This window comes from Hoyosella levis, assembly GCF_026008515.1.
Classification (GTDB): domain Bacteria; phylum Actinomycetota; class Actinomycetes; order Mycobacteriales; family Mycobacteriaceae; genus Lolliginicoccus; species Lolliginicoccus levis.
Genome location: NZ_BQYM01000009.1, coordinates 115344 through 212211, shown reverse-complemented (window position 1 = coordinate 212211; position 96868 = coordinate 115344). Strand labels below are relative to the sequence as shown.

At 68.4% G+C, this 96868-nt stretch carries 88 protein-coding genes and 1 riboswitch (1 of these 89 running past the window's edge); of the genes, 25 read left to right on the top strand and 63 right to left on the bottom strand.

Annotation, left to right across the window (positions count from 1 at the left end; translation table 11 throughout):
* Positions 1 to 163: 163 nt before the first annotated feature.
* Together QC765_RS11735 and QC765_RS11730 are read right to left on the bottom strand one after the other, a co-directional pair.
* Positions 164 to 1012, bottom strand: coding sequence for a glycosyltransferase family 2 protein (locus QC765_RS11735; RefSeq protein ID WP_278314619.1), 849 nt, complete (start codon positions 1010 to 1012; stop codon positions 164 to 166).
* 280 nt (positions 1013 to 1292) lie between these two features.
* A complete protein-coding gene (locus QC765_RS11730) occupies positions 1293 to 1970 on the bottom strand; it encodes a response regulator (RefSeq protein WP_278314618.1) in 678 nt (225 codons plus the stop codon).
* Positions 1971 to 2022: 52 nt separating this feature from the next.
* Here QC765_RS11730 and QC765_RS11725 point away from each other — a divergent pair, with 52 nt between their 5' ends.
* On the top strand, positions 2023 to 3288 hold the full coding sequence (locus tag QC765_RS11725; protein ID WP_278314617.1) for an ATP-binding protein: 1266 nt from the start codon (positions 2023 to 2025) through the stop codon (positions 3286 to 3288).
* Here the strand turns inward: QC765_RS11725 and QC765_RS11720 are convergent.
* A complete protein-coding gene (locus tag QC765_RS11720) occupies positions 3222 to 4439 on the bottom strand; it encodes an alpha/beta hydrolase family protein (protein WP_278314632.1) in 1218 nt (405 codons plus the stop codon). The two genes, QC765_RS11725 and QC765_RS11720, sit on opposite strands and share 67 nt — an antisense overlap.
* A gap of 137 nt (positions 4440 to 4576) precedes the next feature.
* Between QC765_RS11720 and QC765_RS11715 the strand changes: the two genes are divergently transcribed.
* Together QC765_RS11715 and QC765_RS11710 are read left to right on the top strand one after the other, a co-directional pair.
* Positions 4577 to 5815 carry a hypothetical protein gene (locus tag QC765_RS11715; RefSeq protein ID WP_278314616.1) on the top strand — a complete coding sequence of 413 codons (1239 nt, stop codon included), beginning with the start codon at positions 4577 to 4579 and terminating at the stop codon, positions 5813 to 5815.
* Between the two features lie 394 nt (positions 5816 to 6209).
* Positions 6210 to 7547, top strand: a complete 1338-nt coding sequence (locus QC765_RS11710) for a D-alanyl-D-alanine carboxypeptidase family protein (RefSeq protein ID WP_278314615.1) — start codon at positions 6210 to 6212, stop codon at positions 7545 to 7547.
* A gap of 106 nt (positions 7548 to 7653) precedes the next feature.
* Here QC765_RS11710 and yhjD read toward each other — a convergent pair whose 3' ends face one another.
* The 6 genes from yhjD to QC765_RS11680 all read right to left on the bottom strand — a co-directional run bounded on the left by yhjD (position 7654) and on the right by QC765_RS11680 (position 14241).
* Entirely contained in the window at positions 7654 to 8688 is a 1035-nt protein-coding gene (gene yhjD, locus QC765_RS11705) for an inner membrane protein YhjD (protein ID WP_278314614.1), read from the bottom strand.
* A 5-nt stretch (positions 8689 to 8693) separates the two neighbouring features.
* Positions 8694 to 9734, bottom strand: coding sequence for a tryptophan--tRNA ligase (gene trpS, locus QC765_RS11700; protein ID WP_278314613.1), 1041 nt, complete (start codon positions 9732 to 9734; stop codon positions 8694 to 8696).
* Between the two features lie 25 nt (positions 9735 to 9759).
* Entirely contained in the window at positions 9760 to 10572 is an 813-nt protein-coding gene (locus tag QC765_RS11695; protein WP_278314631.1) for an exodeoxyribonuclease III, read from the bottom strand.
* Between the two features lie 43 nt (positions 10573 to 10615).
* Entirely contained in the window at positions 10616 to 11869 is a 1254-nt protein-coding gene (locus tag QC765_RS11690) for an MFS transporter (protein WP_373876741.1), read from the bottom strand.
* A gap of 413 nt (positions 11870 to 12282) precedes the next feature.
* Positions 12283 to 12876 (bottom strand): hypothetical protein, encoded by a 594-nt coding sequence (locus tag QC765_RS11685; protein ID WP_278314612.1) that lies wholly within the window; start codon positions 12874 to 12876, stop codon positions 12283 to 12285.
* Positions 12877 to 13020: 144 nt separating this feature from the next.
* Positions 13021 to 14241 carry an NADP-dependent isocitrate dehydrogenase gene (locus tag QC765_RS11680; RefSeq protein ID WP_278314611.1) on the bottom strand — a complete coding sequence of 407 codons (1221 nt, stop codon included), beginning with the start codon at positions 14239 to 14241 and terminating at the stop codon, positions 13021 to 13023.
* Between the two features lie 309 nt (positions 14242 to 14550).
* Positions 14551 to 14670, top strand: a riboswitch (SAM riboswitch).
* A 268-nt stretch (positions 14671 to 14938) separates the two neighbouring features.
* Here QC765_RS11680 and QC765_RS11675 point away from each other — a divergent pair.
* Together QC765_RS11675 and metX are read left to right on the top strand one after the other, a co-directional pair.
* A complete protein-coding gene (locus QC765_RS11675; protein ID WP_278314610.1) occupies positions 14939 to 16231 on the top strand; it encodes a bifunctional o-acetylhomoserine/o-acetylserine sulfhydrylase in 1293 nt (430 codons plus the stop codon).
* Between the two features lie 2 nt (positions 16232 to 16233).
* Entirely contained in the window at positions 16234 to 17436 is a 1203-nt protein-coding gene (gene metX / locus QC765_RS11670) for a homoserine O-acetyltransferase MetX (protein WP_444979976.1), read from the top strand.
* A gap of 339 nt (positions 17437 to 17775) precedes the next feature.
* Here the strand turns inward: metX and QC765_RS11665 are convergent, their stop codons facing one another.
* The 12 genes from QC765_RS11665 to QC765_RS11610 all read right to left on the bottom strand — a co-directional run bounded on the left by QC765_RS11665 (position 17776) and on the right by QC765_RS11610 (position 31058).
* Complete coding sequence (locus tag QC765_RS11665; protein WP_278314628.1) at positions 17776 to 18036, bottom strand: DUF3017 domain-containing protein; 261 nt, start codon at positions 18034 to 18036, stop codon at positions 17776 to 17778.
* A 269-nt stretch (positions 18037 to 18305) separates the two neighbouring features.
* On the bottom strand, positions 18306 to 19157 hold the full coding sequence (locus tag QC765_RS11660; protein ID WP_278314609.1) for a bifunctional methylenetetrahydrofolate dehydrogenase/methenyltetrahydrofolate cyclohydrolase: 852 nt from the start codon (positions 19155 to 19157) through the stop codon (positions 18306 to 18308).
* Positions 19158 to 19225: 68 nt separating this feature from the next.
* Complete coding sequence (locus QC765_RS11655) at positions 19226 to 20035, bottom strand: ABC transporter permease (RefSeq protein ID WP_278314608.1); 810 nt, start codon at positions 20033 to 20035, stop codon at positions 19226 to 19228.
* On the bottom strand, positions 20032 to 20988 hold the full coding sequence (locus QC765_RS11650; protein ID WP_278314607.1) for an ATP-binding cassette domain-containing protein: 957 nt from the start codon (positions 20986 to 20988) through the stop codon (positions 20032 to 20034). The genes QC765_RS11655 and QC765_RS11650 overlap by 4 nt, the downstream gene beginning before the upstream one ends.
* Before the next feature lie 69 nt (positions 20989 to 21057).
* Positions 21058 to 22407 (bottom strand): hypothetical protein, encoded by a 1350-nt coding sequence (locus QC765_RS11645; protein WP_278314606.1) that lies wholly within the window; start codon positions 22405 to 22407, stop codon positions 21058 to 21060.
* Between the two features lie 298 nt (positions 22408 to 22705).
* Positions 22706 to 24379, bottom strand: a complete 1674-nt coding sequence (locus tag QC765_RS11640) for an AMP-binding protein (protein ID WP_278314605.1) — start codon at positions 24377 to 24379, stop codon at positions 22706 to 22708.
* Between the two features lie 30 nt (positions 24380 to 24409).
* On the bottom strand, positions 24410 to 25291 hold the full coding sequence (locus QC765_RS11635; protein ID WP_278314603.1) for an alpha/beta fold hydrolase: 882 nt from the start codon (positions 25289 to 25291) through the stop codon (positions 24410 to 24412).
* Positions 25288 to 27543, bottom strand: coding sequence for an acyl-CoA dehydrogenase family protein (locus QC765_RS11630; protein WP_278314601.1), 2256 nt, complete (start codon positions 27541 to 27543; stop codon positions 25288 to 25290). The genes QC765_RS11635 and QC765_RS11630 overlap by 4 nt, the downstream gene beginning before the upstream one ends.
* Before the next feature lie 11 nt (positions 27544 to 27554).
* Positions 27555 to 28424 (bottom strand): SDR family oxidoreductase, encoded by an 870-nt coding sequence (locus QC765_RS11625; RefSeq protein WP_278314600.1) that lies wholly within the window; start codon positions 28422 to 28424, stop codon positions 27555 to 27557.
* A 39-nt stretch (positions 28425 to 28463) separates the two neighbouring features.
* Positions 28464 to 29339: a MaoC/PaaZ C-terminal domain-containing protein gene (locus tag QC765_RS11620; protein ID WP_278314599.1), complete on the bottom strand. Its 876-nt coding sequence runs from the start codon at positions 29337 to 29339 to the stop codon at positions 28464 to 28466.
* Positions 29340 to 29346: 7 nt separating this feature from the next.
* On the bottom strand, positions 29347 to 29778 hold the full coding sequence (locus tag QC765_RS11615) for a type II toxin-antitoxin system Rv0910 family toxin (protein ID WP_278314598.1): 432 nt from the start codon (positions 29776 to 29778) through the stop codon (positions 29347 to 29349).
* Positions 29779 to 29828: 50 nt separating this feature from the next.
* Complete coding sequence (locus QC765_RS11610) at positions 29829 to 31058, bottom strand: lipid-transfer protein (RefSeq protein ID WP_278314597.1); 1230 nt, start codon at positions 31056 to 31058, stop codon at positions 29829 to 29831.
* A 110-nt stretch (positions 31059 to 31168) separates the two neighbouring features.
* Here QC765_RS11610 and QC765_RS11605 point away from each other — a divergent pair, with 110 nt between their 5' ends.
* From QC765_RS11605 to QC765_RS11585, 5 genes are all read left to right on the top strand, one after another.
* A complete protein-coding gene (locus QC765_RS11605; protein ID WP_278314596.1) occupies positions 31169 to 31903 on the top strand; it encodes a TetR/AcrR family transcriptional regulator in 735 nt (244 codons plus the stop codon).
* Between the two features lie 12 nt (positions 31904 to 31915).
* Entirely contained in the window at positions 31916 to 33298 is a 1383-nt protein-coding gene (locus QC765_RS11600; RefSeq protein ID WP_278314595.1) for a condensation domain-containing protein, read from the top strand.
* 436 nt (positions 33299 to 33734) lie between these two features.
* Positions 33735 to 35111, top strand: coding sequence for a condensation domain-containing protein (locus QC765_RS11595; protein WP_278314594.1), 1377 nt, complete (start codon positions 33735 to 33737; stop codon positions 35109 to 35111).
* Positions 35112 to 35163: 52 nt separating this feature from the next.
* Positions 35164 to 36561: a condensation domain-containing protein gene (locus tag QC765_RS11590; RefSeq protein WP_278314593.1), complete on the top strand. Its 1398-nt coding sequence runs from the start codon at positions 35164 to 35166 to the stop codon at positions 36559 to 36561.
* Between the two features lie 161 nt (positions 36562 to 36722).
* Positions 36723 to 37187, top strand: a complete 465-nt coding sequence (locus QC765_RS11585; RefSeq protein ID WP_278314592.1) for a tRNA (cytidine(34)-2'-O)-methyltransferase — start codon at positions 36723 to 36725, stop codon at positions 37185 to 37187.
* Between the two features lie 7 nt (positions 37188 to 37194).
* Here the strand turns inward: QC765_RS11585 and QC765_RS11580 are convergent, their stop codons facing one another.
* Positions 37195 to 37956 carry a thioesterase II family protein gene (locus QC765_RS11580; protein WP_278314591.1) on the bottom strand — a complete coding sequence of 254 codons (762 nt, stop codon included), beginning with the start codon at positions 37954 to 37956 and terminating at the stop codon, positions 37195 to 37197.
* Positions 37957 to 38283: 327 nt separating this feature from the next.
* Between QC765_RS11580 and QC765_RS11575 the strand changes: the two genes are divergently transcribed.
* Entirely contained in the window at positions 38284 to 38418 is a 135-nt protein-coding gene (locus QC765_RS11575) for a hypothetical protein (protein WP_278314590.1), read from the top strand.
* Positions 38419 to 38476: 58 nt separating this feature from the next.
* On the opposite strand, the gene QC765_RS11570 is transcribed toward QC765_RS11575, so the two are convergent.
* The 3 genes from QC765_RS11570 to imuA' form a co-directional block, all read right to left on the bottom strand.
* Entirely contained in the window at positions 38477 to 41767 is a 3291-nt protein-coding gene (locus QC765_RS11570) for an error-prone DNA polymerase (protein ID WP_278314627.1), read from the bottom strand.
* Positions 41768 to 42441: 674 nt separating this feature from the next.
* Positions 42442 to 44004, bottom strand: coding sequence for a Y-family DNA polymerase (locus tag QC765_RS11565; RefSeq protein WP_278314626.1), 1563 nt, complete (start codon positions 44002 to 44004; stop codon positions 42442 to 42444).
* Between the two features lie 34 nt (positions 44005 to 44038).
* Positions 44039 to 44776: a DnaE2-dependent mutagenesis accessory factor ImuA' gene (gene imuA', locus QC765_RS11560; protein ID WP_278314589.1), complete on the bottom strand. Its 738-nt coding sequence runs from the start codon at positions 44774 to 44776 to the stop codon at positions 44039 to 44041.
* Positions 44777 to 45028: 252 nt separating this feature from the next.
* Between imuA' and QC765_RS11555 the strand changes: the two genes are divergently transcribed.
* Positions 45029 to 46246: a serine/threonine-protein kinase gene (locus QC765_RS11555; protein WP_278314588.1), complete on the top strand. Its 1218-nt coding sequence runs from the start codon at positions 45029 to 45031 to the stop codon at positions 46244 to 46246.
* Between the two features lie 57 nt (positions 46247 to 46303).
* Here the strand turns inward: QC765_RS11555 and QC765_RS11550 are convergent, their stop codons facing one another.
* Together QC765_RS11550 and QC765_RS11545 are read right to left on the bottom strand one after the other, a co-directional pair.
* Entirely contained in the window at positions 46304 to 46948 is a 645-nt protein-coding gene (locus QC765_RS11550) for a response regulator (protein WP_278314587.1), read from the bottom strand.
* A complete protein-coding gene (locus QC765_RS11545; protein WP_278314625.1) occupies positions 46945 to 48240 on the bottom strand; it encodes an ATP-binding protein in 1296 nt (431 codons plus the stop codon). Before QC765_RS11545 ends, QC765_RS11550 begins: the two co-directional genes overlap by 4 nt.
* Positions 48241 to 48378: 138 nt before the next feature.
* Here QC765_RS11545 and QC765_RS11540 point away from each other — a divergent pair, with 138 nt between their 5' ends.
* From QC765_RS11540 to QC765_RS11525, 4 genes are all read left to right on the top strand, one after another.
* A complete protein-coding gene (locus QC765_RS11540) occupies positions 48379 to 49767 on the top strand; it encodes a PspC domain-containing protein (RefSeq protein WP_278314586.1) in 1389 nt (462 codons plus the stop codon).
* Positions 49760 to 49990 (top strand): hypothetical protein, encoded by a 231-nt coding sequence (locus QC765_RS11535; protein ID WP_278314585.1) that lies wholly within the window; start codon positions 49760 to 49762, stop codon positions 49988 to 49990. The genes QC765_RS11540 and QC765_RS11535 overlap by 8 nt, the downstream gene beginning before the upstream one ends.
* Before the next feature lie 99 nt (positions 49991 to 50089).
* A complete protein-coding gene (locus tag QC765_RS11530) occupies positions 50090 to 51670 on the top strand; it encodes a BCCT family transporter (protein ID WP_278314584.1) in 1581 nt (526 codons plus the stop codon).
* Positions 51671 to 51914: 244 nt separating this feature from the next.
* Positions 51915 to 52844, top strand: a complete 930-nt coding sequence (locus QC765_RS11525) for a hypothetical protein (RefSeq protein ID WP_278314583.1) — start codon at positions 51915 to 51917, stop codon at positions 52842 to 52844.
* Positions 52845 to 53047: 203 nt separating this feature from the next.
* Here QC765_RS11525 and QC765_RS11520 read toward each other — a convergent pair whose 3' ends face one another.
* The 8 genes from QC765_RS11520 to QC765_RS11485 form a co-directional block, all read right to left on the bottom strand.
* Entirely contained in the window at positions 53048 to 53959 is a 912-nt protein-coding gene (locus tag QC765_RS11520; protein ID WP_278314582.1) for a phosphatase PAP2 family protein, read from the bottom strand.
* 39 nt (positions 53960 to 53998) lie between these two features.
* Positions 53999 to 55570: a glutamine-hydrolyzing GMP synthase gene (guaA, locus tag QC765_RS11515; RefSeq protein WP_278314581.1), complete on the bottom strand. Its 1572-nt coding sequence runs from the start codon at positions 55568 to 55570 to the stop codon at positions 53999 to 54001.
* A 55-nt stretch (positions 55571 to 55625) separates the two neighbouring features.
* Positions 55626 to 56891, bottom strand: a complete 1266-nt coding sequence (locus QC765_RS11510; protein ID WP_278314580.1) for an MFS transporter — start codon at positions 56889 to 56891, stop codon at positions 55626 to 55628.
* A complete protein-coding gene (locus tag QC765_RS11505) occupies positions 56888 to 57310 on the bottom strand; it encodes a GntR family transcriptional regulator (protein WP_278314579.1) in 423 nt (140 codons plus the stop codon). Before QC765_RS11505 ends, QC765_RS11510 begins: the two co-directional genes overlap by 4 nt.
* Positions 57307 to 58176 carry a hypothetical protein gene (locus QC765_RS11500; RefSeq protein WP_278314578.1) on the bottom strand — a complete coding sequence of 290 codons (870 nt, stop codon included), beginning with the start codon at positions 58174 to 58176 and terminating at the stop codon, positions 57307 to 57309. Before QC765_RS11500 ends, QC765_RS11505 begins: the two co-directional genes overlap by 4 nt.
* Before the next feature lie 102 nt (positions 58177 to 58278).
* Positions 58279 to 58725: a DUF4383 domain-containing protein gene (locus QC765_RS11495; protein WP_278314577.1), complete on the bottom strand. Its 447-nt coding sequence runs from the start codon at positions 58723 to 58725 to the stop codon at positions 58279 to 58281.
* A 12-nt stretch (positions 58726 to 58737) separates the two neighbouring features.
* On the bottom strand, positions 58738 to 59178 hold the full coding sequence (locus QC765_RS11490; protein WP_278314576.1) for a ChaB family protein: 441 nt from the start codon (positions 59176 to 59178) through the stop codon (positions 58738 to 58740).
* A 24-nt stretch (positions 59179 to 59202) separates the two neighbouring features.
* Positions 59203 to 60030 carry an SDR family oxidoreductase gene (locus QC765_RS11485; protein ID WP_278314624.1) on the bottom strand — a complete coding sequence of 276 codons (828 nt, stop codon included), beginning with the start codon at positions 60028 to 60030 and terminating at the stop codon, positions 59203 to 59205.
* A 303-nt stretch (positions 60031 to 60333) separates the two neighbouring features.
* Between QC765_RS11485 and QC765_RS11480 the strand changes: the two genes are divergently transcribed.
* Together QC765_RS11480 and QC765_RS11475 are read left to right on the top strand one after the other, a co-directional pair.
* Positions 60334 to 60795, top strand: coding sequence for an SRPBCC family protein (locus tag QC765_RS11480; protein WP_278314575.1), 462 nt, complete (start codon positions 60334 to 60336; stop codon positions 60793 to 60795).
* 120 nt (positions 60796 to 60915) lie between these two features.
* Positions 60916 to 61599 (top strand): hypothetical protein, encoded by a 684-nt coding sequence (locus QC765_RS11475; protein ID WP_278314574.1) that lies wholly within the window; start codon positions 60916 to 60918, stop codon positions 61597 to 61599.
* Here the strand turns inward: QC765_RS11475 and QC765_RS11470 are convergent.
* The 5 genes from QC765_RS11470 to QC765_RS11450 form a co-directional block, all read right to left on the bottom strand.
* Positions 61589 to 62767, bottom strand: a complete 1179-nt coding sequence (locus tag QC765_RS11470) for a zinc-dependent alcohol dehydrogenase (protein ID WP_278314573.1) — start codon at positions 62765 to 62767, stop codon at positions 61589 to 61591. The two genes, QC765_RS11475 and QC765_RS11470, sit on opposite strands and share 11 nt — an antisense overlap.
* Before the next feature lie 11 nt (positions 62768 to 62778).
* Positions 62779 to 64308 (bottom strand): phytoene desaturase family protein, encoded by a 1530-nt coding sequence (locus QC765_RS11465; RefSeq protein WP_278314572.1) that lies wholly within the window; start codon positions 64306 to 64308, stop codon positions 62779 to 62781.
* The gene (locus tag QC765_RS11460; protein WP_278314571.1) at positions 64305 to 64739 is read right to left on the bottom strand and encodes an SRPBCC family protein; all 435 of its coding nucleotides are present in this window, start codon (positions 64737 to 64739) and stop codon (positions 64305 to 64307) included. The genes QC765_RS11465 and QC765_RS11460 overlap by 4 nt, the downstream gene beginning before the upstream one ends.
* A gap of 147 nt (positions 64740 to 64886) precedes the next feature.
* Positions 64887 to 65282 carry an STAS domain-containing protein gene (locus tag QC765_RS11455; RefSeq protein ID WP_278314570.1) on the bottom strand — a complete coding sequence of 132 codons (396 nt, stop codon included), beginning with the start codon at positions 65280 to 65282 and terminating at the stop codon, positions 64887 to 64889.
* Positions 65283 to 65506: 224 nt separating this feature from the next.
* Positions 65507 to 66802: a glycosyltransferase gene (locus QC765_RS11450; RefSeq protein ID WP_278314569.1), complete on the bottom strand. Its 1296-nt coding sequence runs from the start codon at positions 66800 to 66802 to the stop codon at positions 65507 to 65509.
* Positions 66803 to 67051: 249 nt separating this feature from the next.
* Here QC765_RS11450 and QC765_RS11445 point away from each other — a divergent pair, with 249 nt between their 5' ends.
* The 3 genes from QC765_RS11445 to QC765_RS11435 are packed head-to-tail and all read left to right on the top strand — an operon-like array spanning position 67052 to position 69987.
* Complete coding sequence (locus QC765_RS11445; protein WP_278314568.1) at positions 67052 to 68581, top strand: FAD-dependent oxidoreductase; 1530 nt, start codon at positions 67052 to 67054, stop codon at positions 68579 to 68581.
* Between the two features lie 6 nt (positions 68582 to 68587).
* Positions 68588 to 69664, top strand: a complete 1077-nt coding sequence (locus QC765_RS11440) for a baeRF2 domain-containing protein (RefSeq protein WP_278314567.1) — start codon at positions 68588 to 68590, stop codon at positions 69662 to 69664.
* Entirely contained in the window at positions 69661 to 69987 is a 327-nt protein-coding gene (locus tag QC765_RS11435) for a DUF8000 family membrane protein (protein ID WP_278314566.1), read from the top strand. Before QC765_RS11440 ends, QC765_RS11435 begins: the two co-directional genes overlap by 4 nt.
* A 58-nt stretch (positions 69988 to 70045) precedes the next feature.
* Here QC765_RS11435 and QC765_RS11430 read toward each other — a convergent pair whose 3' ends face one another.
* Both QC765_RS11430 and QC765_RS11425 read right to left on the bottom strand, forming a co-directional pair.
* Positions 70046 to 70327: a hypothetical protein gene (locus tag QC765_RS11430; RefSeq protein ID WP_278314565.1), complete on the bottom strand. Its 282-nt coding sequence runs from the start codon at positions 70325 to 70327 to the stop codon at positions 70046 to 70048.
* A 43-nt stretch (positions 70328 to 70370) separates the two neighbouring features.
* The gene (locus QC765_RS11425) at positions 70371 to 70985 is read right to left on the bottom strand and encodes a flavodoxin family protein (protein WP_278314564.1); all 615 of its coding nucleotides are present in this window, start codon (positions 70983 to 70985) and stop codon (positions 70371 to 70373) included.
* 128 nt (positions 70986 to 71113) lie between these two features.
* Between QC765_RS11425 and QC765_RS11420 the strand changes: the two genes are divergently transcribed.
* A complete protein-coding gene (locus QC765_RS11420; protein ID WP_278314563.1) occupies positions 71114 to 72172 on the top strand; it encodes an iron-containing redox enzyme family protein in 1059 nt (352 codons plus the stop codon).
* Here QC765_RS11420 and QC765_RS11415 read toward each other — a convergent pair.
* The 8 genes from QC765_RS11415 to guaB form a co-directional block, all read right to left on the bottom strand.
* A complete protein-coding gene (locus QC765_RS11415; RefSeq protein WP_373876740.1) occupies positions 72169 to 72456 on the bottom strand; it encodes a CDGSH iron-sulfur domain-containing protein in 288 nt (95 codons plus the stop codon). The two genes, QC765_RS11420 and QC765_RS11415, sit on opposite strands and share 4 nt — an antisense overlap.
* Positions 72434 to 73171, bottom strand: a complete 738-nt coding sequence (locus QC765_RS11410; RefSeq protein WP_278314562.1) for a HemK2/MTQ2 family protein methyltransferase — start codon at positions 73169 to 73171, stop codon at positions 72434 to 72436. The genes QC765_RS11415 and QC765_RS11410 overlap by 23 nt, the downstream gene beginning before the upstream one ends.
* A gap of 85 nt (positions 73172 to 73256) precedes the next feature.
* Positions 73257 to 75314, bottom strand: a complete 2058-nt coding sequence (locus QC765_RS11405; protein ID WP_278314561.1) for a CocE/NonD family hydrolase — start codon at positions 75312 to 75314, stop codon at positions 73257 to 73259.
* Positions 75298 to 76584, bottom strand: coding sequence for an ATP-grasp domain-containing protein (locus QC765_RS11400; RefSeq protein WP_278314560.1), 1287 nt, complete (start codon positions 76582 to 76584; stop codon positions 75298 to 75300). The genes QC765_RS11405 and QC765_RS11400 overlap by 17 nt, the downstream gene beginning before the upstream one ends.
* A gap of 166 nt (positions 76585 to 76750) precedes the next feature.
* Positions 76751 to 77458, bottom strand: a complete 708-nt coding sequence (locus QC765_RS11395; protein WP_278314559.1) for a SigB/SigF/SigG family RNA polymerase sigma factor — start codon at positions 77456 to 77458, stop codon at positions 76751 to 76753.
* Positions 77459 to 77504: 46 nt separating this feature from the next.
* Positions 77505 to 77954 carry an ATP-binding protein gene (locus tag QC765_RS11390; protein ID WP_278314558.1) on the bottom strand — a complete coding sequence of 150 codons (450 nt, stop codon included), beginning with the start codon at positions 77952 to 77954 and terminating at the stop codon, positions 77505 to 77507.
* Between the two features lie 154 nt (positions 77955 to 78108).
* Positions 78109 to 79242: a GuaB3 family IMP dehydrogenase-related protein gene (locus QC765_RS11385; RefSeq protein WP_278314557.1), complete on the bottom strand. Its 1134-nt coding sequence runs from the start codon at positions 79240 to 79242 to the stop codon at positions 78109 to 78111.
* 113 nt (positions 79243 to 79355) lie between these two features.
* The gene (gene guaB / locus QC765_RS11380) at positions 79356 to 80888 is read right to left on the bottom strand and encodes an IMP dehydrogenase (protein WP_278314556.1); all 1533 of its coding nucleotides are present in this window, start codon (positions 80886 to 80888) and stop codon (positions 79356 to 79358) included.
* Between the two features lie 372 nt (positions 80889 to 81260).
* Between guaB and QC765_RS11375 the strand changes: the two genes are divergently transcribed.
* Positions 81261 to 81695, top strand: coding sequence for a DUF5319 domain-containing protein (locus QC765_RS11375; RefSeq protein WP_278314555.1), 435 nt, complete (start codon positions 81261 to 81263; stop codon positions 81693 to 81695).
* A 179-nt stretch (positions 81696 to 81874) separates the two neighbouring features.
* Here the strand turns inward: QC765_RS11375 and QC765_RS11370 are convergent, their stop codons facing one another.
* The 3 genes from QC765_RS11370 to QC765_RS11360 all read right to left on the bottom strand — a co-directional run bounded on the left by QC765_RS11370 (position 81875) and on the right by QC765_RS11360 (position 84705).
* Positions 81875 to 83155: an anti-sigma-D factor RsdA gene (locus QC765_RS11370; RefSeq protein ID WP_278314554.1), complete on the bottom strand. Its 1281-nt coding sequence runs from the start codon at positions 83153 to 83155 to the stop codon at positions 81875 to 81877.
* Positions 83148 to 83726: a sigma-70 family RNA polymerase sigma factor gene (locus QC765_RS11365; RefSeq protein WP_278314553.1), complete on the bottom strand. Its 579-nt coding sequence runs from the start codon at positions 83724 to 83726 to the stop codon at positions 83148 to 83150. The genes QC765_RS11370 and QC765_RS11365 overlap by 8 nt, the downstream gene beginning before the upstream one ends.
* Positions 83727 to 83928: 202 nt before the next feature.
* Positions 83929 to 84705, bottom strand: coding sequence for a hypothetical protein (locus QC765_RS11360; protein WP_278314552.1), 777 nt, complete (start codon positions 84703 to 84705; stop codon positions 83929 to 83931).
* Between the two features lie 449 nt (positions 84706 to 85154).
* Between QC765_RS11360 and QC765_RS11355 the strand changes: the two genes are divergently transcribed.
* Positions 85155 to 85448 carry a WhiB family transcriptional regulator gene (locus tag QC765_RS11355; protein ID WP_278314551.1) on the top strand — a complete coding sequence of 98 codons (294 nt, stop codon included), beginning with the start codon at positions 85155 to 85157 and terminating at the stop codon, positions 85446 to 85448.
* A 118-nt stretch (positions 85449 to 85566) separates the two neighbouring features.
* On the opposite strand, the gene groL is transcribed toward QC765_RS11355, so the two are convergent.
* The 10 genes from groL to glmS form a co-directional block, all read right to left on the bottom strand.
* On the bottom strand, positions 85567 to 87177 hold the full coding sequence (groL, locus tag QC765_RS11350; protein ID WP_278314550.1) for a chaperonin GroEL: 1611 nt from the start codon (positions 87175 to 87177) through the stop codon (positions 85567 to 85569).
* Positions 87178 to 87332: 155 nt separating this feature from the next.
* The gene (groES, locus tag QC765_RS11345) at positions 87333 to 87635 is read right to left on the bottom strand and encodes a co-chaperone GroES (protein WP_149360598.1); all 303 of its coding nucleotides are present in this window, start codon (positions 87633 to 87635) and stop codon (positions 87333 to 87335) included.
* 212 nt (positions 87636 to 87847) lie between these two features.
* Positions 87848 to 88951 carry a tRNA (adenosine(37)-N6)-threonylcarbamoyltransferase complex transferase subunit TsaD gene (gene tsaD, locus QC765_RS11340; protein ID WP_373876739.1) on the bottom strand — a complete coding sequence of 368 codons (1104 nt, stop codon included), beginning with the start codon at positions 88949 to 88951 and terminating at the stop codon, positions 87848 to 87850.
* Positions 88944 to 89432 (bottom strand): ribosomal protein S18-alanine N-acetyltransferase, encoded by a 489-nt coding sequence (rimI, locus tag QC765_RS11335; RefSeq protein WP_278314549.1) that lies wholly within the window; start codon positions 89430 to 89432, stop codon positions 88944 to 88946. Before rimI ends, tsaD begins: the two co-directional genes overlap by 8 nt.
* Positions 89422 to 90180 carry a tRNA (adenosine(37)-N6)-threonylcarbamoyltransferase complex dimerization subunit type 1 TsaB gene (gene tsaB, locus QC765_RS11330; RefSeq protein WP_278314548.1) on the bottom strand — a complete coding sequence of 253 codons (759 nt, stop codon included), beginning with the start codon at positions 90178 to 90180 and terminating at the stop codon, positions 89422 to 89424. Before tsaB ends, rimI begins: the two co-directional genes overlap by 11 nt.
* 67 nt (positions 90181 to 90247) lie before the next feature.
* The gene (gene tsaE, locus QC765_RS11325; RefSeq protein ID WP_278314547.1) at positions 90248 to 90760 is read right to left on the bottom strand and encodes a tRNA (adenosine(37)-N6)-threonylcarbamoyltransferase complex ATPase subunit type 1 TsaE; all 513 of its coding nucleotides are present in this window, start codon (positions 90758 to 90760) and stop codon (positions 90248 to 90250) included.
* Complete coding sequence (locus QC765_RS11320) at positions 90654 to 91718, bottom strand: alpha/beta fold hydrolase (protein ID WP_278314546.1); 1065 nt, start codon at positions 91716 to 91718, stop codon at positions 90654 to 90656. The genes tsaE and QC765_RS11320 overlap by 107 nt, the downstream gene beginning before the upstream one ends.
* Before the next feature lie 106 nt (positions 91719 to 91824).
* On the bottom strand, positions 91825 to 93015 hold the full coding sequence (gene alr / locus QC765_RS11315) for an alanine racemase (RefSeq protein WP_373876738.1): 1191 nt from the start codon (positions 93013 to 93015) through the stop codon (positions 91825 to 91827).
* 50 nt (positions 93016 to 93065) lie between these two features.
* Positions 93066 to 94511, bottom strand: coding sequence for an NAD(P)H-hydrate dehydratase (locus QC765_RS11310; protein WP_278314544.1), 1446 nt, complete (start codon positions 94509 to 94511; stop codon positions 93066 to 93068).
* 6 nt (positions 94512 to 94517) lie between these two features.
* Positions 94518 to 96380 carry a glutamine--fructose-6-phosphate transaminase (isomerizing) gene (glmS, locus tag QC765_RS11305; RefSeq protein WP_278314543.1) on the bottom strand — a complete coding sequence of 621 codons (1863 nt, stop codon included), beginning with the start codon at positions 96378 to 96380 and terminating at the stop codon, positions 94518 to 94520.
* A gap of 162 nt (positions 96381 to 96542) precedes the next feature.
* Between glmS and QC765_RS11300 the strand changes: the two genes are divergently transcribed.
* On the top strand, positions 96543 to 96868 hold the 5' portion of the coding sequence (locus tag QC765_RS11300) for a dienelactone hydrolase family protein (protein ID WP_278314542.1). It continues 601 nt past the right edge of the window; the window shows 326 of its 927 coding nt (coding positions 1-326); it begins with the start codon at positions 96543 to 96545; its stop codon lies beyond the right edge, outside the window.

Here is a 96868-nt window from a genome sequence, read left to right as displayed (position 1 = left end):
GGACCTCCCACGGAATCTTCCTCGCCATCAGCATGCCCCTTCAGCCAGGGGTGTTGCGATGGCTCCCTGAATCCGCCCGCCCCAGCCTGTCGTTTCTTGCACACTCTCGGGGAATGGCCCGGGTGAGGAAGCCGCGGCGAGGCAGCCGGGGCGAGCCAGCTTCCTAGGCCGCGGCGCTGCTGGAGGGGGCAGCGGCGGGAGCCGGGACTGTCCTCGCCGCGCGCGCTGGGGCCGGGATGGCCTGGGCGCGGCGCCGCTTCTCCTGGCGGATGGTCTTGAGCACGCGCATCCCATCGGTGACGGCGTTGAGGTTGCTATCGCCGTGAATGCGCTCGGACTCGAAGCTGGGCACCTCGCTGATGCGGAGGCCTGCTGCGGCGACGCGGATATTGATGAGTGTCTCGATCTCGAATCCGTCGCCCCATTGTGGCTCGGCGGCCTCGATGTCGGGCAGATCCATGACATCGAGCGCGGAACGCCAGAACGCATTGTAGCCATAGCACAGGTCAGTGAATCTCGTCTTGAACAAAGTGTTGACGAGGGCATTGAGGCCGCGATTTCCCAAAGCCCGGAATGGGGTGATGTCACTGCTTCCACCACCGAGCGCGAACCGCGTTCCCTTCGCGAAATCCGCATCGGCCAGCAATGCGTCAACGAACAGTGGGATCTCGCGCGCACTGGTGGAACCATCAGCGTCGATCATGACGATGATGTCGCCCGTGGCGGCAGCGAATCCACAGGCTAGCGCATTCCCCTTGCCCTTCCTGGTCTGGACGAGATGGATCGCGCCGGGCCAGAGCTCGCGCGCGACCGCCGCGGTGGCGTCGCTCGAGTTGCCATCGACAAAGACGAGCTCATCGACGATGTCCCAAGGGATCTCGGCGGCAACGTGAGGAAGATTCTCTGCCTCGTTCATGGCAGGGACGATCAGCGAAACCCGAGGAGCCGCTTCCGCGCCCTCGTCGCTCGATGCTTCCGCGCCCCCAGATGCAAACAATGCACGCCCAAACATGGCTCCCCCTCATTGATTCCGCAAATGCATGCATGCGGCTACCGGATTCCACTCCCGGAATCGCATGAATCAACTGTATTTTGCGAGGGGGGAGGGCGCCAACAGGAACGGCAGTGATGAGCAATACGCGTAGATCAAGAGTGAGGCGCAGGCCACAAAGAATATGAGGCCAACCGCCCAAAAGGGACATGCTGGCCGCACAGGAAACACAAAGTTAACAGTCGCGCTTCCACTATTCTTGATAGTGAATATTCAATTCTCTGGAATGAACGATTGCCCCCTACTCCGCGCCGGAGCGCGAATCCCGGTGCAATCCGTCCTCCCGCACCCGCGTCGCCAGATCAAGCTTGGTCGTCGCGGGACGTCCCACCTGGGCGTACTTCATCTTCACGCGATCGAGGTAGGACTTCGCCGTCGAGGTCTTCACGCCAGCGCGGCGCGCGGCCACCTCCAGCGTCAGGCCGGTGGCATAGTCCAGCAGCACGGCGCGCTCCTGCGGGGAGAGCCGCGGCTTGGACGGCCGGTCGTCGCGCGCCCAGGCGAAGGCGAGCTCTGGCGAGTACGCCATCTCGCCCGAGGCCACCACCTCGATCGCCGATGTCAACGTAGCGAGATCATTATCCTTGGTCAGGTAGCCCGAGGCGCCCGCACGCACGACATCGATGCCATGCGCGGCCTGGGGCGTCACGCTTACCACCAGCACCTTGTGCCCGGCCTCGACCAGGTTGGCCACATTGTCCGCGGGATCGGAACCGTCCGCGAGGAAGAGATCGAGCACCACCACATCGACCTTCACCGACAACGACCGGAGGAACTCCTCGACCGTCTGCGCCTTGGCCACGACGGTCAGCGCATTGCTGCCCGCGAGCCAGGATCCGATGCCGTCGAGCAGCATGCGGTCATCGTCGATGAACGCGACCCGGATCATTGCGTCCCCCATCTCTATAGACTTGCCCACGTATCAGCATCCTGAATTTACCCGACATGGCCCGCATCACAGGAGGTCGACCATGCGCAGCGGCAGTTCCCTGCGGTCCAGCGAGGAACGCGCCCTGCTGCTGCTGTCGATCGTGCTGCTGTTCCAGCGGGCCGCGTACCTCATCGTCATCATCGCGGTACTTCTCGTGAACCCCGCGCACACCTACCGGCACCCCGCCACCAATGCCGGGCTCGTCATCATCGCCGTGGCGTGGAACCTCGCGCTCGCCGGCATCGTTCGGCGCAAGCACTGGATCTCGCCCCGCGTCGTCTGGGCCGACGTCGCCATCATGTGCGCGCTGATCATCGCCACCACCGTCAACTCCCTGCCCGAGCAGGTCTACAGCGGCATGAACTGGTCCGGTCGCCTAGCGATGGGCACCGTCGCGCTCCTGGCCGCCGCCCTGCCCGTGCGCCAGTTCGTCGTCGCCTGGCTCATGATCGTCGCCACCCGCTTCGGCAGCACCACGCTCGCCGCCGGGGCATTCGAGCCCCCGGTCGACGAGTTCGCCAGCATCCTCAATGGCTACGTGTGGTTCGCGCTCGTCTTCTTCTTCATCCGCCACTACCTCGTGGCGCAAGCCCGCAAGCTCGACAATCTCACACAGCAGCAAGCCGAGCTCAAGGCCACCGAGGCAGCCGCGCAGGCCCGCCTCGCGGAACGGCTCGCGCAGCATCGCAGGCTCCACGACACCGTGCTGACCACGCTCACCGCGATCGCTCGCGGCGGGCTCGATCACCGTGCCTCCGAGGTCCGCTCCCGCTGCGCCGCGGAGGCCGACTACATCCGTCGCCTCATCAGCACCGACACGGACGCCCAGGACGCCAATCTCGCCACGTGCCTCACCGACACGATCCGCCGCGCGGAGACGCTCGGGCTGCGGGTGCGGTACCAGCACGATGCGATCCCCGGCTCCATACCTGCCGATGTCGTCGACGCGTTGTGCGGAGCGACCGGCGAGGCGCTCAACAATGTCGCCAAGCACTCCGGGTCCGCCGATGCCTGGGTCACCGTCACCGTCGACAACGGCACCATCTCGCTCCGGGTGGTCGACCGCGGCACCGGCTTCTCGACAGCCAGCTCGCCGCCGGGATTCGGGATCACCCAATCGATCACCGCCCGGCTCGCGGAGCACGGGGGCAGCGCCCGGGTCGACAGCGAGCCCGGGCACGGCACGATCGTCGAGCTGCTCGTGCCGCTAGCCGCGGGCCACGCAGCGGCGCTGCCTACTCACGACCATGCGGAATCAAGGAACTCCAGCACCACGGCCCGCGAGGACTCGAGCACAGTGAGGTGATCAGCCTCCGGCTCGATGTGGAGCTCAGCGAACTCGCCATTGCTCGCGAGCTCGGCCGCGAAAGCCAGCACGAGAGGCGCCGGAACGGCGGTATCGGCGAGCCCTTGCACGATCAGCACGGGATGCTCGTAGCCGCGCACCGGGGTACGCAGGTATTCGTCCGCCGCGGCCGTCGCTCCTGGCACGTCCGTCAAGGGCCGGACGAGCAGATCCCGCGCCATGCTGCCCTCGAGCAAGTTCGAGACCGGCTTCGTGCATCGTGTCCTCGCGACCTCGAGCGCCTCGGCGCCAAGCGGGGTCAGCGCTTCGGAAACCGAGAGATCCGGATAGGCGGTATCCATGGCCGCGACGATGAGCACGCCAAACGTCGATACGCCCGCGGGCAGCACACCGGGCAGCTCGGGCGTGACAAGCGGCGCGAGCGAAGCGACGTTGACGCCCGGGGCGATCGCTACCGCTCCCCGGAACTCCGGCAGCAGGCCGGGCGCCATCGCGCGGGCCTCGTGCTCGACGTGCAGCGCCACCTGCCCGCCCTGCGAATGACCCAGCACCGCCCATTCCTCCGTGATGGGCAGATCCAGCCCGCGCGCGGCCCGCACCGAGTCCAGCACGTTGCGCGCCGCTGTCGGGCCATGCAGGTAGGCATGCTCGCCCGGGGTGCCGAGCCCCTGGTAGTCCGAGACGATCACCGCGTAGCCCTCGTCGAGCAGCATCGTGTACGCGGCGGATAGCGCGTCAGGCAGCAATCGGGCCGAGGGCGCGCAATGATCCCCCAGGCCGAACGTGCCATGCGCGTGCGCGAGGGACCGCCAGCCCCCTGGGGGCGGTTCCCCCGCAGGCAGGTAGATCGCTGCGGTGCTCACTGCTGGATTCCCCCGCAAGTCCGTGGTGGCGTACAGCACGCGATACGCGGTGCTCGCGCCGGCCGGCACCAGCACCGGGTCCAATGCCTTGACGGAGATCACGGATCCCGGGCTTTCAGGGACGGGGCCGGAATACGCGCGCGCGTCGATGCCCGACCATCGCGGCCGCTGATCGGCGGGTAGCTCAGCGATGGGGTCATCGAGCGGCTGCGCTGCCACGCCCGGTCCCAGCACCAACGCGGGCACGAGGAGGAACAGCCCAAGCAGTAACCGGTGCAGGCGCATCATCACGATCGCGAACGTAGCGCACCAGGGCGGCCCTGACCAGCCTCCCGAGGCCAACCGGTATGTTTGGGTTCACATTCCTCGCGCTCGCTGCATGATCGCGGGGAAAATGGAGGCGTTACCGCGTCCAAGGAGGTTCCATGTCCCGCCATGCCAGCGATGATGCATTCCACGGTGGCGATCCAGGCTCGTTCTCGCTGGTCGAGCACGCTGCCGATACGGTGGAGCAGCGGCGCGATCGCATCACCCGGCAGGTGCGGGTGTGGAGCGAGCAGTCGTTCATCGCCGAGGATGAGATCGACGGCACCCATCCCGACTTGTCGGACGAGTCCGCGTTGCTGATCGCGATGGGCTACGTGGACGAAGAGATCCGGGACGTACTGATCGCCCGACGACGCGCCGACCGGGACCTGCCCGATATCGGTGGCTACGCGGAGCTGCGGTCGCTATCGGACGAGCATGCGCGCGCCGTCGCCCGGTTCCGCGCGGCCAACCTCAGCGTCTCGCGCTCCCTGCTCGGGGTGCGGGCGGGCGAGCTCGGGCACCTGTTGCAGCTCAAGCAGAACGAGTTCGTGTTCTCGGACAAGCACTTCCCGCGCAACGCGCGCGCGGTGCGGCGCGACAAGCGCGACGGCGTCTACCTCTCGGTGGAGCAGCGGGAGGCGCTGTTCGACGCGCTGCGCCGCACGCCCGCCCCGATGGCGGCGAGCCCGGACCAGGTGGAGCAGTTCACCCGCCCGCTCGGTCATGCCGCGGACGTGCTCGCGCAGATCTCGGAGGGCACGCGCCGGTTCCTGCTCGGCCGTGCCGCCGGCCCCCGGATGCCTACGTTCATCCCCGATCCCGGCCAGTTCACGGATCGCTATGACACCCTGCTCTACCTGGCCGGGTCGCTGTATGACCGGATCAGCAACTCCTCGGCCTGGCACTCGGACCATTTCACGTTGCAGCGGGGGCAGCTCGATCTCGGGGAGGAGCTGACGCAGATCGCGGTGGATACCGCAGCGCTGCGCATGATCGTGACCGAGCTCAATGCGCTGGACCGGACATCGAACGCCGCGGCGCAGGACCACATCCAGGAGCGGTTCGAGGCCCTGGTGCCCGTGTGGGAGCAGCTCGTGGAGCGCGTGGCGGCGCTCGCGCGCATCGGCGACCTCTTGACCCAGGCCGAGTACAAGCTGCGCACGATCAATACGGTACGGCGCGCTCGCAGCCTCGATGGGAAGATCGATGACCTGATCTCGAGGTCGGGGCTGCGTGAGCTCTCCGTGCAGAACACCCATGAGATCGGGGATCAGTTCGTCGATGTCGATGCGGCGATGGATACCTACCAGAGCATCATCGGCGGGGATATCGCGGCGCTGACCTCGCGGCACTAGGCAAGCCGGGTGCTCGGCAGGCCTTCTCCCGGGCGCTCACCAGGTTTTTGTGGCATCCCTAAGAGAGATCTCCGTCACAGGCGGCGGGCGCGAGAGAGGCAGCGCACCTCGCCGAGAGCATCCTCTACCTGGGATTACTCTACGCGTCCAGGTGGCGATGATTCGGCCGTGCAACCATTGCTCGCACAACGGTGCTTCCCATTTTCTTACCCGTCCTTTAATGTCAGTTCCACGAGGTGATCGCGGTCATGCAACTGGGGGGTTAGTGGCCGCGGATCACTGGGGGACGACAAGAGCGCATGCGAGCAGCATGCGCTCTTGTCGTATCTCCATCCAGCAACTCCCGCGCTGAAATACCGGCAAATCCCATCGCCTCGCATAATGTCTTGATGCGATGAAGACGCCAGTGCATGCCTCCTTCGCCATCGTGACGACCCTGCTGTTCGCTGCGCCCACGCTGGGCCTGCTCGGCAGCCCGCCTCCTGCCGCCCACGCGCAGGACAACACCACGAGCGAGACCGCTACCAGCACAGCGCCATTCACCACCCCGGATACCGCCGATTGCCCGAACCGCAGCACGCCCGGCCCTGCTGCGGACAGCTCCGAGGTCCCCCGCCCCGGCCAGCCGACGCCCAGCCCCTTGCCGATCCCCTCCATAGTCATCGGCGGTCCCCTGCTCGCCGAATGCGACCTGGTCACCCTCCCCGGAGCACCACCGCCACCCAGCGACATCTCCGCGGCCAGCTGGCTGATCGCCGACCTCGACAGCGGAGAAGTCCTCGCTGCCAAGGACCCGCACGGCCGCTACCGGCCCGCAAGCACCGTCAAGACCCTCCTCGCGCTCGTGGTCCTCGACAACCTCGACCTCGGCGCGACGATCACGGGAACCCAGGAGGATGCAAACATCGAAGGCAGCCGTGCTGGCATTGGCCCCGGCGGCACGTACACCAACCGGATTCTCCTGCAAGCCCTCCTGCTCGCCTCGGGCAACGACGCTGCCAACGCCTTCGCCCGCCAGCTCGGCGGGACCGAGTCGACCACCGAGCAGATGACTGCCCTCGCCCAGGAGCTTGGTGCTCTCGACACGCGCGTCGCCACCCCCTCCGGGCTCGACGGGCCCGGCATGTCCTCCTCCGCATACGACCTCGCCATGCTGTTCCGCGAGGCCATGGCCCGTCCCGAGTTCGCCCGCGCCATCACCACCAACCAGATCGACTTCCCCGGCTACCCCGCCGACCCCACGATCCCTGGTGATATCGACCGTCCCGGCTTCGCGCTTGGCAACGATAACGTCGTCAACTGGTACTACGAGCCATCACTGGGCGGCAAGAACGGCTTCACGGACTCTGCCCGCCAGACCTATGTCGGAGCGGCGGAGAAGGACGGCCGACGCCTCGTCCTATCCGTCCTGCGCGCCGATAACCAGCCACAGCAGGTCTGGCAACAAATCGCCGCGCTCTTCGACTACGGGTTCGAGCTGCCCCGTGATCAGTCCGTGGGCTCGCTCGACGCGGCACGCTACCTCGACGAGCTAGCCGCCGGCCCCGACCCTGGACCCGGGAGCAACGAGGCCCCGCGCGATGCCGCCGCGCCACCGCCCACCACGCAGGATCCCGATGCCAACAGCCTGCCCACTCGGATACTCGTGGTCACCATCGTCGGAGCGATCATTCTCATTGGCATCGTCTCCGCCATCATGCGGCAGCGCAGCGGACGCGGCGCCACGCCGTAGTCGCCTAGCTGCCGCTGGCCCAACAGGGGCTGCGAGGCCTAGCAGTGGCCGCCGCGGCACAGGTAACGGCGATGCGCGCGGGGAGCCAGCAGGATCGCGGCGAGCGCTAGGACCGTGGCACGCTGGGCTTGCGCCGCAGGCCGGAGGAGATTCCCAGCACTGCTGCTGCGCCAATGCCAAACCCAACGATGCCGCTGGCGTAGGGACTGCCCTGGCGCATCACGACAGGCGTATTGATGATGGCGGGGTCCGGCGGCGGCACGATCGCCTTCGCCAGGCTCTCCTCGGATGTCGCGGCCCAGGCTGTGGCGAAGAGCAGGACCCGGGAGGTGGTGAAGATGAACACCAGGATGCCGATGATGGGGCCGAACACCGCGCCGGCCGGGCTCTGGGTCACTGCGGTCAGGTAGATCACCCCGACTTGCTTGAACACCTCGAACACCAGCGCGGCGATGAGGCCCGCCCGCGCGGCGCTCACGATCGCGACCGGCTGCCGGGGCATGCGCGCGATGACCCAGGTGAAGACCCACCAGGTGGCTGCGATCGCGACTGCGAACGACACGATCCGCACGAGGATCCCCACGCCTGGTGCGTCATCAAGGTTCACCAGTGCGAGTAGCGAACGGGTCAGGCCGCTGCCGCCGAGCGCGCTGAGGCCGATCGAGATCGCGAATGCGAGGAACAGGGTGATCATCGCGACCAGGTCCACCAGCTTGGTCTTGAGGAAGTTCGCCTTCGGGATCGGCTGGTTCCATTGGGCGGTCAACGCCTTGCGCAGGTTGCCGATCCAGCCGAGGCCCGAGTACAGGGCGATGATGATACCGATAATGCCGACGGTATTGCGCTGCTCGATGGCTTGATCGATCAGCGTATTGACCTGCTCGCCCATCCCGCCCGGGATCGACTCGGAGACCTGGTTCTTCACCTGGTCGAGCAGCTCGAGGTTTCCGGCGAGCACAAAACCGGCACCCGCGAAGCCCACCATCAGCAACGGGAAGAGCGCTAGCACGCTGAAGTAGGTGATGCCGGCCGCGTAGTAGTCGCCGTGCTGATCGGTGAAGCGCAGCGCTGCCCTGATCAGATGGTCGAGCCACGGACGCTTGGCGCGCTGCCGGGCAAGGAATCCTGGCTGGTCGGCCATTGCCGTCACCCCTTCGGTGGGAGGAACCCAATCTTGTCGTACACGGTCGCGAGCGTCTCGGAGGCCACCGATCTGGCCCGGTCGGCCCCTAGCTCGAGGATGCGGTCCAGCTCGGCCCGGTCATCGAGGAACCCATCGACCTTCGCCTTCAGTGGCACCACGAAGCTCGTGAGGACCTCCGCGGTGTCGACCTTGAGATCACCGTATCCCTTTCCGGCGAAGTGCTGTTCGAGTTCGGCGATGCTCCGGCCGGACAGCACGGAATTGATCACTAGGAGATTGGACACGCCAGCCTTCGCGGCCGGGTCATAGCGGATCTCCCGCTCCGCGTCCGTGACGGCCGAGCGGATCTTCTTCGCCGAGACCTTCGGATCATCGAGCAAGTTGATCAGCCCGGCCGGGCTCGGGCCCGACTTGCTCATCTTCGACGTCGGATCCTGCAGGTCATAGATCTTCGCGGATTCCTTGGTGATGAAGGCATCGGGAACCGTGAACGCCGCGCCGAAGCGAGTGTTGAAGCGCTGCGCGAGATCCCTGGTCAGCTCGAGGTGCTGGCGCTGGTCCTCCCCCACCGGCACGAACTGCGCCTGGTACAGCAGAATGTCCGCGGCCATGAGCATCGGATACGTGAACAGCCCCACGCTGGACGATTCCGAGCCCTGCTTCGCGGACTTGTCCTTGAACTGCGTCATCCGGCTCGCCTCGCCGAACCCGGTGAGGCACATCAGCACCCAGGCGAGCTGGGCGTGCTCGGGAACCTGGCTCTGCGCGAAGATCGTCGACCTGGCCGGGTCGATGCCCACCGCGAGCAACTGGGCCGCGGCGACGCGCGTGCGGGTGCGCAGCGCCTCGGGATCATGGGGGACAGTGATCGCGTGCATGTCCGGGATGAAGTAGAACGAATCGAAGTCATCCTGCATCGCCACCCAGTTCTGCAGCGCGCCAAGATAGTTGCCGAGGTGGAACGAGTCTGCCGTCGGCTGGATGCCCGAGAGCACGCGCGGCTTGCTGCTCGATGCCGGGGCAGCAGGATTGGTGGACGTCATCGCGGTGTCTTCCTTCTGGATCGGACTAGGCGGCGTAGCGGACGGTGACCGGGGCATGATCGGACCATCGAGCATCGTACGTGGCGGCCCGCTCCACCCGCGCGTGCGCGGCACGATCCGCCATCCCGCTCGTTGCTACCTGGTAGTCGATGCGCCAGCCCGCGTCGTTGTCGAATGCCTTGCCCCGGAAGGACCACCACGAGTACGGCCCGTCCACTCCCGGATGCAGCGCCCGCACCACATCGGTCCAGGGCGCCTCGTCACCGATGATGCTGGTGAGCCACTCCCGCTCGTGCGGGAGGAAGCCCGACGACTTCCGGTTGCCCTTCCAGTTCTTGATGTCCAGCTCGGCGTGCGCGATGTTCCAGTCGCCGCACACCACCATCTCGCGGCCACTTCGGGCGCGCTCCGCGAGGTACGTGCCGAACTCGGCGAGGAAGCGGTCCTTCTCCTCCTGCTTCGGCGTGTTCGCCTCGCCCGACGGCAAGTACAGGCTCGCCACCGTCAGGGCGTGCCCGTCCTGCTCGAAGTCGGCCTCGAGGTAGCGGCCTGCATCGTCGAACTCGTCCGAGCCGAAACCGATGCGCACCGCCGCGGGCTCGGCGCGGGAAAGCACCGCCACGCCATTGCGGCCCTTCGCGGCGGGCTCCGCCGAGGCCAGCACCCATCCGTCATCGAGGACCGGCGCGAGGGCGGCAGCGAGCTGCTTGTCATCGGCCCGCGTCTCCTGCAGGCACACGACGCCCGCTTCGGTGCCGCCAAGCCACTCGAGCAATCCCTTGCGGGCCGCGGCGCGCACGCCATTGACGTTGACGGTACTGACGACGATCTCGGGCAAGACGATCTTGGAAGCACGGGGGGCGACAGCATCTGCGGGCACGTCAACGCACGCTAGCGGACAACCCCGCCCGAGGGAAACCACCACGGCGTTGCAGCAGCACCGCGAGCGCGAGCACCCCGATGCCCGCCACCGCCAGCACCGCCCCCGCAGCGGCCGGCGCGGTGTAGCCCAGCCCGGCGGCCAGCACCGCTCCCCCCAGCGCCGCGCCCATGCCGTTGGCGATGTTCAGCGCCGAGTGGTTCGCCGTCGCTGCGAGGGTCTGGGCGTTTCCGGCCACATCCATCAGCATCGTCTGCAGGCCGGGGACCAGCGCCGAGCCGAGAATGGCGATGAGTACCAGGTTGGCCACCGCGAGCACCACGATGGTGCTCGTCACGGTGAACAGCCCGAGCGCGAGCGCGAGCAGCGCGAAGATGCCGAACAGTCCCGGCACCAGGGCCCGATCGGCCACCGCGCCGCCGACGAAGTTGCCGATGACCATTCCCACCCCGTAGAGCAACAGCACCAGCGGCACCACCGCGCGCGGCAGGCCGATCTCCTCGGTGACCGTGGAACTGATGAAGGTGTAGACGGCGAACATGCCGCCGAACCCGACGATGCCCGTGAGCAGCACCAGCCAGATCTGGAGGTTCCGGAAGCCCGAGAGCTCCGCGAGCGGGCTCGCGCCCTCGGTCAGCGGCACGTCCGGCACCCAGCGAATGATCAGCAGCACGGCCACTGTCCCGATCAGCACCACCAGCCCGAAGGCGGAGCGCCACCCCAGGTGCTGGCCCAGGGCGGTAGCCACGGGAACGCCAATGACGTTGGCGATGCTCAGTCCCAGCATGATCTGCGCGACCGCCCTGGCTCGCGCGCCAGGACCAGCTAGCCCCGCGGCCACGAGCGCCGCCACGCCGAAGAACGCGCCGTGCGGGAGCCCGGCCAGGATCCGCGCAGCCATGAGCGTTCCATAGGTGGGCGCGAGGACCGTAGCGGCATTGCCGAGCGTGAACGCCACCATCAGCCCGATGAGCAGCGCGCGGCGCGGCACCCGCGATGCGGCGATCGCGATGACCGGCGCGCCGATCACCACGCCGAGCGCGTAGGCGCTGATGAGCTTGCCCGCGTGCGGCTCCGACACCGCCATCGACCGCGCGATCTCCGGCAGCAGCCCCATGGCGACGAACTCGGTGGTGCCGATGCCGAACGAGCCGAGCATCATCGCGATCATCGCCAGCCGGACATGACGACGCCGCGACCGCACTGCGGTCGCATCTCGCGGATCGACCGGGGTGATGGTCGGGGGCACGGGCATTCTCCTGACAGCGATCGGCCTCGGATGGATGGGAGCGCGTGGCGAGGCGCGAAACGATCCAAGAAGATTCAATGCTCCCGCGCGGTCGCCCCACCACGCAACACCATCAACGGCCGGCCCGATACCCCTGCCAGCATGAATGTGAGGGGCCTTACGCCGGCGCCGCCCGAATTGCCGCGCCTGCGCCGGTTCGCTCCCCACCGGTTCGCTGCCCACCGGTTCGCTCCCCATCGGTTCGCTCCCCACGTCGGTGGAAACTTTTCCCGCCTCAGTGGGGAAAAGTTTCCACTGGCGAGCGCCCCGAGCGGGCCGGGCGAGCAGTTCCCGGCTCAAGCAAGCGATCCCCCCGGCATGAGCGCCGGAGGGATCGCCAGTGGTGTTCCAGGTCTAGGACGCTGGTCCAGAGCTAGAAGCTAGGACAGTCCACCGAAGTCGAGCTGGAGCTCGGCCTCAAGGCAGCTAAGCGCCGCGTCGAGGTCGAATGCCTCGACGCCGCCGCCGAGGCACACCTCGATGCCGCCGCCGGGGCAGCCCTCGACGTCGAGCGTGTTGAACGTGGTGAACGGGTTCGGATCCTCCGGGCCAGCGACGACCCAGTCGTAGCCATTCGCATCGCCGTATGCACCGACCTCCGCGCCGAAGCCCGCGGTACCGTAGCCGGTCCAGGCCGGATCGTCATAGTCGCGCTCGCCGCCGCCGAACACGCGGTAGCTGATCGTGGTGGTGTCCGAGGTGAACGGCCCAACGGTGATGGAGGCGGCGGAGCCGTCGACCGGGATGACCTCGGTCTGGGTGTTGCCGTCCGCGCTGACCACGAGCACCATGTTGTTGCTCTTGTGCGTTCCCGCCGCGTCGTTGATCGTGGCGTCAAAGGTCGTCTCGCCACATTCGCCCGACGGCGTTGTGGTGACCACTGCACCATTATGGCTGGCGAGAGCGGGGCCCCACGACGCGGCAAAGGCGAGAGCGCCTGCCCCGAGAACTGCTGCGGTCCGCTTCATCTTCATCTTTCCTCCACGATCCGGGACATGCGCCCCACTAATCCCATTAATGCCGTGTGCGTAAATTAACACGGCAGTAAAGAGATTCGTAGCAGTATGGCAGCATCGTCCGGAACCGCGGACCGGCGCTCGTTCGGTGCCGCGAGCCGACTAGTCCCTCAGCGCGGCGGCAAGGTTATCGTCGAGCGCTGCGAGGAACTCCTCCGTCGTGAGCCAGCCCTGGTCTCCGCCCACGAGTCCCGCGAGGTCCTTGGTCATCTGGCCATCCTCGACAGTCTTGATGACCACGTCCTCGAGCTTGTGGGCGAACTCCACCACGGCCGGGGTGTCATCGAGCTTGCCACGATGCTCGAGCCCGCGCGTCCAGGCGAAGATCGACGCGATCGGGTTCGTGGAGGTGGGCTTGCCCTGCTGGTGCATCCGGTAGTGGCGGGTGACGGTGCCATGCGCGGCCTCCGCCTCGACGGTCTTGCCGTCCGGGGTCATCAGCACCGAGGTCATCAGGCCGAGCGAGCCATAGCCCTGCGCCACGGTGTCCGACTGCACATCGCCGTCGTAGTTCTTGCAGGCCCAGACGTAGCCGCCCTCCCACTTGAGCGCCGAAGCGACCATGTCATCGATCAGCCGATGCTCATAAGTGATCCCTGCCGCGTCGAACTCGGACTTGAACTCCTCCTCGAAGACCCGCTGGAACTCGTCCTTGAACATGCCGTCGTAGGCCTTGAGGATCGTGTTCTTCGTCGACAGGTACACCGGATAGTTCTGCTGCAGCCCGTAGGACAGGGAGGCGCGCGCGAAGTCCTGGATCGACTTCTTGAAGTTGTACATGCCCAGGACGACTCCGCCGTCCTCGGGCATCTTGACGACCTCATGCTCGATGGGCTCGCTGCCATCCTCGGGCGTGAAGGTCAGCGTGACGGTCCCGGCCTGGTGCACCTTGAAATCAGTGGCGCGGTACTGGTCGCCGAACGCATGGCGCCCCACGACCACCGGCTTCGTCCAGCCGGGGACCAGGCGGGGAACGTTGGAAATAATAATGGGGGCACGAAAGATCGTGCCCCCGAGGATGTTGCGGATGGTGCCGTTGGGCGACCGCCACATCTTCTTGAGCCCGAACTCCTCCATGCGCGCCTCGTCCGGCGTGATGGTGGCGCACTTGACGCCTACCCCGTGCTTCTTGATCGCGTTGGCCGCGTCCACGGTGACCTGGTCGTCCGTGGCATCGCGATTCTCCATGCCGAGGTCGTAGTACTCGAGGTTCACATCGAGGTACGGATGGATCAGCTTGTCCTTGATGAACTGCCAGATGATACGGGTCATCTCGTCGCCATCGAGCTCTACGACAGTGCCCTCTACCTTGATCTTGGACATGGGTGCTTCGCGTCCTCCTCGGCAATGCACCTGGCGCGACTCTCGCGTGCCGCACTTTGTGAGTGCATCCGGCCCGCGCGCAGGCATCACGGTTCATCGGGTTAAACCTATCGTGCTGCGAGGGTCCACGTCCCACCCACAGCAAACAAGACAAGCGTACTGGTTGCCGTGGCGCCGCAATTGAGAATCCCGGCCCCGCATGCCAGGAATGCCCGCCACGCTCGGGCCAAGCCTAGCCCGGCGCGCCACGCGGGAGCGGGCCCCTCCCCGATTCCCTGTTTCCCGCGAGTGCCGCTACTATCGGGAACAGGTCATGAGAAGCAGCGCCAAGCCCCGGCTGGCTGCTCGGCAACCCTCCTTCCGCGGTGGGGTGCCCCGGGTGATGACCAGGCAGCGCGCAACGCATCACGCGCGCTGCAAGCGCGGGCCCGCTGGGACGGGCCCGGGAACCGGGTATTGTCGCCAACGGAGGTTCACCATGAGTCGATGTCGCTAGCCACCGCAAGAGCCTGAGGGCGCGCCGGACAGCGCCCCGCCCACGGAACACCACCCGCCGCGCGAACCCCAGGGCACAGCCCGAGTGGCAGCGGTCGAGGTGAGTTCCCGCGCTCCACGCGGACCATTCGTGCCGTCCCCCGCATCCCCGTATGTCCGAGGCCGGGATGCCGCCCCGACACGACTCCCAGGAGAACAAGCCATGAGCGATGCAGCAGCAAGCTGGAGCTTCGAGACCAAGCAGATCCACGCCGGCCAGGTGCCCGACCCGACGACCGGCGCGCGTGCCCTCCCGATCTACCAGACGACCTCTTACGCATTCCGCGACACCGATCACGCCGCGGCCCTGTTCAGCCTCGCCGAGCCCGGCAACATCTACACGCGCATCATCAATCCCACACAGGACGTGATCGAGCAGCGCGTCGCCGCGCTCGAGGGCGGCGCCGCTGCCCTGCTCCTCGCCTCCGGGCAGGCAGCCGAGACCTACGCGATCCTCACCCTCGCCGAGGCTGGCGACCACATCGTCTCCAGCCCGCGCCTCTACGGCGGCACCTACAACCTGTTCCACTACTCGCTGCCCAAGCTCGGCATCACCGTGAGCTTCGTTGACGATCCCGACGACCTCGCCCAATGGCAGGCCGCCGTCAGCGACAACACCAAGGCGTTCTTCGGGGAAACCATCGCCAACCCCCGGGGCGAGATCCTCGACATCGAAGGCGTCGCGCGCGTCGCCCATGACAACGGCGTCCCGCTGATCGTCGACAACACCGTCGCCACCCCCTATTTGATCCAGCCGCTCGCCCACGGCGCCGATATCGTCGTGCACTCCGCCACCAAGTACCTTGGCGGCCACGGCACCTCCGTCGCCGGAGTGATCGTTGACGGCGGCACCTTCGACTGGACCTCCGGCCGGTACCCCGGCTTCACCACCCCCGATCCGTCCTACAACGGCCTCGTCTATGCCGATCTCGGCCCACCCGCGTTCGCCCTGAAGGCCCGCCTGACGCTGCTCCGCGACACCGGCGCCGCGGTCTCGCCGTTCAACGCGTTCCTCATCGGCCAGGGAATAGAAACACTCAGCCTGCGCATTGAACGTCATGTGCAGAACGCCCGCGCCGTCGCCGAACACCTCGCTAGCCGGGACGACGTCCTCGCCGTCCACTACTCCGGCCTGCCCGCCTCCCCCTGGTTCGAGCGTGCCAGCAAGCTCGCGCCCAAGGGGCCTGGCGCCGTGCTGTCCTTCGAGCTCGAGGGTGGTGTCGAGGCAGGCAAGCGGTTCGTCAACGCGCTCGAGCTCCACAGCCATGTCGCTAATATCGGTGACGTGCGCTCCCTCGTCATCCATCCCGCTTCCACCACGCACGCGCAGCTCGCTCCCGAGGAGCAGCTCTCCGCCGGCGTCACCCCGGGCCTCATCCGGCTCGCCGTGGGCATCGAGGGAATCGAGGACATCCTCGCCGACCTCCAGCTCGGATTCGAAGCGGCGGCATCTTGAGAGTGAGCCACCCGCGCAGCGTTCACCCGCCGCTCAGCAACCGCGCCCCGGCCGCGCCCAGCACCGGGCGCGGGGCGGAGCGTGGCCTTGGCAGTGCCCTCTGGCCAGCGCCGGACGGCAGCATTGGCCAAGTCCGCATCGGGCCGCTTCGCATGGAGAACGGTGCCACGCTGCCCGACGTGACTCTCGCGGTGCAGCGCTGGGGCGAGGTCTCGCCCCGCGGCGACAACGTCGTCCTGGCGCTGCACGCCCTCACCGGTGACTCCCACGTCACCGGTCCCGCCGATGCGAACCATCCATCCCCCGGCTGGTGGGACGGACTCATCGGCCCGGGCGCGGTCGTCGACACCAACGAATGGTGCGTCCTCTCCGCCAACTCTGTCGGCGGCTGTCAAGGCAGCACCGGTCCTGGCTCCCTCGCGCCGGACGGCAAGCCCTGGGGATCGCGCTTTCCCGCCGTGACCATCCGCGACCAGGTCAACGCCGAGCGCAAGCTCGCCGACCTGCTCGGCATCGAGCGCTTCGCATCCGTCCTCGGCGGCTCCATGGGCGGCGCCCGCGCCCTCGAATGGGCGATCACCTGCCCCGATCGGGTCGCGAGCGCGCTCGTCCTTGCTGTCGGAGCGCGTGCCACCGCCGATCAGATCGGTACCCAGACCGCGCAGATCCTCGCCATCAAGACCGACCCCGGCTGGCAAGGCGGCGACTACTACGGCACCGGGCGCTCCCCCGAGCACGGGCTCGGCGTGGCACGTCGCATCGCCCACCTCACCTACCGCGGCGAGGAAGAGCTCGACACCCGGTTCGGCAATGATGCCCAGACCGACCTGCCGCCAGTCCAGGGTGGCCAGTACTCCATCCAGAGCTACCTCGACCATCAGGCCGGCAAGCTCGTCCACCGGTTCGACGCCGGCAGCTACGTCATCCTCAGCGACTCCCTCAGCAGCCACGACGTCGGCCGGGGCCGTGGCGGAATCGACGCAGCGCTCGCCTCCTGCACCGTGCCCACCATCGTCGGTGGCATCACCTCCGACCGGCTCTACCCGCTGCGCCTGCAGGAGGAACTCGCCGCGAAGCTGCCTGGCTGCCAGGAACTGCGCGTCCTGCACACCAACAAGGGCCACGACGGCTTCCTCACCGACCTAGAGGAGATCTCCGCGCTCCTCACCGACACGATGGATCTCGCGCGCCACAGCATTCGCTGAGCCTCGCTGGTCGGCGGTGGGCGTGCGGCTGGTGGTGCGCGGTTAGTGGAAACTTTTCCCCTCCTGACCGGGAATAGTTTCCACCAGCGCGCACCTAGGAGGGCATTGCAGCGAATCGGCGGCCAGTGCCGCGCTGCCATGCCTCGATGGCACTGAGCGGGCGCTGGCAAAAGCACGGGAAACCGTCAAACGCGATAGAAGCCGACCTGGATTTTCTGCAGCTTCTATCGCGTTTGCCGCCGAAGCCCCACCGCGCCGGAGCCCCACGGCGCGCGAGGATCCGGGCCGCCGAAGCCCCGCGGCGCCGAAGCTCCACGCGGCCACGCACCCACGAGACCCCTAGTCGGTGCCGAGCGGATCGATGGAGAGGGTGAGCCACACGATGATGATGCCCATGGACACGAGCACCGACACGTCAAAAGGCTTGCTGCGCACCGCGATCAATCCGGCCTGGATCTCGGGGAGGATGAGCCTGAACCAGGCTGCGAGCAGCGAGGTGACACCGAGGACGAAAGCCCCGCGCCGCCAGCGGTCCTGCAGCACGAGGACGAGCGCGAGCAGCAGGAACACGCTGATAATGGCGAGCGGCACGTGCGACATCGCGGCACGGAGCTGCTCACGGCGCGCTGGGTGGATCCGCGGCGTCACTCGTTCCCCCTCGTCTGCTGGTGCTGGTCCCGTGCGTCACTGGTGCTATGCCCAACGTGCTGCACGACTCAACTCGCTGCACTGCCCAACCTAGTAGCGCGAGCGCGAGGCACAAGGGATCTGTCGCCGCGCGCCGGCCTGCGCAATGGCGTTCCAGCCGCGCGCCGGCCTGCGCATTGGCGACCCTGCGGCCCCGCTGCCCCGGGATGCTGCGCGTGAGATCAGGCTTGCTGCCGCTCGGCGCGCTCGACCACGTTAGCGACGAGGAAGGCCCGGGTGAGGGGGCCGACTCCACCGGGATTGGGCGAGACATGGCCGGCGATGTCCCACACCTCGGGGGCGACATCGCCGGCGAGCTTGCCGTCGACACGGCTCACGCCGACATCGAGGACGGCGGCTCCTGGCTTGACCATGTCGGCCGTGATGATGCCGGGGACTCCGGCGGCGGCGATGATGATATCGGCCTGGCGGACATGGGCGGCGAGGTCGCGGGTCCCGGTGTGGCAGAGGGTGACGGTGGCGTTCTCGCTGCGCCTGGTGAGGAGCAGGCCCATGGGCCGGCCCACGGTGATGCCGCGTCCAACGACGACGACGTGGGCACCAGCGATGGGCACGTCATAGCGGCGCAGCAAGTGCACGATGCCGCGCGGGGTGCACGGCAGGGGTGCTTCCTTGCCGAGGACGAGGCGGCCGAGGTTGATGGGGTGGAGCCCGTCCGCGTCCTTGCCGGGGTCGATGCGCTCGAGGGCGGCGTTCTCGTCGAGGTGCTTGGGCAGTGGCAGCTGCACGATGTATCCGGTGCAGTCCGGGTCCGCGTTGAGCTCGTCGATGGTGGCGTTGAGCTTTTCCTGGCTGATGTCGGCTGGCAGGTCGCGGCGGATGGAGGCGATGCCGACGCGGGCGCAGTCGGCGTGCTTGCCGCGCACGTATGCTGCCGATCCTGGGTCGTCGCCCACGAGGATCGTGCCTAGTCCGGGCTGGATGCCGCGGGACCGGAGGACCTCGACGCGTGCTGCGAGGTCGTGGAAGATTTCGTCGCGGGTGGCCTTGCCATCAAGTCTTGTCGCCGTCACGCCCGCTATTGTTCCAGGTTTTCGGGTCCGCTCGTCAAAGCGGACCCGCGGCCAGCCAGCCAGATGGCCTAGGACCGGCGCATATAGGCCCCCACGGTGAGCGGCACGAACACGGCGAGGATGAGGGCGAGCCCGAGGAGCGCCCAAGCGGTGTCGCTGCCAGGGCTGCCTGTCATGGTGAGCTCGCGCAGCGCCGAGACGAGGTGGGAGATGGGGTTGAAGCGGGCCACGGCCTGCATCCACCCGGGCATGGTCTCGATGGGCACCAGGGCATTGGAGGCGAACATCAGCGGAGTGAGCACGAGCATGGAAAGGCCCTGGACAGCGGAGGGCTCGGTGAGCAGGACGCCGAGGAGCGCGAATATCCAGCTGATGACAAATCCGGCGAGGATGACCAGGACCGCACTGAGGAGCAGGCCGGGGATGCTCTCGGCGCGGTAGCCCATGAGGTAGCCAACGAGGATCGTCATGATCGCCGCGATGGCGTAGCGGATGGTGGAGGCGGCGAGCGCCCCGGCGAGCGGTGCGATTCGGGCGACGGGCAGAGCGTTGAAGCGGTCGAAGATGCCCTTGCTGATGTCATCGGAGAGCTGCACCCCGGTGACGACGCTGACGGTGACGATGATCTGCACGAGCACGCCGGGGATGAGGAACGGCAGGTAGGTATCGACGCTGCCGGTGACGACCCCTCCGAAGATGGTGGCGAACAGGACGGTGCCGACGATGGGCAGGATGATGACGTCGTAGAGCTGCTGGGGGCTGCGGCGCAGCTTGAGCAGTCCGCGGTAGGCCATCATGCGGGTCTGGTGGAACGTGGCGGCGAGGGTGACCCGGGTGATGGGCTCGATGGGTGGGGCGGGCACGCGGGTGATTGTCATGCGGCGTCCTCCTTGTGCGGGTTCCCGGTGAGCGCGAAGAAGACAGCGTTGAGGTCGGGGCGCTCGATGGCGAGGTCGCGGATGCCGATGCTGGCAGCGCGCAGGGCGAGAAGGACCTCGGGCACGTCGCTGGTGCTCGCGAGCGGCGCCGTCAGGGTTCCGGGCGTGGCGGCGGAGGCTTCGGTGCCGGTGGTGGCGGCGACGATGCGGGCGGCACGGAGAGTGTCGTAGGGGTCGGTGATGGTGATGCGCAGGACGCTGTGGCCGATGCTGTCCTTGAGCTCGTCCGGGCTGCCCTCGGCGACGACGGTGCCGTGGTCGATGACGGTGATGCGGTCGGCGAGCGCGTCGGCTTCCTCGAGGTACTGGGTGGTGAGCAGGACCGTGGAGCCGCGCGCCACGAGCGAGCGCACGGTGTTCCACATATCGACGCGGGTGCGTGGGTCGAGGCCGGTGGTGGGCTCGTCGAGGAAGATCAACGGCGGCTCGGCGATGAGGCTGGCAGCGAGGTCGAGTCGGCGTCGCATTCCGCCGGAGAAGTTCTTCAAGGGCTTGGTGGCGGAGGCGGTGAGGCTGAATTCCTCGAGCAGCGCGTCGGTGCGGGCGCGGGCACGGGCACGGTTATAGCCAAGGAGCCGGGCGAAGATAGTGAGGTTCTCGCGGGCGCTGAGGTCGTTGTCGACGCTGGCGTACTGGCCAGTGAGCCCGATGAGGGAGCGCACGGCTGTGGCGTCACGGACGATGTCGTGGCCGAGGATGCGGGCGGATCCCCCGGTCGGCCGGGTAAGGGTGGCGAGCATGCGCACGGTGGTGGTCTTCCCAGCACCGTTGGGCCCGAGCACCGCGTGGACGGTGCCGGTGGGCACGGCGAGATCGACGGAGGTGACGGCGGCGAACGCCCCGTATTGCTTGGCGAGGCCCCGTGCGTCGATGGCGAGGGTGGGTTCTGTCATGGGGCTTGCCTCTCGTCGGTGTCGTGAAGCGCGTGTCGTGAAGCAGGAGGGAACGAAACAGGGAGGGATCTACCAGGGCTGCACGGCGAGGCCCCAGGACTGGAGGACGTCGCTGCCAAGCTCGCGGAGGCCTTCGTCGTCGAGCGGGACGCGGGGGTCGAAGCCGTAGACGCGGAGCCGGTGGACCCCGGCTGCCTCCACCATCCCGACGTTGAGGCGGCCGCCGGTGCGGAGGATCTGGTCGGGCCGGTATCCCTGCAGCACAAAAGTCATCATCATGTGCGTGGCGGGCGCCCCATCGATGGCGAGGAGCTGCTCGGGCACGGCGCCGACGTTGGAGCATCCGACGCTGAGGTAGTCGCCATGCAGGATCGTCCCGGCGAGAGCACGGACGGCGGGCCGGGGCAGCGCCGTGATGACCGGGATGAGTGGCGCGAGCGGGTGGGGCGTGCCCAGGGCCTCGGTGAGCCGCGCCTTGGTGAGCGCGCGCACGGGTCCGAGCCCACTGCGGGCGCGGCCGGGATCGAGGGCGATGGTGACGCCGGTGATGGCGTTGGCGCGATGGTCGCCTGCCGTCCGTTCGCTGACGGGGATCGCGAGGAGCACGGAGCCGTCGTCAGCGACGCGGCCGAGCCGGGCCGCGATGTCCGCGGCGATGGCCATGAAGAGCGAATTGGAGGTGCCGCCGAGCTCGGTGGCGCGGGTGTTCCAGTCGCGACTGGTCACGGGCAGCGATACCCCGGGGAAGCGGAATTCCCCGTTGGTGGTGGTGAGCCGCGCGATGACGTTCTCGGCATCGGGCGCCGCGGCGGTGCTGCGCGGCCGCGGGCGGTGTGCTGGCGTGCCCTTGGCGAGCGCGCGAGGGAGGGCGACGAGGGCTCGAATGGTCGCGGGAGCCGCTTCGAGGGTGGTGCGCGCATCGGCGAGGGTCGCGAAAGCGCGGGCTGGCGCTGCCGTGCTGGCGGGCACGGGCAGCGCTGCGCCCGAGGCAGCAGCGAGGAGCGCGTAGGTGAATGCCTGCCCGTCGGCAATGCTGTGCGAGGCGATGACGGACACGACGGCTCCACCGGACTCGAGGGTGGCGACGGCCATGCGCCAGGTGGGTCCGGTGCCCCTGACGGCGGCGTGGCTGCGGTCACGGATCCAGTCCTCGACGGCGTGGTCGGCAAGCCGGCCCGGCGCGTGCTCGATGGGCAGGCTTGCAGGTTCCTTGATCCAGTGGTCCCCGGCGGCGGGGATGGTGGCTGGAGCGATGCGGCGCGCGAGCGGGCCCAGCCCGAGGTGGCGATGGAAGCGGGCCAGGGCGTCGTGATCGACCGGGCGATCGTATTTCCACACCGCCTGGCTGGCCACGCGGCGCCCGGTGGCGGCTTCCACCCGGTACGCGGCGCAGTCGAGCGGTGCGAGTCGTATGGCCATGCGCCGATAGTAGGGCGATTCAATAAATGGCGCGGGGCACCATTCCTGCGGCACACAATGCAGTTATCCACCGCGTAACAGGAAAAGCGCCAATCGCGGCAATCCGGGTCAGCGGATTATCCGGCAATTAACCTCGAGCAAGCCCCAGGTCTAGCCATCCAGCGAGAAGCGAGCAGCACCTCGCGCAGGCACCCGCGCCATCGGCAAGCAGGAATGCCCAGCTCAGAAACGGTCGAAAGAATGCTTCCACGTACGAAACCGAACGCCGTGGAGCGACCAGCCGCAACCCATTAATCTATCAGTGACGCGCACCGTCCTCCATTGTGATGACCGTCTCTGTATCCTGCAGCACACTCCGCAGCAGCTTGCCGGTGGCATTGCGTGGCAGGCTCTCGACAACGATCACGTCGCGGGGCACCGCGAGCCTGCCGAGCTGGAACCGGATGTGTTCGCGAACGGAGTCCTCGAAGGTACCGGCGGCTCCCCCGCTCCCGGTCCCGGGCACCACGTAGGCCCGCAGCCGCTGTCCGAAGTCCGCATCGGGCACCCCGATCACCGCGGCATCGCTGACGCCGGGATGCTCGAGCAGGCTGTTCTCCACCGCGACGGGGTGGATGTTCTCGCCACCAGAGACGATCATGTCGTCGGCACGGCCATCGATGTAGAGCAGGCCCGACCAGTCCCAGTGACCGATGTCGCCCGTATCGAGCAGGCCGCGGTAGGTCTCGCGGGAACGCCCGTCGGTGTAGCCCTCGAACGAGAGCCCGCTGCCCACGAAGACCCGCCCCCGCCGGTGCGCCCCAGTGACCTCGTTTCCGTCGTCATCCACGAGTATCACCTGGCATCCCGCTGGCGGGCGTCCCACCGTTCCGGGCGCTCGCCGCAGCTCATCGGGAGTCGCGACCGAGGCGACCGCGACCTCGGTGGATCCGTAGAGGTTGTGCACCACATCGCCGAAGCGTGCGGTGGCGCGGCGCTGCAGCTCGGGCGCGAGCGCGGAGCCCGCCGTGAGGATCACCCGGAGCGACGAGGTGTCGCGCTGCGCCTTGGCGGCGGCATCGGCCTCGAGCATGCGGTGGAGCATGGTGGGCACGACGATCAGCGAATCGGCGCGGTGTTGCTCGATCGCTGCGAGCGCGGTCGCGGGATCGAACCGGCGCGCGAGAACGACGGTGCTCCCGAGCGCGAGCGCGATCAGCAGCTGCGAGAGGCCCGTGCCGTGGAAGGCCGGCGTGGCGATGACGGTGACCCCGCCGGCGCGCAGGGGAATGCGGTCGAGGAACTGGGCGGTCGAGAGGATCGAGGTTCGTTCGCGTGGCGCTCCCTTGGGGACACCGGTGGTTCCGCTGGTCAGCAGGATGAACCCGCGCGCTGCCCGGGGACGGGGCAAGGGCAGCGTGGGCGGGAACAGCATGAGATCACTGATCGCGGGGCACATGCGGCGCGCGGGCGCATCCGGATCATGCCAGCCGAGATAGGTGGTCACCGAGGCGGGCGCATGCGTCGCGACCTCGTCGAACTCGCTGTCATGGACCAGTGCGTCGACGTTCTCCCGCTCCGCGATGGCGCGCAGCTGCGGGCCGGAGAAGCCGGTGTTGAGCAGCACGAGGCGGGCACCGAGCTTGCCGACGGCCAGCATGGTGATCACGAGGTATCGGTGGTCGCGGCATAGCGTCGCCACCACGGATCCGGTGCCGAGCCCGCAGGAGCCCCATGCTCTCGCCAGCGCGGTCGCGCGCTGGTCGAGCTCCCAGTACGTGATGGGACCGTCGTCATCGATGAGTGCAATGCTGTGCGGCGCGCGCCCGAGCGGCACCTGGATGGCCCCGACGAACGGCCCCTCGCGGCGGAGGGCAGAGAGGGACCGCAGCCCGAGGTCGGGCCGGGTGAGCGGCACGATGCCGGACACGATCATGGCGCGGGCACTGCGGGCGAGGCCAGCGGCGCGGGGCACGCTGCGCAACGGGTTCACTGGGCACATTCCTTCACTGGGCACTCTTCTTCACTGGGCGATCTCGTTTCTCTCGGATCCGTCCGCGCTGCGGGTGTCGTGGGTGCCGGGCGGGGTGCCCAGCACCTCCTCGAGCAGAGCGGCGAAGGCGCGGGGCCGGTCGTGCTGCGGGCAGTGCCCACAGCCGGGCAGGACAGCACCGGTCACGTGGGGGTGGGCAAGCAAGCGGCGCCCGGTGCGCGGGGGCGTCAGCCAGTCATGCTCGCCCCAGACGAGATGCACGGGCATCGGCAGGTTCGCGATCAGGCCGGGCAGGTCCAGCTCGTCGATGGCGCGCAGTACATCCCGGGCCTTGGGCAGCAGTGCCACCACAGTGGCCGGTTGGGGGTAGTTCGCGCGCACGGCACGGCGTGCTGCGGCATCGAGGCGCTTGCGGTGCCGTGCCGCGGCACTGAACAGCAACTCGAACACGGTGACCGCAGCGGGGGCCGGGAGCCTGCCCGTGAGCGCGCGCAGGATCGCCTCGGCACGGGCCGAGGAGGCGCGCGCCCACAGCAGCGGCGCCGGCGCGAGGCCGGGCACATCGGCGAGGACGATGCGGTCGATCAGGTCCGGGGCGTGAGCGGCGGCATGGGCAGCGGCGACTCCGCCGAGGGAGTTGCCGACGATCGTGGTGGTCCCGCCGCGGCCGTGCTCGCGGGCCACCGCGAGAATCAGGTCGCGGTAGGCATCAAGCAGGGGCAGCGGCCACGCCTCGGCGGACCGCCCGAAGCCGGGCAGGTCGATCGCCACCACGGTGCGCTCGCGCGCGAGGAGTGGCTGCACGCGATGCCACGAGTCGGCGCTATCGGAGAACCCATGCACCAGGATGACGAGATCCTTCCCCGACCCCTGGACGATCGCGCGGCCCGGCCCTGGCAGGCCCCCGCTCACCGTGCGGCCACGGGCTCGGCATCCCGGGGCAGGCCCAGCATCCGCTCGCCGATGACGTTGAGCTGTACCTCGGTCGTGCCACCGTAGATGGTGGTGGCGCGCCCGGCGATCAGCTGCTCGATGGCCTTGTCGCTGGGCTGGCCGGGCACGGCCGCGGTTCCCGCGGCGCCTAGCTCCTCGACGACGAACTCGGAGATCGCCTGGCCGAGCGACATGGCAAGCAGCTTGCCCACCGACGAGGTAGTGCTCACGTCGACGCCAGCGAGCTGCTTGAGAACGACGCGCGCACCGATGAGGTCGACGGCCTGGCTCTCGGCAAGCAGCTCGCCGAGGCGCACCAAGGAGGTGGGCGAGAGGTCGCGGCCGCGCGCGAACCCCAGCAGGTCACGGTCGGTGGCGTAGGCCTCCATCTTCTGGCTCAGCGCTACCCGCTCCCCGGCGAGGGTGGTGCGGGCAACGTGCCAACCATCGTTGATCTCGCCCACGACGTGCTCGTCCGGGATGAACACATCATCAAGGAAGACCTGGTTGAACAGGGCTGATCCGGTCATCTCGCGCAGCGGCCGGACGGTGATCCCGGGCGTAGACATGTCGAGCACGAAGTAGGTGATGCCCTGGTGCTTGGGCCGGTCGGGATCGGTGCGGGCGATCAGCATGGCCCAGTCCGCGAACTGCGCCACCGTGGTCCAGATCTTCTGGCCAGTCACCCTCCATCCGCCTTCGGCGCGCACGGCCTTGGTGCTGAGCGAGGCGAGGTCGGATCCCGCGCCCGGCTCGGAGAACAGCTGGCACCACACCAGGTCGCCGCGCAGGGTGGGGACCGCGAGGTCGCGCTTCTGCTGCTCGCTGCCGTGCGCGACGATCGCCTGGATCGCCCACCCGCCCATGAGCAGCTGGGGCATGGCGATCCCGGCGGCATCGATCTCCTGGGCAATGACGATCTGCTCGAGCGGCGCCGCGGCGCGGCCATACGGCTCCGGCAGGTGCGGCTGCACCCATCCCCCGTCGCCGAGCGCGATCAGTTGCTCGTCCTCATCGGTGATCCGGGCGATCGGCTCGAGCGCGGCACGGATGCGCGATCGGATCGCCGCCGCCTCGTCCGGGAGCTCGATGGCGGAGCCACGGGTGGTCCCGGCCAGCGCGGCGCCAGCGACCCGGCGGGCATGCTCGTCGTGGTGGTCGAGCGCGCCGCGGAGAGCCAGCGCCCGCCGGTAGTAGATGTGCGCGTCATGCTCCCAGGTGAAGCCGATGCCGCCGTGCACCTGGATGCAGTCCTGGGCGACGGTGACCGCGGCGCGGGGCACGATCGTCGCGGCGATGGAGGCAGCGAGGGACGCGGTGTCGTCGTTGTTGTCGAGCGCGGTGGCGGCATCCCAGATGACGGCGCGGGCTTTCTCGAGAGCCACGCCCATGCGGGCGCAGAGATGCTTGACTCCCTGGAACTGGCCGATGGGCCGCCCGAACTGCTCGCGGACGCGCGCATACTCCGCCGCGGTCGTGACGCACCAGGACATGATGCCGAGCGCCTCTGCCCCGAGGATGGTGGTGGCAATGGCGTGCCCGCGATCGTGGCCGAGCCCGTCGAGGATGCGATCGGCACTGATCCGCGCGCCGCTGGCCTCGATGCGCGCCGAGCCGCGCAGCAGGTCGATGCTGTCCTGGGCAGTGGCGCTCAGGCCAGCGGCGTCGACCGCGAGCCAGAGGGTCTCCACATCGCCCACGGTCGCAGGCACGACGATGATGTCGGCGTGCTCGGCGGAGATCACCGCATCAGCGTGCCCGTCGAGGATCAGCCCGTCGCTATCGCGGGTGGCGGTGAACGTGCCGCGCAGGGCGACAGCGGCGACGGTCTCCCCGCCAGCGAGCGTGGGCAGGAGCTCCACGCGCGCCTTCGAGTCCGAGGCGCTGATCATCGCGCTCGCGAGCACGGTGGGCACGAACGGCCCGGGAGCGATGCGGCGGCCGAGGGCCTCGAGCGCCACGGCCAGGGTGAGGATCCCGTCGCCGCTACCGCCATGCTCCTCCGGGATGGCGAGCCCCAGCAGCTCCTGGGCGGCGAGCTCGGACCAGAACGGCGGGGTGCGCTCCTCGTCGGTGGCGTCGACCTCGGCGCGGACGTCCTCCGGCCGGATGTAGCGCTCGGTGAAGGCGCGGACGGAGTCAGCGAGCGCGCGATGCTCATCAAGGATGCCGACCCCATGCTCGATGGCTCGAAGAGCCGTAGCGGATGCTTCTGTGCTGGCGGATGCCATGGCGGTGCCTTTCATCCGAGGCGATCCGCGAGATCGCGGAGCGTCCAGGGGCCGTCGGACTCGATGGTGGTGCCGCCGGTCCAGCCGTGCAGCTCGGTGATGGCGCCGCCCTGCACGGCGAAGACCTTGCCGGTGAGCTTGCACTCGGGGTCGGCGAGCCGGACGACGAGAGGCGCGATATTGGCGGGGCTGAAGGGGTCGAACTCCCCCTCCGGGACCTCCTCGGCGAAGAGCGCGCCCATGCCGGGTGTGGCGAGGGTGAGGCGGGTGCGGGCGATGGGGGCGATGGCGTTGACGCGCACGCCGTAGCGCTCGAGCTCGTCCGCGGCGACGAGGGTGAACGCGGCGATGCCGGCCTTGGCCGCGCCATAGTTGCTCTGCCCCGCGTTCGGCATGAACGTCCCCGACGCGGAGGAGGTGTTGATCACTGCCGCGTTGACGTTCTCCCCGGCCTTGGTGCGCGCCTTCCAGTAGGCGGCCGCGTGGCGGGTGGGCGCGGCGTGGCCCTTGAGGTGGACTGCCATGACGGCATCCCACTGCTCCTCGGTCATTCCGGCGAGGAACGCGTCGCGGAGGATGCCGGCATTGTTGACGAGGATGTGGAGATCGCCGAACGTGTCGATGGCCTGCTGCACTAGGCGCTCGGCCCCGTCCCAGGTGGCGACGTTGTCCGTGTTGGCTGCCGCGGTGCCGCCGGCGGCCGTGATCTCGTCGACGACTTGCTGGGCGGGGCCCGCGTCGGTGCCGGTGCCATCGTTGGCGCCGCCGAGGTCATTGACGACGACGCTGGCTCCCTCGGCCGCGAGCAACAGGGCGTGCTCGCGGCCGATGCCGCGGCCGGCACCGGTGACGATGGCGACCTTTCCGTCGAGTGTGGTCATCGTGGGTGGCTCCTTGGTTGGGCTAGCGGATCTCTTGGGCTAGCGGAGCTCGATCAGTCCGTCGGTGAGGACGGGGGTATCGGCCACGCTGGTCTCGAAGTGATAGGTGCTTGCTCGCTGCTGGCTCGACCAGATGCGGGTGGTGATGTCCTGGCCGGGCAGGACGGGCTTGGCGAAGCGGACCGCGAGGCGCTGGAGCCGCTCGGTCTGGTCGTCGGCGATCCCGGTGAGCACGGCCCACGATGCGAAGGCCATGGTGCAGAGCCCGTGGTTGATGATCCCGGGCAGCCCGGCCATGCGGGCGATCTCGTCATCGAGGTGAATGGGCATGGGATCGCCCGAGGCCGGCGAGTAGCGGTAGGTCTGGTCCTCGTCGATGTGCTGCTCGACGGTCGCCATGGGTGCTTGCTCGCGCAGCGTGTCATCGAACCGGTGCTCCGGGGCTTGCTCGCCGTGCGATTCGCCTGCATCTACGTTGCGGAAGAACGCGGTCATCCATTGCTCGTTGACGAGCTCGCCGTCGCGGTCCCGGGTCTCGCCGTAGACGACCACCGTGGAGCCGTTGGCCCGACCGGTGAAACCGATCGGCCGCGATCGCACGGTCAGCTGGTCCCCGGCGCGGATGGGCCGGTGGAAGCGGAAGTCCTGCTCCCCGTGGACGAGCTTCATCAGCAGCTCCGGTGGCGCGACCGAGAGGGCTGCGGGCGCCATCGAGAAGAAGACCGGCACCACGGCGAACACTGGTGGCGCGATCGTGCCGTCGCGGTGCCGGGCGATGGGGTCGTTGGTGGCGGCGGCGTAGGCGGCGATGCGCTCCGCGGTGACGTCGAAGACCTCGGGATCGGTCCATTCGCCGATGCCCGAGGAGTCGAACGCGACGGCCTGCGTGTCTGGCGGGCTAGTAGGGGGCGTCATGGCGGGGTCAGCCGAGCAGATCGGTGAACTTCGCGATGGACGTCTCGAGATCGGCCCTGGCGTTCTTGGCGACGGCCTTGCCGATCGGCCCGACGATCATCGTGCCGGTGAACGAGGCGTCGATGGTGACGCTGGAGCCCTCTCCCTCGGGGGCGACCGAGAGGACGAACTCGACCTTCACCCCGGCCATGCCGGTGCCCGAGATCCGTACGAGGCGGGGCGCGTCGTACTCATCGACGTTCCATTCGATCTTGTTGGCCATGCCCATGACCGAGACGACCTGGGTGATAGTGGTGCCGGTGCCGATCTCGGTGGGGATCTCGCCCTTCCACTTGACGTGCATGGTGAGCCACTCGTCCCAGCGGGAGAGGTCGCAGAGCAGGTCCCAGGCCTTCTCGGGCGCGGCGGGGACGTGGGCGGAGACGGAAACGGATGCCATGATGGGTTCCTTTGTTCGAGGGGTTGCTGTCGAGAGGTTGCTGGGGCGGGCTAGCGCTCGGCGGGCCGGTACGCGGTGACGACCACTGCGCCGCCGAGGCCGATGTTGTGCTGCAGCGCCACGCCGCTCGGGGTGGCGGCGCTGTCGACCTGGCGGGCACCGGCGGTGCCCCGCAGCTGCCAGGTCAGCTCGGCGCACTGGGCGAGGCCGGTCGCGCCGAGGGGGTGGCCCTTGGAGATGAGGCCGCCGGAGGGGTTGACGACCCAGCGCCCGCCGTAGGTGGTGTCGTCGTTGTCGATGAGCTTGCCGCCCTCGCCGGGCCCGCAAAGCTCGAGGGCCTCGTAGGTGATGAGCTCGTTGGTGGAGAAGCAATCGTGCAGCTCGATGACGTCGATATCGTCGGCAGTGATGCCGGCCTGGCGGTAGACCTGCTGGGCCGCGGCGCGGGTCATGTCGCCACCAACGAGGCTGATGGCGCTGTTGTCGTCGAAGGTGGAGCGCATGTCGGTGACCATGGACTGGCCGACGATCTCGACGGCTTGGCGGGCCAGCCCGTGCTCCTCGACGAATCGCTCGCTGGCGAGGATGGCGGCCCCGGCCCCGTCCGAGGTCGGGGAGCATTGCAGCTTGGTCAGGGGCGCGTAGATCTGCTTGGCACCGAGCACCTCGTCGAGGGTGTACTCGTCCTGGAACTGCGCGTAGGGGTTGTTGCGGGAGTGCCGGTGGTTCTTGACGCCGATCTTCGCGAAGTGCTCGGCGGTGGTGCCGTAGCGCTCCATGTGCTCCCGGCCGGCCGCGCCGAACATGTAGGGCGCCGGGGGCATGGCGAACTCCTGCAGCTCGGCAAGGGCGAGGAGGTGGCGCATCATGGGCTGCTCGCGGTCGTCGTAGGTGGAGCCGAGCGAGCCGGGCTGCATCTTCTCGAAGCCGAGGGCGAGCGCGCAGTCGGTGGATCCGCCACGGATGGCCTGCGCGGCGAGGAAGAGCGCCGCGGAGCCGGTGGAGCAGTTGTTGTTGACGTTGATGATTGGGATGCCGGACATGCCCAGCTCGTAGATGGCTCGCTGGCCGGAGGTGGATTCGCCGTAGACGTAGCCGGCGTAGGCCTGGCCGATCTCGTGGTAGGCGATCCCGGCGTCGTCGATGGCGTTGATCCCGGCCTCGCGGGCCATGTCGGGGTAGTCCCAGTCGCGCGAGCCGGGCTTCTCGAACTTCGTCATGCCGACGCCGACGACGTAGACCTTGTTGCGGTTGGTGCTGCGGATACTGTTGCGGGCCATGGTTCTTGCTCCTCTGGAGAGTCGAGCCCAGGTACCTGAGTCATCGTGTATCAGCAATCTATGTGATCCAACGTGTTACACACAAGGGGTTTGTTCGATAATCTTTCGACGTGCCCAGGACAACTCCCCGCAGCCCCCGCCCGGATGATCGCCCCACCGACCGCCGTGCCGTGCGCTGGGAGCACCACAAGGCAGCCCGCCGCCAGAACATCCTCGACTCCGCGCTGACCGCCATCGAGGTCGACGGGCCCGCTGTGGGCGTCTCCCGCATCGCGGAGCACGCCCACGTCACCAGGGCCGTCATCTACCGGTTCTTCCGGGACCGCGCCGACCTCGACTACCAGATCCGCGCGCACATCGCCGACAAGGTCCTCGCCGATCTCGCGCCCCGCCTCGACCTCTCCCGCACTCCCACCGAGCTCATCCACGACAGCGTCCACACCTACATCTCCTGGACCACCGAGCACCCCCACCTGCACCACTTCGTCGGCTCCCGCGCGTCCCGCGACGGCACCGCCGGCCCGGACGTGGCGACCACCGCCAAGACCACGATTGCCACCCAGATCGCCGACCTGTTCACCGCGGTCCTCGATGCGCTCGACGCCGACACCTCCAGTGCCGAGCCGCTCGCCTTCGCGCTCGTGGGGCTCGTCGACTCCACGGTCAACCGCTGGCGCCGCAGCCGCGTCCCCGAGGCGGCGCAGCTCGAGAGCCTGCTCTGCGGCTGGACGCTGCACCTGATCCGCAGCAGCATGGAATCCCTCGGCGTCGCCTTCGACCCGCACATCCCGCTGCAGGCCACGATGGACCACGCTTACGCTGCATCAGGGGACCGCGCCGATTAAGCTCCTATCGGCATGGAGCTCACCACGATCAGCCGCTACCAGCCCCAGCCCGGCACGATCTGGGAATGGCCCGTCACCACTACCGGGTCCGCCACCCGCTCGCCCATCGCCCCCTCGTTCAACCAGCAGTTCCACCTCGCAGGCGCGGCTGCCGACCCCGACGGGCGCAGCGTCTGGCTCGCCGCGGCATTCACCGTCACCCACCCCCTCGACCGCGCCGCGCTGGCGACCGCGCTCACCGCGTTCCTGCACCGCCACCCCACGCTGCGCAGCGAGTTCCGCGAGCAGGACGGCACCGTCACCCGATACATCCACGCCAGCACCACCGTTGCCGAGCCTCTGCAGCTGGCCCACGACGCCGCGACGCCTCGCCAGATGCAGGAGCTGCTCGCCCGCCTGCTCGGCGAGCGATGCCGCCCCACCCACTACCCGGCCATGCGGTTCCTCGCCATCGAGCACGGCAGCACCGCCACCATCATCGCGGCGTTCGACCACGTCCACGCCGACGCTTACTCCATCGCGCTCGCCATCCACGAGCTCTCCCGCGACTACCTCGCCGCGCACCACGGCACCCCGATGGACAGCGCCTCCGCCGGGGACTTCGTCACCGACACGGCGCACGAGACCGCCATGGCCGCCACCCCGCGCGAGGACTGGCGCATCCAGCGCTGGCTGCACTACCTGCGCTCCTCCGGCGGCACCGCGCCCTCGTTCCCCCTGCCGCTCGGGGTGGGCGAGCCCGGCACCCTCCACCCGCAAGCCGACGACTCCCGGCAACTGCTCGACGCCCACCAGGCGCGCCACTTCGAGAAATGGGTGCGCACCCACGGCGGCAGCATGTTCAGCGGCCTCGCCACCTCGCTGGGCATGGCCACCAAGGCCTGCGGCGGCCCGGTCCGGCAGGACATCCTCATGCCCGTCCACACCCGGCACAGGCCCCTCTCCGACCGCACCTTCGGCTGGTACACCAACACCGTGGCGCTGACCATCAACGTGCCCAGCCCGAGCTTCGCCACCAATCTCGCCGCCAACCACGCCGCCTTCCGCAGCGCCCTCGAGCTCGCGCCGGTCCCCCTCGCGCATGTGCTCACCGCGCTCGCCGACGAGTTCCGGCGCACCCGTCAGGACGTCTACATGCTGTCCTACATCGACTACCGCGCCCTGCCCGGCATTGCCCCCAGCCGCGGCGCCGCTACCTGCACCGATCCGGTGCATATCAGCAACTCCACTGTCGCCGACGATGCCCAGTTCTGGATCTGGCGCGACGAGCGCGGCATCTCGCTGCGCTCCCGCTACCCGCGCACCGATGCCTCCGACCACGTCATGCACTCGCTGTGGTCCGAATGGCAGGAGACCCTGCGGGCCCGCGCCACGCCACCGGCCGCGCACAGGTGAGATATCACGCTCCGCCACGCTCGCTGTGATGGCACCCACGTTGCGCGCGCGATGAATGCACTATCACAGCACGCCGAATTCACCTTGCGTTGCGCGCATCGCAACCCTGCGAAACATGATCGCAACGGTTTTAACGCAGCCGAGAACAATATTGTTCGCCGCCATGCCGAAATACGATGAAGGCGACAATCGCGAGGCATTCGGTCCTTGCCCGCGCTTGAAACAATTTACCTGGCACATTCCCTGACCAGTCAATCAACGTACTGGGACAAAGCGAAATACCAGGCACCACAGGATTATTCACATCCGCGCCACTATTTCAAGCGTGACCCGCAGCACTCCGGAGGACGAGCACCACCAGGGTCGAATGCTCCCTACGATCAATCCATCGCACACCGCCAGAAAACAAACCCTGCGATAGGAAATTGGGGCCACGATGGAATACACCGAGCTCGATCAATACCCGCTCCCCGACGGTCGCCTCACCACCTGGACCCCCGTGGTCGCCCGCGACGCCTGGGCCCCGGACGCCCGCCCGCTCTCCTCCGCGCACCGCGAGCATTGCGACCGCGCTGATCGCACCACCGACCGCCCCGGCCGAGGCAGCTGGATCGGCTCAGCCTTCCGCATCGAGCGCCCCTACTCCGCCGAGGCCATGCGCACCCTCATCAGCGCCTGGTTCGCGCGCCACGAGGCACTGCGCACCACCGTCGTCCCCGCCCCCGCTGGCTGGGCCCGCCAGACAGTCCCCGCCGACGCCATCGACGCCGTGCCCGTCCCCGTCACCCGGGCCCGCACTGGAGCCGAGGCCCGCGACTTCCTCTCCGAGCAGTTCGAGACCGCCCTCTCGCCACTGGCCTGGCCGCACTGCATCCTCGCCACCCTTGAACCCAGCGGCGACGCCGGCTCGTTCCTCTGCATCTTCGGCGCAGACCACTCCGTGATGGACGCCTACAGCCAGGTCATCGCCATCAGCGAGCTGCGGGCCCTCTACAACGACATCGTCGACGGCACCAGCCGCACCACCGCGAAGACCTTTGGAAGCCACCTCGACTTCGCCGTCGTCGAGCAGCAGGCGTGCGATGCCCTTGCCCCGGATGCCCCCGCCGTCCACGCGTGGCGCGAGTTCCTCGATCAGCACGACGAGCAGTTCCCCGCCTTCGCTCCCGTCGAGCCTGCTACCACCCCGAGCAGGCAGGCCAGCATCTCCCGCTGGCTGCTCACCCCCGACGAGGCGCACGCTCTCAACACCGCCTGCCGCGCCAACGGCATCAGCTCGCAGGCTGGCATCCTCGCCGCGCTCGCGCTGGCACACGCCCGCACCAGCGGTGACACCACCTTCTCCACGATCATGCCCGTCCACACCCGCGTGCACGAGAGCTGGGCCGAGTCGATGGGCTGGTTCGTCAACATCGTCCCCCTCACGCTCTCGGTCGCCCACGGCAACGACCTCCCCGGCGCGCTGCGGTCCGCCACCCGCGCGCTCGCCGCCACCAAGCCCCTCGCCCTCGCCCCGTTCGCCCGCGTCGCCAAGCTGCTCGGCACCACCGCCACACCCCGCTTCGTGGTCTCCTACGTCGACATCCGCTACCTGCCCGAGGCCGACCGCATGCCCGACATCCAGGGCCGCGCGCTGCGCTCCGACAGCTACAGCAGCAACGAGGTCTACTTCTGGATCAACCGCACTCCCCACGGGCTCAACGTCTCCACGCGCTACCCCAGCACCCCGCAGGCGCACCAGGCGATCGAGGCATTCCTCAGCGAGCTCACCACCGTGCTGCGCAGCGCTAGCACTACCCCGGTCGCCGCCTGAGAATGCCGCTCGTGGCCCCAACGAACTAGCCCCCGACCCACAGGAGGACCGCTTGATCCTCACCGCCCTCTCCGCATGGAACGCCCGCGGCGGCATCCCCGTGATCGCCTCGCCCAGCCCCCGGCCCGGCAGCACGCCGCGCGAGCACCCTGTCAGCTTCCTGCAGCTCGACCACCTGCGGGCCGCGCGCGCCAGTCAGGCAGCGGGCCAGCCCTACCGGGCATTCATCGGGGGCCTCACCCTCATCGACCAGCCGCTCGAGCACGCTGCCCTTGCCGCTGCCGTCACGGGCTTCAGCACCACCCACGAGAACACCCGCACGTCTTTCGAGGAACGCGACGGCAGCTACCTCCGCATGGTCTTTTCCGCGGAATCGGTGGAGACGATAGTGAGCGCGGGGACCCCCCTCGGCGGTGCCGATGCAGCCCGTCACATCACCGAGCATCTCGCCGCCCAATGCGCCCCCTGGAGCGCGCCCGGCTGCGCGTTCGGCGCCATCGATCATGGCGGTTCGTTCACGCTCTACTACGGGGCTGATCACGCCCTCACCGATGGCATCTCCCACGGCCTCGCCCTCAACGAGCTCGCCCAGCGCTACCTCGCCCATGCTGGTGACGCGGCATTCACCTTCCCCACCGAGCTCGCCCAGCCGCACTCCGCGTACACGCTGCGCGAGTCCGAGGCCGCTGATCGCTTCGCCGCCGATCCGGCCTTGCAGCAACAATGGGCGGGGATCTTCGCCCTCGGCGACTGGCGGATCCCCCGGTTCCCGCTCGATCTCGGCCTCTCTCCCAGCGAGACGGCTCCCGTTCACATCGTCTCCCACCACTTGCTCGACGACACCGGCGCCACCGCGTTCGAGCAGGCCTGCGCGCGACATGGAGCACGCCCGAGCGGGGCGATCCTCGCGGTCCTCGCGCTCGCCGAGCACCAGCTCACCGGCTCCAGCACCTACTTCGGCCTCACCGTGCTCTCCACCCGCACCGCCGAGCACTCGCTGTCGCAGGGCTGGTTCTGCAACTTCGTGCCCGTCGCGTTCCCCCTGCCGGCGGACCCGAGCTTCACCTCGCTGCTGCCCCGCGCCCAGGCCAGCTTCGACACCGCCAAGGACCTCGCGCCCACGCCCGTGCATGCCGTCCTCGCGCGCTTCATCGCCGAGGGGCGCCTCGCGCCCCCGACCAGCACCCCGCAGATGGTCAACTACCTCGATACCCGCCGCATGCCCGGCGCGGGCACCGGCCCCCACCGCCACGGGCTGATCTTCACCGGGGAGGGCCGTACCAGCAACGCCAACATGTGGCTCGTCCGCACCGAGGATGGGCTCTCCCTCAGCTCGCAGACCCCTAGCACCCCTCATGCGCAGGAAGTGCTGGCGGGCTACTTCGCGACCCTCCGCGAGATCATGGCCACCATCGCCCAGACCGGTGAGCACCGGCCTTCGGTGCTGTGAGATCCGCCGGCCGGCAAACCTCCGATCCTGCGGAAGCCCCCGGTTGTGCTACCTCTTGCACCCTCCACCGGGCGTCGATGGGTGCAAAAGCGCACACAACCGAGGTCGGAAAGCCCAGCCCGGCTTGGGGCTGGCAGCGCTGATCCCCGAGAATGGGAGGCGTGTTCCGAGTGATGTTCCACGAGCCCCGCATCCCGCCCAATACTGGCAACGCCATCCGCCTGGCCGCGGCCACCGGCAGCGAGCTGCACCTCGTCGGCCCGCTCGGTTTCGACCTCAGCGAGCCGAAGCTGCGCCGGGCCGGGCTCGACTACCACGACCTCGCCTCCGTCACCGTGCACGAGGACCTCGAGGCCGCGTGGGCAGCGCTGCGCCCGGAGCGCGTTCATGCCTTCACCGCGCACGCCACCACCCCGCACACCGAGATCGCCTACGAGCCGGGGGACGTGCTGCTGTTCGGCCCCGAGCCGACGGGCCTTTCCGCCGAGGTGCTCGATGATCCCCACGTCACCAACCGGGTGCGGATACCCATGATCGCGGGTCGCCGCTCGCTGAACCTCGCCAACTCCGCGGCCGTCGCGGTGTACGAGGCATGGCGGCAGCACGGATTCCGCGGAGCAGTGTAGAGCGCGCCTATCCGCCGATGAGCGTGGCGATGCTCTTGGCGACGGCCTCGGTCTGCTCATCGAGGTAGAAGTGGCGCCCCGGGAAGGTGACGAGCTCGAACGGGCCGGTGGTGTGGCGGGCCCATTCGCGGGACTGCTCGACGGTGACGGTGGGATCGTCCTCGGCAACGAAGACGGTGATCGGGCAGTCGAGCGACGGGGTGTCTGACTGGTAGCGATAGGTCTCGACGGCCTTGTAGTCGTTGCGCACCGAGGGCAGCACCATCTCGGCGATCTCGGGGACCTCCCGGAGGATCTGCACGCTCGCGGGGTCGTTGGCGAGCCGCTCGAGCTCGGTGATCAGGTCCGCATCGGAGGCCTTGTGGAACTCGGTGTCGCGCGGATGGTGCGGCGGGATGCGGCCGGAGATGATCAGGTGGGCTGGCGCGGCGCCGCGTTCGTGCAGCGCGCGGGCGGCCTCGAAGGCCACGCTGGCGCCCATGCTGTGCCCGAACAGCGCGAGCTGCGCGCCGGTGCCGCGGGCAGACGTGATCGCTTCGGCCACGGCGGTGGCCATGCCCTCGATGGTGTCGATCATGGGGTCACCGAGGCGGTCCTGCCGGCCTGGGTATTGCACCGCCGCCACCGCGACTCCGGGGGCGAGCTCCTGGGCAAGCGCATGGTAGGCGCTAGCGGATCCCCCGGCGGGCGGGAAGCACACCAGGTCGGCGCGGGGCGTGCCGGGAGGTGTCTTGAAGGTGCGCAGCCAGGGGGAGCTCGCGAATGCCATGCGGTGTCCTCGGGGTGGTCGTGCGGGGATGGTCCTGCTGGGATCCGGAACCACTCTATCGCTCCCCGGAAATGTCGATGGCAAAGCGCTTTCTCCGCGAGGTGGTGCCCTTGAGCAGGGAGACAGCGCCCCATCCTCGCCGGTCTCGACGAGGTGCCCCTTGGCGCTGTCCGGCTTGATATACGCGTCTATAATCACCGGTGGGTGGTGTTCCGCTCCTGCTAGGCCGGGCACGGCGCTAGAATTCCGGACAATCCACGGATCATTCCGGCAGCAGCAGTTGCCTGGTCCGCATTGATCCCGGCAGCATCGACATAGGGGGCGCTCGTGTACTTTCCCTTGACTCCTGACCAGGCCTTCCAGCTCGGCCAGCACCTCGCCTGGTTCCTGTGCCAGATCGGCCCGGCACTGTTCCAGCCCTGCTCCGGGCCCGTGGCGTTCGTGCCGTTCCCGTTCCCCTGATCCTTTCCTGCTCCAGGCCCGCCGTCGGCAGGTAGAGCCCTGGGCGGCATGGCTGGCTTCATTGGAAGTCTCGCGATCGTGCCGCCGCCATGCGCAGATCCAGGGCATGGAGCTGGTCAGCGATGATGGTGGCGGTCCCCTCGGCATTCTGGACGATGCCCCGCACGAGCAACGCGGTGGCGGTACGGGCAAGGACCCGGTAGCGCTTCCACAACCCTGGCGAGCACAGCACGTTCACTAGTCCTGTCTCGTCCTCGAGGCTGAGGAACGTCACGCCCCGCGCGGTGGCGGGACGCTGCCGGTGGGTGACCGCCCCCGCGACAAGGATGCGCTGCCCATCCTCCACCTCGAGCAACCTGCTGGCAGGCGTGACTCCGAGCGAATCGAGATGCTGGCGCAGGAACTCGGTCGGGTACTGGTCCGGGGTGATGCTGGTGGCCCAGGCATCGGCGGCGGCCAGCTCGATGGCGCTCATGCCAGGCAGGGACGGGGTAGTTGCCACTACCGTCCCCGGAAGGTGGCCGCCCGTGGCGCGCGCGGCCGCGCCAGCACCCCAGAGCGCTTCCCGCCGGTCCAGCCCGAGGCTCGCGAACGCCCCGGCCGTGGCGAGGGACTCCAGCTCCGCCGTGGACAGGCCCGTGCGGCGGGACAGTTCCTCGAGATCCGAGTAAGGGCCGTGCTGCTGCCGCTCGCGCACCAGCGTGGCCGCGGTGGCGGTACCGATCCCGCGGACAGCGGCAAGCCCGAGCCGTACCTCGGTGCCGCGCTCCTCGAGGGTCGCCTGCTCGAGGCTGGCATTGATATCGGCGCGGTGCACGCGCACGCCATGGCGGCGGGCATCCGCGACCAGGGACTGCGGCGAGTAGAACCCCATCGGCTGCGCGCGCAGCAACGCCGCGCAGAACGCCGCGGGATGGTGCAGCTTGAACCAGGCCGAGTAGAAGACCAGCGCGGCGAAGCTCTGGGAATGGCTCTCGGGGAAGCCAAAGTTAGCGAAGGCCCGCAGCTTCTCGTAGATGCGGTCCGCGTTGTCGCCGGTGATGCCATGCAGCTCGCGCATGCCGTCGTAGAAGCGGCCGCGCAGGCGTTCCATCTTCTCCGGGGACCGCTTGGACCCCATCGCGCGGCGCAACTGGTCGGCCTCGGCAGCGCTGAAGCCCGCGATGTCCACTGCGATCTGCATCAGCTGCTCCTGGAACAGCGGGATTCCCAGCGTCTTGCCGAGGGATCTCTCGAGGGCGGGATGATCGTAGGCGACGGGCTCGATGCCGTTGCGGCGCCGGATGTACGGATGCACCGCCCCGCCCTGGATGGGACCAGGCCGGATGAGCGCGACCTCCACGACCAGGTCGAAGAAGGCGCGCGGCCGCAATCGCGGCAGGGTGGCCATCTGGGCGCGGGACTCGACCTGGAACACTCCCACCGAATCGCCCCGGCACAGCATGTCGTAGACGGCGGCCTCGGCAAGATCGAGGCGGGCGAGATCGACCGTGATGCCCTTGTGCTCGGCGACAAGATCGATGGCGTAGTGCAGCGCCGAGAGCATGCCCAGCCCCAGCAGGTCGAACTTGACCAGGCCAGCGGCGGCGCAATCATCCTTGTCCCACTGCAGGACGCTGCGACCGGGCATGCGTGCCCACTCCACCGGGCACACCTCGGCGATGGGACGGTCGCAGATCACCATGCCGCCGGAGTGGATGCCCAGGTGGCGTGGGTAGCCCTCGAGCTGCGCGGCCAGCTCCAGCACTGGCCGGGGAATGCTGGAATCCGAGCCCACGCGCACGCCATGCCAGCGATCCACCTGCTTGCTCCAGGCGTCCTGGGACCCCTGCGGGAAGCCGAGCGCCCGGGCCGCGTCACGCACCGCGGACCTGCCCCGGTAGGTGATCACGTTGGCCACCTGGGCGGCGTGGGTGCGGCCATAGCGGGCGTAGACATACTGGATCGCTTCCTCCCGCCGGTCCGACTCGATATCGAGGTCGATATCAGGAGGCCCGTCCCGCTCGGGGGCCAGGAACCGCTCGAACAGCAGTCCATTGGCCACCGCATCGACATTGGTGATGCCCAGCGCGTAGCACACCGCGGAGTTGGCGGCCGATCCTCGCCCCTGGCAGAGGATGCCGTGGCCGCGGCAGAAACCGACGATGTCATGCACGGTGAGGAAGTAGCCGGGAAAGCCAAGCTGCTTGATCACCCGCAGCTCATGCTCGATCTGCTGATAGGCACCCGGATGGCCAGCGGGCAGCCCATACCGCTCGCGTGCTCCGGCCATGACGAGCTCGCGCAGCCAGCTGTCCTCGTCATGGCCCTCCGGCACCGTGAACGGGGGCAGCCTCGGCGCTATCAGGCGCAGGTCGAACGCGCATTCGCGACCGATCTCGGCAGCGGTGGGCACTGCCTCCGGATAGTGCGCGAAGAGGTGCGCCATCTCCTCACCCGGCCTCAGGAAGCCATGCCCCGCCGGGGGCAGCCAGCCGGAGACCTCATCGAGGCTCGACCGGGAGCGGATCGCCGCCATCGCGTGCGCCAGGCGCCTCCCCGACGGGGTCGCATGATGCGCGGCCGTGGTGGCGACCACCCGCAGGCCATGCGCGCGAGCAAGCTGGTGCAGGGCATCATTGCGCTCATCATCATCCGGCAGGCCATGACAGGTCAGCTCGACGGCCACGTTCTCGTGGCCGAACAGCTCAACGAGCTCGCGCAGCGCTACCTCCGCGGCCGAGGGCCCGCCCCGCTCCAGCGCTGCCCGCACATGCCCCTTGCGGCAACCCGTGAGGATCTGCCAATGCCCCCCGGCAGCATCCGCGAGGCCAGCGAGATCAAAGCGCGGAGTGCCCTTGTGCCCGCCCTCGAGATGCGCGTCGGCGATGCAGCGGGAGAGCCTGCGGTATCCCTCCGCGCCGCGCGCGAGGACCAGCAGGTGCGCCCCAAGGGGGTCCGGGCTGCCCGTGCGGGGCTCGCTCGTGCCCAGGGCCAGCTCAGCGCCGTAGATGGTGCGCAGGCCCAGCTCGCGCGCCGCCTCGGCGAAGCGCACCACCCCATAGAGGCCGTTGTGGTCAGTGATGGCCAGCGCATCGAGCCGCAGCCGGGCCGCCTGCTCCGCCATCTCCTCCGGCTGGCTCGCGCCGTCGAGGAAGCTGAAGGCAGTGTGGGCATGCAGCTCCGCGTAGGGCACCGGAGCAGGTCTTGGATCCTCGTCACGAGGAGGCGCCGCATAGGGTTCGCGGACGCGGGACCAGGCCGGGCTATCGTTCCCGTCCCCCGGGTGCGCTTCCTCCCGCGGGGCCGGGCGGCCCGAGAGGATTCGCTCCAGCTCCGGCCATGACGGCGGGCCATCGGACCATCCCATGCGCGCTCCCCTCCCCATCGAGGCGCTGGCCACGACCAGGGCCATCTGGTTGGTGCACCCGCCGGGCCGTCTGGCTGGCAAGCGGGTGCTCGTGCGCGGGGAAGGCGACGCACCCCAAGAATACTAGAACATACGTTCGATAGTCACGGATCCGGGGCAGCGAAATGAAGCACGTGCCTCCGCGGCTCCTGAGCGCTCGCTGAGAATTGTCAGCCCTTCCTAGGACAAGGCGGCATCTGGTGGCCATACTGGCACCACCGGATACTCCCCTGCCGATACCCAGCAGGACCAACGACGAGAGGACACCACCATGCTCCCCGATATCACGCAGATCGATGCACTGGTACGCGACTGGGTCTACAACAACCTGGGCCTCACCCTCGAGGCGCTCCAGCTGTTCCCGAACATCCCCTGATCCTCGCTGGCTGGCTCTCGCTAGCTCTGTCTGGTCACCGCTGGCCGGCTCTCGTCGGCGGGCGCCCCCGGCCGCGGTGGTCCCGTCCGGGCTGCCCCTTGGTTGTAAACGCGATAGAAACCGTGGGAAATCCAGGTCGGTTTCTATCGCGTTTGACGTTTTCTGGTGCTTCTACCCGCGCCTGGCTCGCGCCGGAGCCACCCGGCCCCCGCGCCTGGCTCGCGGAGACCTGGCTCGCGCCAGCAACCCACGCCGCCGGTCAGTCCCAGATGCCTTCGATCGCCCACTCCTGGCGACTGCTCACCAGCAGGTAGGCGCGGCCGGGGTGCGTGATCACCTGTAGCCGGGCGGCGCGCTGCCCCGCATCCGGGTCCCACCATTCCTCGTCCAGGCACCAGGGGCCCGCCCAGGCAATGATCCGGGACGACCTTCCCTGGTCATGGAGGTATCCGGGCACGGCGGTGAGAATGCCCCGCCCGGATACCTGGATCGGCGTGCCCGCGCCATCGAGCAGCCGCACCGGCCTCGGCGGGTCGGGCAGCCATACCGGAGCAGGCGGGGGCAACGCTCCTGGCCAGGGTGCCCCCGGCGGATGCACGACAACCTGATGCTCTCCGTGCGGGCTGGTGATGATGCGTGCCCGGGGCGCGCGCCCGCCCTGGGTGGCGGGGGCCTGGACGGCATCACCGCCGAGCAGCGCCTGGACGCGCACTACCGCACGCCTGGCGCGTTCCTCGCGCGCGCCCGCCTGTCCCCATAGCCCGAGCTGGAGACCGCTGGCGGTGACCACTTCCACTGGCTCGAGGCGCAGGGTGGTTATTCCTCCCGCAGGGCCGGTGGAGCGCCCGGCATCGCGGCGGGAGAGCCAGCCGTCGAGCTGCCAGCGGATCCGGTCCGCCGTGCTCTCGGGCGTGAGGGGCTGCGCGCAATGCCAGGTGCGCTCATGGCTGGCGCCTTCCGCGGCGCGGGCTTGCACGCGCAGCCTGGTGCAGGCGACCCCGATGGCAGCGAGCTTTCCGTGCAGCTCGGTGGCCAGGGCCCGCCCGGCAAAGGCGGCCGCATCGACCCGCTCGATCGGCGGGTCGTAGTCGTGCTCGATCTCGAGCCCTGGCGGTGTGGGCAAGCCTGATGGCGGGCGGTCCGGCTCGCCCCGCGCGCGGCGGTGGGCGGTGATCGCGTCGTTGCCGAACCGGGAGGCCACGTGCCTGGCGGAGAGGGCCGCGTAGTCACCGATGGTGCGGATCCCGAGCCGGTGCAGCAGGTGAACGAGCTCGTGCCGGTCGGGTGCGGACAGTGATGGCTCGGCGGCGAGGTCGGCGATGGGGCGGTCGGCGAGATAGTCCCGGTCACCGCCAGGTGGCACGATCCGGCCTTGGCGCGCGGCGAGGACGGCGGTGAGGATGCGGTCCGCGATGCCGGTCTGGCACTCGTGCCCGGCCCGGGCCGCGGCATCAACGAGCGCCTCGGCCGCTGCGGGCTCTCCGCCGTGGTAGCGGGCGATGCCATGCAGGGAGAGCACGAGCAGTCCGGGGCGCAGGATCTCCCCGCGGGGGGCGATCTCGTCGAGCTCGGCGAGGACCGGCTCGAAGGCACGCGCGTCGCGCTGGGCGTCCTCGGCGGCGATCCGCACCCCGGGGCAGCGGGACTGTGCCTCGCGACGACGGATGCCGCGGCGCACTCCTTGCGCGCGGGCGGTGGCGGTGCATGCGGTCACCCGGTTTCCCGCCACCACGGCCAGCGGGGCATCCGCGGGGAGCCCGGCGTCCGCTAGTGCCGCTAGCGCGGGCCAGTCGGGGAACCAGATCGCCACGACCCGCCCCATCGGTGTGGCCGCGGCCGGCACTCTGTTCTCGGTCTCATTCATCCGGGCTGCTCCAGCACACCAACCGGTCCTGGGCAGTGCCTCGCGCCGCCGCGGAGAGGCAGGCCGGTATCGAGCTCGGTGGCAGGCCGCGCCCCTCGACGGTGACGAGCAGCTCGAGGGAGCGGAGCCGTCCCCTGCCGCGGCTGACGCCCGCATACCTGCGCACGTGTGCGGCGATGGTCGTGCGCGCGCCCGGCCATTCGCTGCCGAGCACCGCGAGGACGGTCTTCTTCCCGCGCAGCCGGGCATTGATCGCCCGCGCCCGCGCGGGGGCGACATCGAGGCCACCCGGGCCGATCACCACCAGATCCATGCCCTCGACCAGGACGGAGATGATCTGGGCGGGATCCTGCCCCGGGCGCGGGATCAGCGCGATGCGACGCAGGTCCGCCCCCATCTCGGCGGCAGCCAGCAGGCCGAGGTCGGGCAGCCCGAGCAGCGCGGCATGACCACCCGCCCGGGTCACCTCGGCGAGCACCCCCATCAGGACCAGGGGCGTCCCCGAGAAGACGCAGGTGGTGCCATGAGCGAGCCCTCCGCCGGGGATCGCTTCCCGCAGGGGCGCGGGCACCGGCAGCGTTCCCCGCTCGACCATTCCCGGGACCCGCTCGCGCAGCCGGGCCAGCCGATGCGCGCCGGGGGACGCGCCGTGGGCCCGGGCCAGCCCTTGCGCGCCCGACGCCGGCACGCCCAGGCCAGTTCCGGCCACCTCCAGCGGGCTAGCTCCCACGGCTCCCCTCCATCCAGATCGCGGCAACAAGGACCACATGGCACAGGCCCACGCGAGACGGGTTGCCAGTCGCAGCTGGGGGAAGGCGCAACCGCATCAAGCCTGCATCATATCGAACATGTGTTCGATGACTATCGCGCGAGCCTACCAGATTCACGCCTCCCTCTGGCACCGTCACGAGCCGGCACTATCTTGGTCACGGTTTGGATGTGGGTCTTCGCAGAATGACCCGGAGCCACTACGTTCGGGAGAATGACGAACCTGGAACAAGCTCGGCGCGGCGCTGGGTCCGGCTCCCTCATAGCTGGTCGCTACCGCCTCCGTTCCAGGCTGGGCGGCTCCAGCCTCTCCTCGCCGTGGCTCGCGAAGGACCAGCTCCTCGACCGCGACGTGGTGCTCAAGCCAGCGGTGAGCATCCCCGGCCTGCCACCCCAGATGATCGCTGCCGCCCGGCAGCGCGCGCTCCGTGACGGCAGCGCCGCGGCCCGGCTGTCCCATGCCAGCATCGTCACCCTGTACGACGTGGCCCTCGACGAGGACGAGCCCTGGATGGTGATGGAGCACATCCCCTCCATCGGCCTGCCCCAAGCCCTCGAGCTGAGCACGCGGCTCACCTCCTTGATGGTGGCGCAGCTCGGCGCGCAGCTCGCGGACGCGCTCACGACCGCGCACCGCACCGGCTTGCTGCATCGCGATGTCCATCCAGGCAATGTGCTCATCACCAATGGCCGCCAGCCGGGACGGGTCAAGCTCGCCGGGTTCGGCCTCGCCCACCCTGCCGATGCGGGGTTCGGGCACCTCAACGTCATTGGCACCCCCGGCTACCTCGCTCCCGAGGTTGCCCGCGGCGAGGATGCTTCTCCCGCCTCCGATGTGTTCTCGCTCGGCGCTACCTTGTACGCCACGCTCGAGGGCAGCTCCCCCTTCGGTCCCGACAACGATCCTGTCGGGCAGCTCAACCATGCCGTCAGCGGCACTATTCGCGCCCCGCGCCGCGATGGCGCGGTAGCAGCCGTGGTCCGCCGCATGCTCGACCCCGATGCCGCGCACCGGCCCACGATGAGCGAGGCGCGCGACGCGCTGGCCCAGATCGCGGCCGGGGACGACAACAACACACGCTTCGTGCTGACCGCGCCGCTGCAAGTAGCACCCGGGGAGACCCCTCCGTGGCAGCGGCGCAGCCTCTCCAGCCCGGCCGCCGGAAGCTCCTCCAGCGTCGCGGCGTCGCGGCGCGCCCCGCAGTCAGCACCGCTCTGGTCGAGCAGTGCCAGCTCCCCCGCCTTCGAGCCGCGATTCAAGCCCCGCCCGTTCATCCCCGAGCCCGAGATCGTCGAGTACCAGGAGTACGACGAGGACGAGCTGGCGAACCTGATGAGCACCCGCAGGCTGTCGCTCATCGTCGCGCTGATGCTCCTCAGCCTCGGGTTCGGCGCCTCGGTGATCGTGGGGCTGATCGTCAGCCAGATCTAGCGGCCTGCCACGGCCAGGCGGCCACGACCGCTCGCGCGAAGCAGCGCCCCGGCGCGACTATCCGACTATGTGCCGGCGGTGCGCCCATCGGGTGAGGGCGTTGCGGTTGGATTGCTGGGTCTTGCGCAGCACGTTGGAAGCGTGCGTCTCGACGGTCTTGATGGAGATGAACAGTTCCTCGGCGATCTCGCGGTAGGTGTAGCCGCGGGCGAGCAGGCGCAGCACCTCGAGCTCGCGCGGGGTGAGCGAGTCGAGCTCGGGGTCCAGAGGCGGCTCCGGCAGCGGGGAGCGCCCGGTGAACGAGTCGAGCACGAATCCGGCGAGCCGGGGGCTGAACACCGCGTCTCCGCCCGCTACACGCCTCGCGGCATCGGCGAGCTCGCTGCCGGAGATGGTCTTGGTGACATAGCCGCGCGCACCGGCCCGGATGACCGCGATGACATCCTCGGCGGCGTCGGAGACGCTCAGCGCGAGGCACACCGGCCCGTCGTCGATATCGCGCAGCACGGTGATGCCACCACCATCGGGCATGTGCACATCGAGCAGGACGACGTCGGGGCGGGTGGTGTTGATGCCGCGGACCGCATCGGGCACCGTGCCGGCCTCGCCCACGATCTCGATGTCCGGCTGGGTGGCGAGCTCGGCGCGCACTCCGGAGCGGAACACCGCGTGGTCATCGACGAGGAATACCCGCAGGGTCATAGCTGCTTCTCCTTGTTCTGCCCGCTGTTGTCCGGCCTGCTGTTGTCCGGCATGCTGCCGGGAGCTGCTTGCGGCCCGGCACCCGTGCCATCGTCGACAGCAATTCCATCGGTACCAGTGGTGACGTCCTCGCGGGGAACAAACAGCCGGACCTCGGTGCCCCGGCCGGGACGGGTGCGGATCTCCACGGTGCCGCCCTTGCGCTCGATGCGTTGCTGGATGGAGCGGGCGAGCCCCTGCCTATCCTCGGGCACCGCGCTGGGGTCGAACCCCGTGCCACGGTCACGGACGAAGACACTCACGCGCTCCTCCTCGACCTCGGCATACACATCCACCGCGATTTCTCCCGAATGCTTGGCAGCATTGACCAGCGCCTCCCGGACCGCGCCGAGCAACGCCCCGTAGACCGGGGAATCCCGCAGGGGAACATCCCCGACGGTGACGGTCTCGATAGTAATGCCGTAATGGTCCTCGACACTCCCGGCAAGGGATTTCAGCGCGGCAGCGAGGCTGTCATGGCTGGCCTCCTCCGCATGGAACAACCAGCGACGCAGCTCCCGCTCCTGCCCGCGCGCGAGACGCTGCACCTCCTGCGGGCTGTGCGCCTGCTTCTGGATCAGCGCCAGCGTCTGCAGGACAGAATCATGCAGGTGGGAGGCGATCTCGTCGCGCTCCTCGGTGCGGATGCGGGCGGCCCGCTCCTCGTTGAGCTCGTGCCACAACCGCACCCACAGCGGCACGGTCAGCAGGGCCACGCCCACGAGAGTCACCACGACGGCCATCAGGGAGGAGCGCAGCGCGCCCAGATCGACCTGGCCGATCCAGATGACGGCAAGCCCGAGCACGACGAGGCTGATGCCGCCGATCACCCGGGCCCAGGTAGTAGCGGAAAGGCGGCGCGGGGATCGCGGCGTGGTGGTATCGAGCTCGCGCCACACCAGGCCAGCACCCGCGATGGCCACGAGGATCGGCACCAGCACTGAGCCGAGGGGACCGCTGGAGAGCATGCCGAACAGCAGGGCGAGCGCCCCGCCGATGGTGGCGAGGCCCAGCGCGCGGCGCCGCTGGGTGCTGGGCATGTCGACATCGGGGCCGCCGGGCCTGGTGACGATCCACAGCAGCCCATAGAACATGACGCCGATCCCGGCCGCGGCGCTGGTGAGGACGAACGCGATGCGGACCTTCTGCTCATCGACGCCCAGGTGGTCGGCGAGCCCGCCCGCTACCCCACCAATGACACGCCCACGGCCACGCCGGTACAGGACGGGCGTGGCGGGGCCAGGCTGGAGCATAGGAGGCACACCCTGATCCTGGCACGGATCCACCACGGCGCACATCAGGGAAATCCCCTGGGATACCGGGGAACGCGGGTAAAAGATCAGGGGCATCCCCTGATGCGCGGGGCGCTCCCCGGGACCGAAGATGGTGCCATGGCAACGACAACTTTCGGCGATCAGCTGCATGACCTGTGGCGGACCCGTCCTGCCCGGCTCTCCGCCGACGGCAAGATCGGTGGAGTGTGCGCGGGCATGGCGCACCGCTACCAGGTGGACCCCGCGCTCGTCCGGGTCGCGTTCGTGGTGTCCGCATTCTTCAGTGGCACCGGCATCGTGCTGTACCTGCTGGCGTGGCTGCTGTTCCCGCAGGACAATGATGAGGTCTCGGGCGGCGAGTCGCTGCTCGGGCGGGGCCGCTCGTCGCAATCGTCCGGCCGCTCGCTGATGCTGGTGGTCGTGCTCGCGATCGCGGTGAGCGTATTCACCCCCATCGGGATCGCGATGAGCGGATCGGGCATGGTGAGCCTGGCCCTGATGCTGCTGGGCTGGTGGATGCTCTACCAGCGCACCCCCGTTGCTCCGCCGCTCCCCCTGTCTGCCATCCGGCCACCCGTCGGCAGCCCCTCGGCCGCAGCTCCCGGAATGTCCCCAGCCCCCGGAATGTCCCCAGCCCCCGGAGTGCCCCCAGCGCCGGGCATGCCCCAGGCCCCAGGCATTCTCTGGCCGCCCACGGCCGCCGGGACAGCTGCTCCCTGGACGCCGCAGAACCCGAGCGGGATGCCCATTGCTCCACCGCCGGGCCCGCGCCCGCAGGTCCCCTACCAGCCCAGTGACCGCGCCGCCGCAACGGCAGCGGCGAAGCGCACCGAGCCGCCCTCCTGGGATCCGCTGGGCGTGGCACCATTCGCCTGGGACCTGCCCGAGCCCCGCAGCGCCACGGCTCCGGTCGTGCCACGGCAACGCTCCCGCATCGCGCCGCTGACCCTGGGCCTGGCTATCATCGTGGCCGGCATTCTCACTGCCGTCTCGCTGGGAACCGGTGCGGACTGGCTCACCCCGGGGCGGATCGGCGCCATCGCCCTCGCCATCGTCGGCCTCGGCCTGATCGCCGGATCCCTGCGCGGCACCGGGCATGGCCTGCTTGTCGTCGCGGCCCCGCTGTCGGTGTTCGTCATCCTCGCCACCATGATCGGTCCCGTGGACTGGAGCCGCTTCCAGGATGGCGCGGGCGAGCGCAACCATGCGGTCACCGCGCTGGAAGCACCAGTGACCGAGTACCGCTTCGGCGCGGGCGAGCTAGTCGTGGACCTGCGCCAGGTCGATCTCGAGCAGGACGCCACCGTGCAAGCCAGCTTGATGCTCGGGGAGCTCGTCGTGCTGCTGCCGCCTGGCACAGCCAGCCGCGTGACCTGCGAGGTGCGCATGGGCGAGGCCGCCTGCCCGCCGCCAGGGCTATCCCGTGACGGGGCCCCCGACGATTCCCCCATCCTGACTGTTGACGCATCACTGCTCGCCGGAAGCATCGAGGTCCGCCATGAATGAGAACCAAGCCCACGCCCGCCGCCGCAATCGATTCTCTCCCGGGCTCCTGCTCGCTGGCCTCACTGTGATCGCGCTCGCCATCTGGGCGATGATCGACCCCACGTCCGGGGCCGGCCCCCTCGCTATGGTGCCGTGGCTGCTGATCACCATCGCCATCCTCGTGGGCCTGATCCTCATCATTGCCCCCAATGGGACGAAGGGTCATAATTCGCCCCCGAGCTGAGTGATGCGCGCCATACCGCCCATCACGGGCATGTGAACAAACGCCGGATCGTGTGCTTCCCCATAGTTTTTGCCGCAACACATACCTAGGGTTGCGCGCATGCATCGACTACACGACAGGCTGGGGCTGCGCACGAACCCCGTCATCTTTTTCCTGTCCGCAGCGATCCTCGCCGTGTTCGTCACGGCGACGATCACCTTCCCCGGGCCCGTGGAGAACTTCTTCGCCGCCGCGTCCGAGTGGATCCTCACCAGCCTGGGATGGTTCTACATCTTCGGTGTGACCTCGTTCGTGGTCTTTCTCCTATGGATAGGATTGAGCCGCTTCGGTTCCGTGCGCCTCGGCGATGACGACGAGCAGCCCCGGTACTCCACGCCCGTGTGGTTCGCGATGCTCTTCGCCGCCGGCATCGGCACCATCCTCATGTTCTGGGGGGTCGCCGAGCCCATCAGCCACTTCGCCAACCCCCCGATGCGCGACGTCGAGCCCGAGAGCACCGAGGCGGCCCGCGAGGCACTGACGTTCACCATGTACCACTTCGCCCTGCACACCTGGGCGATCTTCTGCCTGCCCGCGCTCGCGTTCGCCTACTTCGCGTTCAAGCGCAAGCTGCCACTGCGCGTGAGCTCGATCTTCCACCCCATGCTCGGCGACAAGATCAACGGCCCCATCGGCCGCGCCATCGACATCCTCGCCGTCATCGGCACCATATTCGGGGTGTCCGTCTCCATCGGCCTGGGCACCCTCCAGGTCAACAGCGGCCTCGCGCGGCTTATCGGGCTGCCGTCGAACACCTTCACCCAGCTAGCCATCCTCGCGATCATCACCACCATCGCGGTGATCTCCGTATCCCTGGGCCTCGACAAGGGCATCAAGTGGCTGTCCAACATCAACATCGTGATGGCCATCGGGCTGCTGCTGTTCGTGCTGGTGCTCGGGCCGACCTTGTTCCTCATGCGCGGCACCATCGAGTCCGCCGGCGCCTACCTCGGCTCCGTCGTCGAGCTCGCGTTCTGGAATGACACCTTCAACGACACCGGCTGGCAAGGCGGCTGGACCGTCTTCTACTGGGCGTGGACCATCACCTGGGCACCCTTTGTCGGTATCTTCGTCGCCCGCATCTCGCAGGGCCGCACCATCCGGCAATTCGTGCTCGGCGTCCTCGGCCTGCCCACCACCTTCAGCATCATCTGGTTCGGCATCTTCGGCCTCGCCTCCTTCGACATCGAGCTCAACCGGGGCGGCGGGCTCGTCGAGGAGGTCGTCGACCAGGGAGATATCCCCGGCGCGCTGTTCGCCTTCCTCTCCAACTACCCGCTCGGCACCGTGATGTCGCTCTTCGCGATCCTCATCGTGGTCATCTTCTTCACCACCTCCATGGACTCGGCGGCGCTCGTCACCGACATGCTGTGCACCGGCGAGGACGAGGTCGGCCCCACCCGCCAACGCGTTTTCTGGGCCATCACCACCGGTGTCATCGCGGGGACGCTGCTTGCCTCCGCGGGCGGCAGCGGGCTCGATGCGCTGCAACAGGTGATCATCGTCGTCGGCCTGCCATTCTTCATCATCGCCTTCCTGATGATGTACAACCTCTGGCGCGCGCTGCGCCACGACGTCACTCCCCCGCCCGCGCTGCGCACCCGGCAATGGGTGCCCGAGATGCACGCCAGCCCGCGGTAGGCCGGGCGGGCTGCCCTTGGCGGGCTGTCCTGGCGGTGCCGTGCCACCCGCCGGGCCCCGCGCCGCAAACGCGATAGAAACCACGGGAATCCCAGGTCGTTTTCTATCGCGTTTGGCAGTTTCCCGTGCTTTTGGCCGACCGTGCCACCGATGGTTTCCGACCGCCCTGTGGACAGATTCCGCGCTATCCACAGGTCAGGAACGCTCAAGCCGCAGTGGCGCGATCCAGCGGCATGATGCCTGCATGAGGAATACGCACCCGCATCGGCACCTGCTGATCCGCTCGCCACGAGGCCCTGGCACGCGGGGTCTCGTGCGGCTGAGGCGCGGCTGCTTCGTCGAGCGAGAAGCGTGGGAAAAACTCTCGGTCGAGGATCAGCACGTCGCCCGAGCGGTGGATGTGCACCGCTCGCTGCGCGGCGGCGGAGCCGTGATCAGCCATGCCTCGGCCGCGGCACTGTGGGGCCTTCCTACGTGGGGTAGCACCTTGGCACGAGTCCATGTGACGCGCGCGGGCACCAGTGGTGGTCGCATCGAGCAAACCCGCCACCTGCATATCGATGCGCTAGACCCGCTGGATATCACCTGCCGCCATGGCATCGAGGTGACCACGCCCGCGCGCACCGTTCTCGATGTCGCGCGCACCAGTGGCATCGAGGCCGGGATAGTCACGGGTGATGCTGCCATCCATCAGGGGCTTGCGACCACGGCCCAGATGCGCGAGTGCCTGGGTCGGTTGCCACGCCGCCAGGGCATCCAACATGCGCGCGAGACAGTCGGGTTGATCGACGGGCGCAGCGAGAGCGTGGGTGAATCACGCAGCAGGCTCGTGCTCAAGGCTGAGGGGCTGCCGCCTCCGGTGCTGCAACCGCTGCTCTTCGATGAAGGTGGCGCGATGATCGGTCGTGCGGATTTCCTGCTCGAGGAACGCGTGGTCGGCGAGTTCGATGGGCGCATCAAGTACGGCGCTCTACTCCGGGCGGGCGATCATCCTGGTGATGTGGTGTTCCGCGAGAAGCTGCGCGAGGATGCGATTCGCGATGCAGGCTGGACGGTGGTCCGCTGGACATGGGCTGATCTCGCGGATCCAGCTCGTCTCGGCGAGCGGGTGCGCCGATCGATCGAGCGTGCCCGCCGGTTGCCAGCGCCGCGGGGAACGTGGCGCCCGTCATGAGCACCAGTGTGGCCCGCTAGTGGCTGCCAGCCGCCGGGCCACCCGCCGCAAACGCGATAGAAACCGCCTCGATCCCAGGCTGATTTCTATCGCGTTTGGCAGTTTCCGGTGCTTTTGGCCGCCGCGCCGAAGCGCCGAAGCGCCAGCAACCGAAGCGCCCCGAACCAAGCCAGCCCGCACACGCCGCCGACACCCCAGCCGCCCTACTTCTCGGCGATATCCACGCGCCGCCACGTCCACCAGAAGAGGAGGAACACGAGCCCGGAACTGCCCGCGGCGAGGGCGTGCAGGGCGAGGTACATGTTGTAGTCGAGGGTGGCGCTGGGCACCGCGGGGATATCGCTCAGGGCGAGGAGCAGCGCACCAATAAGAAGCGTGGCAATGGTGGAGAGGGCGATGGGGATGACGACGAAGATGATCCGCAGCGGGTAGCGCCCGGCGGTGACGTGCATGAGGGCGCCACGGTGGACGAGGGCCGCGGTGACGAGGCAAGCGACGCCGAGCGCGATGAGGTTGGCGCCGAGCACGTCGCTGAAGCGGTGCCATTTCGCAGTGAGGGTGTGGGCGCCTATCGCGACGGCGTAGGAGGCAGCGAAGAACATCGCGATGCCGCGCCAGCGGAAGGGCACCACGATGAGCAGCGCGAACAGGACCGATGCGGCGATGGTGGCGTGACCGCTGGGGAAGCTGTTGCTGGTGTAGGGGCCGGTCACTTCGATGAGCTCGGGGCGCTGGAGCACGATCCGCTTGAGACCTTGGGTGATCATCGACGAGACAACGATGATGGTCCCGGCGGCGATGGCGAGATCGAGCCGCTTGCGGGCGAGCGCGATGAGCACCACGAGCACGGCGGCGACCGCGAGCGAGGTGACGGTGATGGCATCGAGGGCGGCGTCGGATTCGGCGACGAGCGCGGCATCCACTTGATCAGCCCCGCGCAGGGCGGCGTTCTCGACGCGGTGCCCGGTGGTGGTGAGCACGAGCGTGGCGAATGCCGCAGCGGCCCCGACGAGCCCGAGCAGGGCGAGCAGCCACCAGCGAGCAGCGCTAGCGATGGGTGGCCCGGTGACGTCGCGGTTGCGGGCGCGTGGCACCGCCTTGGTCGCTGAAGTCATGGGGCTACCGTAGCGCCGGCGCCGACCGCGGGGTGCCCGTCATTCCCATTCGATGGTGCCCGGGGGCTTGCTGGTGATGTCGAGCACGACGCGGTTGACCTCGGCCACTTCGTTGGTGATGCGGGTGGAGACTCGCTCGAGCACTTCGTAGGGCACGCGGGTCCAGTCGGCGGTCATGGCGTCCTCGCTAGTGACGGGGCGCAGCACGATGGGGTGGCCGTAGGTGCGGCCGTCGCCCTGCACTCCAACACTGCGCACGTCGGCGAGGAGCACGACGGGGCACTGCCAGATCTGCTTGTCGAGCCCGGCGCTGGTGAGTTCCTCGCGCACGATCGCATCGGCGTGGCGGAGGGTGGCGAGCCGGTCAGCGGTGACCTCGCCGACGATGCGGATGGCGAGACCGGGGCCCGGGAACGGCTGGCGCTGCACGATCTCCTCGGGCAGGCCGAGCTCGCGGCCAACGGCGCGCACCTCGTCCTTGAACAGCAGGCGCAGCGGCTCCACGAGGGAGAACTGCAGGTCCTCGGGTAGCCCACCGACGTTGTGGTGGCTCTTGATGTTGGCGGTGCCGCTGCCTCCGCCGGATTCCACGACGTCCGGGTAAAGCGTGCCCTGGACGAGGAACTCGACGGTGTCGCCGTGGGAGGCGTTGTCGCCGAGCACCTCGGAGATGGCGCCCTCGAACGAGCGGATGAACTCGCGCCCGATGGTCTTGCGCTTGGCCTCGGGGTCGGACACCCCGGAGAGCTCGTCCAGGAAGGTCTGCTCCGCCTCGACGGTGACGAGGCGGGCGCCGGTAGCGGCGACGAAGTCCTGCTCGACCTGCTGCCGCTCCCCTGCCCGCAGCAGCCCGTGGTCGACGAACACGCATGTCAGCCGGTCACCGATGGCTCGCTGCACCAGCGCGGCCGCGACAGCGGAGTCGACGCCACCCGAGAGGCCGCAGATCGCGCGCCCGTCACCCACCTGCTCGCGCACTTGCTCGACGAGCGCCTCGGCGATGTTCGCGGCGGTCCAGGCTCCGGGGATGCCGGCGATCTCGTGGAGGAACCGGGACAGGACCTGCTGCCCGTGCGGCGAGTGGAGCACCTCGGGGTGGTACTGCACGCCGGCGAGCTTGCGGGCGCGATCCTCGAACGCGGCGACGGGCGCGCCCTCGCTGATGGCGGTGACCTCGAAGCCCGCGGGCGCCTCGGTGACGGCATCGCCGTGGCTCATCCACACCGGCTGCACCTCGGGGAGCCCGTCGTGGAGCAGGCCCCCGCGCACGGTGAGATCAGTGCGGCCGTATTCGCGCGTGCCGGTGCGAGAGACGGTTCCGCCGAGCGCCTGGGCCATGGCCTGGAACCCGTAGCAGATACCGAACACGGGCACGCCGAGCTCGAACAGGGCGGCGTCGAGCGCGGGCGCCCCCTCCTCGTACACGCTGGAGGGCCCGCCGGAGAGCACCACGGCGCGGGGCTGCTTGGCCGCGATCTCCGCGATGGTGGCAGTGTGGGGCAACACCTCGGAGTACACGCGGGCCTCGCGCACGCGGCGCGCGATCAGTTGCGCGTACTGGGCGCCGAAGTCGATGACAAGGACGGGGTGTTCCTGGACAGCATCACTCACCCGAACAGTGTAAGCGGACCCGGTGGGTGCTCCGTACCGCCGTGGCAGGGGAGGCTCAGTCGCGGCGCACCCGGTAGCGCACGAATGCCGGGAACGCGAGCGTGGCGGCGATGATGCCGATGATCACGAGCATCCCTCCTCCGGCGGCAGCGGCCGCGGTGCCGACCATCGCGGCGGCAGCACCGTGCAGGGCGTCGCCGATGCGCGGCCCGCCAGCGACAACGACGATGAACACGCCCTGGAGGCGGCCGCGCATCTCGTCGGAGGCGATCTCCTGGAGCATCGTCGAGCGCAGCGCGGCGGAGAACATGTCGGCAGCGCCACCGAGGGCGAGGAAGGCGAGCGCGAGCCACAGGAACAAGCGGGTGCCACCGAGCGGGGCGAAGGCGATCATGAGCCCGAACCCGGTCATGGCGATGCCCCACACCAGGATGCACAACAGCACGGCGCGGCCCTGCCGCTCGATGCGGGAGAGCCAGCCGGAGAACACGCCGCCGAGCACGGCCCCGGCGGAGATCGCGGCGAACAGCATGCCCAGCACGAGGCCACCGCTGACGGGGTCGCCGAACGTCTCGTGGGCGATCTGCGGGAACAGCGCGCGCGGCATGCCCGCGACCATGGCGATGATGTCGACGACGAAAGAGGCGAGCAGGATGCGCTGGGTGGCGAGGAACGCGAAGCCCTCGAAGACCTGTGCGGGCCCGGCCCGGCGCGAGGTCCCGGTGGGTGGCAGCCGGGGCAGCATGAAGGCGGCCCACAGGGTGGCGAGCAGAGCGAGGGCGTCAATTAGGTAGAGAGTGGGCAGCCCGAGCACCGGGATCATGGCGCCAGCCATCAGCGGCCCGGCGATGGCGCCGAAGTTGAAGACCATCATGTTGAGCGCGTTGGCGGCCGGAAGCTGGTTCCCGGGCAGCAGGCGCGGGATGATCGCGGCCCTCGTCGGCTGGTTGATGGCGAAGAATGCCTGCTGGAGGGCAAGCAGGCTCAGGATGAGCCAGACGTTGTCGAGGCCGGCGGCGGCCTGCGCCCAGAACGCGACGGCGGTGAGGACGAGGCCGCTGGTGGCAAGGATCATGAGCAGCCGCCGGTCCATGACGTCGGCGAGCGCGCCGCCCCACAGCCCGAAGATGACGAGCGGCACGAGCGCGAAGATGCCGGCGAGGCCGACATAGGCGGAGTTCTGGGTGATCTGGTAGATCTGCACCGGAACGGCGACGATGCTGAGCTGAGCGCCGATGACGGTGATGACTCCAGCTGTCCACAACCGTCGGTAATGCTGGTTGCGCAGGGGCGTCACGTCGGCGAGCAGTCCTCGGCTCATTGCTGCCTTTCGTCGCGGTGGCGCGCGCTCCGTCCTGTGGGTTCCTGCCATGCCTGCTCGAGGGCCTCGATGGCATCAGCGAGCCCGTGGCCCTGCTCGGAGGCGAGGGCCGCGTAGTCGCGGGCGGCCTGGTCGAGCGGCCCGTCGGTGCGCTGGACGAGAAGTGCAACATCGCGGGTCGCGATGCGTGTTCCCGCGCCGCGCCGGGTTGTGACGAGGCCCTCGCTCTCGAGCTGCTTGTAGGCGCGGGCGACGGTACCGGGGGCTAGGCCGAGGTCGCGGGCGAGCTGCCGCACGGGTGGGAGCCGATCCCCTTCGACGAGCCTGCCGCAGCGGATGTGACGGAGGATCTGGCGCCGCAGTTGCTCGAAGGGCGGGGTGGGATCGGTGGTGTCGATAGCAAGGATTGCTTCGTTCATCGCGTTTCCTGCTTGCTGGGCGAGAGGGGGGAAAGCAGCACGATGAGGCACCAGACGGCGATGATCGCGGCACCGGCCTGCGTGGCGACGAGCACGGGCAGCACCGTGGAGGGCCAGGCGGGCAGGCAGTCGGCGCCTTGTTCCACGGTGGGAACATTGTGGGCCGCGGTGGCCATGACAAGGCTGTAGCCCGCGAGGGGCACGGTGATCGCGAGCCCGGCGGCGGCGACGATGCGGGATGCGGAGCGATGGCGCTCCGCATTGTCGGCGGCATGGTCACCGCTGCTTGGCGGGCGGTGCGCGAGCGCCCAGAGCCCGATCGCTACCTGGACGATGACAGCACCCAGGACCGCAGCGAGGGGCGCGGTGTAGAAGGTTCCGGGCCATGGGGAGACCCTGCCAGTGATCAGCTCGCCGCATTGGTAGGCCAGTGCGCGCCCGTCACGATCGAGATCGTCGCTGGATGCGGCGAGGGTTCCGAGCAGCATGAGGCCGCCGAGGGCGATAAGGCTGGCAAGGACGGCTCCGGCCAGCGCCCGGGGAAGGTAGCGGCGGGAGGCGCGGGCGGCGAGGGTCGCGGTGCGGACTGGTCCGCGTGGGGGCCGTGCACTGAGCTCCGAGGCGATTACCCCGCCCAGCACGGCGAGGGTGAAGACCGGGGCGGCGAGCGCGAGGCCGCGGCCGAGCGGGTTGCTGGCGCTCGCGTAGGAGGCGGCGATGATGCCGACCGTGATTCCCGACCAGAGGAAGAGCTGTGGGCGCAGGAACGCGCGTGGATCGTTGCGGGACGTGGTGGCGCGCGTGGCGGCGGTGACAAGGATGAGGCTGAGCAGGAATATCCACAACACAAGCGGAACGACGAGCACGGAAAACCCCCTTGTATCAATTGATCGACACAAGGGTGGCAATAGTGTGGGATTGTGTCAAATGATCGATACAAGTGGGCTTTGGTCCGAGCCCCCGGCGAGCTACCGCGGACCGCGCAGCGGCACGAGGCCGAGCACCACCAAGCCGATGCCGAGCCCGAGGTGCAGCCAATTGTCCGCTTGGTTGAGCGGGATGAAATTGGCGTCGCTGTCGAGCTCGATGACCAGCCCGTACACGGTGAGGGCGAGATAGGCGATGCCGCCACCAACGAGGTAGATGCGGGAGCCGATCGCACGCATCGCCAGCACGATGCCGAGGATGCCGAACGCCAGGTGCAGGACATTGTGCAGGATGGACACCGCGAAGATGCCAAGCAGGTAGGTCTCGCTGTGCGGGCCCATTGCTGCTAGCTCGGAGGTGCCCGTGGTGGCCCACGGGATGAATCCGAGGATTCCCGCAGCGACGAACGCGATGCCCACCGCTAGCGCGAAGAACTGGCGCACGCGGGAGGCTGGAACATCCTTCCCACGCCTTGATTCATGCTTCATGATGCTCCTTGCCTAGTCTGGACGGGCGCTCTTGCCCTCCCGGGCGGCCCGTGTCTCGCGGTCGTTTGCCTTCTCGATGGCCGTGACAAGCTCCGCCTTGCGCATCGTCGACCGCCCGTGGATATCAAGCCGGCGCGCGATGCGGAGCAACTCGTCCTTGGTGGCGTACGCATCGACTCCCCCGCGCGTGGGTGCGTCGGGGTCGCTGCTGTCGCGGGAGCGCGCGTCGGAAGGCCCGCGGTGCTCCTTTGCTTCCCACCGGTCGCCCACCTTCTGGAATGTGTGCTTCAGCGCGTCATACGCCACGCGATGCGCGCGCTCCTCGCTGCCGTACTCGTCCATCGCTGAGTCGTACGCCTTGGCGAAGGTCCGCTGTGCCTTCGCGCTCGAGCGCTTGAGGGTGCTCGGGAGCTCGCTCTTGCGGGCGCTCCCCGAGCTTGTGGTCTTCGGCATGGGGCTCCACCTCCTAATGGATCGCTATCCGGGCAGCGTCTCGCCACCGATGGGCGCGAGGACCTCTCCCGAGTAGTACGAGGACAGTTGGTTCGCGGCGAAGAAGACGAAGGAGGGCGCGATCTCATCGGGCTGGGCGGCGCGGTCGTAGGGCGCTTGCTCGCCGAATCCCTCGACGGCCTCCTCCGGGAACGTGGCGGGTATCAGCGGGGTCCACACGGGGCCCGGGGCCACGCAGTTGACCCTGATTCGCCGGTCCATCAATGACTGCGCGAGGGAATAGGTGAGGGCAAGGATCCCGCCCTTGGTCGCCGCGTAGTCGATGAGGTGCTTGTTGCCGCGCAATCCATTGATCGAGGACGTGTTGATGATGGCGCCACCATCGGGCATGTGGGGCAGCGCGGCCTTGGTGATGTAGAAGATGGCATCGAGGTTCACGGCGAAGGTATGGCGCCATTGCTCGTCGCTGATGTCCTCGAACCGGTCCACCGGCTGCTGGTAGGCCGCGTTGTTCACCAGGATCGAGATGCTTCCGAGCTCGCGCGCGGACTCCTCGACGAGCTGGCGGCACGCATCGGCATTCGTGAGATCGACGGCCCGGTGGAACGCCTTGCGGCCCTCGGCCTCGATCAGCTCGACGGTATGGCGGGCATCCTCATGCTCGGAGAGATAGCCAATGGCAACATCGGCGCCCTCCTTGGCGAGCGCGATGGAAACCGCTCGACCGATTCCCGAGTCTCCGCCGGTGACCAGTGCAGTGTGCCCGGCAAGCAGGCCGCGCCCCACGTAGTCGCGCATCTCGTCCCGCGGCCTCGAGGGCATGTCCTGCGTTCGGCCCGGATAGTCGATCATGGATTCATCCACGGCAGTTCCTTGTCACGGTCGGCCTGCTCCTAGGCACGGATGGACGGCTGGGTGCTTGCTTCCCGCTCGCCTCGTGGGGCAATGCGCGCTGCTGGCCACTTGGACGCATGCAATCGGGCTACCCATCCCCGGGCCCGTGAAACCAGTACCCGTGCAACGCGACCACTCGCCTCGGCCAGCCACGAAAGGCCTGCATCGCCAAAGGCCGTTTAGGCGGTGGCATCCCGGGTAGGCCTCATGGAGAAAGCTTGAGCGGTGATCAATACGAAGCACCATGGAAGGAATGCATCAATGGGAACTGTGGAGAAATCAATCGACGTCGATGTACCGGTCAATGTGGCCTACAACCAATGGACCCAGTTCGAGGAATATCCACAATTCATGCAGCATGTCGAGCGGGTCGAGCAGCTCGACGATACCCATCTGCGGTTTCATGTCCGTTTTGGCCCGGTCTCCCGCGAGTTCGATGCCGTGGTCGATGAGCAGCACCCCGACGAGCGCGTCGCGTGGCACTCGACCGAGGGACCGACCCATGCCGGAGTGGTGACCTTCCATCGCCTCGATGAGGGGAAGTCCCGGGTGACGGCCCAGATCGACGTCGAGCCCGAAGGGATCGCCGAGGATATCGGCGATGCCCTGAACATCATTGATGTGCAGATCAAGGCGGATATGAAGCGCTTCAAGACCTTCATCGAGGAGCAAGGGTCCGCCGACGGAAGCTGGCGCGGCAACGTCGAGCCCCCTGCCCCATAGCCCCAGACCCCATGCCGGCAGTACTCGACCCCGCTGCCGGCATGGCCCCGAGGGGTTTCCCAGCGGAGCCAGCACACCCAATCGCTACGAGGCCAATTACTACAAGGAAGCCGGCCCAGGATGAACACACGAATTCTGCGCGCGCAGCTTGATCAATGGTCCGGCGGCATCGCGCGGACCGCTGCGCGCGCGAGGGGCGAGCGCCTGTTTCATCCGCGCGGTGAATGCTTCATGGGCGAGGTCCGGCCGAGCGCCAGCGGGCCCCTCGCCGAGACCGGCGCCAGCACGTGCCAGGTGCGTCTGTCCAAGGGCCTGGGGGTTGGCGGCGGGCTGCCTGACATGCTGGGCATCTCGGTGCGGTTCCTGGGCCCCCGCCCGTGGGACCTGCTGCTCATCAGCAGCGCCAGCGCGGGCCTCTTCGGGCGCTTCGTCCTCGTGCCCTCGGCCGCATGGACAGCGCCCCGCTTCAGCACGGTCATGCCGTATCGATGCGACGACGGCGATCTCGTGTGGTTCCATGCCCGTACGGTCGATGACCGCAGGATCCCCTGCCGACGTGGCGCGCTGGCCGAGGCGGTGGCGGAACGCCCCCTCGAGATCGTGCTGCACGCGAGCGGAGCGCGAAGCAAGAGCCGCGGGATCGGCTCCCTGCTGCTCACCGAGCCCGTGAGCGCGGAGTGGTCCTTCGATCCGGTGCTCAATACCGGGCCCGGTTGCGCGCTGGCGCCCGGATGGCTCGCGTCGATCCGGGCGGGCGCATACCGGGGCAGCAGGGACGCGCGGGGCACATCGTTCATGGCGTGAGAAGGATCTTGACGGCACCATCGGTCTTGGCCTGGAACGTCTCATAGGCGCGGGGCGCATCCTCGAGCGGCAGGACGTGGGTGGCGAACTGGTCCACCCCCAGGATGTCTGTGTCGTCAAGGAGCGGCAGGATGTCGGGCGCCCAGCGCAGCACGTTCGCCTGCCCCATGCGGATCTGGACCTGCTTATCGAACAAGGTCATCATCGGTAGTGGGTCGAGCATGCCTCCGTAGACGCCCGAGATGCTCAGCGTGCCACCCCTGCGGACCATGTCGATCGCCGTCAACAACGCGGCGAGCCGGTCTATCCCGGCCGTGCTGAACACTTTCTTGCCGATCCGGTCCGGCAGCAGTCCCGCAGCATGCTGCACCTGCTTGGCGGCCGGCGAGCCGTGTGCCTCCATGCCGACAGCATCGATGACCGCGTCCGGTCCGCGCCCCCCGGTCATGTCCCGCACCACGTCACTGGGCTCGTCCACATCGTTTGCCCCTACTATCTCGGCGCCCCGGTCGCTCGCGCGGTCGCGCCGCTCGGCCACGGGATCGATCCCGATCACGCGCATCCCCCGATGCAGGGCAATGCGGGCGGCCATGTCCCCGATGGGGCCTAGCCCCAGGATCGCCACCGTATCGCCCGGCTTGGCCCCGGTGTACTCGACAGCTTGCCAGGCTGTGGGCAACACATCGGAGAGGTAGAGAAAGCGTTGGTCGCCTGGCCCTTCAGGGACGACGATGGAGGTGGCATCGGCGTGAGGCACGCGTAGGTATTGGGCCTGGCCACCGGGAATGCTGCCGTAGAGCTCGGAATACCCGAACAGCGCGGCGCCGCTGCCCTGCTCGCGGACCTGAGTGGTCTCGCACTGCGTCTGCAGCCCCCGGTCGCACATGAAGCAGCTTCCGCACGAGATCTGGAACGGGATGACGACCCGGTCCCCGACGGAGAGCTGGCGCACGTCGCGCCCGACCTCCACCACGCGACCCATGGGCTCGTGGCCGAGAATGTCCCCGGCGTGCATGAAGGGCAGAAGAACCTCGTAGAGATGCAGGTCGGAGCCACAGATGGCGGTAGTCGTCACCTCGATGATGGCATCCGTGCCTTCCTCGATACGTGGATCGGGCACGGAATCCACCGAGATCGAGCGGCGTCCCTGCCACGTCACAGCCTTCATGGTCGCTCCTGTCAGCGGGTGAGTCTCTTGTTGATCGCGGCACGGATGCGCTGGCGGGGCCAGCGGGCCCCCAGCGCGGCATGCGCGGCGTTCCACCCGCACATGCCGTGCACTCCTCCCCCGGGGTGCGCGGAGGCACTGCCGAGATAGAGGCCCGCGATGGGCGTGTGGTTGTCCGCCATTCCAGGCATGGGGCGGAACACGTATTGCTGGTGGAGCTCGAACGTCCCCCCGTTGATCGCTCCTCGGTGCAGGTTCGCGTTGGCGCGCTCCATGTCCGCCCCGGTCTGCGTCTCCATTGCCACGACGTGCTCGGCGAAGCCCGGGGCACGCGCGTCGATGGTGCTGGTGATCCACGCGGCGAGCTGCTCCTGCTCCTCGCTGGTGCTCGTCGGCGATGCCTTGGCGTATGCCCAGGCGCTCGTCATGCCGTGGGGGGACCGGGACGGATCGGCCTCGCTCATCTGCCCCACGATGACCAGGGGCGAGGCGTTCTCCTCGAGCGAGCCCACATGCACGGTTCCGGCGTGGCGCGCGCTGGGCGCGGTCCAGGAGATGGCCCCGCGGACCGAGTAGTTGACCTTGACGACGGGCGGGTCCCAGGCGAAGGACCCGATGTCGCGCGTGACCTTCTCGGGCACTGCCTCGCGCGGGAGCAGCTGCTGGTAGAGCGCCGGGGCGCTGGTATCGGCGATCACGGCCCGGCGGGCGTGGACAACGTCCCCGCCCGCGGTCCCCACGCCCGTCGCGCGGCCGCCCTCGACGATCACGCGCTCGACCTTCGAGTCGCACGCGATGTGTCCTCCTGCTTCGGACAGCCTGCCGGCGAGCGCGCCCGTCAGCTCCCCCGAGCCACCTTCCGGGGTGGGAAAGCCGTACTGCTGGGCGAGCATGGCGAGCACATAGCCGACCACTCCGCTTACTGGTGCATCCGCCGGGACGTCAGCATGCAGGGAATTGCCGCGCAGCAGGGCCCTGGCTGCCTGGCTCTCGAACAGCTCGGTCTCCATGCGCCGGACCGGCAGGGCGAGGAAGCGCGCGAGGCGGAGTGCCCCGGCCGGGCCCTGGGAGCGCAGCAGGCCGGTCGCGCCCCGCACCGGGGGGAAGGTCGCGAACATCATGCGCAGGAGGTGCGGACCGATCACGTTCCATTCGTCGCAGAGCTCGAGCCATGCGCGGGCGTCGTGCATGCTGGTCCGCGCGAGGGCAGCCGCGGTCCTCGCGGGCGTCGACTCGATGCGGATGGCATCGCCGGCGTGCTCGCCATAGATGTGCGCGAGCGGGTACTGGGCGTGGCACCAACGCAGCCCGAACGCCTCGAGACCGAGGCTGGGGATAGCGGGGGTGGCGAGCGCGAACGGGTAGAAGGAGCTGAAGAGGTCCCAGGTGATGCCTGGCTCCCGCTGGACGGACCGAACGGCACCACCGGGCTCGGACGCCGCCTCGAGCACCTGGACGCTCCATCCGCGATCAGCAAGCACGTTGGCAGCCACCAGCCCGTTGGGCCCGGAGCCGATGACGACCGCGTCTACGGCTGTCATGTGCTGCGACCCTCCGCGATCATCGCGAGCCGCCGCAGGCACTCCTTGTTCCGGGGTGCCGCGAGCGTCTCCTGCGCGGGGCGTGGGATCCACTTGGCGGGCGCGGTGATGACCCACTCCTCGAGAGTGATCTCGGAACCGTGCTCGACTTCGTCGATCGTGACCCGCACACGCGCTTTGGCGAAGGGCGAGGTACGCGCGACAAGCTCCAGGCACCGGAGCGGTTCGCTCGACACGACCTCGGTGTAGTCATTGTTGAGCAGCGGCCATGCCCCTATCGAGTGGTGAAAGCGCGTGCCCTGGCGGGGCCATTGCGGGTCCACGTCCCTGATCCGGGAGGACCCGACGACCCAGCCGGAATAGAGCCAGGCGTCGCTGAGCACGTTCCAGATGTCGGTGGGGGTAGCGCTGGTGCGCAGCGTCGTTGCCATGGGGTCCGCCTTGTACCGGGGGGGCGAGTGCTGCTGGTGATTTACCCAGCACGAGACGGCCTAAACGGGATGCCACCTTTGCTCAGCGGGCCAGCATGATGGGGAGAGCGCCGCGGAGCGAGCGCACGGCTCCCTCCCGCATGGTGGCTAGACCGTATAGATGTGCACGAAGCGCCTTTCCGAGCCAGCAGAAAGTGGTCGGTGGCCAGGAATGACTCGCGGGGCAGGATCGTAGAGCGCGAAGCACTGGGCAATGGATCGGGTTGCCATGATCGAGAAATCGATATCCATCGCGCTGGCCCGCTGCGCCCATCCTGCGATTAGCTCTATGCAGGAGGCGCTGCAAAACCGGGATCCAGATAGATCAACAATGATCGGGGTGCGCGTTTCCAGGAGGTCGCTCATCGTGCATGCGAGCTCCTCATGGCTCGAAGCGTCGAGCTCGCCCTGGAAGACCGCTAAGCGCACTGGCGCGCGCACGCCGTGGCCACGTCGTTCTCTGTCCGCCGCATGATTTTGCCTGTCTGTTCCTGTCGACCCCATGGTGACTCCTCACCCGTTGAGTACTTGTCTATGCTCTCTTCTACGATCCTCGCTCGTGATGCGCATCGCAACCATTTCGAACCAATTTTGTCGGCATTTTACCGAGATTTTAAGCTCGACGCACTAGAACTGCGGGCTGGACCGTTTTTCATGCGCGTAAATTTTGTTTCTTGCTGAAAATAATGTGAGCACTTGAATGAACTGAAAAGTAGATTTCACCGCGTTCACTGTTCCGCTCGTCCCGATAGCTGCCGGGGCGCTCCCGCGGATGGCCGACCTGTCTCGTTCTGCCCTGTCTCGTTCCACCCGGGACTCCCTGCCTGGTCGGCCAAGGCATGCTGGTAGGCATGCTCGGTCTCGGTAGCCACCTGGTCCCACGAGTAGCGGGCGACCGCGCGATCGCGGCCAGCTGTGCCCCACCCCTCCGCGAGCGCGGGCCGGGACAGCACGAGGCGCAGCGCGTCGACCAGCTGGCGGTGCCGCTGCGGCGGCACCAGCACGCCGGTCACCCCATCGATCACGGTATCGACGATCCCACCGACCGCGTGCGCCACCACAGGCACGCCGCACGCCATCGCCTCGAGCGGAACCATGCCGAACGATTCGTAGCGCGGGGTGCACAGCACGGCATCAGCCGTATGCAGCAGCTCCGGCATGCGATCCCGTGGCACGTGACCGAGCAGATGGACGCGCTGCTCGATCCCGAGCTCCCGTGCGAGCGAGCGCAATCGCTGGGCCTCCCTGCCATGCGTGGGACCAGCTTCCTCCGGGCCGCCCGCGATGACCAGGTCCGCCGACGGGATCCTCGCTACGGCAGCGATGGCGACATCAAAGCCCTTCTCGGGCGCGAGCCGGCCCACGGAAACGATTCGCTTTCGTTGCCCCGCGGGGCGCTCGCGCAGCACCGGGGGCTTGAATAGGTCGAGATCAACACCACAGGGCACTCGTGAGATGCGTGTGCCCGGCACTCCCATCCGGGCAAGCTCGAACGCTTCCTCCGAGCTTGCCGCGATCACCCGGGATGCTGCCCGCGCGATGGCGCGCTCCGTGCGGAAGCGGCCGTCCGCGCTCTCGCCCGGGCTGGCCTCCGGGCCGCCCCGGGACCTGTGCTGCGCCGCACCGAGAACATGAAAGGTCTGGATCGTCGGGGTGCCAAGGGCACGCGACACCAGCTGGGTAGCGATGCCCGACGTCCAGAAGTGCGCGTGCGCCACATCGGGAGCCTCCCGCGACCACTCGGCCCGGAGGAAACTGGCGAACTCAGTCATGTGCGGCATGACCTCGTCCTTCGGCAGGCGCTTCGGCGGCCCGGCCGCCACATGCACCACCTGGTACCCATCCTCGCTGATCATCCGCTCGGGCTGGCTCGCATCATCGCGCCGCGTATAGACCGTCAGCTCATGCCCACGGCGCGCCAGTGCCGTGGCCAGCGCCGCGACATGCACATTCTGTCCGCCCCAGCCGACCATGCCGGGGGGCGCGAGAGGACTGGCCTGCTCGGAGACCATAGCGATTCGCATATCCGGCCTTTCCTGTAGCGAGCGACGGGCGCGGCGGGCCCCGCTCCAAAAATTTCATCCGTGCACAATCGGCGTGGCTCGCCATCAGCGAGCGCGATGCGCCGCGTCGTGTCTCGACCGGGGTATGCCCATATCCCCCTCATCCCATACCTCGCGTGCCGCTCATCAGGGAATCGGGCCCAGGCGATCATGCTCAGGGAATCGGGCCCAGGATGATTAGAAGCGCGCCCGCAGTGGTAGCCCCCCTCCATGGGATCGCTCTGGCTCGATACGAGGAACGCGCAACCGCACCCCGGCACGCGCGCCATCGAGGTGCCATCGGCCGCGGAGGTGCTGATCGTCGGTGCTGGCATCACGGGGCTGGTATGTGGCCTCGAGTGCGCGCGCGCCGGGCTCGAGGTGACGGTGCTCGACCGGCACGGCGTCGCCGGGCTCACCACGGGCAAGACCACCGCGAAGGCCACGTGCCTCCAGGGGGCCCGGATCAGCGAGATCGCGCGCTCCCACGGCACTGATGGGGCACGCGAGTACGTGGCCATCAACCAGGCGGCGCTGCAGTGGCTACGCGACTTCTGCGCTCGCGCTGGCGTGCCAGTGCAGGAGCGCGCGGCATACTCGATCGCCCAGTCGCGCTCCACGCTCCCGGCGCTGCACCGCGAGGCCGAGGCGGCCCGCGCCGCGGGGCTCGATGTCGGCTGGGGGCAGGGCGCCCCGCTCGACTACGTGCCGTTCCCCATCGCGGGCTTCGTGGGCCTCGAGGGGCAGGCGCAGTGCGATCCGGTGGAGCTGTCGATAGCGCTCGCGGAGGAGATCATCTCGCTCGGTGGCACCATCATCGAGGGCATCACCGTGCGGGGAGTAACCGCTACCGGCGCCACGAGGGTACGCACGTCCCATGGCGAGATCGCCGCTGATCGGGTCGTGCTAGCAACAGGTACACCGATCCTCGATCGTGGCGGGTTCTTCGCCAAGCTCGAGGCCGAGCGCTCCTACCTGGCCGCCTTCCCGCTCGCTGCGGACGCGTTGAGCCCGGAAGGCATGTACGTATCGATCGATCGACCCGATGTTGCTCCCCCGCGATCCCTGCGCTCCGCGCCGGGGTACCTCCTCGTCGGCGGGAACGGTCATGTCACGGGACGGGCAAAAGACACGCAGGCACGAGTGCGCGACCTCACCGAATGGACGGCGCAGCACTTTCCTGCCCTGTCGCCGTCGCACCAGTGGTCTGCCCAGGATTACCGCAGCATCGATGGCCTGCCGCTCGTCGGTCCTCTCCTGCCCCGGAGCACCCCGATCCTGATCGCCAGTGGCTATGCGAAATGGGGCATGACCAACGGGGTCGCCGCGGGCCGCATCCTCGCGGCCCGGCTGACCAGCACCACGGCTCCCGGCATGGAGCTCTTCGATAGCCAGCGCTCGCTCGTGGCGCGCAGGCTGCCCGGGTTCCTCTCGCAGAACGCGCAAGTGGGCGCCGCGGTGGCCAAGGCCCTGCCGCGGCTTGCCCGGCTCAGGACCTCGCCCCCGAAGGAGGGCGAGGGCGTCGTGCACTGGCACCGCTTGCGACCGGTCGCCTCGAGCACGGTGGATGGCTCCACCAGCACGGTCTCCGCGATCTGCCCGCACCTCAAGGGGCTGCTCGCCTGGAACCCCGCCGAACGAACCTGGGATTGTCCCTTGCATGGCTCTCGCTTCGAGCCGGATGGAGCCCTGATCGAGGGCCCGGCCACCCGGGACCTCACGCCCTGCCAATCCCTGGAATGGAAAGGAAGTCGATCCTGAATGGACATGAACGAACTGAGAAATCGCCTGGAGACAGCACACGGGCCGTTCCTCTCGATCTACGTCGATGACTCCCACAACACGGAGGATGCAGCGAAGGCACGCGAGCTGCGCTGGCGCGACATCGCTGATCGCGCGCGCGATCAGGGCGCGCCGGACGCCCTCATCGACCGGATCCCGGGGCTGGGCGAATGGGAGCAGCCCCCGATCGGCCGACGAGGCAGGGCGCTGGTGTTCTCCGAGGATGCCGTGATCGTCGATGAGGAGCTGCCGATGGTCCCCGACCAGCCCGCTGCCCGGTTCTCGCCCGTGCCGCACCTGCTTCCCCTGTTCGAGCATGGCGTGGCCCGGCAGACCATCATGGTCGCCGAGGTGGACCGCACTGGCGTGGACGTGAGCTACATCGATGAGTACGGGCATACGCTCGCCAGCCGCTCGGAGGATCCAGATCACCATCCCGTGCACAAGGCGAACGCCGGCGACCGGTTCAGCTGGGCCCACGTGGAAGGTCGCACGGAGGAGATGATCGAGCGGAATCATCGCGACACAGCGGAGTATCTCGCCGCGGCGGTGCGCAAGATCCATCCCTCGATGCTGGTGCTTGGCGGCGAGGTGCAGGCACGGACCAGCATCGAGCAACTGTTGCCCAACGACGTGCGCGCCCTCGCGTACTCGGTGTCCGAGGGAGGCCGCGCCGGAGGCACCAATGGTGACGGGCTCGACGAGGCCATCACCGACCTCCTGCGGCAGCGGCAGGACGAGAAGGTAGCGGAAGCACTGGAGCGCTTCCGCATCGAGTCGGGCCGGGCATCGGGCCATGCCGTCGAAGGCCTGCATTCCGTCGCGGCCAGCCTGCAGCAGGGCAATGTCGACACGCTGCTAGTGGCGCGCCCGCTGGATGGCGAGCAACCCTCGTCGGACGTCACCGACACCCGCGAGGCTGACGCCGTCGTCTCCACCGCGATCCTTCAAGGCGGCGAGATCATCGTTTGCGCCAAGGACGATGTGGATCTCCGCGATGGGATCGGCGCGATCCTGCGCGCACCGGCCCAAGCGATGAGCAATATGGAAGCGCCATCATGAAGGAGCCCCAGCACCCCGAGCCCCAGCACCCCGAGCCCCAGTACCCCGACGCGGAACGAACGTTTCCCGACCGGGCCGGGCGGGCCGTGGCCTGGCTCGCGTACGCATCGATCGTGCTCGCGCTGATCGCGCTCCCGCTCGCTCTGGTCGCAGCGGCCTCGGGACGAGCCGTGCCAGCGTGGCTCGCTGGCACGATTTGCCTGGTGCTTCTCGTCACGGCGGTCGTCTCGTGGCGATGGCAGGCGCGGCGCAAGCGCAGGACCCACCTCGACACCAAGGACCGCGAGGTATCCGCTGAGGGCAAAGGACCTCTCGACATGTGAGATCACGCGTGCCCCGGGCAGGAGGAGCCCGGGGCACGCGCATCACGAGGGGATCCCGCTAGGGCGGTGATTCACCCGGCAGGACTTCCGGCTCCTCCTGCTCGAGCTTGTCGTCGAGCGACTCTCCCTCCCGCGCTTCCTCGGGAGTCGTCCCTCGGGCATCGGCCTCCGTCCAGTCATCCGGTGGCGCCATCGCTCCCGCGAGCGGGTTCTCGCCGAGTCGCTCCTCGTCGAGGTACTCCGCGCTGCTGAGCGAGGCGGGATCGGACTCCACCTGGTCCGGCTCCCCGGTGTCTTGCGGCGGGGTGGCGTCCTGGCGGTCGTGGTCATCATGTGCCATAGGTTGAATCTCCTCTCGTTGCAGCCGCGCGCGAGAGCACGGGCTAGTCGCGTGGCGCCGGATAGGGCGCGGTGGCGAGAATCCCCGCAAGGTGGGCGGCATTGCGCGCGAGATTGCTGATGTTCTTCGCGAGCCCCGCGGGCATCTCGTCGAGGTCGCGGTAGTCCGTTCCGCCACGGGCCTCCCCCACCCAGTAGGCAGAGCCGTGCGCGGGGATCGTGAAGCCAAGGTCGTTGAGCCCCTGGAACAGATCAGCCGTCACCTTGTGCGCGCCGTCCTCGTTGCCGACGACTCCCACCACAGCGACCTTGTCCCACATGATCGGGCGCCCGTCCTCCCCGGCCTCGCCGAGATCGGCGTTGAGGCGCTCGAGCACGCGCTGCGCCACGCTCGAGGGATGCCCGAGCCAGATCGGCGTGCACAGCACGAGCACCTCGCTCTCGAGCACTTCCTCCCGGATGGCGGGCCAGGCGTCGTCATCGCTCATCTCATGGCCCACGCCTGGCGGGATCACGTGATCCGCCACCCGCACGGACGATCCGCGCACCCCGTGCTCGTCCAGCGCGGAGAGAATCTGCTTCGCGAGCAGCTCGCTGCTCGATTCCTCGGCGCTGGGCTTGAGGCTGCAGATCAGCGCGAGCGCGCGTGGTTGGCTCATGGAGCTCCTCCTTGATCGAGTGGCAATGAAGGACATACCCGGGCATGCGTGGATTAATCGTGGCGGGCCGCCCTCTCGCGGGCCGGGCACGACGTTTACCACCCGTCATGCTGGGGAAGCCCTGCGGCATGAGCACCCACCAGGCCGCCGCCCTCGCCGAGCCTCAGCCAGCCGGGGAGCACGACTACCCTGGCCCGCCGCTGCCCTCCCCGCGAGGACCGATATCCGCAGGCCTGATCGAGGCATTGTCCCGCCCGGCACCCGAGGTGCCCGATGATGGCCTTGCTGGCCTGGCCCGGCTCGCGCGCGGTTGCGATGCGCTGGGCGAGGACGCGCAGCTCGCGCTGACCGTGTGCTACGAGCTCCACTACCAGGGGTTCGCCGGGGTCGATCCGGGCTGGGAATGGCACCTGGCTCTGCTGGGTGCGCGAGCCTCGCTCGAGTCGCTGTTCCTCGATGTTCTTCGCGAGCACGTGGAGATCGAGGACCCCGTGCTTGTGCTCGAGGACCTGTGCGCCCCGCCCCCGAGCACCGGCACGGTGGGCACGTTCCTGCGAGATTCAGGCACGTGGGCACAGATGCGCGAGCTATTCATCCATCGATCCATCTATCAGTTGAAGGAAGCCGACCCGCAGGCATGGGCGATCCCGCGCCTCACCGGACGGCCCAAGGCCGCGCTCGTGGCCGTGGAGTTCGACGAGTATGGCGGCGGGCAGCATTCGCGCATGCACTCCCGCCTCTTCGCCGACCTGCTGGACGCCGCGGACCTCGACTCGCGATACCTCGCCTACCTCGACCTGGTGCCGGCGGAGACCCTGGCGACCGTGAACCTGATGTCACTGTGCGGGTTGCACCGATCGCGGCTCGGCGCGCTCGTCGGGATGTTCGCCGCGGCGGAGATCTCCAACGGGCCGGGCGCGCGGGTGATGATGGATGCCCTCGAGCGGCTTGGCGCCCCTCATGCGTGCGTGCACTTCTATCGCGAGCACATCGAGGCCGATGCCGTCCACGAGCAATTGATGCGCACCGATGTCGTGGGCGAGCTGCTGCGGGCCCGACCGGACTTGCGCGACGATGTCAGCTTCGGCATCGGGGCGAGCGAGTTCCTCGAGGAGCGCTCGTCGGCGAGGCTGCTCGGCTCGTGGGAACGCGGGCGCACGAGCCTGCGGGAACCTGGCGGGCTCTAGCGCTTGCCCTGGCCATCGCCGTCCTCCCCCGGTTCGTCGCAGCTGCCAAGAGGGCTGGCCCGTCGTTGCTTGCGCTTCCGCCGGTGGCTGGTGTCGCAGAAGGGGAAGATCCTGCTCCTGCGGCACAAGCAGAGCGCGACCGTCACCCGGTCGGACTCGGCGACGGTCCCGTCCGGAAGCTCGATGCGGACCGGGCCCGGCACCAGCAAGGGCCCGTCGGCGGTGTAGCGCATGGACGGCAGTGGCTGGTCGCTGGCTGGCTTATCGCTTATCGGCTCGGACAACGACGATCTCCTCGAGGACCTGGGAGGGAGAGAGGTATCCAGCCTTGACCAGCGCGTTCCGCCGTTGCCGCATCACTGGCCCGAAAGGGATTCCCTGGCGGGCAACGACGGATGCCACGAGGCCGTTTCCCCGGAGCAGGGAAAGCGTCTCCTCGACTCCGCTGATCCCGGAGTGCACCATCAACATCGATCCCCCAGGGCGAAGGAGCCGGTTGGCGGCGAGGCACAAGACATCGATCACGCTCCGGCCGTTCGCGCCCGCGTCCCAGTTCGGGCAGGGCCGCGCGGAATCGCTTGCCCGCCAGGGCACGTAGGGAGGGTTGGTCAGGATGGTGTCGAACGAGCGCGCCCCGACTAGCCTCGCGAGATCGCTGTGGACGACATCGACCCGGGCCTTGAGAAGCGCAGCGTTCATCCGTGCCGAGAGCACCGCCCGCATCGAGGAATCGACCGCCGTCACCGATGCGCAGCCGCTCCTAGCGGCTGTGAGGGCCAGGTACCCGGTCCCGCAGCACGCGTCGAGGACCGCGCCACGGCCCGCCAGCCCGCTGCGCAGGTACTCGCGCGCGAGCAGCACGCTGTCCTCCTGCGGGCGGTAGACCCCGGGGAGGCGGAACACCTTGAGTGGCCGCGCATCCCCTCCCGCGGCGTTCTCCGGCACCGTTTCCCTCGGGGGGACGTCCTGCGGGGGAACGCCTTCGATCTCAAGGGTCACCCTGCACCTCCAGTGTCGCGCTTGATCGGATGGAGCACGGGATACCCCCGCTCGCGCCTCCGAAACCTTCGCCTCGCCCGGGGCCTCACACGAGATCCCGCGGGATGCGGGTGCTCCAGTTCTGCGAGTACACCCGTGAATCACCGTGCTGCTCGTCGAACTCCCAGGCATCGAGCTCCGCGGTCAGGAAGAACTCGGCGGCAGTGGACGTCATCACGGTGCGCGTGGAGACCTCGATCTGCCATTCGTCGCGCGAAATGCGGCGCACGGTGCGGGTCTCGCCCCGCACCGAGCCCACATCGTTCTGCACGCTGGAGAACCACTCCGTGGTGGCGCGGCGCAGCACGGTTTTCGTATCGTCGAGGCGGAGCTCGCCCTGGTCGTTCACGATCTCCAGCGTCGACTCCCCCGATGCGAGGTCACGGATGAGCTTCCAATGATGCTCGGCCGGTTCCAGTCGCGTGGTCTCGAGCGGCGGCGCAGCCGTGGGCTTCCCGAATGGCCTGAGCAGATCATCCTCGGCCCGCGGTGCCCGGATCGGCAGCATCAGCTCGCTGCGCGCGGGATCGATGGTTAGCGTAGCGGCCTCGGGAGGAGGCCAGGCAAGCGGCCAGTACGAGCTCGAGATCGCCAGCCTGATCCTGTGCCCCGCCGGGAACGACTGCGCGACCCCGTTGAGGGGAACATCAACGACGTAGCTGGTGCCCGGGACGAGGGGGCTCGGCCGCGCGCTGCTGTCGCGGTGCGTGAGGTTGAGCAGCCCATAGGTGACCCTGGTCGCCTCCCCCGTGCGCGCGACATCCGAGATCCGGACCGCGACCATGGCGACCGGCTTGTCCGCGACCACGGCAAGCCGCAATAGCGGCATTCCCAGGATCTCGATCGGATCGGTCAGCTCGCCCGTCTCGTAGACGAGCGAGCCGCCATCCTCCTCGCGCTGGTCCGAGGGCAGATCAGGAGGCGCTGCATAAGATGCCCACTTGCCGGCGAACATGCCGACGCTCAGCAGGGAGTTCACGACGTGGTTGTCCCGCCCCACCGCACAGCCAATGCCCCGCTCCGCACCCTCGAGGCCGAGCAACGAGCCCTCGCCCAGCTCGAGGCGCAGCTCCTCGATGGAGCTCGACGGCCAGCCCTGCTCTGCCACCCAGCGGCCGGGCCGCTCGTCGTAGGAGGTCTGCGGCGGAACGGCATCCTGCATCCACACCCGTAGGGCCGGCTCGTCGAGCAAGCCGGTGTCCTTGCCCTTCAACCACTGGTCCCACCAGCGCACCACCTCGTCAAGGAACCCGATCGCGGGCCCTGGCACGCCCGTATGCGGGTACTTGTGGCCCCACGGCCCGATCAGCGCCCTGCAGGGAACCTCAAGATGCTCCAGCAGCCGGAAGATGGAGTTGGTGTATCCATCGGCCCAGCCACCGACCGCGAACACGGGGCACTGGATCATCCCGTAGTCCTCGTTGATCGCCACGCGCTTCCAGTAGTCGTCGCGATGCTGGTGCCTGAGCCAGTTCTCGATCCACAGCCCGCTGCCACGAAGGCGCTCGTGCCACATCTCGCGCCACTGCTCGCCGACGATCTCCGGGTCCGGTGGCAAGCTGTTGAACGCGAACATCACCGTGGCCTCGGACAGGTTGTCCGACAAGAGGCACCCACCCATGTAGTGCATGTTGTCGAAGTAGAGATCCTCGGTGGCCGAGGCACTGATGATGGCCTTCAGCGCGGGCGGGCGCTTCGCCGCGACCTGCAGGCTGTTGAAGCCGCCCCAGGAGATGCCCATCATTCCCACATTGCCGTCGCACCAGGGCTGTCGTGCTATCCAGTCGATGACGTCGAGGGCGTCCTCGTGCTCGGTCGCCAGGTACTCGTCCCGGAGGACGCCGTCCGAGTCCCCGCTGCCGCGCAGGTCCACCCGCACGCAGGCATAGCCATGCCCGGCGATATACGGATGGTTCAAGGCATCGCGGCCCCGGGTCACGTCCCGCTTGCGGTAGGGGATGTACTCGAGCACCGCGGGCACGGGCGAGGCAGCGGCGTCGCGTGGCATCCACAGGCGCGCTGCGAGCCGGGTTCCGTCTGGCAGCGGGATGAACTCGTTCTCCCAGTCCACCACCTCATGCGGAAGATCAGTCACGTACTCCATGGTTTTCCTCCTCCGAGGATCGCTTGATAGCGAACGGCAGGCAGTCCCGGCACGCGCGAAATCGATCGTCGAGCTCATCGGGATCATCGAGGCCGATGACCAGGGTGCCGAGCCGGAATCGATATTCATCCTGGTTCGCCATCCGCGATAACCGGTCGCCCGGGCGCACTGCCAGGTGAAGCTTCGCGCCCGGGCATGTCCGCTCGAGCGCCTCGAGGTCCGCGGGCCCGGGAACCCCCTCGACCACGCCATCCTCCTCCGTGGTCACGTAGAACAGGGCGGCGAAGGGGAACGCTCCGCGCCGATGCGGCATGCTGGGCGCCCTGCCGAGCGCCACATCGAGCGCCACGAGGTGATTCGGGGCTCCATCGACCTTCATGAACATCTCGGTATGGGACTGCGAGATCCGGGTATTGACCTCGATCAAGCGGAGGAGCTGCCGTTCGTGGTTCCAGAAGAATTCCGCGTTGAAGCAGCCATCGAGGAACCCCACATCCGCGAGGAAATCGCGGGCCGCCCCGATTGCTTCCTCCTGCACTTGCGCGGGAACCCGTGCTGCGGGGTAGAGGAACGAGTCGATCGAATGCGATCCGCGCTCGACCTGCATGTCGAATACGCCATGCACCCGCATCACGTCACCCGCCACCGAGCCCTCGATCGCGAACTCTTGGCCGGTCAGCAACTCCTCCGCCACGCATCGGAAGGCGGCCGCGTCGGTGATCCCATCCGGGATACCGACGAGCTCCAGCGCCTCGTCGAACGCTTCGGCCATGTTGCCGAGGGAGGCGCGCATCGCGGCGAGGGCCGCCTCGAGCTGTTCCTTGTCGTCGATGCGGAAGCCCAGCATCGAGGAGTGCGACTTGACGGGCTTGAGCCAGAACGGATACTCCAGGCCGACCTCGCTCGCGGCGTTCTCATCCAAAGGATCCACGAGCTCGAAACGGGGCACATAGGCAGGGATGCTCGCGCGCTGCTCCACCCTGCTCCAGTACTTGTGCTCGCAGCGCAGGACGGAACCGAGCGTCGGCGACCGCAAGCCAAGCTCGTTCGCCATGATGGGCGCCAGCACGCTTGTGGGGAAATCCCAGTGCGGGATGATCCCATCGATCGGATGCTCGAACGCCGCGATCTTCTCGCGTGCTTCCTCCAGCAGCGGCGCCAGCTCGATATGCGTGGACGCGACCAGGCGCTCGGGCGCGAGCAACGGATAGAAGCGCACATCCCGATCCCGCTCGAGCTGCGCGAGCGCGTCGTGCTGCTCCCGTGTCATCCCCGGTACCAATACGGTGTAGGACATGGCTAGCGCTCATCTCCTCATGCGCCGGCAATGGGGCATAGAGCCCGTCTAGTGCAATGAGCGTCGGCTACCCGAGCATGAGCACGTCAAACCTGCGGCCCGCCCAAATGGGGCGGGGCGGCGCACCGGTGGGCTCGAGCTACTCGCTGACCATCCGCGCCCGCAGCTCGACCAGGGTGCGCGCCAGCAATCGGGAGACGTGCATCTGCGAGATGCCTAGGTGCTCGGCGATCTGCGCCTGGGTGTTATTGCCGAAGAAGCGCATGATGATGATGCTGCGCTCCCGCGCGGGCAACTGGTCCAGGGCCTCTTGCAGCACCTCATGGTCCTCGAGCTGCTCGAGGTCGGCATCAAAGGCACCGAGCGTGTCAAGGATCGACCGGTCATCGTCACCATGGCCCTGGCTCGCGTCGGCAGACTGCGCGACGAATGCCTTGCCTGCCATTTGCCCCTGCTCGACCTGCTGGACCGTGAGATCGAGCGTCTCGGCGATCTCCTCCGGAGTTGGCTCGCGGCCTAGGTGCTGCGCGAGCTCCGAGGTGGCCGAGCCGATGGCGAGATGGGCTTCCTGGAGCCTGCGTGGCACCCGCACCGCCCATCGCGTATCGCGGAAATGCCGCCGCACCTCCCCCATGATGGTCGGCACGGCGAATGCCAGGAAGTCCGCGCCCATGGCGGGATCGAACCGGTCGACGGCATGGATCAGTCCGACCAGGGCTACCTGCTGGAGATCATCGATGGGCTCGCCACGGTGCGCGAAGCGCCACGAGATGTGCTCGGCGAGAGGCACGCAATGGGCGATGATCTCTTCCCGGAGCGTGATCGCCTCTTCGTCGCGATCGTCCATTCCCCTCAACCGGGCAATGAGGTCTGGGATACCCGAATAGTCAGGTTCACTCACAGTCAGGTGATGCCTTTCGCTTCACAATCTGGACCGTGGTGGTGGGGCACTTTCCATTGTGGAGCACATGTTCTTCCTCCGTGTGGGCCTCCTGGCGCCAGTCAAGGACATCAGCAAGGGTGCGCACCACATGCCAGCGAAAGCTATTGCTGCGGGGCAGCGGCGCGGCAGCACACTTCGCCGTCATCGTGACGCAGAGCTCTCCCCGGTTGTCCTCGACGGAGCAACTCACTTCTGCTCCCACGGCAGAGATCTCGATGAGGGTCGCTGCTACCTCGTCCACCGCGAGCTGCACGTCGTCGATGCTGTCCGGGTCGAAGCCCGACGCATGCGCCACGGACTTCACGACCTCCCGGAACACGGGGAGGTAGTGGATATCGGCACGGATGGATATATCGACCGAGATTCCGCTTTGCGCGCTACTAGTGTTTCTCGCGATCAATGATCTCCCCCCGAAGGGTCGTCGAAGAACTCTGCACGGCTCAGGATACTCCCTGCCCCGATCATCATCCCGGAACCATCCTGCCGCCGGCTAGTACGACCTGGACTTTCGACCAACGCATTGGTCCAGCGCGTCCGCCGGATCCGCCAGCGGATCACCCCCGTACGGACAGCCCGACCTTCTGGAATTCCTTCAGGTCCGAGTATCCGGCCTTGGCCATGGCCCGGCGCAGCCCGCCCACGATGTTGGTGGAACCGAATGGGTCGTGCGAGGGCCCATTGAGGACATTGTCGAGCGGCGCTTGCTCGCCCTTGTCATAGAAGCGCGCGATGGTCCCACGTGGCATCGAGGGATGGGCGGCCACGGATGGCCAGTACCAGCCCATGCCGGGCGCCTCGCGCGCTGCCGCGAGCAGCGAGCCCAGCGCGACAGCGTCCGCGCCGCAGCCAATGGCCTTGGCGACGTCGCTGGAGGAATGCAGGTCCCCGTCGGCGATGACGTGCACGTAGCGGCCACCGGTCTCGTCGAGGTACTCCCGCCGGGCCGCGGCGGCATCCGCGATCGCTGTCGCCATCGGCACGCCAATGCCCAGGACCTCGCGCGTGGTGGTCGCCGCGGATGCGCCATAGCCCACGATCACTCCGGCAGCGCCAGTGCGCATCAGGTGCAGCGCGGTGCGATGGTCGCTGACCCCGCCAGCAACAACAGGGACATCAAGCTCGGCGATGAACCGCTTGAGGTTCAGCGGCTCGTTGGTGGACACATGCTCGGCCGAGATGATCGTGCCCTGGATGACGAGGAGGTCGATACCGGCCTCGAGGAGAACGGGGGTGAGCCACCGGGCGTTCTGCGGGCTCACCCGCACTGCCGTGGTGATGCCGACATCGCGGACCTGTGCGACCGCGGCACCGAGCAAGCCTGTCTTGATGGGCGCCGCGTGCAGCTCCTGGAGCTTGCGGATCGCCTTGGTGGGATGGACCTCATCGTCAGCGAGGCCGACAACCTCCGAGAGGCGCGCGTCGACATCCGCGTGGCGCCCCCACAGGCCTTCCGCGTTGAGCACGCCGAGCCCGCCGCGCTTGCCGAGCTCGATCGCCATGCTGGGCGAGACCACGGCATCGGTCGGGTGCGCCAGCACGGGCATCTCGAACTTGTAGGCATCGAGCTGCCAGGCCGTGGACACCTCCTTGGCGGACCGGGTCCGGCGGGAGGGAACGATGTTGATATCCGCGAGCTCGTAGGTACGTCGCGCGGAACGCCCCATGCCGATCTCTACGTGGTCCTGCACCCGCGTTCCCTTCTCTGCTGTGTCCGTGCTCGTTGCCCGAACCGATGGGCGTGCTGCGCTCGCATGGCCGGGCCGCTGTGGAATCGCTGCGACCCATCGGCCCAGTGGAGGCTCTAGCGAGCAGTGTAGTTCGGCGCCTCGACGGTCATGGTGATGTCGTGCGGGTGGCTTTCCTTCAGGCCCGCTGTGGTGATCTGCACGAACCGCGCATCCTGCAGGTGCTCGATCGTTCCCGATCCGGTGTAGCCCATGGCGGCGCGAAGCCCACCAACGAGCTGGTGGATGACCGTGCCGAGCGGACCGCGGTACGGGACCCGGCCTTCGATGCCCTCGGGGACGAGCTTGTCCTCGGAGAGCACATCATCCTGGAAGTAGCGATCCTTCGAGAAGCTGCGGGCTTCCCCGGACTGGCCGCGGCCCTGCATGGCAGAGAGCGAGCCCATGCCGCGGTAGCTCTTGAACTGCTTGCCGTTGACGAAGATCAGCTCGCCCGGCGATTCCGCCGTACCGGCGAGCAAGGAGCCCAGCATCGCGGTCGAGGCACCGGCCGCGAGCGCCTTGGCGATGTCGCCGGAGAACTGGAGCCCGCCATCAGCGATCACGGGGACGCCGGCCGGGCGGCACACCGATACAGCCTCGAGGATCGCGGTCACCTGCGGCGCACCGACTCCCGCCACGACACGGGTGGTGCAGATCGAGCCGGGGCCCACACCCACCTTCACCGCGTCCGCGCCCGCGTCCACGAGCGCCTGGGCGGCTTCCCGGGTAGCCACGTTGCCGCCGATGATCTCGACGTTCTCGCCGACTTCCCGCTTCAACCGCGAGACCATCTCGAGCACGCGCTGGTTGTGCGCGTGCGCGGTATCGACAATGAGCACGTCGGACCCAGCGTCGACGAGTTGCATCGAGCGTGACCAGGCATCATCGCCCACGCCCACCGCGGCACCGACGAGCAACCTGCCATCGGTGTCCTTGGTGGCATAGGGGTGCTGCTCCGTCTTGACGAAGTCCTTCACGGTGATCAGCCCGCGCAGCTTGCCCTGCCCGTCGACGATCGGCAGCTTCTCCACCTTGTGGCGGCGCAGCAGCCCGAGCGCGGCCTCGGCGGTGACGCCCTCGCGAGCAGTCACCAGGGGCATCCGGGTCATGACATCGGCCGCGCGCTGCGACTGGTCCACCTCGAACCGCATGTCGCGGTTCGTCACGATGCCCAGCAGCATGCCGTTGGCATCGACCACGGGCAATCCCGAGATGCGGAACCGCGCGCACTTGGCATCGACCTCGGCGAGCGTGTCATCGGGGCCGCACGTGACCGGATCGGTCACCATTCCGGCCTCGGATCGCTTCACTGTCTCGACCTGCGCGGCCTGCGCCTCGGCAGAGAGGTTGCGATGCAGTACCCCCATGCCTCCCGCGCGGGCCATGGCGATGGCCATGCGCGCCTCGGTGACGGTGTCCATCGCTGAGCTGACGAGCGGCACGTTCAACCGGATCCGCTTGGTCAGCTGGCTCGAGGTATCGACCTGGCTGGGGATGACGTCCGAGGCCGCGGGCAGCAGCAGCACATCGTCATACGTGAGCCCTAGCATCGCGATCTTGCCGGGATCATCCCCGCCCGTGAAAGCACGTGGTGCAGAGCTGGTCATGCCGAGCGACCTTCCTAACTTGCTGGTTCCCCACCGAATCATCACAGCGTAGGCAAAACACGGCCCGGAAGCTAACCCGGCCCAGGCCCGCGGCCACGATAGGGCCGCCGGAGCGGTGGCCACTGCTCCGCACAACTCAGGGAATCCACAGCGTATTCCCAGCGCACGCACGGCCCCGCCCACGGGTCCGGCTGGCAGGATAGCGACTACCGGGCTGGGCCTCCCAGCGCACACCGCCCAGCCCGGTGACCAATCCCTCCGGCTGCCGGGGGCCGCCATGGGCCGTGCATGGTCAACTTTTTGCACCCAATATCCTGGTTTGACGGGCGAACCGGTGGCGGAGAGCCCCTCACACTCAGTACGGTAGAACTCGTGCGCGATCATCTACCACCTGGTTTACCGCCGGATCCGTTCGCCGACGATCCGCAGGACCCTGCTTCGGCCCTCGACTCGATGGAGCCGGGGCAGCCACTCGACCCGCACGAACGCATGGCCATCGAGGAAGACCTGCAGGATCTCGCTGTGTACGAGGCCTTGCTAGCGCATCGCGGCATCCGCGGGCTCGTGGTGCTTTGCGAGGACTGCCAGCGCGATCACTTCCACGACTGGGACATGCTGCGCGCGAATCTCCTGCAGCTGCTCGAGGATGGGACTGTCCGTCCCCACGAGCCTGCCTTCGATCCGAACCCCGACGCCTATGTCACGTGGGATTATTGCCGCGGCTATGCGGATGGCGTGATGAGCGACGTGTCGCCACAGCATCGCGGCATCTACCGTTCCTGGATCCAGGGCGGCAGCGACATGTGACAGGCAGCGGGCGACCGATCGCGCGACCCGCTGCCTGCTTGCCCATGTGTCTCCCACTGGATAGGCCGCGAGCGTGGTGGCCAGTATTCGCCACGCGCCTCGTTCGCTACAGCACACGAACAAGGCCCCTGCTCGGGATTGATATCCGAGCAGGGGCCTTGTTCGTGTGTGCAGAGCTTCTAGGAACCGGGGACGCCGGGAACAGTGACCTGTCCTCCGGGTCCATCGGCGGGCCCATCGGGTGCAGCCTCGCTGGTCGAGGTCGCCACATCGTCGAGCTCTACCTGGATGTCATCAGGAACCGGCGCCCCAGCAGTGGTAGCGGAGGCACGGGGTGACGTCGGGCGAACACTTGTGGTCGTCGAGCTCGGTGCCGAGCTGGCTCCCGTGGTTGCCCCTGCCGTCGTCTTCCCCGGCGTCTCCTTCCCCGTCGTCGTGGAAGGCGTCCCCGTTGTGGTCGGCGCAGTGCTCGTGCCGTCCTGCCCCGTCGTGGTAGCCGGCGGCTGGCTCGCTCCAGGTGTCGCCGAAGCTTCCGGGCCCGGGTTCCACGGGTTGTTCAAGAGCACTTCCGGATCAACCGTGAAATCCGGTACCGGCAACCCAGTGGGCAGCTGGGTCGGGAAGTTGGTCGGAAAATCGGTTGGCAGTCCGGGGATCACGACACCAGTCGGGAGCTGCCCTCGTGGTGGCTCGCTGGTCTCCTCGTCCGAGGTCGCTGCGGGAGCAGCGGGACGGGGCATGTCGAGAATCCGGTCAAGGTCTCTCGGATTCTGCTGCAGGTTCTCGCTGAGTTGCTGGAACTTGCTGGTCAGCGTGTCCTGGTCCGACCCCTGAAGCTGGCCTATCCGTGGTGCTACCTCGCTCAGGATGCGTTGCACCTGGGCCATGTCCCCCGATTCGAGCGCGCGCTCCGCCTGCTCGAGCTCGTTCCACAGGCCCGCGACCATCACCGTGGTTTCGCTCGAGCCGTGGATCTGCTGGCGGAAGCCCCAGAGCGGATCGCCTGGCTGCGCGTTCTGCGAGACCACAGCAAGCCCTCCGAGGACCACTGCGGCGGCCGCAGCAACGCCAGCGACGGACGAGAGCCACCGGGTAGAACGCCTACCAGGCCCGCCCTGGCCGGGCTTGGCCGAAGCCACGGCAGCCGGGCCAGCGGCACGCTGCATCGCGGCCTCGACCTCATCGAGTGACGGGGCGGGCGGAAGTGGTGCCGACATGATGTCGTTCCGCCAGTCCCCGAGAAGTCCAGCAAGCGCGGCAGTGTCCCCGGACAGTGCGTCCTCCGACGCAGTGTCCTGCTCGATGCCCCGGGCGAGCGCGTCGAGGAACGCGTCATCGGCGAGCAGATCGCCAATATCCGGTATCGATGCTTCCTCGCCCTGGCCAACCCCCTGTGACAGGTCCTCTGGATCGCGGCCGACGCGGTCGCCGGTCGTGCCGTCGTCATTGCGCCTAGCCATCGATGTCACCTACTCTCCCCATTGATTTCTTCAGCTTTGCCAGAGCACGATGCTGTGCCACGCGCACGGCACCAGCGGTACTGCCTACGATCTCCGCGGCCTCGGCGGCCGAAACGCCCTCGATGACGCGGAGGATGAGTATTTCCCGCTGCTCTGGCGAGAGAGAGTCCAGGAGTTCCTGCACCCGCCGGGAGGATTCACCGAGCAACGCGTGATCCTCGGGCCCCTCTGCGGATGAGGCGAAATCTGGCATATCGGCTGTCGGGTCCTGCCGGTTCCGCGCTGTTCCGCGGTGCGCGTCCGCGACCTTGTGGGCAGCGATGCCATAGACGAACGACATGAACGGGCGCCCCTGGTCCCGATACCGGGGAAGGGCTGTCATGACGGCCATGCACACCTCCTGCGCCACATCGTCGGCGGATACGTTCCCGCGCTCTCCCAATCCGATCCGAGCCCGGCAATAGCGGAACACCGGGGGACGGATCGTCTCCAAAACAGTCGAGAGAGCCTTCCTGTCGCCTTTGCTGGCTGCAGCGACGGCAAGCGTGAGCTCCTCATCTGACAGTGTCATCGCATGATGAGGAGCAGGTGTTACACGCGAGTCCCCTGAATCGCGCGCACCTTCTCCAGGTGTGTCCCCGCCGGGGACCAGCTTGTGTGCTTTAGTCATACGTCGAGGTCGCACCCTTGGGTTGCCAGCGTGTCATTGGTATCCATACGACAATACCGGCAGCCGCCGACAACGAGCTTCCTGTCACCCATCTGCAGCCCGCTCATGCGAACCTCCCGCCTCTCCGCTCCATGGCCAGCCTTCCCTCAGCGGCACGCTCCTGCCACCATCGTGACCGCTCGGGGGCAGGGTCGCTCGAGAGCAGCATCGCCGCGGCCCAGGCAAGCGGCAGCAGGCCAGCGGCCGCGGCATCCCGATGGCACCGCGCGCCGAGCTCCAGCGATTCCGCTGCTTGCCCGCCCGCGCCGAGCGCTGCGGCCAGGATGAGCTCCGACTTGATGCGATGCCGCTCCGATCCAGCCTCCACCGACAGCCGCACCGCAGCGCGCGCGACGTCGACAATGGACGCCCCGGTTCCGGAGAACAGCGCCCGCTCGGCCCGTACCCAGGAGAGCCGCACACGCTGCCGCCAGAGCGCCCCGGACGGGATCCCGTCCAGCCGCTCCTGCACGCGGGCGAGCAGGACGTCCACCGTGCTCATCCGGAAAGATCCGAGCATATCCGCCGCGAGCCCGGTCATCGCGTCGCACCAGGCCTCATCCGCGAGACCAGCGGGGGCCACCGAGAGGGCGCCGCGATCCGCCGATATCGCGATCCGCGCCGCGGCACCGTCGTGCACCGCCGCGCGCCGGTAGTGGCCGAGCTGGCGATCGAGCGATGCGGCCGTGCTCAGGGCGAGCGATCGCACCGCTATCCCGCTGGGCAGGGCCGGGGATGGAGCAGCCGCGCGCTCGATGTCCTCGAGCAGCCGCCGGGCCGCCGCGTAGCGCCCACGGGCTCCCAGGTCCACGGCCCGCGTCCACGCATCGAGCAGCTCCATGCAGCACTCCTTCCCCGAGATTCGGATGCACCGCCCAGCGGGATCCCACGCCATACGTTCACACTTCGGTAAACAAATTTTAAACTAGATGAAACTATTACCACGCTTGAATGTTCGAGGCGGTATGTGATTTTGGTCAAGCGTTTTCCATCCACCAAGGCGAGGCCACCCCGCCCGCCCCTCGATGAGGTTGCGGCGCCAGTCACACATTACACGTTTGAACTGGGATTACATGCTAGAGTCCCGCGACGAGCGTGAGGCGACGTCGCAAGCTCCTCGGTTTCCCCTACTGGAGATACCAGCATTGATGACGTCGCGCGACCCGGAGGGTTGACGGTTTTTCTTTGCAGCACATAAGGTGATGCCTGATCGACCCCAAACTATTCTTGCCGCTTCATAGGGGAATTCTTTCCGATCCTAATTCGGACATGCAGGACAAAGGAGAAGATATGCCGCAGCCCCACCAGCTCCCTGGGCCGATCATCGATCATTGGGATTGGCAGCGGCACGGCCTCTGCCGCGGGGTGGACTCGTCGGTCTTCTTCCATCCCGATGGCGAGCGTGGACGAGCGCGGCACGAGCGCGAGCTCCGCGCCAAGGCGCTGTGCTACCGATGCCCCGTGCTAGCGCAATGCCGGGAGCACGCCTTGACCGTCGGGGAGCCCTACGGCATCTGGGGCGGCATGTCCGAGTCCGAGAGGCTGCACCACCTGAGGATGAAGCAGTCCCGCAACATCGCGTAGCGCCACCCTATCCAGCAACAAGGGTGCCAGCACCATCAATGGTGCTGGCACCCTGTGCTTCATGCAGAGCCGAGCGGGCTTCATGCAGAGCCGAGCGGCCCGAGATCAGTGCCAGTGATCAGTGGGAGTGGCCGTGGCCGTGCTCGTCCTCGGCCTCTTCGGGCTTGTCCACGACAGCGCTCTCCGTGGTGAGGACCATCCGAGAAACAGATGCCGCGTTGATGACAGCGTTGCGGGTGACCTTGACCGGATCGATGACACCCTGCTCGACGAGGTTGCCGTAGGTCAGGGTGGCGGCGTTGAAGCCCTCACCGACCCCGAGCTCCTCGACCTTCGAACTGACGACAGCACCGTCGAGGCCCGCGTTGCGCGCGATCCAGTACAGCGGGGCACTGAGAGCCTCGCGGACGACCCGCACACCGGTTGCCTCGTCGCCCTCGAGCCCGAGATCATTGGCAAGGGCCACGCGCGCCTGGACGAGGGCGCTGCCACCGCCAGGCACGATGCCTTCCTCGACAGCAGCCTTTGCCGCATGAACAGCGTCATCGACGCGATGCTTGCGCTCGCGCAGCTCGGTCTCGGTCGCGGCACCGACGCGGATGACAGCAATGCCTCCGGCGAGCTTGGCGAGCCGCTCCTCGAGCTTCTCCCGGTCCCAGTCGGAGTCGGCCTGCTCGATCTCGCGGCGCAGCTGCACCGCCCGATCCGCGATGGCTTCATCGGAGCCGGAACCATCGACGATGGTGGTGTTGTCCTTGGTCACCACGACGCGACGGGCGTGGCCGAGCACATCGAGCCCGGCTTCCTTGAGGGTGAGACCGACCTCGGGGTTGATGACCTGCGCTCCGGTGACGATCGCGAGATCGTCGAGGAATGCCTTGCGGCGATCGCCGAAGAACGGGGCCTTGACCGCCACGGCCTTGAGCGTCTTGCGCACCGAGTTGACCACGAGGGTCGACAGCGGCTCGCCATCGACATCCTCAGAGATGATCAGGACGGGCTTGCCGGATTCCGCGATCTTCTCGAGCAGCGGCAGGAAGTCCGGCAGCGAGCTGATCTTCTCGCGGCTGAGCAGGATCTGCACATCCTCGAGAACCGCTTCCTGCGCCTCGATATCCGTGAGGAAGTACGGCGACAGGTAGCCCTTGTCGAACTGCACGCCCTCGGTGACATGGAGGTCGGTGAGCAGGGAGGAGGACTCCTCGACGGTGACGACGCCATCCACGCCGACCCGGGTCATCGCGCGCGCCACGAGATCGCCGATCTCCTCGTCGCGGGACGAGACGGTGGCGACCTGCGCGATGGCGGACTCGCCCTCGACCGGGGTCGCGACCTTGACGAGGTGCTCGGCGACTGCCTCCGCGGCCTTGGCGATGCCCTTGCCGAGCGCCATGGGGCCAGCGCCGGCAGCGACATTGCGGATCCCGGCGCTGATGATGGCCTGCGCGAGGACCGTTGCGGTGGTGGTGCCGTCGCCCGCGACATCGTTGGTCTTGATAGCGACGGCCTTGACGAGCTGGGCACCAAGGTTCTCGAAGGGATCCTCGAGGTCGATCTCCTTGGCGATGGTCACACCGTCATTGGTGACCACGGGGCCGCCGAAGGCCTTGGCAAGAACAACATTGCGACCGCGCGGGCCGAGGGTGACCTTGACGGCATCGGCGAGCGCGTCGACGCCACGCTCGAGCGCGCGGCGAGCGTCATCGTGGAACTTGATCTGCTTGGACATAGTTGGTATCAATGCTCCTCAACTGGCCGGCTGCGCGTCGGCACGGTGCCCGCGCCCGCCAGCTCTTGGGAAAATGCGAAGCCCCGGCGACCATGGCCTGACTGGCCTCGGCTCCGGGGCTCGCACAAGGGGGTCACATCTTCAGTGAACGTGTGTCACTTGGACACGACAGCGAGAATGTCGCGGGCCGAGAGAATGAGGTACTCCTCGCCGGCGTACTTGATCTCGGTGCCACCGTACTTGCTGTAGATGACGACATCGCCTTCCTGCACATCCAGGGGGATGCGCTTGGCGCCCGCATCGTCCCAGCGGCCGGGGCCCACTGCGATGACGGTGCCTTCCTGAGGCTTCTCCTTGGCGGTATCTGGGATGACCAGACCGGAAGCAGTAGTCGTCTCCGCTTCGTTCGTCTGGACGAGGATCTTGTCCTCGAGCGGCTTGATGTTCACGCTCGCCACGTTGAACCCTCCACGTTATTGGGTGTGATGCCCGCCCGTTGCGGGCAGCTCGGTTCGTTCTACGATTCGCGACACGTCTTCGAGCCCCGTCGTCGCGGGTGCCGGGACCAATTCTGCGTCACCTAGCACTCTATACACGAGAGTGCTAGCACTCAAGGCAGGCGTGGATGAATGTCGTTAGCTTGCAGCGAACGGAACGCGCGCACCAACCACTACACCGCCACGGCCTGCCCGGGACCAGGGCCGGATACCTGGCTCACCTGCACTGAGAGCGCGGGATCGGTCGCTACCAGCAAGCTAGACGGCTCCGCTCCGGCAGCGATCAGGTGCGCGCCCAGCGACGCGATCATGGCCCCGTTGTCCGTGCACAACCGCGGCCGCGGGATCCGCAGCTCCAGCCCCGCGGCCGCGCATCGCTCCTCCGCGAGAGCGCGCAGCCGGGAGTTCGCTGCGACTCCCCCACTGATGACCACCGTGCCAACACCCATATCGCCCGCGGCGCGCACCAGCTTCATCGACAGCACATCCGCCACGGCCTCCTGGAAGGAGGCCGCCACATCCGCCCGATCGATCGGCTCGCCCCGCCGGTGCGCCGACTCCAGATGCCGGGCCACCGCTGTCTTCAGGCCCGAGAACGAGAATCCATGACGCTCATCCCGCGGCCCGGTCATCCCCCGCGGGAAGCTGATCGACCGCGGATCACCGCCGCGCGCGAGCTCATCCACCACGGGCCCGCCGGGATAGCCCAGTCCGAGCAGGCGCGCGACCTTGTCATACGCCTCCCCTGCCGCATCATCGACGGTCGAGCCCAGCTCGACCATCGGCTCCGCGAGCGAATGCACATGCAACAGGCTCGTATGGCCGCCCGAGACCAGAAGCGCCACGCACGGGGGCAGCGGGCCGTGCTCCAGCGCATCGACCGCGACGTGGCCACCCAGGTGGTTGATGGCATAGAACGGCACTCCCCACGCCGCCGCGTACGCCTTCGCCGCAGCGGCACCCACGAGCAGCGCGCCCGCGAGCCCAGGCCCGATCGTCACGGCCACCGCATCGGGCCGCTCGATGCCCGCGGCTGCCAGGGCCCGCCGCATCGTCGGCACCACGGCCTCGAGGTGCGCCCGCGAGGCGATCTCCGGCACCACGCCGCCAAACCGCGCGTGCTCATCCACGCTCGATGCCACCTCATCGGCCAGCAACGTCACCATGCCCTCGTTCTCGCCGCGCAGTACCACCGACGCGATGCCCACGCCCGTCTCGTCGCAGGAGCTCTCGAGCCCCAGCACGTTGATCGTCTCCCGGCTGCCCCAGTCAGGCATGGTCGGCCCCTTCCCGCTTCATCACAAAGGCATCGGCACCACTCGGCTGGTAGTAGCGCTTGCGCAAGCCAATGACCTCGAACCCCACGCTGCGATACAGGCCCTGCGCCGCGGCATTGTCCGTGCGCACATCCAAGAATGTCGGTCCACCATGGAGGTCAGCGACGGCCAGGATATCCGCGAGGAGCAGGCGGCCGATGCCTTTGCCCTGGTGCTCGGGAGCCACCGCGATGGTATGGACCTCGTTCTCCGGATCCCGGCTCGCGCCGAGCAGCGCGATACCCGCGTAGCCGACCAGCTCGCCGCCGAGGTCGGCCGCGACGTAGTGATTGTTGCGGTCCCGGAGCTCCTGGGCGAACGCCCAGGCTGGCCAGGGATTGTCGTAGGCGAACAGCAGCTTCTCCAGCCGCGCGCACGCCGGTGCATCCGCTGGGGCGAGCGGCCGCAGATCGGCAGCGCCGGACACGGGCTCAGGCACCATAGCGCCACGTCCCCGGCGGGTTCTTCATCGCGCTTGGCTCGGTCGCGTCCGGTCGGCGCAGGTAGAGCGGCACGAGCGGTCCTGGAGCCGTCCCCGCGCGCAACGTCGCGGAGGCCGCCACCAGCCCGATCGGCGTGGGGCTAGCTACCCCGAGGACAGGGGCATCGAACAGAGCGGCGTGCGCCGGCGATCCCGCGACATGGGTCGCACCGTCCAGCCGGACGTCAGCAGGCTTGCTCACCGCGGGGCCATCGATGCGCTCGCCACCGCGATAGCGGGCCCAGTAGATCTCGCGGCGCCGCGCATCGGTGACCACGAGCAGCTCCTCGGCCCCGGTCTCGCCCGCAGCCGGAAGGGCGCTGGGCTGGCCCTCTGCCGTGAGGATGCTGGGCTGGCCCTCAGCCGTGAGGATGCTGGGCTGGCACTGCGCCGCGATGGCATCAAGGCTACACACGCCGTGCGCGGGGATGCCCAGGGCGTCGGCCAGCGCGGCTCCGGTGACCATGCCGACCCGCAGGCCCGTGAAGGGACCAGGACCTGTTCCCACCACCACGGCATCGAGGTCCGCGAAGCCGAGGCCAGCGGATTCCAGGCATTCCGCGATGCTCGGGGTGAGCACCTCGGCGTGCGCGCGAGCGTTGACGGTCACGCGGCGCGCGAGCTCGGTCGGCTCCCATCGCTGCGGGTCGAGCTGCACTACTCCCGCGGTGACAGCGGGAGTGGAGGTATCAACGGCGAGAACAAGCACGATTACCGAGGATACCGACAGGACCGGGCATTGCCGACCCGCTGATCGGGGATGGACCGCTGCGCGCTCAGGCGCCGTCCACCCATTCCCAGCGCGCTTCCCTCGTCTCGTCCTCGCGGTCGCGGTCTAGCTGCACCCACAGGTAGCGGTCAACGAGCCGCTCGGCGAGCCCCTCGCCCCACTCGACCACGAGCACCGCATCCTCGAGCTCGGTATCGAGATCAAGGGCATCGAGCTCGTCGAGCGCGAGGTGCGCATCGTGGGCACGCTCGGCATCGCCCACCAGCCGGTAGAGGTCGGCATGGACCATCTCCACCGGCGGTAGCCCGCCTGGGCGGCTAGCTCCCGCACGATGCTCGCGGGCGATGATGAACGTGGGCGAGCTCACCGTGCCCTGCACGCCTAGTCCCGCAGCGATCCCGCGGGCCAGCGCGGTCTTGCCCGCACCGAGCGGCCCCGAGAGCAGCACCACATCACCGGCGGCGAGCCCAGCCGCCAACCGCCGACCAAACGCCTCGGTGTCCTGAACGGTCGGCAACTGCTCTGAATACACCGGCAAGGGACCTTTCGGATCGGGCATGCTCGAACGACCGGTTGATCAGTCGCTCCAGGGCTTCACTGACCACCTGGGGACGCTCCATCTCCACCATGTGGCCTGCTTTTGGCACACGGAGCAGCTCGGCATGCGGAAGCGCTTCCGCGATCGCCACCGAGTTTCGGAACGGCGTCACCATATCGCCGTCGCCGCAGATCACCGCAGCCGGGACGGGCTTGAGGATCGGCAGCGCGAGCGACTCGTCATGCTTCTCGAGCGCGACGAGGAAGTTGACCATCGTGAGCAGGTTCGTCTCGTTGGTCATCTGCTCGGAGAACCGGGCTACCTCGGGAGGCACGCGCCGATCACCGTAGGAGGTGACCTTCAGGATCGGCGACAGCAACGGCCGGATGGCGTCGCGGCTCTGCTGGATCATCGCCGGCGCTGCCTTGACCGCGAGCTGGGCAGCCTTGACCGCAGGGGTATCGAGCATCCGCGCGACCCCGGCCTCGGAGAGCCCGCTCGCCGCTGTCGCCACGAGCCCCACGCCGATGACCCGATCGCGGACGATCTCGGGGAACTGCCGCGCGAAAGCCAGCACCGTCATGCCGCCCATCGAATGGCCAACAAGGATGACCGGCCCCTCGGGCGCCTTGGCGCGCAGCACCGCCGCGAGATCACGTCCTAGCTGCGGGATCGTGGACGACTCCGAGGACGGCATGCCGGACTGGCCGTGCCCGCGCTGATCGTAGAAGACCATGCGCACCCGCGGCCCGAACATCCGCTCGATGTCCACCCGCTGGAAATGCCAGGCACCCATGTGCAGGCAGAACCCGTGCGCGAACACCACGGTCACCGGAGCATCAGGCGGACCGACCTCGCGGACGTTGAGCAGCAACTGATCGTCGGTGACGACAAAGCTCGCCCGATCGGTCTGCATCAGCCGGAAGTCGTGGTCGAACGAGCGCCGCGCCGCGCTCGCAGGAGCACTAGCAGCTGCCACCGGGTCCTCCGCGCGACTCCGGGCGCGAGGCGATGCCGCCGCCCGCCTCCGCGATCCGGTGGGCTGCCGCCGCCGTGCCCGCCCCTCCGCCGAGATCTGCTGCCGCTCAGGCGCTGCCATGGATGCCCACGCCTTCCGGATCGCGATACGTGCGCGCCACCCGCCCCTTGATTCCAGTCACCACTTCATAATGAATCGTTCCGAGCTCATCGGCCCAGTCCTGCGCGATCGGCGCGCCGTCATCGCCCGCGCCGAACAGCACCGCCTCGTCCCCCTCCGCGACCGAGATCTCCCCGGGACCGAGATCGATCACGAACTGGTCCATGCAGACCCGTCCGACCGCGGGGCGGCGCCGCCCGCCCACGAGCACCTCGAAGCGTCCCGTCAGGTTGCGGGGAATCCCGTCGGCATAACCGGCCGGGATCAGTCCCACGGTGGTATCCCTCGGCGCGGTCCACACATGCCCGTAGGAGACACCCTCGCCCGCGGCAACGTCCTTGACCAGGGCGATCCGTGCGGTGACGGTCATAGCGGGCCGCAGCCCCATCTGGCCCCGGTCCGGCACCGGCGACAACCCGTACAGGGCGATCCCAGGACGCACCATGTCGAAGCGCAGATCCGGCCGGGTCATCGTTGCTGCCGAGTTGGCGACATGCAAGCGGCCAGGATCGATGCCGCTCGCCCGAGCATCGGCGACCGTCTCGCGGAAGCGCTCGGCCTGCGCATCGATCACGGGGTGCTCGGGCTCGTCCGCGTGCGCGAGATGCGTGAAGAACGACTGCACCACCACGCTCTCGTCCACGACGGCCTTGGCCAGCAGGTCGCGCAGCGCCGGCCACTCGCGGGGGGAGACTCCGTTGCGGTTTAGCCCCGAATCGACCTTCACCGCCACCTTGGCCTGCGTGCCGGCGGCATCAGCGGCGGACAGGACAGCGGCGAGGTGCCGCGAGGAGGACACGCCAATCGTGATGCGGTGTGCCAGAGCGGGCGCGAAATCGGCATCGGGCGCGTGCAGCCAGCAGCTGATCGGCGCGCTGATCCCGGCCTCGCGCAGCTCGACGGCCTCCTGGACCGTGGCCACGCCCAGTTCAGTGGCGCCCGCGGCGAGAGCGGCCCGCGCTACCGGTACCGCGCCGTGCCCATAGCCATCGGCCTTGACCACGACCATCACATCGGCCGGACCAGCACACTCACGCAGGATCCGGGTGTTGTGCGCGATCGCGCCGAGGTCGACCGCGGCTTCGAACTGTGGATTGCTCACGGCTACGATCCTGCCACTTCGCGCCGTGCTGGTCACCGCTCCCGCCTATCGCGCCGCTCACCAAGGCAGGCCGGCTGCCACCTGCATCACCGCGCCGAGCGCAGGGCACGGATAGCGGACGGCACCGCGGCGAGCAAGTGGCTCGCCGAGATCGGGCCACCATCGGCAGGTCCGCCACCTGCTGCGATGCGCGCCGCACGAGCGTGCGCATGGGCTGCCATCGCGGCGGCCTCGTGCGGTGGGATTCCGGCCGAGACGAGCGCGCCAATCATTCCGGCAAGGATGTCGCCGGTGCCGGGCGTGGCTGCCCAGGAGGAGCGCGCGCGCACCACCAGCGGCACCGAGCCCGCGGTGGCCACGATCGTGGCATGGCCCTTGAGCAGGACCGTGGCGCCATAGCGGCGTGATGCCTCGGTCGCCGCAGCGATGCGGTCCTCCCCCACCGGCTGCCCGGTGAGCCTCGTGAGCTCGCCGTCATGGGGCGTCAGCACGAGTGGTGCTTGGCGGCCTCGCAGGAGGCTGGCATCGGCGGCGAGCAAGGTGATGCCGTCGGCATCGACAACCGTGGGCGCATCGCGCTGCAGCACGGCCTCCAGATCACTTCGGGCCTGCTCGCTGGTGCCCATCCCGGGTCCTGCGACCCAGCCATCGATGCGCGGGGAGCCAGCCGAGCCGGGATCAGGCAGGTCGTCGGACACGATCGCTTCCGGGTAGCGCTCCACGACAGCGGACGCGGCCGCGCCGAAGCAGCGGACCATGCCGGACTTGCTGCTGATCGCGCCGCCGGCGGCGAGGAGCGCCGCCCCCCGGTAGCGGGCCGATCCGGCGAGCACCCCGGTGACGCCAAGCGTGTACTTGTGATCGCGCGGACCAGGAACCGGCCAGCGGGCACCTACCTCGCCGTCGGTGAGCTCGGCCAGCGACGGCGGGGGCAGCTCCAGGCCGATGTCGACGACCTCGATCGCGCCGCACGACTCCCCAGCGAGGGCATGGACGGGCTTGCGCGCGCCGAATGTCACTGTGAGCGCCGCCCGCACGGCGGGGCCCGGCACGGCGCCGCTGCCTGGGTCCACGCCGCTGGGCAGGTCCACCGCGATGATCGGTGACCGGATGCCAGCCACATGCTCGGCAGCCGCGGGGCGGAGGGACCCATGCCCCGAGATGCCGACGATGCCATCGAGCACAAGATCGGGCTCCCCTAGCCGGGGCACGATCCGGCCGCCCGCTGCACGCAGCGCCGCGAGCCCGGCTGGGTGCGCGCGATCCGGCGAGAGCAGGACCGCTTCCACGGCCACGCCTCGCTTTCGCAGGAAAGCCCCGGCCCACAAGGCATCTCCGCCGTTGTCACCACTGCCCACGAGCAGGCCGACATGGCGTCCCGCGATGGCCCCGGTACGCGAGTGCAGCTCGCGCGCGACGATCGTGGCAAGCCCCCATGCGGCACGACGCATGGGGACCCCGTCCGCGACGCGCGCGAACAACGCCGACTCCGCCGCGCGGATCTCGGCGACCGTGAAGTAACCGAGCGGCACGAGCAGCTACTCGACGGTGACGGACTTGGCGAGGTTGCGCGGCTTGTCCACGTCGTAGCCACGGGTCTGCGCCACCTGGGCGGCGAAGATCTGCAGCGGCACCGTCGACAACAGTGGCTGCAGCAGCGTCGGGGAGGCCGGGATCTCGATGAGATGGTCGGCGAAGGGCTTGACCGTCTCGTCGCCCTCTTCCGCGATGACGATGGTCCGCGCGCCACGCGCCTGGATCTCGCGGATGTTCGACAGCATCTTCGAGTGCAGCACAGCGCGGCCCTTTGGCGACGGCATCACCACGATCACGGGCAGCTCGTCCTCGATCAGCGCGATCGGGCCATGCTTGAGCTCGCCAGCCGCGAAGCCCTCGGCATGGATGTATGCCAGCTCCTTGAGCTTGAGCGCGCCCTCGAGCGCCACTGGGTAGCCCACGTGGCGGCCGAGGAACAGGATCGTGGACTTGCTCGCCATGTCCCGGGCGAGCTCGCGCACTGACTCTGCCTGCCCGATCAGCTTCTCGATGAGCTCCGGCATGGAGGCGAGCTCGGCGAACTCGCGCGCCACCTCGTCGGGATACTTGGTGCCGCGTGCTTGCGCGAGGGCAAGGCCAACGAGGTAGTTCGCCGCGACCTGCGCGAGGAACGCCTTCGTCGACGCGACGCCGATCTCCGGTCCTGCCCGCGTGTAGAGGACCGCGTCGGATTCCCGGGGGATCTGCGAGCCATTGGTATTGCAGACCGCGAGCACACGCGCCTTCTGCTCGCGCGCGTGGCGCACCGCTTCGAGCGTGTCCGCGGTCTCGCCGGACTGCGAGATCGCCACGACCAGCGTCGAGCGATCAAGCACCGGATCCCGGTAGCGGAACTCGCTCGCGAGCTCCACTTCCACGGGCAGGCGCGCCCAATGCTCGATGGCGTACTTGGCGACGAGGCCCGAGTGGTATGCGGATCCGCAGGCCACCACGAAGACCTTGTCGATATCGCGGAGGTCCTGATCGGTCAGGCGCTGCTCATCGAGCACGATCCGGCCGTTGGTGAAGTGACCGCGCAGGGTGTCGGCGACCGCGAGCGGCTGCTCCTCGATCTCCTTGAGCATGAAGAAGTCATGCCCGCCTTTTTCCGCTGCCGCGAGATCCCAGTCGATGTGGAACGGGCGACCCTCCACAGGCTCGCCATCGAAGTCAAGGATGCGGTAGTCATCCGCGGTGATGATGACGACATTGTCCTGCCCGAGCTCGATCGCCTCCCGCGTGTGCTCGATGAACGCGGCGACATCCGAGCCGAGGAACATCTCGTTCTGTCCCACGCCCACCACCAGCGGTGTGGAACGGCGGGCCGCGATGATCGTGCCCGGGTGATCGGCATGGGTGAACAGCAGCGTGAAGGCGCCCTCGAGGCGGCGCAGCACCTTCAGCGTGCTCGCCTCGAAATCACCAGCGGTGTCGCCCTCGGCATAGGCGCGAGCGACGAGGTGCACCGTGACCTCGGTGTCGGTATCGCTGAGCAGGTCCACGCCTGCATCCTCGAGCTCGGCGCGCAACGGCCCGAAGTTCTCGATGATGCCGTTGTGGACTACGGCGATGCGCTGGTCCACATCTCGGTGCGGGTGGGCATTGCGATCCGTCGGACGGCCATGGGTCGCCCAGCGGGTATGCCCCATGCCCGCGACGCCCTTGAAGGAATCCCGCCCATCCTCGTCGAGCGCTGCCTCGAGATTGGCGAGCCGACCTGCTCGCTTCTCGATCGCCAGTCCCCCGCTGCCATCCAGGACAGCGATGCCCGATGAATCATATCCGCGGTACTCCATCCGGCGAAGCGCCTCGACGACAACGTCCAGCGCTTGCCGGTGACCGACATACCCGACAATCCCACACATAGGAACACAGCCTACTGATGAATCACCGCGACTTCCGCACCTCCGGCGTTTCCGCAGGAAAATGCCTATGACCCGCACCACATGGGCCCTTGGCGGGCGCGGCCGAGCGGTTTGGCATCCGATTGCGCGACGACAGCGCGCCCATCCGCTAACGTCGTGGACGTGGCCACTAACCCGAAGAAGCTCGTAGCCCAGCTGTCGCGCCGCGGACCGCACCGCGTGCTGCGCGGCGATCTCGCCATCGCGGGCATGCCTGGCCTGGTGCTCGCCCCCGAGGAAGGATTCAACCTTCCTGCCGTGGCATTCGGGCACCACTGGCTGACCAGCCCGGAGCGCTACCTCACAACGCTCAAGCACCTCGCATCGTGGGGATTCGTGGTCGTCGCACCGTCCACGGAACGTGGCGTGGTGCCCTCCGCCCTGAACCTCGCCGCGGATCTCGATACCGCCCTCTCCATCGCTACCGACGTGCGCCTCGGGCCGGGCCA

Coding starts and splice junctions, on each gene's coding strand:
- QC765_RS11495 (WP_278314577.1), bottom strand. CDS start 58,725: ATGAAGCATGAATCAAGGCGTGGGAAGGATGTTCCAGCCTCCCGCGTG.
- QC765_RS11710 (WP_278314615.1), top strand. CDS start 6,210: ATGAAGACGCCAGTGCATGCCTCCTTCGCCATCGTGACGACCCTGCTG.
- QC765_RS11595 (WP_278314594.1), top strand. CDS start 33,735: ATGGAATACACCGAGCTCGATCAATACCCGCTCCCCGACGGTCGCCTC.
- QC765_RS11470 (WP_278314573.1), bottom strand. CDS start 62,767: ATGAAGGCTGTGACGTGGCAGGGACGCCGCTCGATCTCGGTGGATTCC.
- QC765_RS11395 (WP_278314559.1), bottom strand. CDS start 77,458: ATGGACGATCGCGACGAAGAGGCGATCACGCTCCGGGAAGAGATCATC.
- guaB (WP_278314556.1), bottom strand. CDS start 80,888: ATGACCAGCTCTGCACCACGTGCTTTCACGGGCGGGGATGATCCCGGC.
- QC765_RS11620 (WP_278314599.1), bottom strand. CDS start 29,339: ATGACGCCCCCTACTAGCCCGCCAGACACGCAGGCCGTCGCGTTCGAC.
- QC765_RS11420 (WP_278314563.1), top strand. CDS start 71,114: ATGAGCACCCACCAGGCCGCCGCCCTCGCCGAGCCTCAGCCAGCCGGG.
- QC765_RS11680 (WP_278314611.1), bottom strand. CDS start 14,241: ATGTCCAAGATCAAGGTAGAGGGCACTGTCGTAGAGCTCGATGGCGAC.
- QC765_RS11425 (WP_278314564.1), bottom strand. CDS start 70,985: ATGAGCCAACCACGCGCGCTCGCGCTGATCTGCAGCCTCAAGCCCAGC.
- QC765_RS11480 (WP_278314575.1), top strand. CDS start 60,334: ATGGGAACTGTGGAGAAATCAATCGACGTCGATGTACCGGTCAATGTG.
- QC765_RS11650 (WP_278314607.1), bottom strand. CDS start 20,988: ATGACAGAACCCACCCTCGCCATCGACGCACGGGGCCTCGCCAAGCAA.
- QC765_RS11570 (WP_278314627.1), bottom strand. CDS start 41,767: ATGGGATGGTCCGATGGCCCGCCGTCATGGCCGGAGCTGGAGCGAATC.
- trpS (WP_278314613.1), bottom strand. CDS start 9,734: ATGACGTCCACCAATCCTGCTGCCCCGGCATCGAGCAGCAAGCCGCGC.
- QC765_RS11455 (WP_278314570.1), bottom strand. CDS start 65,282: ATGGGGTCGACAGGAACAGACAGGCAAAATCATGCGGCGGACAGAGAA.
- QC765_RS11540 (WP_278314586.1), top strand. CDS start 48,379: ATGGCAACGACAACTTTCGGCGATCAGCTGCATGACCTGTGGCGGACC.
- QC765_RS11690 (WP_373876741.1), bottom strand. CDS start 11,869: ATGCCCGTGCCCCCGACCATCACCCCGGTCGATCCGCGAGATGCGACC.
- rimI (WP_278314549.1), bottom strand. CDS start 89,432: ATGGTGCCTGAGCCCGTGTCCGGCGCTGCCGATCTGCGGCCGCTCGCC.
- QC765_RS11475 (WP_278314574.1), top strand. CDS start 60,916: ATGAACACACGAATTCTGCGCGCGCAGCTTGATCAATGGTCCGGCGGC.
- QC765_RS11720 (WP_278314632.1), bottom strand. CDS start 4,439: ATGATGCGCCTGCACCGGTTACTGCTTGGGCTGTTCCTCCTCGTGCCC.
- QC765_RS11535 (WP_278314585.1), top strand. CDS start 49,760: ATGAATGAGAACCAAGCCCACGCCCGCCGCCGCAATCGATTCTCTCCC.
- QC765_RS11675 (WP_278314610.1), top strand. CDS start 14,939: ATGAGCGATGCAGCAGCAAGCTGGAGCTTCGAGACCAAGCAGATCCAC.
- QC765_RS11525 (WP_278314583.1), top strand. CDS start 51,915: ATGAGGAATACGCACCCGCATCGGCACCTGCTGATCCGCTCGCCACGA.
- yhjD (WP_278314614.1), bottom strand. CDS start 8,688: ATGGCCGACCAGCCAGGATTCCTTGCCCGGCAGCGCGCCAAGCGTCCG.
- QC765_RS11520 (WP_278314582.1), bottom strand. CDS start 53,959: ATGACTTCAGCGACCAAGGCGGTGCCACGCGCCCGCAACCGCGACGTC.
- QC765_RS11630 (WP_278314601.1), bottom strand. CDS start 27,543: ATGGCATCCGCCAGCACAGAAGCATCCGCTACGGCTCTTCGAGCCATC.
- QC765_RS11715 (WP_278314616.1), top strand. CDS start 4,577: ATGTCCCGCCATGCCAGCGATGATGCATTCCACGGTGGCGATCCAGGC.
- QC765_RS11370 (WP_278314554.1), bottom strand. CDS start 83,155: ATGGCTAGGCGCAATGACGACGGCACGACCGGCGACCGCGTCGGCCGC.
- QC765_RS11530 (WP_278314584.1), top strand. CDS start 50,090: ATGCATCGACTACACGACAGGCTGGGGCTGCGCACGAACCCCGTCATC.
- QC765_RS11485 (WP_278314624.1), bottom strand. CDS start 60,030: ATGATCGACTATCCGGGCCGAACGCAGGACATGCCCTCGAGGCCGCGG.
- QC765_RS11735 (WP_278314619.1), bottom strand. CDS start 1,012: ATGTTTGGGCGTGCATTGTTTGCATCTGGGGGCGCGGAAGCATCGAGC.
- QC765_RS11655 (WP_278314608.1), bottom strand. CDS start 20,035: ATGACAATCACCCGCGTGCCCGCCCCACCCATCGAGCCCATCACCCGG.
- QC765_RS11645 (WP_278314606.1), bottom strand. CDS start 22,407: ATGGCCATACGACTCGCACCGCTCGACTGCGCCGCGTACCGGGTGGAA.
- QC765_RS11355 (WP_278314551.1), top strand. CDS start 85,155: ATGCCGCAGCCCCACCAGCTCCCTGGGCCGATCATCGATCATTGGGAT.
- QC765_RS11580 (WP_278314591.1), bottom strand. CDS start 37,956: ATGGCATTCGCGAGCTCCCCCTGGCTGCGCACCTTCAAGACACCTCCC.
- QC765_RS11490 (WP_278314576.1), bottom strand. CDS start 59,178: ATGCCGAAGACCACAAGCTCGGGGAGCGCCCGCAAGAGCGAGCTCCCG.
- QC765_RS11430 (WP_278314565.1), bottom strand. CDS start 70,327: ATGGCACATGATGACCACGACCGCCAGGACGCCACCCCGCCGCAAGAC.
- QC765_RS11505 (WP_278314579.1), bottom strand. CDS start 57,310: ATGAACGAAGCAATCCTTGCTATCGACACCACCGATCCCACCCCGCCC.
- QC765_RS11600 (WP_278314595.1), top strand. CDS start 31,916: ATGGAGCTCACCACGATCAGCCGCTACCAGCCCCAGCCCGGCACGATC.
- QC765_RS11545 (WP_278314625.1), bottom strand. CDS start 48,240: ATGCTCCAGCCTGGCCCCGCCACGCCCGTCCTGTACCGGCGTGGCCGT.
- groL (WP_278314550.1), bottom strand. CDS start 87,177: ATGTCCAAGCAGATCAAGTTCCACGATGACGCTCGCCGCGCGCTCGAG.
- QC765_RS11405 (WP_278314561.1), bottom strand. CDS start 75,314: ATGGAGTACGTGACTGATCTTCCGCATGAGGTGGTGGACTGGGAGAAC.
- QC765_RS11360 (WP_278314552.1), bottom strand. CDS start 84,705: ATGGAGCTGCTCGATGCGTGGACGCGGGCCGTGGACCTGGGAGCCCGT.
- QC765_RS11610 (WP_278314597.1), bottom strand. CDS start 31,058: ATGGCCCGCAACAGTATCCGCAGCACCAACCGCAACAAGGTCTACGTC.
- QC765_RS11365 (WP_278314553.1), bottom strand. CDS start 83,726: ATGACACTGTCAGATGAGGAGCTCACGCTTGCCGTCGCTGCAGCCAGC.
- QC765_RS11445 (WP_278314568.1), top strand. CDS start 67,052: ATGGGATCGCTCTGGCTCGATACGAGGAACGCGCAACCGCACCCCGGC.
- QC765_RS11435 (WP_278314566.1), top strand. CDS start 69,661: ATGAAGGAGCCCCAGCACCCCGAGCCCCAGCACCCCGAGCCCCAGTAC.
- QC765_RS11625 (WP_278314600.1), bottom strand. CDS start 28,424: ATGACCACACTCGACGGAAAGGTCGCCATCGTCACCGGTGCCGGCCGC.
- QC765_RS11465 (WP_278314572.1), bottom strand. CDS start 64,308: ATGACAGCCGTAGACGCGGTCGTCATCGGCTCCGGGCCCAACGGGCTG.
- glmS (WP_278314543.1), bottom strand. CDS start 96,380: ATGTGTGGGATTGTCGGGTATGTCGGTCACCGGCAAGCGCTGGACGTT.
- tsaD (WP_373876739.1), bottom strand. CDS start 88,951: ATGCCTGACTGGGGCAGCCGGGAGACGATCAACGTGCTGGGGCTCGAG.
- QC765_RS11400 (WP_278314560.1), bottom strand. CDS start 76,584: ATGACACGGGAGCAGCACGACGCGCTCGCGCAGCTCGAGCGGGATCGG.
- QC765_RS11615 (WP_278314598.1), bottom strand. CDS start 29,778: ATGGCATCCGTTTCCGTCTCCGCCCACGTCCCCGCCGCGCCCGAGAAG.
- QC765_RS11565 (WP_278314626.1), bottom strand. CDS start 44,004: ATGGGGCGGGTCGTGGCGATCTGGTTCCCCGACTGGCCCGCGCTAGCG.
- QC765_RS11550 (WP_278314587.1), bottom strand. CDS start 46,948: ATGACCCTGCGGGTATTCCTCGTCGATGACCACGCGGTGTTCCGCTCC.
- QC765_RS11665 (WP_278314628.1), bottom strand. CDS start 18,036: ATGTCGCACGTGCCGCTCGCCATTATCAGCGTGTTCCTGCTGCTCGCG.
- QC765_RS11450 (WP_278314569.1), bottom strand. CDS start 66,802: ATGCGAATCGCTATGGTCTCCGAGCAGGCCAGTCCTCTCGCGCCCCCC.
- QC765_RS11460 (WP_278314571.1), bottom strand. CDS start 64,739: ATGGCAACGACGCTGCGCACCAGCGCTACCCCCACCGACATCTGGAAC.
- QC765_RS11440 (WP_278314567.1), top strand. CDS start 68,588: ATGAACGAACTGAGAAATCGCCTGGAGACAGCACACGGGCCGTTCCTC.
- QC765_RS11555 (WP_278314588.1), top strand. CDS start 45,029: ATGACGAACCTGGAACAAGCTCGGCGCGGCGCTGGGTCCGGCTCCCTC.
- QC765_RS11725 (WP_278314617.1), top strand. CDS start 2,023: ATGCGCAGCGGCAGTTCCCTGCGGTCCAGCGAGGAACGCGCCCTGCTG.
- QC765_RS11510 (WP_278314580.1), bottom strand. CDS start 56,891: ATGAGCCGAGGACTGCTCGCCGACGTGACGCCCCTGCGCAACCAGCAT.
- tsaE (WP_278314547.1), bottom strand. CDS start 90,760: ATGCCCGATCCGAAAGGTCCCTTGCCGGTGTATTCAGAGCAGTTGCCG.
- QC765_RS11685 (WP_278314612.1), bottom strand. CDS start 12,876: ATGAAGATGAAGCGGACCGCAGCAGTTCTCGGGGCAGGCGCTCTCGCC.